This window comes from Streptomyces sp. NPDC002467, from assembly GCF_042889825.1.
In the GTDB taxonomy this organism is placed as follows: Bacteria; Actinomycetota; Actinomycetes; order Streptomycetales; family Streptomycetaceae; genus Streptomyces.
Map to the genome: position 1 here is coordinate 1 of NZ_JBIARJ010000023.1, position 115,343 is coordinate 115,343.

Annotated in this window: 97 protein-coding genes (1 of these 97 running past the window's edge); 53 read left to right on the forward strand and 44 right to left on the reverse strand. The window is 72.6% G+C overall.

What is annotated here, in order from left to right:
• On the forward strand, positions 1-393 hold a 393-nt coding region (locus ACFYYJ_RS34775), incomplete at its 5' end, for a DUF4097 family beta strand repeat-containing protein (RefSeq protein ID WP_389138168.1).
• A 231-nt stretch (positions 394-624) separates the two neighbouring features.
• On the opposite strand, the gene ACFYYJ_RS34780 is transcribed toward ACFYYJ_RS34775, so the two are convergent.
• Together ACFYYJ_RS34780 and ACFYYJ_RS34785 are read right to left on the reverse strand one after the other, a co-directional pair.
• Complete coding sequence (locus tag ACFYYJ_RS34780; protein WP_385124200.1) at positions 625-1,185, reverse strand: YbaK/EbsC family protein; 561 nt, start codon at positions 1,183-1,185, stop codon at positions 625-627.
• A 21-nt stretch (positions 1,186-1,206) separates the two neighbouring features.
• On the reverse strand, positions 1,207-2,136 hold the full coding sequence (locus ACFYYJ_RS34785) for a ScbA/BarX family gamma-butyrolactone biosynthesis protein (RefSeq protein WP_389138170.1): 930 nt from the start codon (positions 2,134-2,136) through the stop codon (positions 1,207-1,209).
• A gap of 121 nt (positions 2,137-2,257) precedes the next feature.
• On the opposite strand from ACFYYJ_RS34785, the gene ACFYYJ_RS34790 reads away from it, so the two are divergent.
• The 5 genes from ACFYYJ_RS34790 (at position 2,258) to ACFYYJ_RS34810 (ending at position 6,737) form a co-directional block, all read left to right on the forward strand.
• Complete coding sequence (locus ACFYYJ_RS34790; protein ID WP_385124195.1) at positions 2,258-2,902, forward strand: ScbR family autoregulator-binding transcription factor; 645 nt, start codon at positions 2,258-2,260, stop codon at positions 2,900-2,902.
• Between the two features lie 38 nt (positions 2,903-2,940).
• A complete protein-coding gene (locus ACFYYJ_RS34795; RefSeq protein WP_389138173.1) occupies positions 2,941-3,777 on the forward strand; it encodes an NAD(P)H-binding protein in 837 nt (278 codons plus the stop codon).
• Positions 3,778-3,886: 109 nt separating this feature from the next.
• Positions 3,887-4,621 carry an SDR family NAD(P)-dependent oxidoreductase gene (locus ACFYYJ_RS34800; RefSeq protein WP_385124214.1) on the forward strand — a complete coding sequence of 245 codons (735 nt, stop codon included), beginning with the start codon at positions 3,887-3,889 and terminating at the stop codon, positions 4,619-4,621.
• A 199-nt stretch (positions 4,622-4,820) separates the two neighbouring features.
• Positions 4,821-5,519, forward strand: a complete 699-nt coding sequence (locus ACFYYJ_RS34805; protein ID WP_385124189.1) for a sigma-70 family RNA polymerase sigma factor — start codon at positions 4,821-4,823, stop codon at positions 5,517-5,519.
• A 6-nt stretch (positions 5,520-5,525) separates the two neighbouring features.
• Entirely contained in the window at positions 5,526-6,737 is a 1,212-nt protein-coding gene (locus ACFYYJ_RS34810; RefSeq protein WP_385124186.1) for an MFS transporter, read from the forward strand.
• 99 nt (positions 6,738-6,836) lie between these two features.
• On the opposite strand, the gene ACFYYJ_RS34815 is transcribed toward ACFYYJ_RS34810, so the two are convergent.
• Complete coding sequence (locus tag ACFYYJ_RS34815; protein ID WP_385124183.1) at positions 6,837-7,442, reverse strand: TetR family transcriptional regulator; 606 nt, start codon at positions 7,440-7,442, stop codon at positions 6,837-6,839.
• Between the two features lie 311 nt (positions 7,443-7,753).
• Between ACFYYJ_RS34815 and ACFYYJ_RS34820 the strand changes: the two genes are divergently transcribed.
• Entirely contained in the window at positions 7,754-8,923 is a 1,170-nt protein-coding gene (locus ACFYYJ_RS34820; protein WP_389138176.1) for an IS701 family transposase, read from the forward strand.
• A gap of 59 nt (positions 8,924-8,982) precedes the next feature.
• Positions 8,983-9,666 carry a response regulator transcription factor gene (locus ACFYYJ_RS34825; RefSeq protein WP_385124178.1) on the forward strand — a complete coding sequence of 228 codons (684 nt, stop codon included), beginning with the start codon at positions 8,983-8,985 and terminating at the stop codon, positions 9,664-9,666.
• Between the two features lie 112 nt (positions 9,667-9,778).
• Here the strand turns inward: ACFYYJ_RS34825 and ACFYYJ_RS34830 are convergent, their stop codons facing one another.
• Positions 9,779-10,522: an arylmalonate decarboxylase gene (locus tag ACFYYJ_RS34830; protein WP_389138178.1), complete on the reverse strand. Its 744-nt coding sequence runs from the start codon at positions 10,520-10,522 to the stop codon at positions 9,779-9,781.
• A 255-nt stretch (positions 10,523-10,777) separates the two neighbouring features.
• On the opposite strand from ACFYYJ_RS34830, the gene ACFYYJ_RS34835 reads away from it, so the two are divergent.
• From ACFYYJ_RS34835 to ACFYYJ_RS34935, 21 genes are all read left to right on the forward strand, one after another.
• Entirely contained in the window at positions 10,778-11,932 is a 1,155-nt protein-coding gene (locus ACFYYJ_RS34835; protein ID WP_385124172.1) for an isopropylmalate synthase, read from the forward strand.
• Between the two features lie 92 nt (positions 11,933-12,024).
• Positions 12,025-12,213, forward strand: a complete 189-nt coding sequence (locus ACFYYJ_RS34840; protein ID WP_384744492.1) for a lysine biosynthesis protein LysW — start codon at positions 12,025-12,027, stop codon at positions 12,211-12,213.
• A 25-nt stretch (positions 12,214-12,238) separates the two neighbouring features.
• Positions 12,239-13,090, forward strand: coding sequence for a RimK family alpha-L-glutamate ligase (locus tag ACFYYJ_RS34845; RefSeq protein WP_385124169.1), 852 nt, complete (start codon positions 12,239-12,241; stop codon positions 13,088-13,090).
• Complete coding sequence (gene argC, locus ACFYYJ_RS34850; protein ID WP_385124166.1) at positions 13,087-14,139, forward strand: N-acetyl-gamma-glutamyl-phosphate reductase; 1,053 nt, start codon at positions 13,087-13,089, stop codon at positions 14,137-14,139. The genes ACFYYJ_RS34845 and argC overlap by 4 nt, the downstream gene beginning before the upstream one ends.
• Positions 14,136-14,990 carry an acetylglutamate kinase gene (locus ACFYYJ_RS34855; RefSeq protein ID WP_385124163.1) on the forward strand — a complete coding sequence of 285 codons (855 nt, stop codon included), beginning with the start codon at positions 14,136-14,138 and terminating at the stop codon, positions 14,988-14,990. Before argC ends, ACFYYJ_RS34855 begins: the two co-directional genes overlap by 4 nt.
• Positions 14,987-15,550: a type 1 glutamine amidotransferase gene (locus ACFYYJ_RS34860; RefSeq protein ID WP_385363727.1), complete on the forward strand. Its 564-nt coding sequence runs from the start codon at positions 14,987-14,989 to the stop codon at positions 15,548-15,550. Before ACFYYJ_RS34855 ends, ACFYYJ_RS34860 begins: the two co-directional genes overlap by 4 nt.
• 124 nt (positions 15,551-15,674) lie before the next feature.
• Entirely contained in the window at positions 15,675-16,811 is a 1,137-nt protein-coding gene (locus tag ACFYYJ_RS34865; RefSeq protein WP_385124157.1) for a Glu/Leu/Phe/Val dehydrogenase dimerization domain-containing protein, read from the forward strand.
• Positions 16,808-18,544: an AMP-binding protein gene (locus tag ACFYYJ_RS34870; protein WP_389138182.1), complete on the forward strand. Its 1,737-nt coding sequence runs from the start codon at positions 16,808-16,810 to the stop codon at positions 18,542-18,544. The genes ACFYYJ_RS34865 and ACFYYJ_RS34870 overlap by 4 nt, the downstream gene beginning before the upstream one ends.
• 5 nt (positions 18,545-18,549) lie before the next feature.
• Positions 18,550-19,854, forward strand: a complete 1,305-nt coding sequence (locus tag ACFYYJ_RS34875) for a pyridoxal phosphate-dependent aminotransferase (RefSeq protein ID WP_389138291.1) — start codon at positions 18,550-18,552, stop codon at positions 19,852-19,854.
• Between the two features lie 55 nt (positions 19,855-19,909).
• A complete protein-coding gene (locus ACFYYJ_RS34880) occupies positions 19,910-20,800 on the forward strand; it encodes a fumarylacetoacetate (FAA) hydrolase (RefSeq protein WP_389138184.1) in 891 nt (296 codons plus the stop codon).
• Positions 20,801-20,838: 38 nt separating this feature from the next.
• Entirely contained in the window at positions 20,839-21,768 is a 930-nt protein-coding gene (locus tag ACFYYJ_RS34885; protein WP_389138293.1) for a PDR/VanB family oxidoreductase, read from the forward strand.
• 40 nt (positions 21,769-21,808) lie between these two features.
• On the forward strand, positions 21,809-23,023 hold the full coding sequence (locus ACFYYJ_RS34890; protein WP_385124145.1) for an acyltransferase family protein: 1,215 nt from the start codon (positions 21,809-21,811) through the stop codon (positions 23,021-23,023).
• Between the two features lie 85 nt (positions 23,024-23,108).
• Positions 23,109-24,260: a pyruvate dehydrogenase (acetyl-transferring) E1 component subunit alpha gene (gene pdhA, locus ACFYYJ_RS34895; RefSeq protein ID WP_389138186.1), complete on the forward strand. Its 1,152-nt coding sequence runs from the start codon at positions 23,109-23,111 to the stop codon at positions 24,258-24,260.
• Position 24,261: 1 nt separating this feature from the next.
• The gene (locus ACFYYJ_RS34900; RefSeq protein ID WP_389138188.1) at positions 24,262-25,290 is read left to right on the forward strand and encodes an alpha-ketoacid dehydrogenase subunit beta; all 1,029 of its coding nucleotides are present in this window, start codon (positions 24,262-24,264) and stop codon (positions 25,288-25,290) included.
• A gap of 42 nt (positions 25,291-25,332) precedes the next feature.
• A complete protein-coding gene (locus tag ACFYYJ_RS34905; RefSeq protein WP_389138295.1) occupies positions 25,333-26,649 on the forward strand; it encodes a dihydrolipoamide acetyltransferase family protein in 1,317 nt (438 codons plus the stop codon).
• Positions 26,649-28,463, forward strand: coding sequence for an acetolactate synthase large subunit (locus ACFYYJ_RS34910; protein ID WP_389138190.1), 1,815 nt, complete (start codon positions 26,649-26,651; stop codon positions 28,461-28,463). The genes ACFYYJ_RS34905 and ACFYYJ_RS34910 overlap by 1 nt, the downstream gene beginning before the upstream one ends.
• An 11-nt stretch (positions 28,464-28,474) precedes the next feature.
• On the forward strand, positions 28,475-29,014 hold the full coding sequence (gene ilvN / locus ACFYYJ_RS34915; RefSeq protein WP_385124134.1) for an acetolactate synthase small subunit: 540 nt from the start codon (positions 28,475-28,477) through the stop codon (positions 29,012-29,014).
• A 45-nt stretch (positions 29,015-29,059) separates the two neighbouring features.
• Positions 29,060-30,058: a ketol-acid reductoisomerase gene (gene ilvC, locus ACFYYJ_RS34920; protein ID WP_389138192.1), complete on the forward strand. Its 999-nt coding sequence runs from the start codon at positions 29,060-29,062 to the stop codon at positions 30,056-30,058.
• Positions 30,059-30,060: 2 nt separating this feature from the next.
• On the forward strand, positions 30,061-31,737 hold the full coding sequence (locus ACFYYJ_RS34925; protein WP_389138194.1) for an AMP-binding protein: 1,677 nt from the start codon (positions 30,061-30,063) through the stop codon (positions 31,735-31,737).
• Between the two features lie 187 nt (positions 31,738-31,924).
• On the forward strand, positions 31,925-33,142 hold the full coding sequence (locus ACFYYJ_RS34930) for a cytochrome P450 (protein ID WP_385124126.1): 1,218 nt from the start codon (positions 31,925-31,927) through the stop codon (positions 33,140-33,142).
• 64 nt (positions 33,143-33,206) lie between these two features.
• The gene (locus ACFYYJ_RS34935) at positions 33,207-34,667 is read left to right on the forward strand and encodes an MFS transporter (RefSeq protein ID WP_385365035.1); all 1,461 of its coding nucleotides are present in this window, start codon (positions 33,207-33,209) and stop codon (positions 34,665-34,667) included.
• 234 nt (positions 34,668-34,901) lie between these two features.
• On the opposite strand, the gene ACFYYJ_RS34940 is transcribed toward ACFYYJ_RS34935, so the two are convergent.
• The 9 genes from ACFYYJ_RS34940 to ACFYYJ_RS34980 form a co-directional block, all read right to left on the reverse strand.
• Positions 34,902-35,612, reverse strand: coding sequence for a DsbA family oxidoreductase (locus ACFYYJ_RS34940; RefSeq protein WP_389138196.1), 711 nt, complete (start codon positions 35,610-35,612; stop codon positions 34,902-34,904).
• A gap of 97 nt (positions 35,613-35,709) precedes the next feature.
• Positions 35,710-36,372, reverse strand: a complete 663-nt coding sequence (locus ACFYYJ_RS34945; protein WP_385124116.1) for a response regulator — start codon at positions 36,370-36,372, stop codon at positions 35,710-35,712.
• A gap of 1 nt (position 36,373) precedes the next feature.
• Complete coding sequence (locus ACFYYJ_RS34950; protein WP_389138198.1) at positions 36,374-37,552, reverse strand: sensor histidine kinase; 1,179 nt, start codon at positions 37,550-37,552, stop codon at positions 36,374-36,376.
• A gap of 4 nt (positions 37,553-37,556) precedes the next feature.
• Positions 37,557-39,773 carry an MMPL family transporter gene (locus tag ACFYYJ_RS34955; protein ID WP_385124110.1) on the reverse strand — a complete coding sequence of 739 codons (2,217 nt, stop codon included), beginning with the start codon at positions 39,771-39,773 and terminating at the stop codon, positions 37,557-37,559.
• A 189-nt stretch (positions 39,774-39,962) separates the two neighbouring features.
• A complete protein-coding gene (locus ACFYYJ_RS34960) occupies positions 39,963-40,898 on the reverse strand; it encodes a kinase (RefSeq protein WP_385124108.1) in 936 nt (311 codons plus the stop codon).
• Positions 40,895-44,332: an amino acid adenylation domain-containing protein gene (locus ACFYYJ_RS34965; protein WP_389138201.1), complete on the reverse strand. Its 3,438-nt coding sequence runs from the start codon at positions 44,330-44,332 to the stop codon at positions 40,895-40,897. Before ACFYYJ_RS34965 ends, ACFYYJ_RS34960 begins: the two co-directional genes overlap by 4 nt.
• Positions 44,329-45,528: an ATP-grasp domain-containing protein gene (locus ACFYYJ_RS34970; protein ID WP_385124103.1), complete on the reverse strand. Its 1,200-nt coding sequence runs from the start codon at positions 45,526-45,528 to the stop codon at positions 44,329-44,331. The genes ACFYYJ_RS34965 and ACFYYJ_RS34970 overlap by 4 nt, the downstream gene beginning before the upstream one ends.
• Positions 45,525-47,009 (reverse strand): argininosuccinate lyase, encoded by a 1,485-nt coding sequence (argH, locus tag ACFYYJ_RS34975; RefSeq protein ID WP_389138203.1) that lies wholly within the window; start codon positions 47,007-47,009, stop codon positions 45,525-45,527. Before argH ends, ACFYYJ_RS34970 begins: the two co-directional genes overlap by 4 nt.
• On the reverse strand, positions 47,006-48,091 hold the full coding sequence (locus tag ACFYYJ_RS34980) for a cysteine synthase family protein (RefSeq protein WP_385364137.1): 1,086 nt from the start codon (positions 48,089-48,091) through the stop codon (positions 47,006-47,008). Before ACFYYJ_RS34980 ends, argH begins: the two co-directional genes overlap by 4 nt.
• A 180-nt stretch (positions 48,092-48,271) precedes the next feature.
• Here ACFYYJ_RS34980 and ACFYYJ_RS34985 point away from each other — a divergent pair, with 180 nt between their 5' ends.
• A complete protein-coding gene (locus tag ACFYYJ_RS34985) occupies positions 48,272-49,006 on the forward strand; it encodes a thioesterase II family protein (RefSeq protein ID WP_385124097.1) in 735 nt (244 codons plus the stop codon).
• Here ACFYYJ_RS34985 and ACFYYJ_RS34990 read toward each other — a convergent pair.
• The 13 genes from ACFYYJ_RS34990 to ACFYYJ_RS35050 all read right to left on the reverse strand — a co-directional run bounded on the left by ACFYYJ_RS34990 (position 48,972) and on the right by ACFYYJ_RS35050 (position 72,219).
• Positions 48,972-50,348 carry a class II 3-deoxy-7-phosphoheptulonate synthase gene (locus ACFYYJ_RS34990; RefSeq protein ID WP_385124095.1) on the reverse strand — a complete coding sequence of 459 codons (1,377 nt, stop codon included), beginning with the start codon at positions 50,346-50,348 and terminating at the stop codon, positions 48,972-48,974. The two genes, ACFYYJ_RS34985 and ACFYYJ_RS34990, sit on opposite strands and share 35 nt — an antisense overlap.
• Before the next feature lie 164 nt (positions 50,349-50,512).
• Positions 50,513-51,334, reverse strand: a complete 822-nt coding sequence (trpC, locus tag ACFYYJ_RS34995; RefSeq protein WP_389138206.1) for an indole-3-glycerol phosphate synthase TrpC — start codon at positions 51,332-51,334, stop codon at positions 50,513-50,515.
• 174 nt (positions 51,335-51,508) lie between these two features.
• The gene (locus ACFYYJ_RS35000) at positions 51,509-52,435 is read right to left on the reverse strand and encodes a TauD/TfdA family dioxygenase (protein ID WP_385124090.1); all 927 of its coding nucleotides are present in this window, start codon (positions 52,433-52,435) and stop codon (positions 51,509-51,511) included.
• A 1-nt stretch (position 52,436) separates the two neighbouring features.
• Positions 52,437-53,684: a cytochrome P450 gene (locus ACFYYJ_RS35005; protein WP_385124087.1), complete on the reverse strand. Its 1,248-nt coding sequence runs from the start codon at positions 53,682-53,684 to the stop codon at positions 52,437-52,439.
• Positions 53,685-53,712: 28 nt separating this feature from the next.
• Entirely contained in the window at positions 53,713-54,636 is a 924-nt protein-coding gene (locus ACFYYJ_RS35010; RefSeq protein WP_389138208.1) for an ABC transporter permease, read from the reverse strand.
• Positions 54,633-65,684 carry an amino acid adenylation domain-containing protein gene (locus ACFYYJ_RS35015; protein WP_389138210.1) on the reverse strand — a complete coding sequence of 3,684 codons (11,052 nt, stop codon included), beginning with the start codon at positions 65,682-65,684 and terminating at the stop codon, positions 54,633-54,635. Before ACFYYJ_RS35015 ends, ACFYYJ_RS35010 begins: the two co-directional genes overlap by 4 nt.
• A gap of 117 nt (positions 65,685-65,801) precedes the next feature.
• Positions 65,802-66,509 (reverse strand): 2-hydroxychromene-2-carboxylate isomerase, encoded by a 708-nt coding sequence (locus ACFYYJ_RS35020; RefSeq protein ID WP_385364142.1) that lies wholly within the window; start codon positions 66,507-66,509, stop codon positions 65,802-65,804.
• A 55-nt stretch (positions 66,510-66,564) separates the two neighbouring features.
• A complete protein-coding gene (fabG, locus tag ACFYYJ_RS35025) occupies positions 66,565-67,311 on the reverse strand; it encodes a 3-oxoacyl-[acyl-carrier-protein] reductase (protein ID WP_385364143.1) in 747 nt (248 codons plus the stop codon).
• A gap of 107 nt (positions 67,312-67,418) precedes the next feature.
• A complete protein-coding gene (locus ACFYYJ_RS35030) occupies positions 67,419-68,513 on the reverse strand; it encodes a beta-ketoacyl synthase N-terminal-like domain-containing protein (protein WP_385358893.1) in 1,095 nt (364 codons plus the stop codon).
• The gene (locus ACFYYJ_RS35035; RefSeq protein WP_389138213.1) at positions 68,513-69,745 is read right to left on the reverse strand and encodes a beta-ketoacyl-[acyl-carrier-protein] synthase family protein; all 1,233 of its coding nucleotides are present in this window, start codon (positions 69,743-69,745) and stop codon (positions 68,513-68,515) included. Before ACFYYJ_RS35035 ends, ACFYYJ_RS35030 begins: the two co-directional genes overlap by 1 nt.
• Positions 69,746-69,779: 34 nt before the next feature.
• Positions 69,780-70,061, reverse strand: a complete 282-nt coding sequence (locus tag ACFYYJ_RS35040) for an acyl carrier protein (protein ID WP_385124069.1) — start codon at positions 70,059-70,061, stop codon at positions 69,780-69,782.
• Between the two features lie 154 nt (positions 70,062-70,215).
• A complete protein-coding gene (locus tag ACFYYJ_RS35045) occupies positions 70,216-71,235 on the reverse strand; it encodes a LysR family transcriptional regulator (protein ID WP_389138214.1) in 1,020 nt (339 codons plus the stop codon).
• Between the two features lie 243 nt (positions 71,236-71,478).
• Positions 71,479-72,219: a BTAD domain-containing putative transcriptional regulator gene (locus ACFYYJ_RS35050; protein WP_385124065.1), complete on the reverse strand. Its 741-nt coding sequence runs from the start codon at positions 72,217-72,219 to the stop codon at positions 71,479-71,481.
• Positions 72,220-72,580: 361 nt separating this feature from the next.
• Between ACFYYJ_RS35050 and ACFYYJ_RS35055 the strand changes: the two genes are divergently transcribed.
• The 5 genes from ACFYYJ_RS35055 to ACFYYJ_RS35075 all read left to right on the forward strand — a co-directional run bounded on the left by ACFYYJ_RS35055 (position 72,581) and on the right by ACFYYJ_RS35075 (position 79,431).
• Positions 72,581-74,137: a tryptophan halogenase family protein gene (locus tag ACFYYJ_RS35055; protein ID WP_385124063.1), complete on the forward strand. Its 1,557-nt coding sequence runs from the start codon at positions 72,581-72,583 to the stop codon at positions 74,135-74,137.
• Between the two features lie 34 nt (positions 74,138-74,171).
• Positions 74,172-75,476: a cation:proton antiporter gene (locus tag ACFYYJ_RS35060; RefSeq protein WP_385358885.1), complete on the forward strand. Its 1,305-nt coding sequence runs from the start codon at positions 74,172-74,174 to the stop codon at positions 75,474-75,476.
• Positions 75,473-75,991 carry a flavin reductase family protein gene (locus ACFYYJ_RS35065; RefSeq protein WP_389138217.1) on the forward strand — a complete coding sequence of 173 codons (519 nt, stop codon included), beginning with the start codon at positions 75,473-75,475 and terminating at the stop codon, positions 75,989-75,991. The genes ACFYYJ_RS35060 and ACFYYJ_RS35065 overlap by 4 nt, the downstream gene beginning before the upstream one ends.
• A 69-nt stretch (positions 75,992-76,060) precedes the next feature.
• Complete coding sequence (locus tag ACFYYJ_RS35070; RefSeq protein WP_385124055.1) at positions 76,061-76,864, forward strand: ABC transporter ATP-binding protein; 804 nt, start codon at positions 76,061-76,063, stop codon at positions 76,862-76,864.
• Positions 76,861-79,431 (forward strand): FtsX-like permease family protein, encoded by a 2,571-nt coding sequence (locus ACFYYJ_RS35075; RefSeq protein ID WP_385358880.1) that lies wholly within the window; start codon positions 76,861-76,863, stop codon positions 79,429-79,431. Before ACFYYJ_RS35070 ends, ACFYYJ_RS35075 begins: the two co-directional genes overlap by 4 nt.
• Positions 79,432-79,531: 100 nt before the next feature.
• Here the strand turns inward: ACFYYJ_RS35075 and ACFYYJ_RS35080 are convergent, their stop codons facing one another.
• From ACFYYJ_RS35080 to ACFYYJ_RS35110, 7 genes are all read right to left on the reverse strand, one after another.
• A complete protein-coding gene (locus ACFYYJ_RS35080) occupies positions 79,532-80,425 on the reverse strand; it encodes an ArsR/SmtB family transcription factor (protein ID WP_385124049.1) in 894 nt (297 codons plus the stop codon).
• Between the two features lie 43 nt (positions 80,426-80,468).
• Entirely contained in the window at positions 80,469-81,401 is a 933-nt protein-coding gene (locus ACFYYJ_RS35085) for an ATP-binding cassette domain-containing protein (protein ID WP_385124046.1), read from the reverse strand.
• A gap of 42 nt (positions 81,402-81,443) precedes the next feature.
• Complete coding sequence (locus ACFYYJ_RS35090) at positions 81,444-81,659, reverse strand: MbtH family protein (RefSeq protein ID WP_384586995.1); 216 nt, start codon at positions 81,657-81,659, stop codon at positions 81,444-81,446.
• Between the two features lie 235 nt (positions 81,660-81,894).
• Complete coding sequence (locus tag ACFYYJ_RS35095; protein WP_385124044.1) at positions 81,895-83,463, reverse strand: amino acid adenylation domain-containing protein; 1,569 nt, start codon at positions 83,461-83,463, stop codon at positions 81,895-81,897.
• A 195-nt stretch (positions 83,464-83,658) separates the two neighbouring features.
• Positions 83,659-84,372: a 4'-phosphopantetheinyl transferase gene (locus ACFYYJ_RS35100; RefSeq protein WP_389138222.1), complete on the reverse strand. Its 714-nt coding sequence runs from the start codon at positions 84,370-84,372 to the stop codon at positions 83,659-83,661.
• Positions 84,369-85,235 carry an alpha/beta hydrolase gene (locus ACFYYJ_RS35105; RefSeq protein ID WP_385358872.1) on the reverse strand — a complete coding sequence of 289 codons (867 nt, stop codon included), beginning with the start codon at positions 85,233-85,235 and terminating at the stop codon, positions 84,369-84,371. The genes ACFYYJ_RS35100 and ACFYYJ_RS35105 overlap by 4 nt, the downstream gene beginning before the upstream one ends.
• Positions 85,232-85,924: a tryptophan 2,3-dioxygenase family protein gene (locus tag ACFYYJ_RS35110; RefSeq protein ID WP_385358869.1), complete on the reverse strand. Its 693-nt coding sequence runs from the start codon at positions 85,922-85,924 to the stop codon at positions 85,232-85,234. Before ACFYYJ_RS35110 ends, ACFYYJ_RS35105 begins: the two co-directional genes overlap by 4 nt.
• Positions 85,925-86,282: 358 nt before the next feature.
• Here ACFYYJ_RS35110 and ACFYYJ_RS35115 point away from each other — a divergent pair, with 358 nt between their 5' ends.
• From ACFYYJ_RS35115 to ACFYYJ_RS35130, 4 genes are all read left to right on the forward strand, one after another.
• A complete protein-coding gene (locus tag ACFYYJ_RS35115; protein ID WP_389138225.1) occupies positions 86,283-86,477 on the forward strand; it encodes a hypothetical protein in 195 nt (64 codons plus the stop codon).
• Positions 86,474-88,828: a TOMM precursor leader peptide-binding protein gene (locus ACFYYJ_RS35120; RefSeq protein ID WP_389138227.1), complete on the forward strand. Its 2,355-nt coding sequence runs from the start codon at positions 86,474-86,476 to the stop codon at positions 88,826-88,828. The genes ACFYYJ_RS35115 and ACFYYJ_RS35120 overlap by 4 nt, the downstream gene beginning before the upstream one ends.
• 83 nt (positions 88,829-88,911) lie before the next feature.
• Complete coding sequence (locus ACFYYJ_RS35125; protein ID WP_385358861.1) at positions 88,912-90,147, forward strand: sensor histidine kinase; 1,236 nt, start codon at positions 88,912-88,914, stop codon at positions 90,145-90,147.
• Between the two features lie 96 nt (positions 90,148-90,243).
• The gene (locus tag ACFYYJ_RS35130) at positions 90,244-90,852 is read left to right on the forward strand and encodes a DNA-binding response regulator (RefSeq protein ID WP_384587011.1); all 609 of its coding nucleotides are present in this window, start codon (positions 90,244-90,246) and stop codon (positions 90,850-90,852) included.
• A 66-nt stretch (positions 90,853-90,918) separates the two neighbouring features.
• Here the strand turns inward: ACFYYJ_RS35130 and ACFYYJ_RS35135 are convergent, their stop codons facing one another.
• Both ACFYYJ_RS35135 and ACFYYJ_RS35140 read right to left on the reverse strand, forming a co-directional pair.
• A complete protein-coding gene (locus ACFYYJ_RS35135) occupies positions 90,919-91,539 on the reverse strand; it encodes an NADH oxidase (protein ID WP_385358858.1) in 621 nt (206 codons plus the stop codon).
• A gap of 107 nt (positions 91,540-91,646) precedes the next feature.
• A complete protein-coding gene (locus ACFYYJ_RS35140; protein WP_385358855.1) occupies positions 91,647-92,444 on the reverse strand; it encodes a BTAD domain-containing putative transcriptional regulator in 798 nt (265 codons plus the stop codon).
• Positions 92,445-92,681: 237 nt separating this feature from the next.
• On the opposite strand from ACFYYJ_RS35140, the gene ACFYYJ_RS35145 reads away from it, so the two are divergent.
• The 5 genes from ACFYYJ_RS35145 to ACFYYJ_RS35165 all read left to right on the forward strand — a co-directional run bounded on the left by ACFYYJ_RS35145 (position 92,682) and on the right by ACFYYJ_RS35165 (position 97,672).
• Positions 92,682-93,017, forward strand: coding sequence for a hypothetical protein (locus ACFYYJ_RS35145; RefSeq protein ID WP_385358853.1), 336 nt, complete (start codon positions 92,682-92,684; stop codon positions 93,015-93,017).
• Positions 93,018-93,124: 107 nt separating this feature from the next.
• On the forward strand, positions 93,125-94,723 hold the full coding sequence (locus ACFYYJ_RS35150; RefSeq protein ID WP_389138231.1) for a serine/threonine-protein kinase: 1,599 nt from the start codon (positions 93,125-93,127) through the stop codon (positions 94,721-94,723).
• Positions 94,724-94,846: 123 nt separating this feature from the next.
• The gene (locus ACFYYJ_RS35155) at positions 94,847-95,359 is read left to right on the forward strand and encodes a hypothetical protein (protein WP_385124015.1); all 513 of its coding nucleotides are present in this window, start codon (positions 94,847-94,849) and stop codon (positions 95,357-95,359) included.
• A 187-nt stretch (positions 95,360-95,546) separates the two neighbouring features.
• Positions 95,547-97,088, forward strand: a complete 1,542-nt coding sequence (locus ACFYYJ_RS35160) for an anthranilate synthase component I family protein (RefSeq protein ID WP_389138233.1) — start codon at positions 95,547-95,549, stop codon at positions 97,086-97,088.
• The gene (locus ACFYYJ_RS35165; RefSeq protein ID WP_385124009.1) at positions 97,085-97,672 is read left to right on the forward strand and encodes an anthranilate synthase component II; all 588 of its coding nucleotides are present in this window, start codon (positions 97,085-97,087) and stop codon (positions 97,670-97,672) included. The genes ACFYYJ_RS35160 and ACFYYJ_RS35165 overlap by 4 nt, the downstream gene beginning before the upstream one ends.
• Here the strand turns inward: ACFYYJ_RS35165 and ACFYYJ_RS35170 are convergent.
• A complete protein-coding gene (locus ACFYYJ_RS35170; RefSeq protein ID WP_385358846.1) occupies positions 97,659-99,074 on the reverse strand; it encodes a PLP-dependent aminotransferase family protein in 1,416 nt (471 codons plus the stop codon). The genes ACFYYJ_RS35165 and ACFYYJ_RS35170 overlap by 14 nt on opposite strands.
• A 127-nt stretch (positions 99,075-99,201) precedes the next feature.
• Between ACFYYJ_RS35170 and trpD the strand changes: the two genes are divergently transcribed.
• From trpD to ACFYYJ_RS35190, 4 genes are all read left to right on the forward strand, one after another.
• On the forward strand, positions 99,202-100,260 hold the full coding sequence (gene trpD, locus ACFYYJ_RS35175) for an anthranilate phosphoribosyltransferase (protein ID WP_389138236.1): 1,059 nt from the start codon (positions 99,202-99,204) through the stop codon (positions 100,258-100,260).
• Positions 100,261-100,444: 184 nt separating this feature from the next.
• A complete protein-coding gene (locus tag ACFYYJ_RS35180) occupies positions 100,445-100,840 on the forward strand; it encodes a GntR family transcriptional regulator (protein WP_385124000.1) in 396 nt (131 codons plus the stop codon).
• On the forward strand, positions 100,837-101,703 hold the full coding sequence (locus tag ACFYYJ_RS35185; RefSeq protein WP_385123997.1) for an ABC transporter ATP-binding protein: 867 nt from the start codon (positions 100,837-100,839) through the stop codon (positions 101,701-101,703). Before ACFYYJ_RS35180 ends, ACFYYJ_RS35185 begins: the two co-directional genes overlap by 4 nt.
• Entirely contained in the window at positions 101,700-102,623 is a 924-nt protein-coding gene (locus ACFYYJ_RS35190; protein WP_389138238.1) for an ABC transporter permease subunit, read from the forward strand. The genes ACFYYJ_RS35185 and ACFYYJ_RS35190 overlap by 4 nt, the downstream gene beginning before the upstream one ends.
• Before the next feature lie 85 nt (positions 102,624-102,708).
• Here the strand turns inward: ACFYYJ_RS35190 and ACFYYJ_RS35195 are convergent, their stop codons facing one another.
• A complete protein-coding gene (locus ACFYYJ_RS35195; RefSeq protein ID WP_389138240.1) occupies positions 102,709-104,232 on the reverse strand; it encodes an MFS transporter in 1,524 nt (507 codons plus the stop codon).
• A gap of 149 nt (positions 104,233-104,381) precedes the next feature.
• On the opposite strand from ACFYYJ_RS35195, the gene ACFYYJ_RS35200 reads away from it, so the two are divergent.
• A complete protein-coding gene (locus ACFYYJ_RS35200; protein ID WP_389138243.1) occupies positions 104,382-105,131 on the forward strand; it encodes a TetR/AcrR family transcriptional regulator in 750 nt (249 codons plus the stop codon).
• A 3-nt stretch (positions 105,132-105,134) separates the two neighbouring features.
• Here ACFYYJ_RS35200 and ACFYYJ_RS35205 read toward each other — a convergent pair whose 3' ends face one another.
• Entirely contained in the window at positions 105,135-105,785 is a 651-nt protein-coding gene (locus ACFYYJ_RS35205) for a TetR/AcrR family transcriptional regulator C-terminal domain-containing protein (RefSeq protein WP_389138245.1), read from the reverse strand.
• Between the two features lie 71 nt (positions 105,786-105,856).
• On the opposite strand from ACFYYJ_RS35205, the gene ACFYYJ_RS35210 reads away from it, so the two are divergent.
• Positions 105,857-107,263, forward strand: coding sequence for an FAD-dependent oxidoreductase (locus ACFYYJ_RS35210; protein ID WP_389138247.1), 1,407 nt, complete (start codon positions 105,857-105,859; stop codon positions 107,261-107,263).
• 3 nt (positions 107,264-107,266) lie between these two features.
• Here ACFYYJ_RS35210 and ACFYYJ_RS35215 read toward each other — a convergent pair whose 3' ends face one another.
• Both ACFYYJ_RS35215 and ACFYYJ_RS35220 read right to left on the reverse strand, forming a co-directional pair.
• Complete coding sequence (locus ACFYYJ_RS35215; RefSeq protein ID WP_385123980.1) at positions 107,267-108,307, reverse strand: vWA domain-containing protein; 1,041 nt, start codon at positions 108,305-108,307, stop codon at positions 107,267-107,269.
• Positions 108,308-108,393: 86 nt separating this feature from the next.
• On the reverse strand, positions 108,394-109,572 hold the full coding sequence (locus ACFYYJ_RS35220; RefSeq protein ID WP_389138249.1) for a serine hydrolase domain-containing protein: 1,179 nt from the start codon (positions 109,570-109,572) through the stop codon (positions 108,394-108,396).
• Positions 109,573-109,851: 279 nt separating this feature from the next.
• On the opposite strand from ACFYYJ_RS35220, the gene ACFYYJ_RS35225 reads away from it, so the two are divergent.
• On the forward strand, positions 109,852-110,097 hold the full coding sequence (locus ACFYYJ_RS35225; RefSeq protein ID WP_384587050.1) for a hypothetical protein: 246 nt from the start codon (positions 109,852-109,854) through the stop codon (positions 110,095-110,097).
• Between the two features lie 61 nt (positions 110,098-110,158).
• Here the strand turns inward: ACFYYJ_RS35225 and ACFYYJ_RS35230 are convergent, their stop codons facing one another.
• Positions 110,159-110,605 carry a MarR family winged helix-turn-helix transcriptional regulator gene (locus ACFYYJ_RS35230; protein ID WP_385124206.1) on the reverse strand — a complete coding sequence of 149 codons (447 nt, stop codon included), beginning with the start codon at positions 110,603-110,605 and terminating at the stop codon, positions 110,159-110,161.
• 117 nt (positions 110,606-110,722) lie between these two features.
• Between ACFYYJ_RS35230 and ACFYYJ_RS35235 the strand changes: the two genes are divergently transcribed.
• Together ACFYYJ_RS35235 and ACFYYJ_RS35240 are read left to right on the forward strand one after the other, a co-directional pair.
• Entirely contained in the window at positions 110,723-111,343 is a 621-nt protein-coding gene (locus ACFYYJ_RS35235; protein ID WP_389138251.1) for an NAD(P)-dependent oxidoreductase, read from the forward strand.
• A gap of 120 nt (positions 111,344-111,463) precedes the next feature.
• Positions 111,464-112,255 (forward strand): alpha/beta fold hydrolase, encoded by a 792-nt coding sequence (locus ACFYYJ_RS35240; protein WP_389138253.1) that lies wholly within the window; start codon positions 111,464-111,466, stop codon positions 112,253-112,255.
• Between the two features lie 37 nt (positions 112,256-112,292).
• Here the strand turns inward: ACFYYJ_RS35240 and ACFYYJ_RS35245 are convergent, their stop codons facing one another.
• From ACFYYJ_RS35245 to ACFYYJ_RS35255, 3 genes are all read right to left on the reverse strand, one after another.
• Entirely contained in the window at positions 112,293-114,044 is a 1,752-nt protein-coding gene (locus ACFYYJ_RS35245; protein ID WP_385358822.1) for an ABC transporter ATP-binding protein, read from the reverse strand.
• Between the two features lies 1 nt (position 114,045).
• Positions 114,046-114,354 carry a hypothetical protein gene (locus tag ACFYYJ_RS35250; protein WP_385123966.1) on the reverse strand — a complete coding sequence of 103 codons (309 nt, stop codon included), beginning with the start codon at positions 114,352-114,354 and terminating at the stop codon, positions 114,046-114,048.
• Between the two features lie 69 nt (positions 114,355-114,423).
• Positions 114,424-115,343, reverse strand: the 3' portion of a protein-coding gene (locus ACFYYJ_RS35255; RefSeq protein ID WP_389138256.1) for a hypothetical protein. It continues 106 nt past the right edge of the window; 920 of the gene's 1,026 nt are visible here — the last part of the coding sequence; its start codon lies off the right edge, out of view; the stop codon is at positions 114,424-114,426.

The window sequence follows — 115,343 nt, forward strand, 5'->3', positions numbered from 1 at the left end:
AAGGCCGCCCTCGCCGAACTCCGCGGCGTCGGCCGCCTCGGAGACGTCACCTTCGAAGGCGCCCAGGCCACCGTCAAGCTCGACGAGACCGCCGCAGCCCACCTCACCCTCCAGGCCGGCGACATCACCATCGGCCGCCTCGCCGGACCCACCGCGATCCGCACCCACAAGGGCGACATCCAGATCACCGACGCCGTCCGCGGCAAGGCCGAACTCCGCACCGAACACGGCGACATCACCGTCACCGCCGCCCGCGGAGCCTCCGCCACCCTCGACGCCCGCACCGCCTACGGCAGCATCCACAACTCCCTCCTCAACACCGAGGGCCCCACCGCCGAACTCACCATCCACGCCACCACCGCCTACGGCGACATCACCGCCCGCAGCAACTGACCCGCCCGGACCGGGCGACGTGCGGGGGCGGCTCGACCACGCCGTGCCGGGGACCTGCGAGCTTCTCCGGCTCCGCGGGCGGCCTGCCCGCGTACCGCGGTGTGGAGCACCTCGGCCGCCGAGGTGCCCGAGGGGGGCATGACCATGAACCCGGTTGGCCCGTGTCCCGCCCGTCTCCGTTGCCGCAGAGGGCGACGGCCCTCGAAACCGTCCCCGCGCCCGGCGCCGCCGTCAGTCGGCCGAGGCGAGGCCCTCGATCACTTCCGCCCCCGGGAGCTCGGCGAAGAGCCGGCCCGGGGCGATGAGCTTGCCGCGTCGGCTGCCGCTGCCGACCAGTACGTACGGCATGTCGACGACGGCCCGGTCCACCAGCAGCGGCCAGTCGGCCGGCAGGCCGATCGGGGTGATCCCGCCGTATTCCATGCCCGTGCGCTCCACGGCCGTGTCCATCGGAGCGAAGGACACCTTGCGCGCGCCGAGCCGCCTGCGCACCGCGCCGTTGACGTCGGCGCGGGCGCCCGAGGGGACCAGGCAGGCGGCGAGCGTGGTTTCGCCGCCCCGCTTCGCGGCGACGACCACGCAGTTCGCCGACCGGTCGAGGAGATCCCGCCCGTAGTGCTCGACGAAGGCCGCCGTGTCGGCGATGGCCGGGTCGCTGTCGACGTAGACGATCTGTTCGGCGGGGACGCCGCCGCTCCACGATCGGATCGCGTCGGCCACCGGCCGGGTGAGTTCGCCGAGGCATTCGGGGGCGGGGCGGACCTGCTCGAAAGGCCCGATGGGAGCGCGCATGCGGGCCATTGTGCACCCGGGTCAGTGCCCCATGTGCGGCGCGGAGGTGACGATGCAGGAGGCGACGACGCCGCCGTCCTGGACCGCGCTCAATCGCACGTCGTAGCGGGTGATGGGCTCGGCCTCGATCCAGCACGGCCGGTCGAATTCGACGTACCGGTGGAACGTCGTGTCGAAGTTCATGGGGCAGACGCGCCGCGGCGCGGCCACCGCCTGGGCGGCCTGGCTGAAGGCCTCCAGCAGCACCATGCCGGGAATGTGGTCGTGCGGGTGGTCGTACAGCACGGTGTTGGAAGTGACGACCCGCAGCTGCCATAACCCCGGCCGGTCGGTGGCCGCCAGGGTGACGTCATGACCGTTGGTGCGGCCGACCAGGGTCGGGGCGACGGGCGGCGCCGGCGGCAGCGCCCGCGCGAAGGCCTCGACGGCGTCGGCGTACGAGCCGCGCAGCCGGTCGTAGATGGCCCCGGGGTGGGCGTTGTAGCGGACCTCGGCGGTGCCCAGCCGCCTGCCGTTGCGGGTGGCCTCCACGTGCGCGGTCAGGAAGGTCGAGCCCATCCGCCGCCGACTCACCTCGCTGTGTGTTATGCGCATGTCAACAAAGCGCGTCTCGCCGCCGGCCCGCAGCGCGGCCGGCGCCACGGTCGATCTGAGGCGCTCCCAGCCGAGTCGGTGGGCGACCGGTATGCCGAACGCGGTGTGCGACAGCAGGGCGAGGCCCTGACGGAGGCTCTCGGTGAAGAGCAGCGCGCCGTACGCGTCGGGCTCGGGGCGGTAGAAGTCGTGCTCGGCGGGCCAGTTCACGGTGACGACGTGCTCGTTGTCGCCGACTTCACGCCAATCCCTGACGAGGACCTCGAAGGCGTCGGCCTTCCGTACGAGGCGCTTGATGTCGGCGTTCCCCGGCATGATGTGGTCTGCTTCCGGGATCCAGTGAACAGCAGTAGTCATCGATCTTCCCCCCCCTGGGAACAGCGGTGTCGGCCACTCTGGGCACAAGTCTGCGACCCTTAATACCCCCGAAGTAAAATAGAGAGTATTCTTTTTTTTGTCGAGACCCGGAGGAGAACAGGTGAGCGAACTGACCGGTAGGCGAGATGTGAAGCAGGAGCGCGCACTGCGCACGCGTGCCGCCCTCGTCCAGGCTGCGGCAGAGGTGTTCGCCGAGTACGGGTTCGCCGGGGCGAGCGTCTCGAAGATTACCGAAAGGGCCGGCCTGACCCTCGGTGCCATGTACTTCCACTTCAAGAACAAGGAAGCGCTCGCCCGCGAGATCGTCCGCTCGCAGCCGGGCCTCGTGGACCCCCCCATTCCGGCCGAGGGGTTGCAGTCCGCCGTGGACATCACGCTCACCTGGGCGTACCAGCTGCTCGACAATCCACTGCTGCTCGCGGGCGCGCGTCTGGTGACCGACCAGGAGCTGTTCATCCCGTCCGAGGAGAACTCGCACGCGCAGTGGTCCGACCTGCTCGGGGGCATCCTCGCCGAGGGCGTGCAGCGGCGCGAGGTGCGCGCCGGGGTCGATGTGCACGCCGTGGCCCGACTGGTCGTCAACGCGTGCACCGGTGCCCAGATGCACGCCCAGATGGAGACGGGGCGGGCGGACCTGCCCGACCGGGTGGAGGAGATGTGGAAGTGCCTGCTTCCCGGCATCGCCACTCCGAGTGCCCGGGCGCGCATCGAATTCGGCCCGTCGCGGGGGAGGGTCGCGACCTGATGGGGGCAACGCCGCCGGTGGCGCGACAAAGGATCGTGGTGACCGGGGCGACCGGTGCCGTGGGTCGGCACGTGGCCCGCATGCTCCCCGCCGACGCCGAGGTGCGTCTGCTCGTCCGGGACGTGGCCAAGGCCCGTCGGGCGGGGCTGCGCGGGGAGCCCGTCCCGGGCGACTACCAGGACCGGCCGGGCCTGGACCGGGCCTTGCGGGGAGCCGACGCGGTCTTCGTCGTGACGGCGAACCCGCTGCGCCCCGCCGACGACGAGAACATCCTGGCCGCCGCTCGGGCCGGTGGTGTCCGGCGCGCGGTCAAGCTCTCGTGGCTCGGCGTCGCGGACCCCGCCGAGGACGGTCTGATCGCCCGTTGGAACCGCGATGCCGAGGCACGCCTGCGGGCTTCGGGGCTCGACTGGACCGTGCTGCGCATGCGCACCCCCATGTCGAACACCCTGGCCTGGGCCCCGTCGATCCGTGCCGAAGGGGTGGTACGGGCACTCGGCGGATCCGCCCGGTCGGCCTGCGTGGACCCCCGCGACGTCGCCGCCGTGGCCGTGCGGGCCCTGACCGGCCCCGGCCACGCGGGGCGTACGTACGCCCTCACCGGCCCCGCGCCCATCAGCGTGCGGGAGCAGGTCCGGGAGCTGTCCCGGGTGCTGCGGCGCCCGATCGGCTTCGAGGAACTCACCGCCGACCAGGCACTCGCGCGATGGCGCGAGCGACTTCCGGAGCCGCTCGCCCAGGCCCTGTTGGGAGCGGCCGTGCGGCGTGCGGGCGGTGCGTCGGCACGCACCGAAGGCGACGTCGAGGCCGTCACGGGACGGGCTCCGGAAGCCTTCGCCTCCTGGGCCGCGGACCACGAGCCCGACTTCCGCTGACACCACCCCTCGGGCACTGTCGCGCGCGACGGCGGACGGCACCTTGCCCGACCGACCGAGCGAGCGAGGTACAGCAACCATGCAGGCGATGCTCCAGAACAAGACGATCATGATCACCGGTGCTTCCAGCGGTATCGGAGCCGCGGCCGCGCGGCTCTTCAGCGCCGAGGGCGCGGCGGTCTCGCTGATGGCGCGCAGGGAGGACCGCCTGCGCCAAGTGGCCGAGGAGATAGCGGAGGCGGGCGGGCGGGCCGTCACGGTCGCCGGGGACGTGACCTCGCCGGCCGACGTCCGGCGGGCGGTGGCCGCCACGGTCGAGGCGTTCGGCGCGCTGGACGGGGCCTTCAACAACGCGGGCTGGGGCACGCGCGGCCCGCACATCCACGAGACCGACGACGCGCTCTACGACCGGATCATGGACGTCAACGTGCGCGGGGTGTGGAACTGCCTGCGCGAGCAGATCCCCGTGATGCTGGAGCTCGGCAACGGCGGGTCCATCGTCAACACCTCCAGTACGGCCGGTGTGTTCGCGACGGGCGCGCTGGCCCCGTACGTCGCGGCCAAGCACGCCGTCCTCGGCCTGACCCGGTCCGCGGCCGCCGAATACGGCGGTCGCGGCATCCGCGTGAACGCCCTGGTGGTCGGCACCGTACGCACCGAACTGATGGAGGAGGCGCTGCGGGGCAGGCCGGACGCGGAGAAGTCCGCCGGCTCCCGCGGCATCCAGCGCCGGATGGGCGAGCCCGAGGAGATCGCGCAGGCCGCCGCGTGGCTGTGCAGCGACCGCGCCTCCTTCGTCACCGGCGGCGCGGTCCCGGTCGACGGGGGCTGCACCGCCATCTGACCTCCCGGCTCCCGGGTCCGCGGCGGACGTACGGAGGGCGTCGTACGGCCGTCGCCGGCCCGGAGTTGCCAAGACCGTGGCGGATCTTCCACGAGAAAAAGAAAACAGAGCGCTCTATATGTAATCTCGCTCCCATGTCGACCCCGGACCCGAACGCGCACCTGTGGTGCGGCGGGCGTACAGGAGCGCAAGAACACCCATGACGGACACGACCACGGTCCTCGACACAGAGACGGCCGAGCAGCGCTCGACCCGCTTCGAGCGGGACGCCGTCGGCTACCGAACACTGCTGTACGCCCATGCCGTGCGGCTGACCCGTAACCCCGCGGACGCGGAGGACCTGGTCCAGGAGACGTACACGAGGGCGTACCGCAGCTTCCACCAGTTCCGCCCCGGCACCAACCTGCGGGCCTGGCTGCTGCGGATCCTCACCAACGCCTTCCTCACGGACTACCGCAAACAGCAGGTGGAGCCGCGGTTCGCGCACGCCGCGGACATCGAGGACTGGCAGCTCGCCAGCGCCGCCTCGCACACCTCAGGGGGGCTCCCGTCGGCGGAGTCCCAGGTCATGGACCGGATACCCGACCCGGTGATCAGCGAGGCACTGCGGGCGATCCCGGGCGACTTCCGGACCGTCGTCTACCTCGCCGACGTCGAGGGCCTGCCGTACGAGGAGATCGCCGCCCTCGTCGGCATCCCGAACGGCACCGTCAACTCCCGCCTGCACCGCGGGCGCAGGCGGCTGCGGACCCTCCTCGACGGGCACCTGGGGTACCGGGCCGGCGGGGGGAAGGCCCCGGGCGGCGTCCCGGGTCAGCCACAGGTACGCACGTCCCGTACGCGCACCCCCGGGGGGCCGACAGTCGACGACCCCCCTTATCGCGAAGGTTTGAGCTGATACACCATGACGACACAATTGCCCGCCCCCGCGCGGCCCGAGGCCCCGCCGCAGAAGCTGCCGTTGCTCGCGCTGCTCGCCCTGGCCACGGCGGTCTTCATCACCTGCCTCACGGAGACGCTGCCGGCGGGCCTGCTGCCCGCGATGAGCGCCGACCTCGGCGTCAGTGAGTCCGCGACCGGCCAGACGGTGACCATCTACGCGATCGGCACCGCCCTCACGGCGATACCCCTGACGGCGGCCACCGCGGCCTGGCGCCGCAAGCGGCTGCTGCTGACCGCGATGGCGGGATTCGCCGTCGCCAACACCGTCACCGCCTTCTCCACCTCCTACTCCCTGACGATGGCGGCCCGTTTCGTCGCCGGAGTGGCCGCGGGCCTGGCCTGGGCGCTGCTCGCCGGGTACGCCCGCCGGATGGCGCCGGAGCACCTCCAGGGCCGGGCCATCGCGATCTCCATGGCCGGCATCCCGGTCGCGCTGTCCCTCGGAGTCCCCGCCGGTACCTTCCTCGGCAAGGCCGCCGGCTGGCAGGTCGCGTTCACCGCCATGACCGTGCTCACCGTCGCCCTGCTCGGCTGGATCGCCGCGGTGGTCCCGGACTACCCGGGTCAGCGCCAGAGCGAGGCCCCTCCGATGCTGCGGGCCCTGCGCGTGCCCGGCGTGACCCCGGTGCTGTTCGTGACCCTCGTCCTGGTCCTGGCCCACACCATCCTCTACACCTTCATCGCCACCTTCCTCGACGAGCTCGGCATGGGCGGCTCGACCGACCTGGTCCTGCTGGTCTTCGGCGCCGCGTCACTGCTGAGCATCTGGATCGTGGGCGCCCAGATCCACCGCCGGCTGCGCACCCTCATGATCGCGAGTACGCTGCTGATCGCCGTGGCGGCGGCCGCACTGGCCCTGCTGTCGGACAGTCACGTCCTGGTCTACGCCGCGGTGGCGCTGTGGGGCCTGGGCTGGGGCGGCGCCCCGACGCTGCTGCAGACGGCCGCGGGCGAGGCGGGCGGCGACTGGGCCGACGCGGCCCAGGCCATGCTCGTCACCTCGTGGAACGGCGCCATGGCCGCCGGCGGCGTCATCGGCGGTGTGCTCCTCGACCTCCTCGGTGCCCACGCGTTCCCCTGGAGCGTGCTGGTCTTCCTGGCACCGGTCCTCGCCGTGGTGGTCGCCGCGCGCACCCACGGTTTCCCGGCCCGGCGCGCGGGGACGTCCGCGTAACCCCCGCCTCGCGGATCCGCGCCGGAGCGGTGCTCCGGTGAGGGGTCCCGGCGTACGGAAGGCCGGTCCGCCCGACCGCGGGCGGACCGGCACGCCGGATCAGGGTGTGGTCGGGTCCTGGACCGCGATCCCCGGCAGGACCACTCCCCAGATCCGCGTGAGCTGCTGCTCGGTGCTGTCCCCCCGGGCGCCGGGGACCTGGGCGCGGGCGCGGGAGTACGCCTCGGCGCCGGTGACGAGGTAGGCGACCAGGGCGAGGACCGCCTTGGGATCCGTACCCGGGCGCAGTTCGCTCTCCGTCACCCGGTCGAGCAGCCCCTTCAGGACGGGCTGCCACAGGCAGGTCCAGGCGCTCGAGCTGTCGGCGCGCTCGCGTACGAGCCGGGCGGCCGCACGGACGGCGGCGTCCGTCTCCAGCAGCTTCGCGAACTCCAGGGTCACGGTGACCACGGACCGCAGCGGCGGCTCCCCGAGCGCGGCGGCCCGTTCCGCGGCAGCGCGTACGGCGGTCTCGCCCCGTCCCTGGACCGCGTCCGCCAGCTCTTCCTTGGACTTGAAGTGGAAGGTCAGCGCTCCCATAGAGAGCCCGGTCGACTGGATGATCCGGGCCAGCGTGGTGGCCTCGTATCCCGCGTAGTCGAACGCCGAGGCGGCGGCCTGCACCAGAGCCTCCCGCGTACGGGTGGCTCGTTCCTGTTTCACCATGGTCAATCTCCGGATCGGACGCCGGGGGGTTTCCGGCACAGGCTCAACTGAGAAGGGGCCGGTCACCTTCCCGGATTGCCACTTTTGGAGCGGAACTGGCGGGTTCCCGCCGGTAGCCCGTGAGCCGGCGACGGCCGGGGCGAAGCGGGCATCGCGGACGCGGCGTCACCGAACGGTGCCGGGCGACTTGGCCAAGTCGTAGACGGCGTGACCGTCCACTGGCGAAAAAAAGAAAATGTTCGTTATTCTCTTTTGGTAGGCAGCGCCAGGGAGGGGAAGGCAACATGGCGGAAAACCGAACATCTCGAACAGTGGGGCCGGACCACGACGAACCGGTCTCCGCCTTCGCCGAAGCGCTCTTCGCCCACCTGCCGCGGGCCGACCAGCGCCGCTGGGCGCAGATCTACTTACAGGGACTGCTCTCCACACCCGGCAGGAAGTCCATCCGGCGGCTGGCCGAGGCGGTCTCCACCTCGCCGACCGCCTCCCAGTCCCTGCAGCAGTTCATCAACTCCAGCCCCTGGGACTGGGTCCCGGCCCGGCGGGAGCTGATCCGGCTGGCGGAGGCGCACACCACGACGCGGGCCCTGACCATCGGCACCGCGGTCCTGCCCAAACGGGGCGAGTACACCTGCGGGGTCCACCGCCGCTTCGTCCCCGCGCTCGGCCGGACCATCAGCTGCCAGGCGGGCCTCGGGATCTTCCTCTCCACGGGGGAGCAGGACGTGCCCCTCGAATGGCGGCTGCTGCTCCCGGAGCCGTGGAACACCGACACGGAGCGGCGCGAGCGCGCCCGGATCCCGGACTCGGTGGGCTACCGCCCGGTGTGGGCGCAGACCCTCGACCTCGTGGACGCCGCGACGGAGACCCTCGTCTCCCCGGCCCGCCTGCCGGTGGTCGCCGACATGAGCGAGCACCCGGACGTGGGCCGGCTGCTGAGCGGACTCGGCAAGCGGGGCCACGACTTCGTGGTGGCCGTACCCGCCGGCATGCAGGTGCTCCCCGGGGACCCCCGGCTGTCCACGGAGAACCGGTCCGGCTCCGAGCTCCGACACAACCCCCTCGGAGCCCTCGCCTTCCTGCTCCGCCGCAGCACCCCGGCGCAGACCGCCGGCCCGTTCGCGCCCGAGCGCCGGGTGCGGCGGATCGGCGTCCGGTCGGGGCTGGTCCGCCTGCCGGGCTCGACCCGTACCCACCGGCTGTTCACGGAGGGACGCCCGGAAGGCTCCCGCCCGGCGCGGGTGTGGATCACCAACATGGTGGGGCGGCACGTGGAGGAGGTCGCGGCCCTGGCCCAACTGCAGTCCGGAGCCCCCCTCGCGGTGGACTCGCTCGAACGGGACTACGGACTGCTCGACTTCGAGGGGCGTTCCTTCCCGGGGTGGCACCACCACATGACCCTGGTCTCCGCCGCCTATACCTACGACCGGGTCGTCCGGCCGGCGGAGGAGTCGCGAGAGGCGCTGCTCCTGAGCGCCTAGTCACGCGACGGGTTGACAAGAAATCATTTCACGGCCACTCCGGGGGAGTCGACGAGCATATGGTGAATGTACTCGTGGTAGAGGACGCCGCATCGGCGGGATCGACGGTGCGCAATTTACGGAGACAGGGCTACGAAGCGAAAGGCGTGACCACCGGAACGGATGCCCTGAGAATGCACCAACGGGCCGATCTCGTCCTGCTCGACCTCGAACTCCCGGATATCGACGGCCTGGAGGTGTGCCGTGCCATACGGGCCGCCGGTGACACCCCGATCATCACCTTCACCAGCCGGGACGAGGAATTGGACCGGGTCCTCGCCCTCCAGGCCGGCTCGGACGACTGCGTCGTCAAATCGACCGGGCCCCGGGAGATAATGGCCCGAATCCAGGCCGTCCTGAGGCGCGCCCACCCGCGGCCGCTCGCCGCCCCGGAATCCATTTCGCTGCGCCGGCTGCACATAGACGGAAGGGCGCGCGAGGTCCGCCTGGACGGCCTCCCGGTGGAGGTCACCTCGAAGGAGTTCGAGCTCCTGTACACCCTGGCCTCCACGCCCGAGCGGGTCGTGTCCCGCAAGGAGCTCATGGCGAAGGTCTGGGAGTGCGACTGGTCGGAGTCCAGCCGCACCATCGACACCCACGTCAGCAGCCTGCGGGCCAAGCTCGGGTGCAGCAAATGGATCGTCACCGTCCGGGGCGTCGGCTACAAGATCGGCCAGGGGAGGCAGCGCGTCGAAGCGGCGTGACCTCCCCGGTGACCCGAGTGACCGGTCCGCCCGGCGTGGAAAGACGGAAAGGAGCAGGTGGCGACCACGGCCACCTGCTCCTCGCGCGTTTCCCCCGGGCCCGCCGCCCCGCTCAGACCCCGGCCCGCGCGCCGGCGAGCCGGGCGAGCAGCGGGTGGCCGTCCACCGCCGCCGGGTCCAGGCCGACGGCCCGCAGCGCCCACCAGGCACTCGCCAGGTTCGAGGTCAGCAGTACGCGGTCCGAGTCGCGGCCGAGCTCCTCCAGGGCCGGCAGCGTCGTCATGCCCGTGCCGGTGAACAGCAGCGCCGCGTCCTCGGGCAGATCCGCCCCCCGCACCGCGTCGAGCACGGCCTCGGTGGTCACGTCGTACGGGTTGAAGTGGTCGCCGGCCGGGACCGGTATCACCCGGTCGACCGCGAGCCCGGCCTCCTGCCAGAACCGCGTCGAGGTGTCCGTCAGCCACGGCTCGTACGGCGAGACGAGCGTCAGGCGCGTCAGCCCCAGCGCCTCGCAGGCGCTCAGGATGGCCTGGGTCGACGACTGCACGGGGAAGCCGGCGCGCTCGCCTAGCTCGTCACAGAACCTGCGGTCCCCGTCGGGCGAGAGCAGGTAGTGCGAGGCGCTGCACGCGACCACCGCGGCGTCCAGGCGCATGGCGCCGAACTGCGCCAGCGTGTCGGGCAGCACCTGGTTGTACGTCTCCAGCATCTCCAGGAGCGCCGTGCCGGGCGTCGTCGGGAACCGCGCCGTGAAGACGTTCATCCGGGAGCCGACGAGCCGGTTGAACTCGGGCTCGGCCGTGGGGTTCTCCGGAGGTACGACGACCCCGAGCCGCGGTGTGGTGTGAACGTTCACGCTGATATCACCCGTCTGTTGGACCGGACATGGAAGTGGAAATCCCACGCATCCCACGCTAATCGAAAACGAAAGCAAAACACCCGGCAGTTGACGGTGCTTTACGGCCGCCTTGCAGAGCTTTCTCCGCTTCACACTCCCTGACAAATCTCGACGAAGGCCTGACCCGGGAATTATTGACGCCCCGCCGGTCGAACGCGGAAGCTGATCTCACCGCCCGCCGCATTCCACGGTCACGGAGAAGGAGTAAAAGCAATGGCAGTATCAGAGAACGGCGACAGCCCCCCGAAGAGGCTGCCTCACATATCCGATGCCACCCTGCGGGACTCCGCTCACATGGCCGGTGTGGAATTCGGCCCGCAGCACGCCGCGGTCATCGCGGACCTGCTGGTGAAGACGGGCGTGGAGCTCGTCGAGGTGGGGATGGTGTCCGGCCCCTCCTCGAAGGACGCCGACCTCGTCCTGGCCACGCACGAGGCCGTCGGCCCCGAACGCAGCCTGACCCTGGTCGTGGTGCGGGACCGGCAGCAGGTCGAGAAGGCGCTCGACGAGGCGCTGCGCCTCGGAGTCCGCTCGGTGATGTTCTCGATCCCGACGTCCGAGGAGCACGCCAGGCTCAAGCTGGCCTCGCCGAGCACCAAGTACCTGATCAACGTCGCCAGGGCGGCCATCGAGGGAGCCAAGGAACGCGGCTTCCACGTCACCTTCAGCGGCGAGGACGGCGCCCGCACCCCCAGGGAGCGGCTCGTCCCCTACGTCGAGGCCGGCTTCCAGGCCGGGGCCGACCGGTTCCGGCTCGCCGAGACCGTCGCGTACCTCTCGCCCTGGCAGATGGAGGAGAAGATCGCGGACCTGACCGCGATCGACGGCTCCGAGATCGAGATCCACTCCCACAACATGCTGGGCATGGCGGTCGCCAACTCACTGGCCGCATACCGCGCCGGCGCGGACTGGATCTCGACCACCGTGGGCGGCATCGGCGAGCGCGGCGGCAACGCGCCCCTGGCCGAGCTGCTGACCTCGCTCCGCGTCATCCACGGCGACACCCGCTTCGACCTGACCCACCTCACCGAGCTGTCCGAGGTGGCGCTCGAAGGCGCGGGCCTGGGCCACGCGTTCCAGTCCGGCCCCACCACGGCCAACGCCTTCGCCTACGAACTGCCGGGCCAGCTCACCACCCCGGAGGCGTACGAGACCCTCCCCGCCGAACTCGTCGGCAACACCCGGGAGCTGCGCGTCCGCTCGCGCCTGACCGCCCCCCTCGTCAGCTGGGCGCTGGCCGAGGAAGGCACCGGCCTCGACATCGACGCCTTCACCACCTGGCTCACGGAGCGTCAGCTGGGCAGCGGCCGCCCGCTGCTCGACCGCGACGCCATCCGCAAGGCCGCCGTCGACTTCCAGTCCCTCTGAGTCCGACGGTCCGACCGCTCGACCGTCCGACCGCTCGACGGTCCGACCGCCCGACCGTCCCACAGTCCCACCGAAACGCAACGGAGAACACCATGTCCACCGCAACCATCACCGCCGTCTGCCCCGAGTGCGAGACCGACCTCACCACCCCGCCGATGGGCAAGGGCGAGACCCTCGTCTGCCCCGAGTGCATGCTCACCCTCCGCGTCGAGGACGTACAGGCCGACGGCACGCTCTCCCTCGCGATGGTCGAAGTCACCCTCCGTGACTGGGGCCAGTAAGCCGCGAACTCGGATAGGAGCCTCCATGCGCGGCAAAATCGCCATCGTCGCGGACCGGATCAGCTGGGAAGAACGCCAGTTGATCCAGTCCGCACCGGACGCCGGTCCGCAGGTCGAGTGGGTCAACGACGAATCGCTGTCCCTCGGCCACCCGGACGCCCCGTCGCTCAGCGGCTACGACGTCGTCCTCATCCGCAGCCGGAGCTACACGCGGGGCGGCCTCCTGGCCACCGCGGCGGAAGCCTCGGGCGTCAAGACCCTCAACTCGGCCTTCGCGATCCAGGCCTGTGAGAACAAGCTGACCCTGCGCACCCTGCTGCGCAAGGCCGGAGTGCCGGTGGCGGACTACCGCCTCGTCCTCTCCCGCAAGGACTTCGAGAAGACGCTCCAGGAGCTGCCGCTCCCGCTGGTGCTCAAGCCCATCTTCGGCGGCATGGGCAAGCGCGTCACGCTCATCCGCGACGCCGACAGCGCCCACTCCGTCTACGACTACATCGAGGACCTCGGCCACGGCTTCGAGCAGGCCGCCCTGATCGAGCCGTTCCTCGCCGGCGGCAGCTCGGTCCGCTGCTTCGTCGTCGGCCGCGAGCTGATCGCCGCCGCCGAGTTCACCAGCGGCGGCACCGACTGGCGCAGCAACGCCGCCCTCGGCAACCGCCACCAGGCCATGGACCACGACCCCGAGGTCCAGAAGATCGTCGACAGCGTCGTGAACGAGCTCGGCGAGGGCGTCTACGGCATCGACCTCTTCAAGACGGCCGACGGCTACGTCGTCAACGAGGTCAACCACGCCCCGGCGTTCCGGGCGATCCAATCGGCGACCGGCGTGGACGTCGCCACGGCCATCCGCCGCTACGTGCAGGAGATCCTCGCATGATCCGAGTGGGCATCATCGGTGCCTCGGGCTTCGCCGGAGGCGAGCTCATCCGCCTGGTCACCCAGCACCCCGAGCTGGAACTGACCTTCCTCGGCGGATCCTCGAACGTCGGCCGGCGCCCGGCCGAGCTGCACCCGGGACTGCGACTGGACCTGGGCCTGACCATCGAGGCCGTCACCGACCTCACCGGCCGATGCGACGTGGTGTTCCTCGCGACACCCGCCCCCGCCTCGGCCGAACTCGCCGCGCAACTGGCCGACCAGGTGCCCTGCGTGATCGACCTCAGCGGAGCCTTCCGCATCCGCACCCCCGAGCTCCACGAGAAGTGGTACCCGAAGGTCGAGCGGCAGACCGAACTGGCCGACCGCTTCGTCTACGGCGTACCGGAACTCATCGGAGACCAGCTGGTCGGCGCCCCGCTGATCTCGCTGCCCGGCTGCTACGCCACGGCCATCACCCTGGGCCTGGCGCCGCTCACCCTCGGCCTCGGCCTGGACCTCAAGACCGTCGTCGTCGACGGCAAGAGCGGCTCCAGCGGCGGCGGCATCCAGCTGCGCACCGCGGACCTGCACCCGCTGCGCGCCGGCGCCATCGCCCCGTACTCCCCGCTCGGCCACCGGCACGCGGCGGAGGTCGGCGACTTCCTGGAGCGCAGCAAGCCCGGGAAGATCGGCTCGCTGACGATGTCGGCGTACGGCGTGAGCCACGTACGCGGGCTGCTCGCCAGCTCGTACGTCTTCACCGACGACAAGGTGGACGCCCGCGAACTGCAGCGCGCGTACCTCCGCTTCTACAAGAACCACCAGTTCGTGCGGGTCCGCCGCAACACCGAGACGCTGATCCCGGTCCCCGATCCGCAGGCGGTCCTGGGGTCCAACTACTGCGACGTCACGGTGCTCCACGACCCCGACGGCGAGCGCATCGTCGTCCTCGCGGCACTGGACAACATGGTCAAGGGCGCTGCCGGACAGGGCATCCAGGCACTCAACCTGCGCTTCCAGCTGCCCGAGGAAACGGGGCTGACGATGCAGCCGGTGATGCCCGCATGAGCACGGCGACGACGGCCATGGCGACGACGGCCACGGCGACGCACACCACCACGCCCACCGTCGTCAAACTCGGCGGGAGCTGCCTGGACGACATGTCCGACGCCTGGTGGGACGACCTGGCCGAGCACGGCCGCAACAACCCGCTGATCCTGGTGCACGGCTGGTCCAAGCCGCTCAAGGAGCTCAACCCCCGCTACACCGAGCCGTCCGCGATCCTGCGCGACCGCTACGGCAACCAGAGCCGGTGGACCACGCCGGAGGTGATCGACGACATCAAGGCCGTCAGCGACGCCCTCGGCAAGGACGTCATCGCGCGCCTCGGCGAGCGCGGCATCACCACCGAACGCCTCCTCGGCAGCGACGGCCTCGTCCACGCCGGCGAGGGCGAGCGCTGGTGGTGGAAGGACAAGCAGCTCGTCGAGCTCGACAACCTCGTCGGCCCCATCACCCAGGTGGACCCCGACCGGCTCGCCAACCTGAAGCCCGGCCACTGCTACCTGGTCACCCCGCTGGCCCGCAACACCGCCGGCCAGGAGGTCAACACCGACGCCGACCGGGCCGCGGCCGCCATCGCGGGCGCCTCCTCGGCCACCTGCCTGACGCTCGTCACCGACGTCCCGCACCTCCTGATCGACGGGGAGCCGGTCCGCCAGATCAGCGCCGAGGCGGCCGCCGAGTTCCGCGACCGCGGGGCCACCGGCGGCATGCGCAAGAAGCTGCGGGCCGCGGGCGAGGCCCTGGACCGGGGCGTCGAGAAGGTCATCATCGGCAGCGCGCCCGTCTCGCACATGCTCGCCGAGGACACCGGCACCGTCATCACGCGCACGCAGCGAGAGGAGCAGGCCTCGTGACGACCTCCCGGGTCCTCGTGGTCAACAACGGAACGCTGTCCCTGAAGCAGCTGCGCAAGCGCTTCGAGGACCTCGGATCCGAGACCGACGTCGTCGACGCCGCCTCCGTGCCCGGCAGCCTGGACGCGAAGTACCAGGCGGTCGTGCTCAGCGGAACCAAGGTGCGCGCCTACGACAGCGACTACTACCGCCCCCTCATCGATCTCGTGATGGGTGCGAAGGTCCCGGTCTTCGGGATCTGCGGCGGCATGCAGATCATCGCCGTGGCCAACGGCGGCGAACTGGCCGACGGCCCCCAGCGCGTCGGGGGCCACCAGGTGCGGGTCGACAAGGAGGAGCCGATCTTCTCCCACGTCGGGCCCGAGGTCACGGTCTTCCACCGCCACACCCTGTACCTCCAGGGAGCGCCCGCCGGCTTCCGCTCCATCGGACGCTCCGAGCACGCCCCCGTCGAGTTCATCCGCTCCGACGACGGACGCATCTACGGCGCGCAGGCACACCTCGAGTTCCGCAGCGACGGAGCGGACATCCTGCGGGGCTTCGCCGAGCTCTACCAGTAGCCGGCGCCCACCGGACCGGCGTGCCGCACGACGTCGCATCCCCCGTCGTCGCTCGTGCGGCACGCCCGCAACCGCCCACGCGCGGACAGACACTCCCATCGATTCGATTAAGAGGTCCCAGGCAATGAGTTCTCTGGACGGCGGCCCCGCCGTGGACACGCCCGAAGATCCGGCATTCACCGTTTCGCTGAACGGCAGCGGAGGATCCCTCAAGGGATGGGTCGTCGTCGACTCCCTGTACGACGGCCTGGCCATGGGCGGCACCCGGATGACCGCCGGCGTCACCCAGGAGGAGGTGGCCGGTCTCGCCCGCGACATGACGCACAAGTTCACCCTCGCCGGCCTGCCCATCGGCGGTGCCAAGGCCGGCATCGTCGCCGACGGCGGTGACCGCGAGACGACGTTCCGCACCTTCGGCCGCACGGTCAAGCCGCTGCTGCACGGCGGCATCCACCTCGGCATCGACATGGGTGTCACGCCCGCCGACCGCGCCGTCTTCTTCGACGAGGCCGGCTACGACCCGCGCTACCGTCTCGGCGCCCCGGACATGCCGATCGACTGGCGCACCTACTACGAGCCGCTGATCGACTGCACCGGCCACGGCGTCGGCGTCGCCGCCGTCACCGCCCTGGAGGCGAGCGGCCGCACCGGCCCGGCCCGGGTCGTGATCCAGGGCTTCGGCGCCGTCGGCCGTGCCGTCGGGCACTTCCTGGAGGAGCGCGGGCACACCGTCGTCGGAGTCGCCGACGTCCAGGGCACCATCAGCGCCGACCGCCTCCCGGTGGCCGACCTCGTCGCCATCACCGACGAGTTCGGGAAGATCGACCGCTCGCGCCTGCCGCAGGACGTCACCGTCTCCGACGAACCGGACGCCTGGCTGGACGTGGAGGCCGACCTGCTGATCCTCGCGGCGCAGAAGCACGCGATCAACGCCGAGAACGCCCACCGCGTACGGGCCGGCCTCGTCGTCGAGGGCGGCAACCTCAGCTCCAGCTCCGAGGCCAAGGAGAAGGTGCGCGCCTCCGGCACCGTCCTCGTGCCCGGCGTGATCGCCAACATCGGCGGCGCCGCCTCGGCCGCCCTCGCCGTCACCCGCGTCGTCCCCTTCGACCTCGCCGCGGACGCCCGCAAGGCCTGGGTCTTCGACTGGGTCGGCGACCGGGTCCGCACCAACACCCGCGACCTGCTCGAAATCGCAGCCGCCCAGGCGGGCGACCCCCTGCCGACCCTGCTCACCGCCCGCCGGAAGGACCGCCGATGACCACCGAGACCGTCGAAGCACCCGTACAGCCCGCCCCGCCGGTCGTCGACGGAGTCGTCCTCACCCGCGAGACGATGCCCGTCATCGAGATCACCAGCCCCATGCCCGACGGGCGCGAGGCCCGCGAGGCCCTCTACTACCAGCGCGGCTGGTGGCGCACCGAGACCTTCCTCGACGACCTGCGCCGCCAGGCCCGCCTGCGCCCGCACAAGCTCGCGGTCGCCGGCCGCCGCATCGAGGAGGCCCGCACCGACACCCTCGACTACATCGAGCTGCGCCAACTCACCGACCGGTTCGCCGGCGCCCTGGTCGAACTCGGCGTCCAGCGGGGCGACTTCGTGGCCGTCCAGCTCCCCAACCGGTGGGAGATGGTGCCCCTGCTGTACGCGTGCATCCGCGTCGGCGCGGTCATCTGCCCGATCGCCCCCACCACCCCCGAGGCCCCGCTGCGCCACCGCCTCTCGCTCACCGAGGCCCGCGTCATCATCACCGTCGCCGAGTGGGAGGGCGACCGGCTCGGCGAGACCGCGATCCGGCTGGGGCAGGAGATCCCCACCCTGGAGAACGTGGTCATCGTCGACGGCCACGCCCCCGAGGGCGCCGTCGACTTCCGCGACCACTTCGTCGACACCCACTGGGAGGACGTCCACGACGAGGACCTCGCCGGGCGCGAACTGGGGCCCGACGAACCGTTCGTCGTCCTGTTCACCTCCGGCACCACCGGCGAGTCCAAGGGCGTCCTGCACAGCCAGAACACCGTCCACTCCGCCATCCGCGGCTACGTCGACACCTTCCTCCTCGACGAGCACCTGGTCGCCGCCGTGACCACCCCGCTCGTCCACTACTCCGGCTTCGGCCAGGGCGTCCTCGCCAGCGTCATGCTGGGCGGCACCATCGCCTTCCAGGACCACCGCAAGAACGAGGCGCTCCTGGACCTGGTCCAGAAGTACGGCGCCACCCTGCTGTACGGCCCCCCGCCCACCCTCACCGACATCGCCCAGTCCCAGCGGGACGAGCCGCGCGACGTCCACACGCTGCGCCACGTGGTGACCGGCTCCGCACAGGTGCTCCAGCCGCTGGTCGACGACCTGCGCGAGACCCTCGGCGCCCGTACGTACTCGCTGTGGGGCATGTCCGAGAACGGCCCGGTCACCATCACCAAGCTGGACTACAACCAGGACTGGGCGGCGCACAGCAACGGCCGGCCGATCGACGCCATGGAAATCCGGATCGACAAGTGCATCAACCCCACCGAGCGGGCCCCCGTCGGCCGGCTCCGGGTGCGCGGCGCCTCCCAGGCCCTCGGCTACTACCGGCGCGACGCCGAGTACCAGGCCCACCTCATGGACGACGCCTGGTTCGACACCGGTGACGTGGCCCGTGACGACGGCCGCGGCGGCATCCGCATCCTGTGCCGGGCGAGCGACGCCATCAAGCGCGACGGAATGGTCGTGCCCATGGCCGAGATCGAGTCGATCGTCAACCGGCACCCCAAGGTCGCCGAGACCACCCTCGTCGGCCCGACCGGCAAGGTCGAGGACCCGATCCTCGCGGTCGTCGTCCCCACCGGCGACGAGCACCCGACGCTGGAGGAGATCCGCGCCTACCTCCAGGAGACGGACCTCGACCCGCGCTTCCTGCCCGACCGCCTGGAGGTGATCGACGCCCTGCCCAAGACCCTGACCGGCAAGGTGCGCAAGGCCACCCTCCGAGAGCTCTACGGCGAGGCGTGAGCACCTTGCCCGAGCCCACGAACGTGACCATGTCGGCGACGCTCGCCGCCGACGAGGCCATCGCCCGCAGGCGGCTGGCCGGACAGAGCGTGCTCTCCATGGCCAGCGGCGAGATCGGCCTGCCCGTCCACCCCGGACTGCGGGCCCGGCTCGCCGAGGCCGCCCCGCTCGGCACGTACGGCCCCGTCGCCGGATCCCCGGCGCTGCGCGCCGCCGCCGCCGGTTACTGGCGGCGGCGCGGCCTCGACACGACGCCCGAGCAGGTCGTCAGCGGACCCGGCAGCAAACCGCTGCTGTTCGCGGCCCTCCTCGCCGTCGGCGGCGACGTGGTCATCCCGATGCCGAGCTGGGTCAGCTACGCGGCCCAGGCCGACCTCGTCGGAGTCCGCCACTTCTCCGTCCCGACCCCGCCGGGCCAGGGCGGCGTACCCGACCCCGACCTGTTGCGCGAGACCGTCACCGCCGCCAGGGCCGCCGGGCACGACCCGCGCTCCGTCATCGTGACCCTGCCGGACAACCCCACCGGCACCATCGCCCGGCCCGACACCGTACGGCGCCTGGGCGAGGCGGCCAGGGAGCTCGACCTCGTCGTCATCTCCGACGAGATCTACTGCGACCTGGTGTACGACGCGGCGGCCACCCCCGCCGTGTCGCCGGCCGCGTACGCCCCCGAGCGGACGATCGTCACCACCGGACTCACCAAGAACCTGGCGATCGGCGGCTGGCGCATCGGCGTGGCCCGGCTCCCCGACGGCGAGGCCGGGGAAGCCCTGCGGGAACGGCTGGTCGGCGTCGCCAGCCAGATCTGGTCCAGCCCCGCCGCGCCCGTCCAGGCGGCGGCCGCGTACGCCTTCGACGAGCCGGCCGAGGTGGTCGAACGCGTCGCCGCGAGCCGCCGGCTCCACGAGAAGGTGGCCCGCGCGACGGCCGAGCGGTTCACCGCCGCCGGAGCGCTGCTCCCGCCGGTCACCGCGACCTGCTACCTGTACCCCGACTTCGAGCCGCTGCGCGACCACCTCGCGCGGGCCCACGGCGTGCACACCGGGGCGGAGCTCGCCCAGCACCTCGTCGAACACCACGGCGTGGGCGTCCTCCCGGCGAGCGCCTTCGGCGAGCCGGAGCGGTCCCTGCGGCTGCGGGTGGCCACCAGCCGCCTCTACGGCGAGACCGAGGAGCAGCAGGAGGCGGCCCTCGCCGCCGGCGACCCGCTCGCCCTCGACTGGGTCCGCGCCGCGCTCGACCAGGTCGGGAAGGCCCTCGCCGACCTCGTCCGCGAGCCGGCCGCACCGGCCGCGCGCACCGCCGCCTGACCCACCACCCACCGACCTCATCTCTCCCCCCACGGCCTCAGGAGGGCCGACCACCATGACGATCCTGTTCGAATGCGAGTACAAGGGCGAGCGGTACGTGGGCTTCGACCTGCCCGTCCCCGGTGACGACCTGACGCTGTACCAGGTGTCCGACGGGCAGCTCCAGGCCGAGTTCATCGCCGCCGAGGAGTCGGCCCAGGTCGTGGCCACCGTCATCAGCGAGGCCGAGCGCATCACCGTCACCGCCGGCGACCCCGAGCTGCGCTACCTGCCGCCGCTGCTGCCCACCACCACCGGGAACGCGCTCCTCAGCGGCTTCATGGGCACCCACCGCTCCAAGTTCGACAAGGAGCCCACCGAGGGCGAGGAGTTCGTCGCCCCGAACTGGTTCTTCAAGGGCTTCGGCTCCTGGCTGCGCATGCCCGACGAGACCCTCGTCGTACCGAAGAAGGCCGTCGCGCTGATCGAGGAGCCGGAGGTCGCGCTGGTCTACGTCAACGACGACAACGGCGACCCGCACTACGTCGGCTACACCTTCGGCAACGACCTGTGCGACATCGGCCTGCACCGGCAGAACCCGGGCTGGAACCCGTACTGCAAGCTCAGCGACACCTCCATCGCCCCCTGGCTGTTCCTCGGCGAGCCGCCGAAGACGGTGACCGGCCGCGTCACCATCGAACGCGACGGCGTCTCCGCGTGGGAGGGCAACTTCGACTGCGGCGAGGACGCCCTCTACTTCAAGGCCCGCGACATGATGGCCAACCTCTTCGAGTACCCGGCGATCCGCCGCCCCGGCATGGTCAACTACGTGCTCCTCGGCGCGGACAAGGCCAGCTTCCACGACGGCTTCCGCATCGCCGACGGCGACCGCCTGGTCATCGACGTCAAGAGCCACGGCGTCACGCTCGCCAACCCGGTTCGGTTCGGCACCAAGACCGCGCCGTGAGCGGCGCGGAATCGCAGGTCGAGCTGCTGGTGCACCGGATGACGCACGAGGCGGACGACGTCCTCTCCCTCGATCTGGTGCACCCGGACGGCAAACCGCTGCCCGACTGGGCGCCCGGCGCCCACATCGACCTGCACGCCGGCGGACAGGTCCGGCAGTACAGCCTCTGCGGCGACCCCGCGGACACCGGCCGCTACCGGATCGCCGTCCTGCGGGCACCCGACTCGCGCGGCGGCTCCGCCTTCGTGCACCGCGAGCTCCGCCCCGGCGTCACCGTCACCGTGGGCGGGCCGCGCAACCACTTCCCGCCGGCCGACGCCGGAACGTACGTCTTCATCGCGGGCGGCATCGGCGTCACCCCGCTGCTCGTCCACGCCCGCGAGGCCGCGGCCCGCGGCAGGAACGTCCGGTTCTGGTACGGCGGCCGCACCCGCTCCTCGATGGCCTTCACCGAGGAGATCACCGCACTGGCCGGCGCCACCGCCGACAGCGCGGTGGCCCTCCACCCGAAGGACGAGAGCGGGCGCATCGACCTCCGCGCGGTCCTCGCGCAGGTGGTCGGCGACACCCGGATCTACTGCTGCGGGCCCGAGTCGCTCGTCGCCGAGACCGAGGCCCTCTGCACGGAGCTCGCCCTGCACGACCGGCTGCACGTCGAACGCTTCGCCGGGGTCAAGGCGGAGGCCCCCGAGGAGGGGGAGCGGGCCTTCGAAGTGGAGTGCGTCCGCTCCGGGCAGACCGTGACCGTGGGCCCCGACGAGTCGATCGTCGACGCCCTGGAGGACGCCGGGGTCTACGTCGAAGCCTCCTGCCGCGACGGTGTCTGCGGCACCTGCGAGACCCGTGTCATCGAGGGCGCCCCGGACCACCGGGACACCCTGCTGAGCGGCGAACAGCACGCCGCGGGCGACGTGATGATGCTCTGCGTCTCGCGCTGCGCCTCGAAGCGCCTCGTCCTCGACATCTGACGGGCGACCAGTTCCCAGCCACCCAAGGAGAGACAGTCCCGTGAGCACCGCGAGCCTCACAAGAACGGAAAGCCCCGCCCCACCGGTCCAGGACGTCACGGCCCCGCGCACCAGCAGGCTCCCGACGCTGACCGGCCTGCGCTTCCCAGCGGCCCTGCTGGTGTTCCTCTTCCACGCGGTACTGCCCTTCGCCAGCATCCGGATCTTCGCCGACAGCGGCGTGGAGCGGGGCATCTACAAGGCCCTCAGCGGCGTGGCCGGGCTGACCATGCCCTTCTGGTTCATGCTCAGCGGCTTCATCCTGATCTGGTCCGCCCGCCCCGGTGACACGGCGAGGGCCTTCTGGCGCCGGCGCTACGCCAAGATCGTGCCCCCGTACATCGTGGCCTGGGTGCTCGCACTGGTGCTCGTCGAGGGCGTCGACGGCTCGCACACCACCCCGGCGCAGGGGTTCCTCAGCCTCTTCATGATCCAGTCGTGGGTCCCCGACATCGCCACCAACTTCGCGGTGAACAACGTCAGCTGGTCGCTGTCCACCGAGGCGTTCTTCTACCTGTCGTTCCCGGCCCTGTACCTGGTGCTGCGCCGCATTCAGGGCCACCACCTGAAGTACTGGATCGGCGGCGTCATCGCGGCCGTGGCCGTGACCCCGCTCGTCACCTACGCCCTCATCCCGGTCGGCACCGGTGTCGTCCCCAACGAGCCGGGCCAGTCGGCCAACTACTTCTGGTTCTCCTACGTCTTCCCGCCGGGCCGCCTGCTCGACTTCGCCCTCGGCATGCTCGTCGGCCGGGCCGTGGTCCTGGGCCGCTGGCGCAACATCGGCATGATCTGGTCGGGCGTCCTGCTCGCCGTCTCGTACGTGGCCACCCTGTACGTGCCGTGGATGTTCGGCCTGCGCATCACCTGCATCATCCCCGCCGCCCTGCTCATCGCTGCCGGCGCCATCGCCGACAACGAGGGCCGGTTCACGATCTTCCGCAACCGCGCGATGGTCTGGCTCGGCGAGATCTCCTTCGCCTTCTACCTCGTGCACTTCACCGTGCTGGAGTACGCCCGCCGGCTGCTCGGAGACCGCCTCTTCGACACCCCGGCCGCCCTCGCGGTCCTCGCCGGGGAACTGGCCGCGGCGGTCCTGCTCGCCTGGGCCCTCTACGCCTGGGTGGAGCGCCCCCTCACCCGCAAGTGGTCGCGCTCGCGCAAGGCCCGTGCCGCGGCCGAGGCGGTGCTGCCCCGCCAGAGGACGAGCGCCTGAGCGCACCGAGTACGGCAAACAGCCGCGGCCGGACGGGGCCGCGCACCGCGAACACGCACCGAACGACAGGGGAGTGGACATTCCGATGGGAACGGGGAAAACGGCGGGCGGTCTCGCCGACAGGAAAGGGGGAGCGGGAAAGGGAGCCGGCGCGGCGCAGCCGCCCGCGGCCGACGCGGTACAGCTGCTGAACCCCGACGGCCGACGGGTGCCACACCCCGACTACGACATCGAGCCCACCCCGGAGGAACTGCGCGGGCTCTACCGGGACATGGTGCTCGCCCGTCGCACCGACGCCGAGGGCGTGACGCTCCAGCGGCAGGGCGAACTCGGCCTGTGGCCCTCCCTGCTCGGCCAGGAGGCCGCACAGGTCGGCTCCGCCCGCGCCCTGCACGCCGGCGACCACGTCTTCCCCAGCTACCGCGACCACGGCGTCGCCCTGTGCCGCGACGTCGACCCGCTGAAGCTGCTGGCCATGTTCCGGGGCGTCAACAACGGCGGCTGGGACCCGGCCGACCACGGCTTCCACCTCTACACCCTGGTCATCGGCTCCCAGACGCTGCACGCCACCGGCTACGCCATGGGCGTCGCCAAGGACGGCGCCGACACCGCCGTCATCGTGTACTTCGGCGACGGAGCCACCAGCCAGGGCGACGTCAGCGAGGCCTTCAACTTCGCCGCCGTCCACGGCGCCCCGGTGGTGTTCTTCTGCCAGAACAACCAGTGGGCCATTTCCGAACCCACCGAGAAGCAGAGCCGGGTCCCCATCCACCAGAGGGCGGCCGGGTTCGGCTTCCCCGGCGTCCGGGTCGACGGGAACGACGTGCTCGCCACGCTCGCCGTGACCCGGGCCGCGCTGGAGCGGGCCCGCAGCGGCGGGGGCCCCACGCTCGTCGAGGCGTACACCTACCGCATGGGCGCCCACACCACCTCCGACGACCCGACCAAGTACCGGGACTCCGCCGAGGTCGAGGAATGGGCCGGCCGCGACCCCATCGCCCGGCTGAAGAGCCACCTCCTCGACAACGGATGGGCCGACGAGGCCTTCCTGACCGGGGTGGACCGGGAGGGCGACGCACTCGCGCAGAGGCTGCGCGAGCAGGTCCGCTCCATGCCGGCCCCCGCCACCGAGGCGATCTTCGAACACGTCTACGCCGACCCGCACGCCCTCGTCGACGAGGAACGCACCGAGTTCACCCGCTACGAGGCGTCCTTCGCCCACACCGGAGGGAAGTGACATGACGACCCTGACGACCGAGAAGAACACGGCGACGGCCGCCGTGCCCACCGGGGCGAGGCAACTGCCGCTGGGCCGGGCCATCAACGAGGCCCTGCGCGCCGCCATGGCACACGACCCCAAGGTCCTGGTCATGGGCGAGGACGTCGGCAGGCTGGGTGGTGTCTTCCGCATCACCGACGGCCTGCAGAAGGAGTTCGGCGAGGAGCGGGTCATGGACACCCCGCTCGCCGAGTCGGGCATCGTCGGCACCGCCATCGGCCTGGCCCTGCGCGGCTACCGGCCGGTCGTGGAGATCCAGTTCGACGGGTTCGTCTTCCCCGGCTACGACCAGATCGTCACGCAGCTCGCGAAGATGCACGCCCGGTCCCTGGGCAAGATCAGGCTGCCGGTGGTCATCCGCATCCCCTACGGCGGCGGGATCGGCGCCGTCGAACACCACTCGGAATCCCCCGAGGCGCTCTTCGCGCACGTGCCGGGCCTCAAGGTGGTCTCCCCGTCGAACGCCTCGGACGCGTACTGGATGCTCCGGCAGGCGATCCTCGGCGACGACCCGGTGATCTTCTTCGAGCCGAAGCGCCGCTACTACGAGAAGGGCGAGGTCGACACGGCGGCGCCCGCGCACCCGCTGCACACGGCGCGCGTGGTGCGCGAGGGGCGCGACGCCACGCTCGTCGGGTACGGGCCGACGGTGAAGACCTGCCTGGACAGCGCCGCCGAGGCCGAGCGCGACGGGCACCGGCTCGAAGTGATCGACCTGCGCTCCATCTCGCCCATCGACTTCGACTCCGTCGCCGCCTCCGTGCGCCGCACCGGCCGCCTCGTCGTGGTCCACGAGGCCCCGGTCTTCTTCGGGGCCGGAGCGGAGATCGCCGCTCGCATCACGGAGCGCTGCTTCCACCACCTGGAGGCACCCGTGCTGAGGGTGGGCGGCTACCACTCCCCGTACCCGCCCTCGCGCCTGGAGGACGAGTACCTCCCGGGCCTGGACCGGGTGCTCGACGCCGTCGACCGCGCCATGGCGTACTGAGGGGGCGGGACCGTGACCGAACAGCGCTTCCGCGAATTCAAGATGCCCGACGTCGGCGAGGGCCTCACCGAGGCGGAGATCCTCAAGTGGTACGTCGCCCCCGGCGACACCGTGCACGACGGGATGGTCGTGTGCGAGGTGGAAACCGCCAAGGCGGCCGTCGAACTGCCCATCCCGTACGACGGCGTCGTGCACGAACTGCGCCACGCCGAGGGCACCTCGGTGGACGTCGGCCAGGTGATCATCTCTGTGGACACCACCCCGACGGCGGCTCCGGCCGCCGCCCCGTCGACCGTCGCTCCGGCAGTTGCCGCCCTGCCTCCGCAACCCTCCCCCGAACCGGCGCCCGCGCCGACCCGGCAGCCCGTGCTCGTCGGCTACGGCGTCTCCGACGGCCCGTCCCGCCGACGCCCGCGCAAGCCGGCGCCGACCGCCGGCAGGGCCACCGCCCAGGCCGACGGCAGGCCCTCCGCACCGGCGCCGACCGGTGCCCGCCCGCTGGCGAAGCCCCCGGTCCGCAAGCTCGCCAAGGACCTGGGCGTGGCCCTGGACGCGGTCCCCCCGACCGGGCCCGACGGCACCGTCACCCGCGCGGACGTGCACGCGGCGGCCACGCACCCCCGGACCGCCGAGCCCCCCGCAGGCGACCCGGCCGCGCCCGTGACCCGTATCCCCGTCAAGGGCGTACGACGGGCCACCGCGCAGGCCATGGTGGCGAGCGCCTTCTCCGCGCCGCACGTCACGGAGTTCGTGACGGTCGACGTCACGCGGACCATGAACCTGGTCGAGGAACTCAGGCAGGACGAGGAGATGCGGGGCCTGCGGGTGAACCCGCTCCTGCTGATCGCCCGGGCCCTGGTCGTCGCGATCCGCCGCCACCCGGAGATCAACGCCTCCTGGGACGAGGTGAACCAGGAGATCGTGCTCAAGCACGACATCAACCTGGGCATCGCCGCCGCCACCCCGCGCGGTCTGCTCGTGCCGAACATCAAGGACGCGCACACCAAGCCGCTGCCCGAACTGGCCCGCGCGCTGGCCGAGTTGGTCGCCACCGCGAAGGAGGGGAAGACCTCCCCGGCCGACATGCAGGACGGCACCGTCACCCTCACCAACGTCGGCGTCTTCGGCGTCGACACCGGCACGCCGATCCTGAACCCGGGCGAGTCCGCGATCCTCGCCGTCGGCGCGATCAACCGCCGGCCGTGGGTCCACAAGGGCAAGGTGAAGCCGCGCCACGTGCTGACCCTCGCCCTCTCCTTCGACCACCGCCTGGTCGACGGCGAACTCGGCTCGAAGGTGCTGGCCGACGTGGCCCGGCTCCTGGAGCATCCCAAGCGCTTCCTCGTCTGGGGGGCGTGATGGAGACCGAGCAGGTCACCGGTGCGCAGTCCCTCGTCCGATCCCTCGAAGAGGTGGGGTGCGACACCGTGTTCGGCATCCCGGGCGGTGCCATCCTCCCGGCGTACGACCCGATGATGGACAGCAGGAAGGTCCGTCACATCCTGGTCCGTCACGAGCAGGGCGCCGGTCACGCCGCGACCGGTTACGCGCAGGCCACCGGCAAGGTGGGCGTGTGCATGGCCACGTCCGGTCCGGGTGCGACGAACCTGGTGACGCCGATCGCCGACGCGCACATGGACTCCGTGCCGCTGGTCGCGATCACGGGTCAGGTCTCCTCCAAGGCGATCGGTACGGACGCCTTCCAGGAGGCGGACATCGTCGGCATCACGATGCCGATCACCAAGCACAACTTCCTGGTCACCAAGGCCGACGACATCCCGAAGACGATCGCGGAGGCGTTCCACATCGCCTCGACCGGCCGCCCCGGCCCGGTCCTGGTCGACATCGCGAAGGACGCCCTCCAGGCACGGACCACCTTCTCCTGGCCCCCCACCATGGACCTGCCGGGCTACCGGCCGGTGACGAAGCCGCACGCCAGGCAGATCCTCGAAGCCGCACGGCTGATCAGCGCGGCGAAGCGCCCGGTGCTGTACGTCGGCGGCGGCGTGATGAAGGCCGGCGCCACCGCCGAGCTGAAGACGCTGGCGGAACTGACCGGGATCCCCGTGACCACCACCCTGATGGCACTCGGCTCCTTCCCGGACAGCCACCCGCTGCACATCGGGATGCCGGGCATGCACGGCTCGGTCACCGCCGTCACCGCACTCCAGAGGTCGGACCTCCTCATCGCCCTCGGCACCCGCTTCGACGACCGCGTCACGGGCAAGCTGGACAGCTTCGCCCCCTTCGCCAAGGTGATCCACGCGGACATCGACCCGGCGGAGATCGGCAAGAACCGTGCCGTCGAGGTCCCGATCGTCGGCGACGCCCGCGAGGTCATCGCCGACCTGATCCGGGCCGTCCGGGCCGAGCACGCCGAAGGCGCCACCACCGACCACACGGCCTGGTGGGCGGAGCTCGACCGCCGCCGCGCCACCTACCCCCTCGGCTACGACCTGCCCGAGGACGGTTCGCTCGCCCCGCAGCAGGTCATCGAACGGATCGGCGCGCTCGCGCCGAAGGGCACGGTCTTCGCCGCGGGAGTGGGCCAGCACCAGATGTGGGCCTCGCACTTCGTGAACTACGAGGAGCCCCGCACCTGGCTGAACTCCGGCGGTGCCGGAACGATGGGCTACGCGGTCCCGGCCGCGATGGGCGCCAAGGTCGGCATGCCGGACCGCACGGTCTGGGCGATCGACGGCGACGGCTGCTTCCAGATGACCAATCAGGAACTGGCCACCTGCGCGCTGAACGACATCCCGATCAAGGTCGCGATCATCAACAACGGCGCGCTGGGCATGGTCCGCCAGTGGCAGACCCTGTTCTACGGCCGGCGGTACTCCAACACGGTCCTGCACGCGGACGAGACCGGCCACGACACCGTCGGCTCCCAGCTCGGCGAATCGAGCGCCCCCCGGACGGGCACCCGCGTCCCGGACTTCGTGAAGCTGTCCGAGGCCATGGGCTGCGTGGCGCTGCGCTGTGAGGACCCGGCCGACCTGGACAAGGTCATCGCCGAGGCCAACGCGATCGACGACCGCACCGTGGTCATCGACTTCATCGTCCACGAGGACGCCATGGTGTGGCCGATGGTCGCCGCCGGCACCTCCAACGACGAGGTCATGGCCGCCCGGGGCGTCCGTCCCGACTTCGGCGACCACGCAGACGACTGAGGAGCCTGCACATGTCCAAGCACACGCTCTCCGTCCTGGTCGAGAACACGCCCGGCATCCTCGCCCGGATCGCCGCGCTGTTCTCCCGCCGCGGGTTCAACATCGACTCCATCTCGGAGGGGACGACCCAGGACCCCGGTGTCTCCCGCCTCACCATCGTCGTCGACGCCGAGGTCTGTCCGAAGGACCAGGTCGTCTCGCAGATCGGCAAGCTGGTCAACGTCCTCGAAGTCGCCGAATTCGCCCCGGGTACGGCCGTCACCAGCGAGATCGCCCTGGTGAAGGTCCGGGCCGACAACGTGACGCGCTCGCAGATCGTCGAGATCGTCCGGCTCTTCCGCGCCCGGATCGTCGACGTCGTGCCCGAGGCCGTCACCATCGAGGCCACCGGCACCACCGAAAGACTCGCCGCCCTCCTGGAGATGCTGAAGCAGTACGGCATCAAGGAGCTGGTCCACTCCGGCACCGTCGCCATCGGGCGCGGTGCCCGCGTACTGGACGGCCGCCCCCTGCGCGGCGTCGACCCCGGCCCGCTGCGCGCCACCGCCTAGCCGCCCCCACCCAACCACCGATCCATCCCCGAGGGAGTTCTTCCAGTGGCCGAGCTGTTCTACGAGAACGACGCCGACCTGTCCATCATCCAGGGCCGCAAGGTCGCGGTCATCGGTTACGGCAGCCAGGGCCACGCCCACGCGCTGTCGCTCCGTGACTCCGGCGTCGACGTCGTCGTCGGCCTGAAGGAGGGCTCGAAGTCCAAGGCCAAGGCCGAGGAGCAGGGCCTGAAGGTCGTCCCCGTGGCCGAGGCCGCCGCGTGGGCGAACGTCATCATGATCCTGACCCCGGACCCGCTCCAGGCCGAGATCTACGAGGAGTCCGTCAAGGACCACCTCGAGGAGGGCGACGCGCTCTTCTTCGGCCACGGCTTCAATGTCCGCTACGGCTTCATCAAGCCCCCGGCCGACGTGGACGTCGCCCTCGTCGCCCCGAAGGGCCCGGGTCACCTGGTCCGCCGCCAGTACGAGGAAGGCCGCGGCGTCCCGTGCATCGCCGCCGTCGAGCAGGACTTCACCGGTTCCGCCTTCGCGCTCGCGCTGTCGTACGCGGCCGGTATCGGCGGCACCCGTGCCGGTGTCATCAAGACCACCTTCACCGAGGAGACCGAGACCGACCTGTTCGGTGAGCAGGCCGTCCTCTGTGGTGGTGCCTCCGCGCTGGTGAAGGCCGGTTTCGAGACGCTGACCGAGGCCGGCTACCAGCCCGAGATCGCGTACTTCGAGTGCCTGCACGAGCTGAAGCTCATCGTCGACCTCATGTACGAGGGCGGCCTGGAGAAGATGCGCTGGTCGGTGTCCGAGACCGCCGAGTGGGGCGACTACATCACCGGCCCGCGCGTCATCACCGACGCCACCAAGGCCGAGATGAAGAAGGTCCTGGAGGAGATCCGGTCCGGAGAGTTCGCCAACACCTGGATGGCCGAGTACAAGGCCGGTCTGCCCAAGTACGACGAGTACAAGAAGGCCGACTCGGAGCACCTGCTGGAGACCACCGGCAAGAAGCTGCGGGGGCTCATGAGCTGGGTCGGTGAAGACGCGTGAGCATGCCGAACAGTGCCGCCACCCAGGAGTTCCGGGCCGCGCGCGACTTCCTCCTGAGCCACCGGGAGGACCTGGAAGCCGCCTGCGAGGGCTTCGTCTGGCCCCGGCCCGCCCAGTTCAACTGGGCCCTCGACTGGTTCGACGTGATCGCCGAGGGCAACGAGCGCACGGCCCTGCACATCGTCGAGGACGACGGCAGCGAGGAACGCCACTCCTTCGCGCGGCTGTCCGCCCGCTCCGACCAGGTCGCGACCTGGCTGCGCGCCCAAGGGGTGGTGGCCGGCGACCGGATCCTGGTCATGCTCGGCAACCAGGTCGAGCTGTGGGAGACGGCGCTCGCCGCGATGAAGCTGCGCGCCGTGCTCACCCCGGCGACACCCCAGCTCGGCCCCGTCGACCTGCGCGACCGGATCGAGCGCGGCCGGGTCTCGTACGTGATCGTGCGCGCCGAGGACCGGGCGAAGTTCGACGAGGTGCCCGGCACCTACACCCGCATCGTCGTCGGCGACACGGGAGACGAACCGGGCGCCGGCTGGGTGTCGTACGGCCGCGCCGACTGGTACCCCGAGAGCTTCGAACCCGACGGCCCGACACGCGCCGACGACCCCCTGATGCTCTACTTCACCTCGGGCACCACCTCGCGGCCCAAGCTCGTCGAGCACACCCATGTCTCCTACCCCGTCGGCCACTTGTCGACGATGTACTGGATCGGGCTGAAGCCCGGCGACGTCCACCTGAACATCTCCTCGCCGGGCTGGGCCAAGCACGCCTGGTCGAACCTGTTCGCGCCGTGGAACGCCGAGGCCACCGTCTTCGTCCACAACTACGAGCGCTTCGACGCCACCCGCCTGATGGCCGAGATGGACCGCGCGGGCGTCACGAGCTTCTGCGCCCCGCCCACCGTCTGGCGCATGCTCATCCAGGCCGACCTGACCCGGCTGCGCACCCCGCCCCGCGAGGCGGTCGGGGCGGGGGAGCCGCTCAACCCCGAGGTCATCGAGCAGGTCAGGGCCGCCTGGGGGGTGACGGTCCGCGACGGGTACGGGCAGACGGAGATGAGCCTCGGCATCGGCAACTTCCCCGGCCGGCCCGTCGTCCCCGGCTCCATGGGCCTGCCGGCGCCCGGCTTCCGCGTCACCCTCCTGGACCCGGTCACCGGCGAGCCCGCCGACGAGGGCGAGATCTGCCTCGACCTCTCGCCCCGCCCGGTCGGCCTGATGGCCGGCTACCACGGTGACGCGGAACGCACCGCCGAGGCCATGGCGGGCGGTTACTACCGCACCGGCGACATCGGCTCGCGGGACGCGGACGGCCGCATCACCTACATCGGCCGCGGCGACGACGTGTTCAAGGCCAGCGACTACAAGATCTCCCCCTTCGAGCTGGAGAGCGCGCTCCTCGAACACGAGGCGGTCGCCGAGGCCGCCGTCGTGCCCGCTCCGGACGAGGTCCGCCTCGCCGTGCCGAAGGCGTACGTCGTCCTCGCCGAGGGCTGGGAGCCCGGGCCGGACACCGCGCGCACGCTCTTCGCGCACTCGCGCGCGGTGCTCGCGCCCTACAAGCGGCTGCGCCGCATCGAGTTCGGGCCGCTGCCCAAGACGGTGTCGGGCAAGATCCGCCGCGTCGAGCTGCGCGAGGCGACCGCCGCCGGCTCGGCCGCCGAGTACCGCGAGCACTAGTACCGCGAACGCCGGCCGCGCGCAACCGGCCGGGCGGAAAAGGTGCCCGTTCGGCAAGTTGCCAAGAGCGCGGAGGTTAGCGCTCCATAAAGAGAAAACCGAACGTTCGCTATGTAATCTCACTGCTGGGCCGCGCCCGTGTGCGCCACCGACCTCCACCCCGAGCCATTCCAAGGACGGTTAAGACATGTCAGCGGAAACCCTTTCCGTACCGGCTTCCACCTCGGTGTCGTTCGTGAACGTCATCGACCCCGAGTTCCGATTCGACACCCCGGACGTGGCCCGGGCGCAGGCCGAGAACTGGTACGCCGAGAGCCCGCTGGGCATGCTCGTCCTGCGTCACGCCGAGGCCGCGGAGCTCGTCCGCGACAACCGGCTGACCCACAACGGCCACGGCTTCATGGAGCAGAACGGCATCACCGACGGCCCGGTGTACGACTGGTTCGTGAACGGCCTGGTCAACCAGGACGGCGACAGCCACCGCCGGATGCGCTCCCTGGTGAGCAAGGCCTTCACCCCGCGCATGCTGGAGAACCTGCGCCCGCTCATCCGGGAGACCAGCGAACGCCTCGCCGACGAGATCGCCGCCGCCGGCGAGGTCGACTTCTTCGAGGCCTTCGCCGACGCCCTGCCGCTGACCGTCATGACCCAGCTGCTCGGCGTGCCCGCCAAGGACTTCCCCGTCTTCGGCAAGTGGAGCTCGGAGATCGGTCTGGTCTTCAGCCTGGCGCTCGGCGGCGACATCCCGGCGCGCGTGGAGGCCGCGGTCGTCGGCCTCTACGACTACGTCGAGGGCCTCATGGCGGACAAGCTGGCGAACCCGACCGACGACCTCATATCCGCGCTGGTCACCACCCGCCGCGCGGACGGCGACGTCAGCCACGAGGAGCTGAAGAACCTCATCGTCACGATGGTGTTCGCGGCCCACGACACGACGCGCCTCCAGCTCGCCAACGCCCTGGTCACCTTCGCCGAGCACCCCGACCAGTGGGCCCTGCTGGGCGAGCGCCCCGAGCTCGCCCCCCGGGCCGTCGAGGAGGTCATGCGCTGGCGCCCCTCCTCCAACGCCGTGTACCGGTACGCGGCCGAGGACATCGAGTTCCGCGGGCAGCACATCCCCGAGGGCACGATGTTCATGATCGGCGTCCAGGCCGTCCAGCGCGACCCGCTGGCCTACCCCGGCGGCGAGGTCTTCGACATCACCGCCGAGCGCAAGACGGCCGTGATGCAGTTCGGCGGCGGGCCGCACTACTGCATGGGCGCCCCGCTCGCGCGCATGGAGATCACCGAGGCACTGCCCGCACTGGCCCGCCGGCTGGGGGCGCCCTCCGTCACCGGGCCCCTCACCTGGCGCCCCGCCATCGGGATCACCGGCCCGAACGAGCTCCGGCTCCGCTTCGGCTGATCCCTCCCGCCCCCACCCGTCCCACCACCCCCAGATTGACGATCAGTCACATCCAGGAGCCCTTATGACCACCGCAACACCGGCGAAGAAGACAGGACTCGTCCTGTTCCTGCTGGCCTTCTCACAATTCATCATCAGCGTCGACTACAACATCGTGTATGTCGCGCTCCCCGACATCGGCGCGGACCTCGGCTTCTCCGCCCAGTCCCTGCAGTGGGTCGTCTCCGCCTACGCCGTCGCCTTCGGCGGCATGCTGCTCTTCGGCGGCCGCGCGGTCGACCGCATCGGCGCCCGCCGCCTGCTCATGACGGGCCTGGGCCTGTACGCGGTCTCCTCGCTCGCCGGTGGCTTCGCCACCAACCAGGGCCTCCTGATCGGCGCCCGCCTCGTCCAGGGCATCGGCGGCGCGCTCCTCTTCCCGGCCGTCCTGGCCCTCATCGCCACCTCCTTCGAAGGCACGCAGCGCAACAAGGCGTTCGCCGCCTGGGGTTCGGCCGGTTCCCTCGGCCTCGCGGCCGGCGCGCTGCTCGGCGGTGTGCTGACCGACCTGGCGTCGTGGCGCTGGGTGTTCTTCATCAACATCCCGCTCGCCCTGATCATCCTCATCCCGGCCCCCAAGGCCATCCGCGCGGACGGTCCCGCCAACCTCACCAAGGGCTTCGACATCCCGGCGGCCCTGCTCTCCACCATCGGTGTCTCCGCCATCGTCACCGGCCTGGTCAGCGGCCCGGAGAAGGGCTGGTCCGACACGATCACCCTCGGCTCGCTGATCGTCGGCGCGGTGCTGCTGATCGCCTTCTTCATCACCGAGGCCAAGACCCGCAACCCGCTCATGCCGCTGCGGCTGCTGAAGAACCGTCCGCTGGTCGTCGCCATGTCGGTGCTCTTCGTCTTCCAGACGGCGCTCGCGGGCGCGTACTACGTCTTCACCACCTACGTGCAGCCCGTCCTCGGCTACAGCCCGATCCAGGCCGGTCTCGCCTTCCTGCCGCTGACGCTGGTGTCCATCATCGGCGCCGGCAAGCTCGCCCCGAAGTTCATGGAACGCTTCGGCATGCGCGCCACCCTGTCGACCGGCATGGTCGTCAACGGCATCGGCATCGCCCTGACCATCTTCGGGATGTCCATCGACGGATCCTTCTACGCCCTGCTGCCCGGCTCCATCGTCTGGGGTGTCGGCGGCGGACTCGTCTTCGTCTCCGTCTTCGCCTCCGCCAGCTCCGGCGTCGGCCCGGAGGAGCAGGGCGTGGCCGGTGCCATGGCCTCCACCTCCCAGCAGATCGGCGGAGCCGTCGGCCTCGCCGTACTGGTCGCCATCGCCAACTCCACCTTCTCCGGCACCTACGTCGACGCCGCCAAGTCCGACATCCTGGAGGGTCTGCAGCTCGCCGGCCTGATCGGTGCCGGACTCCTGGTCCTCGGCGGCATCCTGGCCCTCGCGCTGAAGAAGGACGCCCCCGCGGCGGCCGCCCCGGTCGAGGCCCCCGCCGAAGCCGTGGAGCGGCAGCCGCAGCACGTCGGCTGAGCCCGCTGAAGATCCCGGCGCCATGTGCCCCCGCCCCCACGGGCGGCACATGGCGCCGACGCGCGCCCGGGTGTGGCTGCGCCGGGCCGTCGCGCGCGGCGCCGCTTCCGGGGCTCCGCCCCGCACCCCGCTCCTCAAGCGCCGGAGGGGCTTGTTCCGCCGGAAACGCCGGAGGGGCCGGAATTGCCGCTCGGCGACAGTTCCAGCCCCTCCGGCGAAGCCGGGCCCGGCGGGTCAGTGCGGGACCGGGCAGCCGTCCGGGCCGCACGCGTGGGCGTCCGCTCCCGCGCCCACCACCTGGAGCGCGGGCCGGGCGCTCTCCCAGGCCTGCGCGAGCGCCCGGCTGAACGCCTCGGCGGGCTGGGCGCCGGAGATCCCGTACTTCCGGTCCAGCACGAAGAACGGCACGCCCTGCGCCCCGAGCTCCGCCGCCTCGCGCTCGTCGGACCGCACGTCCTCGGCGAAGGCCTTCGGATCGGCGAGGACCTTCCGGGCCGCGTCGGCGTCGAGCCCCGCCTCCACCGCGAGCTCGACCAGCCGCTCGTCGTCGAAGATGGAGCGCTCGTCGGCGAAGTTCGCCCGGTACAGCAGCCCCACCAGCTCGTGCTGACGACCCTGCGCCTTCGCGAAGTGCAACAGACGGTGGATGTCGAAGGTGCCGCCGTGGTCGCGGCCCATCACGTACGGCAGCCCCTCGCCCGCGGACTGCCGGGTGAGGTTCTTCTCGTTGGCCAGCGCCTGGGCCTCGCTCCACCCCTTGCCCTTCATCAGCACCTTGACGATGGGCTGGACGTCGTCCTTGGCGCGCCCGGGCTCCAGCTCGAACGACCGGTGCACGACCTCGACCTCGTCCCGGTGCGGGAAGGCGGCCAGGGCCTTCTCGAACCGGGCCTGGGCGACGTAGCACCAGGGGCAGGTGATGTCCGACCAGATCTCAACACGCATGAGCAGGGTCCCTTCCGGAATACGGCATGTACGCATGTACGGGAGCGAAGACCACTCCTGCCCATCCAACTGGGAAAAACGGATGATCCTTCCCCTGTCAGCCGCGCTCCGGACGGACCAGCAGCCCCCGTTCCATGGCGGTCACCACGGCGTGGGTGCGGTCGCTGACGTCCAGCTTGGCGAAGACCCGCAACAGATGGGTCTTGACCGTGGCCTCCGCGATGACCAGGCGCTTGCCGATGTCCGAGTTGGACAGCCCGTCGGCCACGGCGCTCAGCACGTCGAGCTCGCGGGCGGTCAGCACGACCGGGTCGGGCTGCCGCATCCTGGCCACCAGCCGCTCCGCCACCCGCGGTGCCAGCACCGTCTCGCCGCGGGCCGCCGAACGGATCGCGCTCACGAGCTGCTCGCGGGTGGTGTCCTTCAGCAGGTAGCCGATCGCTCCGGCCTCGACGGCCCGTTCGATCTCCACGTCGGTGTCGTACGTGGTGAGGATCAGCACGCGGGTCGCGGCCGGGCCGGCGACGATCTCGGAGGTGGCCGCCACCCCGTCCATCACGGGCATCCGCAGGTCGATCAGGGCCACGTCGGGGCGCAGGTCCGCGACGAGTTCCACCGCCTCCCGCCCGTTGTCGGCCTCGCCCACGATGGCGATGCAGGGCTCGGGGGCGAGGAGCGCGACGACACCGGCGCGCATCACCGTGTGGTCGTCCACCACGACGACGCGGATCCTTCTCTCGGCTCGGTCCGTCGTCTGCATCTCAGGGCTGTCCGTTCGTGTGGATGGTGGCGAGGATGCGGGTGCCGTCCCCGAGCGAGCTGGTGACCGTGAGGTCCCCGTCGAGTTCGGCGAGGCGCTTGCGCATGCCGTCGAGGCCGAAGCCGCGGGAGTCCTCGACGACGAAGCCGCACCCGTCGTCGGTGATCTCCAGCTCGATGGCGTGCGGGTGCCGGGTGAGGACCACGCCCACCGTGGTGGCCGCGGCGTGCTTGCGTACGTTCGCCAGGGACTCCTGGGTGCACCGCAGGAGGGCGATCCGCGTCTGCTGGTCGCATTCCACGTCCGCCGGCAGCTCCGCCTCGACGGTCAGCCCGGTGTCCTGGGTGAACCGGTCCAGGGTCCGGCGCAGGGTCACCGCGACCGAACCGGGGGCCAGGCCGCTCTGCGGGGCGGAACCCACCAGCACCCGGGCCTCGACGAAGTTCTCGCGGGCGGTCTGTTCGATGGAGACCAACTGCTGCATGGTCCGCTCCGGATCGGAGGCGACGGTCGAACGGGCCGCCTCCGCCAGCACGATGATGGAGGCGAACCCCTGCGCCAGGGTGTCGTGGATCTCCCGGGCCATCCGCTCCCGCTCGTCCGCCGCGCCCTGCTGCCGGTGCGCCTCGGCGAGCCGGGCCTGCGCGCTCTCCAGTTCCGCGCCCAGCAGCCCGGCCCGGGCGTCGCCGTCCGCGACGAGCCGGTGGATCAGCAGGCCGATGAAGACCGAGGCCGCGTACCCGATGAAGACGAAGACGATGTTGCCCGTCAGGGACTCGTCGCCCCGCAGGCTGCTGCCGACGACCGTGCCCGCGGCGGCCGCCCCGCTGAGGACGATCGAGGCGCGGACGCCGGTCGCGAAGAGCCAGAACTGGGGGAGGGAGACGATGAAGAGGGCCGCCCCGCCGCCCGGCAGGCCTCCCATGGCACTCAGCCCGAGGGCGAGGAGGGCCAGGTAGGCCTGGGGCCGCAGGAGGGGATTGTCCGGAAATCGCCGTACGGCGGTGTAGCAGGAGGCGAGGACCGCCAGCAGGGCCAGGGCCCCCCACTTGGGTGCTCCCGAGTCGTTCTCCACCCCGATGACCGAGGGGCCCAGACCCAGCAGCACCCATGCCGTGGTGTACCAGCCGTGGAGCCTGTCGACGCTCAACCGGACCGAGGACTGCGGCCGTTCACTCATGGGGTCAGCCTACGGTCGCCGGCTGACGTTCCGTTGAAGCCTGCGGCCGGACCTGGCGCATACCGCGCCGCGACGGCCACCAGTTCCACTCGCCCAGCAGCAGCATCAGCGAGGGCAGGATCAGGATCCGGATCACGAAGGCGTCCAGCAGGACCGCCGCGGCGAGGGCGAAGCCGATCTGCTTCATCTCGATCAGGTGCAGTGCGGCGAAGCTGGCGAAGACGGTGACCATGACCACGGCCGCGCTGGTGACCACCCCGGCGGAGCTGCCGATGCCGTCCAGGACCGCCTGGCGGGTCGGGGTGCCGTTCATCCGGGCCTCCCGGATCCGGCTGATCACGAAGACCTGGTAGTCCATCGAGAGCCCGAACAGGATCACGAAGAGGAAGAGCGGCACCCGGGCCCCGATGGAGCCGGTCGATTCGAAGGCGAGGATCCCCTCGGCCCATTCGTTCTGGAAGACGAGCACCAGCAGGCCGAGCGAGGCGAAGGCGGAGAGCAGGTTGAGGACGATGCCGATCAGGCCGAGGACGACGGAGCGGAAGGCCCACACGGTCATCACGAAGGTGACGAGCAGCAGCGCGCCGATGATCAGGGGGAGCTTCTGCTTCTGGTGCGTCGGGTAGTCGGCATTGCGGGCGACGTCGCCGGTCACGGCGGTCTCGGTGCCGGTCAGCTCGCCCACGGTGGCGGGGATCAGCTCCGTGCGCAGTTTCTTCAGGGAGGTGTGGGCCTCGACGCTGCCGACGGGGTGGGCGACCGCCATCTCCAGCATGGTGATCCGGCCGTCGGGGGAGGTGCGCAGGAACGGCTTTCCGCTGATCGCGGGGTCCTCCGCGGTGGCGCGGTCCGCGAGTTCGGTGAGGGCGGAGGCCACCTCGGCGCGGCGGCCGGCGTCCGCCTTCACGAGGACCTGGTGCATCGAGTTGAGCTCGGGGTAGGCGGCCATCGCCCTGTCGTAGGTCTGCATGGCGCCGATGGCGCGGGAGTGGGTGTCGCGGCCCATCTCGGTGAGGTTCAGGTTCAGCACGGGCAGGGCGAGGGCGACCATCGCGAGGGTGGCCACGGCCAGGGTGGCGACGGGGTGCTTCGCGGTGGGCCGCAGCACGGCCGCGGTGATCCGGCCGGCTCCGCTCCTCGGCTGCTTGACGCGCAGGGTACGACCCTTGGCGGCGGCGCGGGCCTCCTTGCGGGCCCGGCGGCGGTCGGCGCGCTCGCCGAGCTTGGCCAGCAGGGCGGGCAGCACGGTCAGCGAGCTGAGGACGGCGACCAGGGTGACGACGATGGCGCCGGTGGCGATGGAGGAGAAGATCACGTCGTCGGCGAGGAACAGGGTGGCGCTGGAGACGGCCACGGCCAGACCGGAGACGACGACGGCGCGGCCCGAGGTGGCGGCGGCCAGTTCGACGACGGCCTGCGGCGTCAGACGTCCGCCCGCCCGGGCCCGCTCCTCACGTTCCCGCTTGAGGTAGAAGAGGGTGTAGTCCACGCCGACGGCCAGGCCGATCAGCAGGATCACGTTGGTGCCGACGCCGGCGTCCGGGAAGACGTGCGAGGCGAGCATCGACAGGCCGACCGCGGCGATGATCGAGGAGAGCGCCAGCAGCAGCGGGACGACGGCCATGGCGATGGAGCTGAAGACGACCAGCAGGGTGATCAGGGTGACGGGGAGCGCGATGACCTCCGTGCGGGCCAGGTCGTCGCCGCGGAGCCCGTCCACGCCCTTGCTGATCGAGGGGGAGCCGACTTCCTCCACCCACAACCCCGGATAGGCCTCCTGGACGGCCGCGGTCTGCGCGAGGAGCGCGTCCACGTGCTTCTTCGCGTCGAACTCGGCGCCCTTCATGGTGACGTCCACGCGTAACGCAGAGCCGTCGGAGGCGGGCACCGGGGCGCCGACCGAGGCCACCTCGGGGAGCGCGGCCATCCGGGCGCCGACGTCGCGGGCGGCCGCCTCGGCCAGGGCCTTGTCGAAGGAGCCGGCGCCGGGCCTGGCGTGGATCAACACCCGCTCCACGGGCCTCTGCTGGAGGCCGCCCTCCGCGGCGATGGCCTCGGCACGGCCCGCCTCGCCGATGCGGAAGTCCTCGCTGGTGGCGGGATTCGCGCCGATCGCGATGCCCGCCCCCAGGCAGAGGACGACGAAGAGGAGCCAGCCGGTAATGGCTTTCCAGGGGTTGCGGGCGCTCCATCGAGCCATGCGCACAGTGGGGTTCGTCATGACATACATGCTGGTCGGAGCAGGTGTGTCGGCGACAGGTGCGACCGGTTGAACTCCGGGTCCACCGACTGGTGGACAAGGGGCGTGGCCCGAAGCGGAAGTGGGGGCCGGCGGTCCGCGCGAGGTCGGCGCACGCGACGGCCCCCGTTCCGAGGGTGACCACTCGGAACGGGGGCCGGGGAAGGCGGATCAGTGGAAGCTGAGGGTCCGGTAGACCGTCACGTTTCCCACGAGTTCCTGGCACAGCTGCGCGGCGGCCGCCAGCCGGGCGGGGCAGTCCGGGGCTTCGGTGTCCATGAGGATGCCCAGGGTGGTGCCGCTGTGCCCGACGACCACGCCCAGACCGCCGACCTCCTCGCAGATGCCGGTCATCGGCTCCAGGGACCACTTGTGGCGCAGCACCTGGTTCATCCGGGCGCTCGCCGTGGCCACCCGCCCGACCTCGGCCAGGTCACGGGCGGCGACGGCGCCGGTCACCCGGTCCAGGAGGCGCGCGTACTCCCGTTTGTCGGCCGCCGTGAAGGGCTTCGGGATGTTGTTGAAGGCGACCGTGTCGACCGCACCGCCCTCGTCGACGCCGACCACCGCCATCGAGGGCAGCGAACCCAGCTCCGCCCGCAACCGGACGCTGCGGTGGTGGAAGGCCACGACCGCGTCGTAGAGCACCCCGTCGGTCGGTTCGATCCGCGCCAGGTACCCCTCGATGCGGCGCGGCGGCATCGGGACGCCGAGCGCGTTGGCCACCGCCCGCGCCGTCGCCACCAGGTCGGCCGAGGAACTGGCCAGCCCCTTGCCCTCGGGCAGGGTGCTGTCGATCCGCAGCAGCCCCCCGGCCGGCAGCCCCTCGTCCTCCAGGATCATCGAGGTGAGCCGCAGCGCCTTCTTCTTGTGCGGCGGCCACACCGCCGGCCCCGGCTGCTCCGGACTCATCTCGAAGCGGGCCATGGACCAGCGGGCCACCGGCAGCGTCACCAGGAAGTTGCCGTCCTCCTCCGGCAGGACCCCCTGGAGCAGCTCGCCGAAGGTGCCGAAGGCCGTGCTGACCCCGGTGGCGGCCACCCGGCGGTAACCGGCGGCGGGGACGGCCGCCGGGCTGACCGGCACGGCCGTCTGGGTCCTGATCATCCGATGCTCCTCCTCACCACGTCGGCGGTCTCCGCGGCCCGGGTGCCGGTGAAGTAGTGCCCGCCCTCTTCGAGTTCGTGCAGCGTGACGCGGTCGGAGACCACCCGCCAAGACCGGTGCGCGCCGTCCTCCGCGGCCGTCCAGGCGTCGTCGCGCGCCACCACCACCTCCACCGGCGCGTCGATCCGGTACGCCGCGGGGGCGTCCAGGATCCGCAACAGGTGTCGGTTGGCGGTGATCACATCGTGCCGGTAGGCCCGGTCGACGGCCGCGGCCCGCTCGGGGGCGAAGGCGTCCAGCTCGACGTAGGCGTTGTCGGCGCGCAGCCGGCCCAGGAGGACCTCCCGGCCGGCTGCCTCCACCTCGGCCAGCTCCGCGCGCAGCTCTTGCGCTCCGGGCAGCAACTGCCCGCCGACGAAGACCCGTTCCACCGGGCGGCCCGCCTCCTGGAGCAGCCGGGCCGTCTCCAGGGCCAGGGCGGCGCCCGAGCAGTGGCCCCACAGCAGGACGGGGGTGGCGACCTGCGCGAGGATCTCGTCGCGGGCCCGCTCCGCGAGCGCCGCCACGTCCTCCAGCGGTTCGTCCTCGGCCGCGAAGTCGTGCCCCGGGAGCTCCGCCCCCAGCACCGCGATCCCGTCGCGCTCCAGCTCGGTCGCCAGCGCCCGGAAGTTCAGGGCGCTGCCGCCCGCGTAGGGCAGGCACACCAGGGTGCGGTGCGGGTTGCGGAGCGCGAGCAGCGGGTGCAGCAGCGGGGGCGCCGGCTCGCGCGGCTCGCCGCCGCGCCGGCCGTCGAGCAGGGCCGCCAGATCCGCCAGCACCGGGTGGGCCACCAGTTCCTTCAGGGCCGGCACGCCGTCGAGGCGTACGACCACCCGTACCGCGGCGAGCGAACTGGCGCCCAGCGCGAAGAAGTCGTCGTGGCGCCCGATGCGCTCCAGCGGCACCCCGAGGACCTCCGCCCACAGCATGGCGAGCCGCCGCTCCGTGGCCGTCGCCGGCCCGGTGTGGCCGTCTCCACCGTGGCCGAGGGTGCTCGCCAGCTCCACGAGGGCCTTCTTGTCGGCCTTGCCGTTGGCGGTGCGCGGCAGCCGGCGCAGCGGGTGCAGATAGCTGGGCACCATGTAGTCGGGGAGCGCGGAGGCCAGGTGACCGCGGGCCCGCTCCACGCCGACGCCGAACTCGTCGTCGCCGTCGGTGGTGAAGAAGGCCACCAGGTGCCGGTGGATGCCGGAGTCGCCGACGATGACCACCGCCGCCTCCCGGACGCCGGGCAGGGCCAGCAGCCGGCTCTCGATCTCGCCGAGTTCGATGCGGAACCCGCGGATCTTGACCTGCTCGTCGTGCCGGCCGAGGTACTCCATGCGGCCGTCCGGCAGCCACCGGCCGAAGTCCCCCGTCCGGTACATGCGGGTGCCGGCCCGGAACGGGTCGGGCACGAAGACCTGCTGGGTGCGCTCCTCGTCGTTGACGTAGCCGCGGCCGACGCAGACCCCGGAGAAGGCGATCTCGCCCGCCGAACCGAACGGGACCAGACCGAGGTTCTCGTCCAGGACGTACGTGTTCACGTTGGGCAGGGAACGGCCCAGCGCGACCGGCCGGCCGGGCTCGGGCGCCCGGTCGAGGACCTCGTGCATCGTGTCGTCGCAGACCTCCGTCGCGCCGTAGGCGTTGACCAGCGAGATCGCCGGGCACAGCGCGAACCAGCGGCGCACCAGGGCCGGCGTGAGCACCTCGCCGGTCACCGAGACGGCGCGCAGCGCGCCCAGTTCCCGGGGGCGTCGCTCCAGCTCCCGCACGAGGACTTCCAGGTAACCGGGGACGGTCTGGGCGACGGTGACGCGCCCCTCGACGATCTCGTCGAGGAAGCCGCCCACGTCGAGCAGCACGTCGGTCGCCACGATGCGGGTGGCGCCGCCCGTCACGAGGGGAGCGGCGAACTGCCAGAGGGAGATGTCGAAGCCCTGCGGGGCGGTCTGCGCGACGACCTCGCCGCTGCCGGTGTCCCCGCCGTCCGCCAGCCCCATGTCCGCCGCCTTCGCCAGGAGGTGGTTGAGGAGTCCGGCGTGCTCGCACAGGGCGCCCTTGGGCTCGCCGGTGGAGCCGGAGGTGAAGTAGACGTACGCCGCGTCGCCGGGGCGCACCCGCACGTCGGGCCGACCGGCGGGCAGTCCGGCCGTGTGGACGTCCCGTACGAGGATCACGGCCGGCGGCGCGGGCACCGCGTCGGCGGCCTTCCGCGCGAGGACCTCCGTGTCCGGGTCGACGAGGACGAAGGAGGCCTCCGCGGCCGCCAACTGGGAGCCGATCCGGTCCACGGGCAGGTCGGGGCCCATGGGCAGGTACACGGCGCCGGCCTTCAGGACGCCGAGCGCGGCGGCGATCCAGTCGAGGGAGCGGTCCATGACGACGGCGACGACGTCGTGGGGCCGCGACCCGGCGGCGAGCAGCGCGTGCGCGACACGGTTGGCGTGCTCGTCGAGCCGGCGGTACGTCCACGCGCGGTCACCGTGCTCGACGGCCACGGCGTCCGGGTGGCGGGCGACCCGCTCCTCGAAGAGGTCGGTGAGGACGGCGTCGGGCAGCTCGGCGCGGGGGCCGGCCGGCCCGTGGATCTGGCTCTCGACCTCCTGGGGGGACAGCAGGCTCTGCCGGTCGTGCCGGGCGTACGGGTCCGCGGTGAGCAGGCGCAGGGCGGTGAGGTGGTAGCCGGCGAGCCGGTCCGCGTACGAGGCGTCCAGCGCGCGGGGGTCGTAGCGCAGCCGGAGCCGCAGCCCCGCGTCGTCCGGCAGCCACAGGACGCGCAGCACCTCGCCGTCGCCGAGCGGGGCGGGGGCGTCCCCGGCCAGGTCGAGGACCACCTCGGGCCGGGGCCCCTCGACGGCGCCGGCCTCGGCGAGGGCGACCTCGGTGGCCGCGGCGAGCTCCGCCCAGTCGGACGGGACCACCGCGAGGCGCAGTTCGCGCACCCCGGACCCGTCGGCGAGGCCGGTACGCAGCTCCCGCTCGGCGGCCACGGTGGCCAGCACCCGGGCGTGCACGGCACCGAGCAGCACGCCCGGCGCCACCCCGAGCGCGTCGGCGGTCGCCCGGAGCGCCACCACCGCCGCGGGCTCCACGCTCACCTCGTGAAACCCGGCCCCGACCACGGGCGCAGAGGAGTCCACCGCGACCCAGCGCGGCAGCCGGGCGGGGGGCACGTCCCCGGCGGGCGCACCGCCGGCCGGCGGTCGGGCGACGGCCCCGCCGGGGGCGCCCGCCGGGCCGCCGGTCGTGGGGGGTGCGCCGGCGGCGGCGGCCCGTGCGGTCGGCACGCCGCCGAGCGCGGGGGCCCCGACCGGGGCGGCCCCGGCCCGGGCGTCCGACGGGGTGCCGACCGCAGGGGCCCCGGCGGGGAGCGGCCGGGTCCGTGCGGGGGAGGTCGGTGCGCCTTTCATCGGGGGGTCTCCTCCACGGTGATGTCGATCAGGGCTGTGGCCGCCGAAGCCCGGCGGGCCGCGGTGGCGGAGTCGGGACCGGCGGCGACCACGCAGGCCAGGCGGTCCTGGAAGGAGTGCGTCACCCGCAGTTCCCGCCCCACGGCGGTGCTCGCGGCCACGGCGGCCACGCCGGGTGCCACGGCGGCGTCGGCCAGGCCCGCGACGGCCGTGACCCGGCCCTCCCGCGCCGACCGGACGAACCGGACGGCGGCGTGACCGGCCCCCGCCCCGCGCGGAGCGGGCGGCAGGCCGGCGGCCCGCGCGATCACCCGGTCCACTAGGTCCACCCCGGTCGCCGCCTTCACCGCGACCGGGATCATGCCGCCCGCCAGCCGCGGGTTGACCTCGATGACCACCGGCCCGGCGGGGCCCAGCCGCAGCTCGGTGTGGGCCGCGCCGAAGCCCAGACCCAGCGCGCCCACCGCCCGCACGGCGGTGGCGCCCAGCTCGGCCGCGGTGTCGGCCGGGACGGGGGCGGGCACGTCGTGCCCGGTCTCCACGAAGTACGGCTCGGCCCCGACGTGCTTGGCCACCACCGCCACCACCGCTCCGTCGAAGGTCTCCACCGAGAACTCGGGGCCGCGGACGGCCTCCTCCACCAGCAGCACGGCCGAGCCGTCGGACAGCAGCTTCCGCGCCCACGCGCGGACCCGCCCCGCGTCCTCGCACAGCCGCACCCCGACCGAGCCGGAGCCGCTGACGGGCTTGAGGACGACGGGGAACCCGATCCGCTCCGCCGCGCCCGCGGCCTCGTCGGCCCCGGTCACGGCCGCGAACGCCGGCACCGGCACCCCGGCGGCCGCGTGCGCGGCCCGCTGCGCGTCCTTGGACCGGCAGCGTTCCACGGCGTCGCCGTCCGGTCCCGGCAGCCCCAGCTTGGCCGCCGTGCGCGCCGCCAGGGCGACGAAGTACTCCGAACTGGAGGCGATGGCGGCCGCGTCGAGCCGCGTGCAGGCGTCCAGGACGGCCTGCGGGTCGGACGTGTCCAGCACCACCGTGTCGACGCCGTCCAGCACGGCGTACGGATACCGGCCCGGGTCCCGGCTCAGCAGGACGGGCCGCATCCCCCGGGCCCGGGCGGCGGCGCAGAAGTCCCGCCCGGTGCCGGTGGTGTTGCTCTCCAGGAAGGCGAACCGGCCGCCGCCCGCGCTCATCGCGTCCCTCCCGCCGCGAAACGTCTCACGACGGCGTCCACATCGGCGTCCAGCAACCGTTCCGCTTCGCGCAGTCCCTCCCGGTACTCCATGAGCCAGTCGCCGTGCCCGGCGAGGCGGTCCCGCAGGGTCGCCACGATGGCGGCGCACTCGCCCGGGCCGCCGCCCCGGTCCAGGTCGGCGACGACCTCGGCGAGCGAGGGCAGCCCGCCCCCGAAGTCGCTCACCCCCTCCGGGGTCTCGACCTTGGTGAGTTCGCGTTCCCCGGCGGCGATGGCGTCCCGTACGGCCGCCCCCACCACGTGGTGCGCGGTACGGAACGGCACGCCCTCGCCGACCAGCCGGTTGGCGATCACTGTGGCCGTGGTGAAGCCCTCCCGCGCCCGCTGCTCCATCCGATCGGTGACCGGCCTGGCCCCGGAGACCAGGACCTGGCCGAGCAGTACGGACTCCCGTACGGCGGCCAGCGCGGGCCAGGCCACGGCCACCGCCTCGGTACCGACCTCGATGGAGTTGGTGAACGGCGTCGACTTGCTGGCGGACGCCGAGGCGGTCCAGGCCCCCACCGCCCACGCGGCCTTGGCCTTGACGTGCTCCAGCAGGAACGCGTTGCGCTTCTGCGGCATCGCGGAGCTGCCGCCGACGAGGCGCTCGGGAAACTCCACGAACCCGAACTCCTGCGTGCTCCACAGCTGGAGGTCGGTGGCCAGCCGGCTCAGCGTGACCGCCGCCGACGCCACCACGGCCAGGGAGCGCAACAGCGTGTCGCGCGCCGCCACCGCGTCCGTGGCGTGCAGGGTCGGGCCGCCGAACCCCAGCAGGGCGGCCGTGCGCTCGGGGCGGATCGGCAGGTCGCTGCCGGCGACGGCGCCGGCACCCAGCGGGCAGCGGTCGAGGTCGTCGACGGCGGCGCGGAGGGCCGCGATGTCGCGGTCCAGGGCCGTGGCGATGCCGGCCAGGTAGTAGCCGTAACCGATGGGCATCGCGGGCTGGAAGTGGGTGTAGACGGGCATCACGACGTCGGCGTGCCGGCGGGCCCGGGAGAGCAGCGCGGCCTGGAGGCGCAGCACCTCGCCGAGGAGCTCGGTGAGTTCGGAGCGCAGCCGCATGGCGGTCACGGTGGCCTTGATGTCGTTGCGGGACCGGGCGGTGTGCACCTTCCCGCCGATGTCGGGGCCGAGCTCCTCCACGAGGTAGCCCTCGTACATCAGGTACAGGCCGCGCGGGGCCTGGCGGCCGGTCAGTTCGGCGAAGCCGCTGGCCCGCAGCCGCCGGATCCGGTCCAGCAGGGCCGCCGCGGCGGGTCCGGGCAGCAGCCCGCTCTCGCGGAGCATGACCACGTGGGCGAGGTCGACGGTGCTGGTGGCCTCCAGTTCCCGGCGCACCGCCTCCGGGCCGGGCTCGCCGTAGACCACCCGGCGGGTACGGGCGCCCAGGCCCTGCCGGAGCCGGCCCGTACCGGTGACCTCGGCCCCGCTCACGAGCCCACCCCCACCGGCTGCGGGGCGGTCGCGCCGGCCGGCGCGGGCCGGGACACGACGCCCGGGACCTCCTCGTAGGCCCGCCGGTCCCACACGAACCGGGTCCAGCGGTCGCCCGCCACGTCGGGGCCGGAGACGGTGACCGGCTCGGACGGCTGCTCTCCCAGCGGGTGCCCGTGCGCCTCCAGCCAGCTGTCGTCGTAGACGGTGGCCTGGTAGCGGTAGCCCTCGTCCGGGAGCATCACCACCCCGGTGCGGTCCGGGTTGCGCTCGGCCCACCAACGGGCGACGAGGTACGCCGCGCCGCTCGTCGGCCCCTGGAAGAGCGCGTGACGGGCGTGCAGGGCACGGGTGGAGGCGTACGCCTCGCCGGCGGTGAGCCAGTGCACCTCGTCGAAGACGCGGTGGTCGAGGTTGGCGGGCCACAGGCTGTTGCCGAGGCCCCGCAGCTCCCGCGAGCCGTCGGGCTGCCCGAACAGCACGCTGTGGTGGCTGTCCACCCCGATCGCCTCGGTGTGCGGGGTGACGGTGCGCAGGGCCCGCACGGTGCCGCACACGGATCCGCCGGAGCCGACCGGGCCGATCAGCGCGTCGACGGAGCCCAGGGTCCGCACGAGCTGCTCCGCGACCAGCCGGTAGGCGCCCGGGTTCCCCGGGTTGCCGTACTGCTCGGGGCAGAAGGAGTCCGGCAGTTCGGCGCGGATCTCCGCGAGCCGGCGCAGCCGGGCCTCCTGGAAGCCGCCGACCTCCGCCGGCTCGTGGCAGATCTCCACCCGGGCCCCGAGATCGGTCAGCCGCCGGTACAGGTTGGCGTCGATCGCGGGATCGCTGACCAGGATCAGCTTGCGGCGCATCAGGGCGGCCTGCATGGCCAGGGCGAGCCCGAAGGTGCCCGACGTGGTTTCGACGATCACCGTGTCCGGGCCGAGTTCACCCCGCTCCTCGGCCTTCTTGAGGATGTGGTGCGCGGGGAGCAGTTTCATCAGGGTGAAGGCCGCGCCGTACAGGTTCGGGCCGAGCCGGATGACGCGCGGCATCATCGTCGCTTCGGCTATCGACGGGTAGGCGGAGGTCACCGTCATGGAATCTCCAGGGACAGGGGTCGGCGTGGCGGACCCCTGTCACTTTGGTGAAGGACCCTGACGCGGCACTGACAGTGACGCCCGCCCGGCGTCAGGGCGGCGTCAGGGCCGTGCAGGACCATCGCGCCGTCGGAAGTGTGCGGACGCCGTGGTACGGCCGTTGGGGCAGGGGTGGCAGAGATGGTGTGGACACAGGTGGTCGAGGCCCGGCCGTTCGCCGCGTGGCGGGTGGTGTGCTTCCCGCACGCCGGCGGATCGCCGTACTTCTTCCGCGGCTGGGCCAAGGGCCTCGACGCGTACGAGGTCCACGCGGTCTGCTACCCGGGCCGCGCGGAGCGGTTCTCCGAGGAGTGCGCGGACCGGCTGGTCCCGATGGCCCGCGAGATCGCCGCCGCCCTGGCGGCCCCGGGGGACGACCGGCCGGTCGCGTTCTTCGGGCACAGCATGGGCGCGATCGTCGCCTACGAGGTGGTCCGCGCGATGGAGGAGGCCGGCTCCGGGGTGGCGCACCTCTTCGCCTCGGGGGCGCGGGCGCCCCATCTGATGACGGGGGACCCGGTGGCCGCGGCCGCCTGGGACGAGGCGTCGATCGGCCGGACCCTGATCGAACTGGGCGGCACCGAGCCCGAGTTGCTGGAGAACCGGGCCTTCGTGGAACTGGTGATGCCGTACATCGGGGCGGACTTCCGGATGCTCGCCGCCTACGAGGGGCAGCCCCGGCCCCCGCTGAACTGCCCCGTCACCGCGATCGTGGGGGAGGGCGACCCCCGGGTGACCGCCGCGCAGAGTGCCGCCTGGCGCGAGTCGACCCGGGGGCCGTTCCGTGCGCTGACCGTCCCCGGTGAGCACTTCTACCTGGGCGACCGGCCGCCGTTCGGGCTCATCGAGGACGCGCTGCGTCCGCGAAGGAGCTGACCGGACGGGGCTCGCGGTACATCTCCGCGAGCCGGAACGCCAGGTCGATGGACTGGGCGTGGTTGAGGCGGGGGTCGCACGCCGTCTCGTACCGGTGTGGCAGGTCCTCTGGCCGGACAGTGTTGCCGCCTCCCGTGCACTCCGTCACGTCGTCGCCGGTCAGCTCGACGTGGACACCGCCGGGGTGGGTGCCCAGCGACCGGTGGACCTCGACGAAGCCCCGCACCTCGTCGAGCACCGTTTCGAAGGACCGGGTCTTGTGGCCGCTGGGCGCGGTGACGGTGTTGCCGTGCATCGGGTCGCTGACCCAGCAGGGCAGCGCGCCCTCGGCCGCGACCTTCTCCACCAGGGTGGGCAGCACGTCGCGGATCCGGTCGGCGCCCGCCCGCACGACGAACGTCAGGCGGCCCGGATCGCGGTCCGGGTCGAGCCGGTCGATCAGGCCGAGGACGGAGTCGGCGGTGGTGGTGGGTCCGAGCTTCACGGCGATCGGGTTGTCGATCCGCGAGAAGAACTCCACGTGGGCGCCGTCCAGGGCGCGGGTCCGCTCGCCGATCCACAACAGGTGGCCGCTCGCGGCGTACGTCCGGCCCGTCTCCGGCTCGGTCCGGGTCAGGGCGGCCTCGTAGTCGAGGAGCAGCCCCTCGTGGCCGACGAAGAACTCGGCCGTGCCCAGCTCGCGCGTGTCCACGCCGCAGGCGCGCATGAAGGCGAGCGTGCGGTCGATCTCGTCGGCGAGGGCCTCGTAGCGTTCGCCGGCGCCCGAACCGGCGACGAACCCCCTGTTCCAGGCGTGCACCTGGTGCAGGTCGGCGAACCCGCCGGTGGTCAGGGCGCGGACCAGGTTGAGGGTGCGGGCCGACGCCTCGTACATGTCGCGCAGCCGCCCCGGGTCCGGGGTGCGGGAAGCCGCCGTGAACTCCAGGCCGTTGACGGCGTCACCGCGGTACGAGGGCAGGGTCGCCCCGTCGCGCTCCTCGTACGGGCTGGAGCGCGGCTTGGCGTACTGCCCCGCCATCCGACCCACCTTGACCACCGGCAGCGCGGTGGCGTGGGAGAGCACGACGGCCATCTGGAGCAGGGTCTTCAGCTTGCCCCGGATGGAGTCGGCCGTGACCTGGGCGAACGTCTCGGCGCAGTCGCCGCCCTGCAGCAGGATGGCCTCGCCCCGCGCCACCGCCGCCATCCTCAGGCGCAGTTGGTCGCACTCGGCCCCGAAGACGAGCGGAGGCGCGTCGGACAAGCGCCCGATGACGGCCCGCAGGGCCGCGGGATCGGGCCAGTCGGGCTGCTGGGCGGCCGGGAAATTCCGCCAGGAGGTGCTTTTCTCGTTTTCTCTCATGGCGTCAATTACCCATCGGCGGCGCGGAATGGTCAAGCATTTTGGAAATGGACCGCATCGGGGGGCGGGAATTGGTCTGGCGGCGGCCCGGAAGGAATTCCTTCACTCCCTCCGGTGGAATTCGGAAAGTGGAATTCCGTGGGAGTTCGCAGTGCGGGGCGGTCTCACGGGAAGCAGGGACCCGGCCGCGGCCCGACGGGCCGGCGGCCCGCCGCGACGAGCGCGGCCACCGCCTCCCGGTGGTGCCCGCAGGTGACGAGGGCCTCGCCCACCAGGATCGCGTCGGCGCCCAGCTCCGCGTACTCGACCGCACAGCGCGGCCCGCGCACCCCGGAGGCGGCGATCCGCACGATGTTCTCCGGGATGTCCGGCGCGATCCGCGTGAAGGCCCCCTTGTCCATCCGCAGGGTCTTCAGATCGCGCGCGTTGACCCCGATCACCCAGGCCCCCGCGTCCAGCGCACGGCGCGCCTCGGACGCGTCGTGCACCTCCACCAGAGGGGTCAGCCCGATCTCCGCGGCCTGTGCCACCAGGTCGACCAGCAGCGGCTGTTCGAGCGCCGCCACGATCAGCAGCAGCAGGCTCGCGCCGTGCGCCCGCGCCTCCCACACCTGGTACGGGTCGACCACGAAGTCCTTGCGCAGCACCGGCACCCCGACCCGGGCCCGTACGGCGTCCAGGTCTTCGAGGGACCCGTCGAACCGGAGCTCCTCCGTCAGCACGCTGACCGCCGCCGCCCCGCCCGCCTCGTAGGCCGCCGCCAGTGCCCCCGGGTCCTCGATCGCCGAGAGCCGCCCGCGCGCCGGGCTGGCCCGCTTCACCTCCGCGATCACCTTCAGCCCGTCCGTTCCGCGCAGCAGCTCGGCGCAGTCCGGGACGGGCCGGACCTCCGAGGCCAGGTCGCGCAGCTCGCACTCCGGGATCCGGCGCCGCCGCTCCTCCAGACCGGCCCGCACGCCTCCGAGGATGTCGTCGAGTGCATTCATGGTTTTCCGTCCGTTTCTCCCCCGCACACCGCGGCGCACGACGGCGCCATCGGATCAGAAGTTAGGGACGCGGTCGGCCGCCGGCCAGGTCATTAAGGGGGCGGTGAATGAGGGGAGCGGAAGGGGCCCGGCCCACGACGCGCCGAGCCCCTTTCCGGCGGACCGCCCGCGGGGTCAGGTCATCGAGACGACGATCCTCCGGTCGCCCGTGTAAGCCTCGCGGCCGTGCAGCACCGACATGTTGTCCACGATCATGATGTCCCCGACCTGCCACGGCTCCGCCAGCCTGTTCTCCCGCTGCGCCTTGCGCACGTGGGCCAGGTCGTCGTCGGAGAGCGGGGTGCCGTCGGCGTAGGTGACCCAGTGCGGCAGTTCGTCCACGTCGTCGATCAGCGACAGCAGGGTCTCGGCCTCCTCCTCGGGCAGGTTGGACGGGTGCCACTGGTCGGCCTGGTTGAACCAGGTGTCGGCGCCGGTACGGGGGTTGTGCCGGACGCCCGGGCGGCGCTGGCCGACCCGCAGGCCGCCGTCGGTCGTCCACTCGTACTCGGCCGCCGAATCCTCCAGGAACCGCTCCACCACCTCCTTGTCCTCCGTCTCGAAGGTGGCCTGCCAGGACTTGCCGAGCCCGAACCCGCCGTGCAGGTGCTGGCGGTAGACCACGCCCGACGCGAACCGCTCCCGTACCTCCGGCGGCAGCGAGGCCAGCAGCGCGCCGCCGTCGCAGACCGGGGTGGCGCCGCCGGTCTCCGGCGCGATCAGGCAGCCGAAGAACAGCCGGGTGGGCCACGAGGCGGCGTACGACATCTCGTTGTGGAGGGAGATGTCGAAGCGGGCGGGGTACTCGGTGGAGGTGAACACCCCGTCGGAGACGGTCGCCCGGGGGGTGTTGCCGCCCCGGTAGCTGCCGATGAGGGACTCGCCGAAGATGCTCACGGCGGCGTGGAAGGCCTCCGCGTCGGTGAGCCCGAGGCCCCGTACGAGGACCGCGCCGTGCTCGGCGAGGAGCTCCTCGGCCCGCCCGCGGACCTCGGCGGACGGGGTGTCGGCGAACAGCACGGCCAGGGTCGTGCCGCCGGCCGTGCGCGTTTCGTGTCGCATCTCAGTGGGTCTCCTTGCCGGTGAAGGCGACGGGCAGCGCGCTGTACGCGCGGACGAAGTTGGAGTAGAGGCGCTGCGGCGGTCCCAGCAGCGTGATGTCGTCGACCATCGAGGCCAGCGCCTCCACCATGGCCTTGACGTGCACCCGGCCCAGGAAGGCGCCGAGGCAGAAGTGCGGCCCGTGCCCGAACACCACGTGCTTGTTCGGGGTGCGGCCGACGTCGAAGCGCTCCGGCTCGGTGAAGGCCCGCTCGTCGAAGTTGGCCGAGGTGTTCCAGAGGGTGACGATGTCGCCGGCCCTGATGGTCTTGTCGCGCAGCGGTACGTCGACCAGGGCGCGGCGCCCGAAGTGCATGGCCGGGGTGGTCCAGCGCAGGATCTCCTCCGTCGCGCTGTCCGCGGAGACCTCGCCCGAGGCGAGCCGGCGCCACTGCTCCGGGTTCTCGGCGAGGGCGATCAGCCCGCCGATGATCGAGGTCCGGGTGGACTCGTCGCCGCCGAGGATCAGGCTGTAGGCGTTCAGGACGATCTCGTCCTCGGTGAGCGGCTCGCCGTCGACGGTCGCGGCGGCGAGGGTGCTCAGGACGTCCTCGCCGGGGTTGCGGCGCCGCTCGGCGGCCAGCTCGCCCATGTACATGATGATCTCGTTGCGGGCCATTAGGGACTCGAACTCGTCGTCCCCGGACCCCTCCCGGGCCAGGGTCCGGGTGTTCCACTCGACGAGCCGCGGGCGGTCCGCGTGCGGGATGCCGAGCAGGTCGCCCATGGTCTGGATCGGGATGTGGTCGACGACGTCGGCGACGAAGTCCACCCGGTCCGCAGCCACGGCCCTGCCGAGCAGCTCGCGGGTGTGCTCGTGCACCCCCGCGACCACCGGCTCCAGCACGCGCGGCGCGAAGGACTTGAGCATCACGTTGCGGATCGCGCGGTGCCGGGCGCCGTCGGTGACGGCCAGCATCTTGCGGGAGGCGGAGTCCTCGCCCTGCAACAGGGTGGTGAGGACGTTGCCCTTCTCGGAGGTGAACCGCTTGTTGTCCCGGTAGACGTCGACGGCGTCGGCGTACGTGGAGACCACCCAGAAGCCGGGGGTGCGCGGTCCGGCCGGATGCCAGTGCACCGGGCTCTCGGTCCGGAACCGGCGCCACATGGCGTGCGGGTCGAAGTCCAGGAAGGTCTGCGGATCGGTGAGGTCGAGGGCGGACGGTTCGGGGACGGCGGCGGCCGGCGCCGCCTCCTGGGTCACGGTCATGGTCTTCCTCGGGTCTTCGGCGGGGGAGTCAGTTCGTCGCCGTACGGAAACGCCGCAGGCTCACAACGGTGCAGGTCACGAAGATCACGGTCAAAGTCACCGAGACCACCAGGAGCGGATGGGTGCCCGCGAAACCGCTGCTGGGCGTGTCCGGGTTGCCCCACAGGTCGCGGCAGGAGGCGATGACGGCGGTCACCGGGTTCCACTCGGCGAGGGGGCGCAGCGCGGACGGCATCGTCTGCGGCGAGAGGAAGGCGCTCGACAGGAAGGGCAGCACGACCACGATGAACGGGGCCACCACGCTGATCGTCTCGACGCTGCGCAGGGTGAGCGCGAGCAGCACCCCGAGCCACAGCATCGCGTAGATGAAGAGCGCGACGAGGGCGAAACCCGCCAGGGTGGGCAGCCATCCGGTGTGCGAACGCCACCCCAGCGCGAGGCCGATCAGGACGGTGGTGGCGAGTCCGCCCATGCCCACGAGCCAGTCCGCGGCGGTGTGCCCGATCGGTATCGAGGCCCGGTTGATCGGCAGTGAGCGGAACCGGTCCACCAGCCCGCCCTGCATGTCCAGGGCGAGCGAGACCGCGGTGGGACCGACACAGGCCAGGCCGACCTGGACGGCTCCGCCGGCGAAGACGTACTCGACGTAATCGCCGCCCTGCGGAAGGAGGATCGAGTAGCGGAACAGGTAGCCGAGCATGATCAGCGAGAGCATCGGGTTGAGCACGATGCCGATCGAGCGGCCGGGGGCCCGCCGCATCCGGCGCAGCCGCCGGCCGACGACCGCGCCGGTCTCGGTGAGCAGGGTGCGCAGGCCCGCCGACCGGACCTCCGCGAGCTGCGGCGCCCCGGTGACGGCGGCCTTGCCGGAGTCCGCCGCGAGCTTCGCTGCGGACTCGGCTTCGGACTCTGCTCGGGAGTCGGCTTCCGGGCGCGGAACGGTCGTCGTCATGACCGGGCACCGGCCTTCCAGGTGTCGAGGGCGGCCCGCAGGGCCGGGCCTATGGCGGTCAACGGCTCCGGGTCGAGCATGTCGTCGTGCGCGCAGTCGACGCGGTGCACCCGCACGGAGCCGGTCATGAACTCCTTCCACAGCACGTCCTTGGCGGTCACCTCGCCCCACGGCGAGCGCTCGGCCAGGAAGAGCTCCACGTCCCCGGCGTACTCACCGGGCTTGTAACGGGTATTGAGGAGCTGGTGGCGGCCCATCAGGTCCACCACGCGGCCAAGCCGTTCGCGACCCATGCGGGCCAGCGGACTGCCGTCCCGGCGCAGCGTCTCGTACAGGTCGTCCGGCACGATCCGGCGGCCGCCGAACTCGTCCCGGTGGTGGCCTATGCCCTCCATCAGCCAGCCCAGCCGCACCTGTTCGTCGCGCTCGTCGACCGCGTCGGTACGGGGGAAGGAGTCCATGACGGTCAGGAGTCCCACCTCGTCGCCCGCCGCCCGCAGCTGGACGGCCATCTCGAAGGCGAGGAGCCCGCCGAACGACCAGCCCAGCAGGTGGTACGGGCCCTCCGGCCGGACCTCCTTGATCAGCCGGATGTACTCCGCGGCGTTCTCCTCGATGCTCTCCGGAAGGGGCGCGCCGTCCACCACGGTGGGCGACTGGAGGGCGTAGAGGGGCTGGTCCGGGTGGAGGTACGGCGCCAGGGTCAGGTAGGACAGGGACAGCCCCACCCCGCTGTGCACGCAGAACAGCGGGGCGCGGTCGCCGCCCGGCTGGATCGTCAACATCGGCGTGAAGTGCTCGATGTGCTCGTTCGCGTCGGCCTCGGCGATGGCCTCGGCCATGCCCCGGGCGCTGCTGCGCATCGCCTCCGGCGCGGGCGCCGCCGCGGCGGCCTCCGCGATCGGTTCGGGAGCCGGTTCCGGAGCCGGTTCCGGAGCCGGTTCGGCCGCCGGGCGCAGGCTCGCGGCCAGTGCGGCGACGCTCTGGTGGACGAAGACGTCCGCGATGCTCAGCCCGAGACCTTCCTTGCGGGCCGTGCTGACCACGCGCAGCGACTTCATGCTGTCCATGCCGGCGTCGAAGAAGTTCTCCCCGGGGCTCAGCGCGTCCTTGGCGAGCACGTCGCGGACGATCCGCAGCAGTGCCTCCTCGACCGGATCGGCGCCGGCCGCCGCCCCCTCCGCGGGGGCGGGGGCGGACGGTTCGGGGGCCGACGTGTCCGGAGCCGACGGGTCCGGAGCGGACCAGTCGCGCCCGGGCCGGTCCGCGGCGCCCGCGGCCGTGCCCGAGAGCAGGGCCGCCCAGAGCCCGGTCTCCGCCGGCGCACCCGGTACGGCGGCCAGCGCGGCCGCCTCGGCGTGGCTGACGGGGGTCGGCGTGGCGGCGCCGTCCGCCCCGCGCAGCAGATAGGCGGGCCGGTCGGGGTCCGGCAGGTGCGCCGGAGCCGGTCCGGACGCCTGCCCGGCGACGGCGACGGCGGAGTCCAGGACCACGACCGGGACCCCGGCGCTCCGCAGCCTCCCGGCCAGGCCCTCGGTGCTGAGGACGGCCACCGCGCCGGTGACCTCCAGCAGCTCCCGCACCCGATCGGCCGGCTCCTCCGCGCCCACCGGCACGTACGCCGCGCCGGACTTGAGCACCGCCAGGGCGCCCACCGCCTGGTCGACGGCGCGCGGCACCGCGAGGGCGACGACCCGGCCGGGGCCGGCCCCCCGCTCCACGAGGTGTTGGGCCAGCAGACCGGCCCGCTCGTCCAGCGCCGCGTACGACAGGGCCCGCGACCCGGCGCCCACCGCGGTCTCCCCCGGCGAGGCCGCGATCCGCCCGGCGAGCAGCCCGGTGAGCGTGTCCGCCGCCGGGGCGGCGGTGCCGCGGTCCGCGTCGAGGGCGCTGACGCGGACCTCGGGGTCGGCGACGACGGCGCGCAGGACCTGCCGGAACTGCTCGACGAGCCGCTCCGCGGTGTCCCGGGTGAACAGCGCCGTGCTGAAGGTCAGCAGACCGCGCATGCCGTCCCGGCCGGGCCAGTTGAACAGCTCCAGCACCAGGTCCAGCTTGGCCTGGTCGGAACCCACGTACTCGGGCTCCGCGCTCAGACCCACCAGCTCCGGCACCCGCACCCCGTCGTGCTGCACGGTGAGCGAGACCTGGAACAGCGGGTGCCTGCCCAGCGCGCGGGCCGGCCTGACCGCGTCCACGACCTGGTCGAACGGCACGTCCTGGTGCGAATAGGCGGCCAGGTCGGTCTCCCGCAGCCGCGCGAGCAGCTCCCGGAAGGTGGGGTCGCCGCTGGTGTCGCCGCGCAGCACCAGGGTGTTGAGGAACATGCCGACCACGTCGGCGAGCGCGTCGTCGGCCCGCCCGGCGACGGACACCCCGAGCGGGATGTCGGTTCCCGCGCCCCACCGGGTCAGCAGGGCCGAGAGCGCCGCCTGGAAGACGATGAACTCGGTGGTCCCGGTGGCCCGGGCGATCTCCCCGATCGCGCCGTGCAGTTCCGGGTCCAGGTCGAAGAGCACCGTGTCACCGGCGGTCCCGCCGCCCTGCGGACGGGGGAAGTCGGTCGGCAGCGGCAGTTCCTCCGGCAGACCCGCCAGCGCGTCGCGCCAGAAGTCGAGCTGCCGCGCGCCGAGGCCGTCCGGGTCGTCCGGCTCGCCGAGCAGCGCGCGCTGCCAGACCGCGAAGTCGGAGTACTGCACGGGCAGCGGCTCCCACCGGGGGGCCCGACCGCCGGTCCGCGCCCGGTAGGCGGTCGAGAGGTCGTCGAGCAGCGGCCCCATCGACCAGCCGTCGAAGGCGATGTGGTGCAGCACGATCAGCAGGACGTACGAGTCGGCGCCGGCCGGGAACAGCCGCACCCGCAGCGGGGTCTCCTCGGTGAGGTCGAAGCCCCGGTCCGCCTCGGCGGCCAGTGCCGTGTCGAGCTGGTCGGTGAAGACGGACACCGTACCCAGGACCGGCGCTCCCGCGGCCGGGTCGAGGACCCGCGGCGCGGGCACCCCGTCCTGCTCGGGGATCACGGTCCGCAGCACCTCGTGCCGGGCCGTCAGGTCGAGCAGGGCCGCCTGTAGCGCGTCGGTGTCGAGCTTCCCGGTGAGCCTGAAGGCCATGGCGCTGTTGTACGAGCCGTCCGCGCGGCCCTGGCGCCGGTTGAGGAACCACTGGCGCTGCTGGCTGAAGGAGAGCGGGCGCTCCCCTCCCGGAGCGGCCGGTGCCAGCGCCGGCCGGGCCTGCGCCGCGTCGGCGACCCGTCCGGCCAGGCCCACCACGGACCGGGCCTCGAACAGGGAACGGATGGGGAGTTCGACGCCGAGGGCGCCGCGCACCCGGCTGACCAGGCGGGTGGCGAGCAGCGAATGCCCGCCGATCTCGAAGAAGTCGTCGTCGATGGAGACCTGCTCCAGCCCGAGGACGTCCGCGAACAGCCCGCACAGCACGCCCTCGACGGGTGTGCGCGGGGCCCGGCCGCGGGAGACCGCGCCCAGGTCCGGGTCGGGCAGCGCCGCCCGGTCCAGCTTGCCGTGGACGGTCAGCGGCAGCTCGGCGAGGGCGACCACCGCCGAGGGGACCATGTAGTCGGGGAGTTCCGCGGCGAGCCGCTCGCGCAGCACCGCGGTGGCCTCGGGTCCGACGGCCGAGGCGGCGACCACGTACGCGACCAGCCGGCGCTCGCCCGCCTCGTCCTCCCGCATCACCACGACGGCCTGTTCGACGCCGGGTTGGGCGAGCAGGGCGGAGGAGATCTCGCCGAGCTCGATGCGGATCCCGCGCAGCTGGACCTGGTCGTCGACCCGGTCCAGGTAGTCCAGGTCCCCGTCGGGCAGCCAGCTCACGAGGTCACCGGTGCGGTACATCCGGGAGCCCGCCGGTCCGTACGGGTCGGCGACGAACCGGGCCGCGGTCAGTCCCGGCCGGTTCAGGTAGCCGCGCGCCAGGCCGCCCGAGACGTACAGCTCGCCGGTGACACCGGGGGCCACGGGCCGCAGGTTCCCGTCGAGCACGTACACGCGGTGGGCGTTGGTGGGCTTGCCGATCGGCGGCCGCCCGCCCCGGGGGGCCAGCGGGCCGGCGACGGTGCAGCCGACCACGGCCTCCGTGGGCCCGTACCCGTTGAACAGCCTGACCGAGCCGCCCCAGCGCTCCACCACCCCGGCCGGCACCGCCTCGCCGGTGACCACCAGCCGCAGGTCCGCGGGGAGGACGGCGTCGGCGGGCAGCCCGCCGACCACGACGGGCGGCAGGGCGACCAGGTTGATCCGGGCGTCGTTGATCAGGTCGACGAGCGGCTGCCCGGGATTGCGGGCCTCCTCGTCGGCGATGACGAGGGTGCCGCCGTTCAGCAGCGCCAGCATGATGCCGAAGACCGAGGCGTCGAAGCTGAACGAGGCGAACTGCAGGACCCGTACGTCGTGGTCGAGCCAGAACCGGTCGGAGAGGCTGGAGACCATCGACATCAGCCCGGTGTGCGCCACGGCCACGCCCTTGGGGCGGCCGGTGGAGCCGGAGGTGTAGATGACGTACGCCGTGTCTTCCGGGTGCGGCGTCGCCACCCGTTCCGCGTCGTCGAGGTCGTGCCCGTCGAGCGCGGCGAGCCGGGCGGCCGCCTCCGGCTCGTCCAGCAGCACCGGGGTGACCCCGAGTGCGGCCAGGTCCGGCAGACCGGCCGGGCGGGACCCGGTCGCCGTGTCGGTCAGCAGGACCGGCGGGCGGGCGTCCTCCAGCATGTGGCCGATCCGGTCGACCGGGTAGTCGGCGTCGACGGGCAGGAACACCGCGCCGGCCTTGAGCGCGGCGAGCGCGGCGACGACCAGCCCGGGGGAACGGGGCAGCATCACGGCGACCGGCTGCTCGGGTCCGGCACCGAGCCCGATCAGCAGTCGGGCCAGCCGGTTGGCCCGGCCGTTCAGCTCGGCGTAGTCGAGCTCCTCGGCGCCGAGGGAGACGGCCGGCTTGGCGGGCGAGAAGCGGGCCCACCGCTCGAACGTCGCGGCGGCCAGGGCGCCGGTGGCCGGGCGGGCCGCGGCCGCGCCGGACCAGGCGTCGAGCACCTGCTCGCGTTCCCCGCCGGTGAGCGCGTCGATCCGGCCCAGCGGGGTGCGCGGGGCGTCGGCGAGCTGCTCCAGGACGCGGGCGAACCGGTCGACGAAGACCTCGGCCCGCGCGGCGTCGAAGACGTCCGGCCGGTACTGGGCCTCCACCCGCAGCCGCTGCCCGTCGGCCGGGAACACCCCGACGGCGAGCGGGTACTCGGCGATGACCCGGGCCTTCCAGTCAAGCATCGTCAGACCGGGGACGTACGAGCCGATCGCGTCCAGCGCGCCCGCCGGGTAGTTGTGGAAGCTGACCACGGTGTCGAAGAGCTCGCCGACCCCGACGGCCTGCTGCACCTCGGCCAGGCCCAGGTGGTGGTGCTCCTCCAGCGCGAGCTGGCGGTCCTGGAGGTCGGCCAGCACCTCCTCGAACGGAAGCGCCGGATCCAGGTTCGCCCGCACGGGCAGGGTGTGCAGGAAGGCGCCGACCATCCGCTCGACCCCGGGCAGGTCCGCGGGACGCCCCGAGACGACCGCGCCGAAGGTCACGTCGCGGCGGCCGGTCAGGCTGCCCAGTACGGCTGCCCAGGCACCCTGGACGACCGTGTTCATCGTCAGGCCGCGCCGGTTCGCCCACTCGGTGAGCGGGGCCGTCAGCCCGACCGGCAGTTCCACGGTGTGGGTCTCGGGCAGGACCGAGACCCGCGGCCGGTCGGCGGGACCGAGCCGGGTGGCCTCGTCGATCCCGTCGAGCTCCCGCTGCCAGGCCGCGCGGGCGGCCGGCTTGTCCTGGGCGGCGGACCACTCCAGGTGGGCGCGGCCCGGCGCCACCGGGCGCAGGGCGGTGACGTCGGCGCCGTTGCCCCACAGGGTGACGAGCTCCTCGGCGAGGACGGCGGACAGCGACCAGCCGTCCACCAGCATGTGGTGGGTGGTCCACACGACGCGGTGGCGTTCGGCGTCCAGCCGGTACACGGTGAACCGGGTCAGCGGACCCCGCGTCACGTCGAAGCGGTCCAGCCACTCCTCCTCGGTGAGCCGGCCCGCCTCCGCGCCCGGATCGGCGGCGGCCGTGAGGTCGACCTCGGTCCACGGCAGCTCGACGGAGGCCGGGATCAGCTGCACCGGATCGCCCTGCTCCCGTTCCCGGAACCGGGCGCGCAGCGCCGGGTTGCGGTCCAGCAGCGCGGTGGCCGCGGCACGCAGCCCGGCCACGTCCAGGGCGCCGCCGATGTCCATGACGACCTGGAGGGTGTAGGCGTCCATGCCCTGGCGGTCGTACTCCGCCTGGAAGAACAGGCCGCGCTGGAGCGGGGAGAGCGGAAGGACGTCGGTGAGCCCGGACAGCTCCCGCTCCCAGGCGTCGACCTCCCGCTGCTCCACCTCGACCAGCGGGAACTCGGCGGCGATCCGGCCGCCCGCCCCGGGGTCGCAGGAGTGCGCGGCGAGCGCGCCCAGCGCGGCGAACCAGCCCTCGGCGATCTCCCGTACGGCGGCTTCGGCCAGCACGTCCGATGGCCAGGTCCACTCGGCCACCAGGACCGGGCCCCCGGGCCGGTCCTCGGTCAGCGCGACCAGGTCCAGCGGTTGGCGCAGCGGGGTGTCGGGCGAGGCGGTCAGACCGGCGCCGCCGGCCTCGATGGCCCAGGCGCCGTCGCCCGCCGCGAACCGGCCCAGGTAGTTGAAGGAGATCTGCGGGACCGCGGCCCGGGCGAGCACCGCCGCGGTCTGCGGGTTCACGTGGCGCAGCAGGCCGTAGCCGATGCCGTGGTCGGGCAGGGCGCGCAGCGCGGCCTTGACCCGCTTCAGGGCGGCGCCGACGGCGGGACCCCCGGCCGCGACCTCGGCCCGGTCCAGCACGCCGACGTCCAGCCCGACCGGGTAGGCGCTGGTGAACCAGCCGACCGTGCGGGAGACGTCGAGGCCGTCCCCGATCTGCTCGCGGCCGTGGCCCTCCAGTTCGACGACGGTACGGGTGCCCGTGGCTCCCGTACGGCCGGTGACGGCCAGCGCGAGACCGGTCAGCAGCACCTCGTTGATCTCGGCGTGCAGGGCTCCGGGCACCCGGGTGAGCACGTCGGCGGTGAGCTCCGCGGGCAGTTCCAGGCGCAGCCGGCCGGCGTGCGCCCAGGTGTCGGCGGACGGGTCCAGCGGCCGGTCGGCGAGGATCTCCGCCGGTCCCGCCGACTGGGCGCTCCACAGCGGCAGTTCGGCCACGCGCCGGGAGGTGCGGGCATCCGCCGACAGGGCCTTCGCCCAGGTCCGGAACGAGGTCGCGACGGGCTCCGGGGCCGGGGCGCGTCCCTCGGAGACGGCCTGCCAGGCGGCCTCCAGATCGGGCAGCAGGATCCGCCAGGACACACCGTCCACGGCCAGGTGGTGGACGACCAGCAGCAGCCGACCGCCCTCGCCCGGGGCTTCCTCCAGCAGCACCGCCTGGACGACCAGGCCCGTCTCGGGCCGCAGTCGGGCGCGGGCCGCGGCGATCTGCTCGGCGAGCACGGTCGCGCGGTCCGCCCCGGCGGGCACGGTGATCCGGGTGACCACGTCGGCGGCGCCGACGGCGCCGGGCGCCAGGACCTCCTGCGCCCACAGGCCCGGTACCGGCGACGTGAGCCTCAGGCGCAGTGCGTCGTGCCGGTCCAGGACCGCCTGGAGCGCGGGCTCCAGGACGGCCGGGGTGAGCCCGGCGGGCGCGCCGACCACCGTGTACTGGGCGAACTCGCGGGTGGCGTCGGGCAGTTCGGACAGCTGCTCGCGCAGCCGGTCGGAGATGGGCGTCGGGTCGACCTCTCCGGTCCCGTCGTCGACCGCGACCGCGACGGAGCCCTCCACCCGCCGGGCCACGGCGGCGATGGCGGCCGGGGTGCGGTGCTTGAAGACGTCGCGGGCGGTGACGATCAGCCCGGCCCGGCGGGCCCGGCTGACGACCTGGATGGAGCTGATGCTGTCGCCCCCGAGGGCGAAGAAACCGTCGTCGACACCGACTTCGGGCAGGCCCAGCACCTCGGCCAGCACCGCGCAGAGGATGCCTTCCTCCGGCGTACGGGCGGCCCGGACGGCGGCCCGCGGGCCGGCCAGGTCCGGGGCGGGCAGCGCCTTGCGGTCCACCTTGCCGTGCGCGGTGAGCGGCAGCGCGTCCAGCGTGAGCAGCGCCGTGGGCACGAGTGCCTCCGGCAGCCGGCCCGCCAGCAGCGCGCGCAGCGCCGGGGTGTCGAGGAGGACGCCGGACTCCGGCTCCAGGTACCCGACCAGGCGCTTGTGCCCGGCCGGGTCGGTCACGGCGGCGGCGACCGCGTCGGCGACGCCGGGCAGCGCGCGCAGCGCCGACTCGACCTCGCCCAGCTCGATGCGCTGGCCGCGGATCTTGACCTGGTGGTCGCGGCGGCCGACGAAGGCGAGCTGCCCGTCGGGGCGCAGTTCCACCAGGTCGCCCGTGCGGTACATGCGCGAGCCGTCGCCGGCGAAGGGGTCGGGCAGGAAGGTGACGGCGGTGCGGCGGGGGTCGCCGAGGTAGCCGCGGCCCACGCCGGCGCCGGAGATGTACAGCTCGCCGCGGACCCCGCGCGGAACGGGCGCCAGGTCGTCGCCGAGGACGTGCAGGCGGGTGTTGCGCAGCGGCCGGCCGATCGGGACGATATCCGCGCCCATCGCGTCGAGTTCGCCCCGCGTGCGGGCGTAGGCGTGGGTCACGTCGTCGGAGCACTCGGTCGGGCCGTACAGGTTGGCCAGCGCGATGTCCGGGTAGCGGGCGAACCAGCGGGCGCACAGCTCGGCCGGCAGCGCCTCCCCGTTGGAGATCATCCAGCGCAGCGCGGGCAGCTCCGGCGCGGATCCGGCCGCGTCCCACACGTCGAGCGTCGCGCGCATCAGGGAGGGGACGACCTCCAGCACGGTCAGGCCCTCGGCGCCGATCGTGGTGAACAGCGCGTCGGGATCGGACGCCTCGGCCCGGCCGAAGGCGCGGACCCGACCGCCGACGAGCAGCGTGGTCAGGGTCTGCCACACGGTGACGTCGAAGGTGACGGGGGCGTTGTGGACGAGCGCGTCGGAGCCGTCCAGGGACAGCTCCTCGATCTTGGCGAGCAGGTGGTTGACCATGCCGCCGCGCTGCACCATGGCGCCCTTGGGCTTGCCGGTGGAACCCGAGGTGTAGATGACGTACGCCAGGTCCCGCGGGCCGCCCAGTACGGGCGGCAGCGCGTCCGGGGCGTCCTGCTCGGAGCCGATCTCGCGCACGGGCAGCGCGGCGCCGTCGCCGGCGGCCGCGGCGGCCTGCCCGGCGAGCTCCCGGTGCGCGGCGTCGGTGAGCACGAAGCCGGCGCCGCTGTCGCGCAGCAGGGAGACCAGGCGGGGCAGCGGAGCCCCCGGGTCGAGGGGGATGAACGCCCGTCCGGCGCCGAGGACCGCCACCTCGGCGGTGACGAAGTCCCGGCCGGGCTCGGTGAGGATGGCGACCGGGCCGGTGCCCGTCAGGTGGCGGGAGAGCGCACCGGCCCGGCCCACGAGCCCGGCGTAGTCGAGCGTGCCGGTGTCGTCGGTGACGGCCGGGGCGTCCGGGGTGGTCGCGGCGTGCGCCCGGATCCGCTCCACGACGCCCAGGTACGGGGTCGGGCGGACCGGCCCGGTGAGCGCGTCGGCCAGGTCCGCGGCCTCGCCGGGGGAGAGGAGGTCGAGGCCGGCCAACGGCGCGTCCGGGCCGGTGGTCAGGAAGCGGTCGAGGTAGGAGACGAACCGGTCGAGGTGCGCCCGGACCTCGGAGCGCGTGTAGCGGGCCTCGTTGCCGTTCAGGTCGATGCCTATGCCGGCGTCGCCCTTGTCGGCGACGGTGAACTCCAGGTCGTCGACCAGCCCGGTGGACGGGCTGTGGATGGTGGCCGCGCACGGGCCGATGGCCAGCTTCTCCACCTGCGGCATCATGTTGAGGAACGGGCCGAAGGGGCGCCGGTCGTCGCTGGGCAGGCCCATGGCGCGACGGATCCTGCTGACGCGGTGGCGCTGGTGCTTGAGGGCCTGCGAGAAGGCGCGGTAGGCGTCCGCGAGCAGACCGGTGCGGGTGGTGGCGCCGTCCACGGCGAGCCGCAGTGGCAGGTAGTTGACCACCATGCCGGGGACCTTCTGGGTGTCGCCGCCGACGCGGGCGGTGACGGGCACGGACAGCATGACGTCCTCGGTGCCGGCCATCCGGGCGGTGTACGCGCCCAGGGCCGCGACGAGCACCGTCTGCCAGGTGACGCGGGACTCCCAGGCCAGGGCGCGCAGCCGCTCGGCGACGGCCTCGGGCAGGACGTCCTGCTCCTGGAGGAAGGTCTGGGCGGGCTCGGCGTCGCCGGTGGAGAGGCTGATCGGCTCGGGCCGGTCGGCGAAACGTTCCTCCCAATACGCCGCGTCGCGCTCGGCACGCGCCGAACCGACGTAGCCGGCCTCGGCGTCGAGCAGCGCGGTCAGCGCCGGGAAACGGCCCTCGTCGAGATCGGCGCCGGCGAGCAGGGCCTCGTAGATCGCGGCGAGCCGCTGCCAGTAGATGACGTAGCTGAAGCCGTCGGAGACCAGGTGGTGGTTGAGGAGGCAGAAGAAGGCGCGGTCGGCCCCGAGCGTGAACACGCTCAGCCGGAAGAGCGGCCCGCGCGCGCCGCCGTCGCCGCCCTCGCCGTTCTCGTCACCCTCGTCGGTCAAGGCGAACGGAACCCGCAGGTCGGCGCGGATCGCGTCGTGGGCCGCCGCGGCCGGGTCGGCCGCGCCGCTGACGTCGGTGACCGTCAGCGGCAGCTCCGCCAGGGGCTCGACGAACTGGCGCGGCTCGCCGTCCACTTCGGTGAATCTCGCCCGCAGGCACTCCGATTCCTCGACGAGCCGCTCCAGCGCCCTGCGCAGCAGGCCGTGATCGAGCGGCCCCGTGATGTCCCAGTAGATGGCGGTGTTGTACGTGGCTCCCCCGCCAGAGAGTTTCGCGTCGAACCAGATGTCCTTCTGGCCGGCGGTGAGCGGAAGGCCGCCGACCGTCTGAACATGCGTCATGGCTATCCCCTAGCGAAGGTGTGCGATGTCAGCCCTGTCACGGGCCAGATCGTCGCCGCGCGCGCTGACGGCGGTCTGAAAGCGAACTGACGGCGCGCTGAGAGGGGGTGGGGCCCCTCAGCCGCAGCCGCCCGCGTGGGCGTCCTCGGTCGCCCGGGCGCCCAGCCCGACCGCGGTCAGCGGCTCCGGCACGAAGCCGGCCGGCACCTCCCGGTCGCGCAGGTGGGCGACGAAGTCGTCCAGCCGGTCGATGCCCCAGAAGCGGCTGAAGCCGTGGACGAAGAAGGGCACCCCGAACACCCCGTCCCGGCACACGTCGAGCAGGATCCGGATCCCTTCGGCGCGCACCTCCGGGACGTCGCTGGCACGGGCCAGCTCGCGCGGGTCGAGCCCGATCTCGAAGGCGACGTCCTCGATCGTGGCCGGATCGCAGATGTCCCGGCCGCGACCGAACCGGGCCCGGTACACGGCGTCGATGAAGTCGTGGCCGCGGCCGTGCCGGGCCGCGACCAGGTAGGCCAGGTGCGGGACCTCCCACACCGGCTCGCGGTCCACGGGCCAGGTCACCGACAGGCCCCGGGCCTTGGTGATCCTGCCGATGTCCTGGAGGACGTAACGATTCTTCTCCCGCGACATCGCCGAGTACGGGAACCGGCCGCCCTGCTCCGTCAGCAGCCGGGCGCTGAGCTCGTCCGGCTCGAAGAAGGGCACCCACTCCAGTTGTTCGACGAGGTCCGGGTGGAAGGTCGTGATCTCGCGGTAGGCCAGCCAGGAGTAGGGGCTGCGCAGCGAGAAGTAGAAGCGGGGCGTCTTGTTCTTGGGCACGGTGAACCCTTCGGTCGGCCTGGCTGCGTGGGTGGGTGGGGGGCGACGCGGGTCCTCAGACGACGAGACCGCCGTCGATCCCGAAGACCTGTCCGGTGATGTACGAGGCACGGTCCGAGGCGAGGAAGGAGACCAGGTCCGCGACCTCCTCGGGCCGCCCGAACCGGCCCAGCGGGATCCGTTCGGTCATCTTCCCGACGTGCTCCGCGGAGAGGCCCGAGACCATGTCGGTCTCGATGAACCCGGGGGCGACGGCGTTGGCCCGGATGCCGTAGCGGCCGCTCTCCTTGGCGAGGGCCTTGGTGAAGCCGATGATCCCGGCCTTGGTCGCCGAGTAGTTGGTCTGCGTGGCGTTGCCGTACACGCCGGCCACCGAGGACAGGGTGATCACCGAGCCGGCGCGGCGCTTCATCATGGCGAACACCGCGGCCTTGCAGAGGTTGTAGGTGCCGTCCAGGTTGACCCGCAGGACCGCGTCCCAGTCGTCGGGCGCCAGCATCACGAGCGGGTTGTCGCGGACGATGCCCGCGCAGGACACCACCGTGTGCAGCGGGCCGAGCTCCTTCTCGCTCGAGCGGACGAAGTCCCGTACGGCGTCGTGGTCGCGGACGTCGGTGCGTGCGGTGTGGACGCGGGCCCCGGCGGCGGTGGCCTCGGCGGCCGCGGCGTCGGCGGCCTCCTTGTCGGACTGGTAGCAGAACGCGACGTCGTAGCCGTCCTGCGCGAGGCGGGCCACGACGTGGCGGCCGATGCCCCGGGAGCCCCCGGTCACCAGTGCGACGCGGCGTTCGGTTGCGGACATGTGCTCGGTACTCCTCGCTGATGGGGCCCGGTTCCGGGCCGGGGGAGGGGCCGGCGGCCGGCCGGGGCGGGGGTGTGCTCCCGGCCGGCCGCCGGGGTGTGGGGAGGTCAGCCGCCGGTGAGGACCGCGCAGCCGACCAGGCCGTCCCGCTCGACACCGGTGACCAGCGCGGCCTCGCCGGGCGCCAGGCCCCGCTCGCCGGCCGCGGCGAGCACCGCGGCCAACTGGAGCGCGGCGGACGCCGCGGAGGTGTCCCCGACCAGCGGCCGGATCCGTACCCACCGCGGGTCGGCGTCCGCGCCGAGCACGTCCGTGACGGCCGCTTCCTCCTGCGCGACGAGCGGGCCGCCGGAGCCCAGGGGCGCCACCAGCCGTACGTCACCGGCGGCCACCCCGGCCTTCTCCAGCGCGCCGCGCACACAGACGGCAAGGGCGTCGCGGGCCCCGTCCGGTGAGTGGAACGCGCGGAAGCCGGTGGCGCCGATCCGGGCCAACGGGGTCCGTCCGGCGGCCCGCGCGTCCTCGGAGGTCTCCAGGAGGAAGACGGCGCTGCCCTCGCCGAGCGGGGTGTCGCGCTCCTCCTCGTCGCGGCCGTGCCACTCCAGCCAGGAGCGCTGGGTGGAGTACTCCTCGGCCGCCCCCACCAGCACGCGGGAGCAGTGCCCGCCGCGGTGCAGCCGCAGGGCGTACCCGAGGGCGAGCAGGCCGGTCAGCGAGCCGCCCGCGACGGTGGTGTTGGGGCCCTTGATGCCGTGCCAGATGGCGCTCTGCCCGGCGGCCCGGTTCATCACGGTGTTCGGGAAGCGGGCCGGGTCCACGTGGTACGGGCGCTCGCCGGCCAGCGCGTCCCGGGTGAAGTCCATGATGCTCTGCACGCTGCCGGAGCCGGTGCCGAGGACCAGGGCGGTCTGCTCGGAGCGCGCGGTCAGCTCTTCCCGGAAACCTTCGATGAGACCGCCGACCGCGGTGACCGCGAGCGCGGTGACCCGGTCCATGGTCCGGGTCCCCTTCTTGCCGACGTACTTCGCCGCGGTGAAATCGGGGACCACGGCGCCCTCGGCGAACGGGCCCGGGAAGGCCTCGCGGTCGACGGCCCCGATCGCGGTGCGGCCGGCGGAGATCCCGCCGCGGAAGGAGTCGCCGCCGACGCCGAACGGCGAGACCGCCGACCAGCCGGAGACGACCAGGGGGGTGGGGGACATCAGGCGGCCTCCTCGTACCGGCCGAGGATCAGCACGGCGTTGTTGCCCGCGAAGGCCAGGGCGTTGTTCTGCACGACGTTCAGCCGGGCCGGGCGGGCCTCGTTGGGCACGCAGTCCAGGCCGCACTCGGGGTCGGTCTCGCGGTGGTTGATGGTGGGCGGGATGAACTCCTCGGTGATCGCCAGCGCGCAGGCGGCGGAGGCGAGCGCGCTCGCGGCGCCCATGGAGTGGCCGATCATGGACTTGATGGAGATGGTGGGCGGCGGGGTGTCGAAGACCTGGCGTATCGCACCCGTCTCCGTCACGTCGTTGGCGTGGGTCCCGGTCCCGTGCGCGGAGATGAAGTCGACGTCCTCGGCCTTGACCCCCGCGTTGCGGTGCGCCACCTCGATGCACCGGGCCAGGCCGTCCTGGTCGGGGGCGACGGGGTGGTGGGCGTCGCAGCTGAGGCCGTAGCCGAGCACCTCGGCGTAGATCCGGGCGCCGCGGGCCAGCGCCGAGTCCAGGCTCTCCATCAGCAGGATCCCGGCGCCCTCCCCGGTGAGGATGCCCTTGCGGTCCTTGTCGAAGGGCTGGCAGACCTCCGGGGCGATGGTGCCGAGCCGGTAGAAACCGGTGAAGGTCTTGCGGCAGACCGCGTCGGCGCCGCCGCACAGCGCCGTCTCGACGTCCCCGTCGCGGATGGCGTCGAAGCCGCTGCCGATGGCGTAGTTGCCGGCCGCGCAGGCCGTCGGAATGGTCAGCGCCTCCACGTCCACGAGGCCGAGTTCGTGGACGATGCCGCTGGAGAGCCGGCCGGCCTGGGCCCGGCGCACGACGCCCCGGTCCAGCCGCTCCGGCCCGCCCTCCAACTGCTGCCCGACGAGCAGGTCGAGGTCCCGGGACTCGGCGTCGGTCGTGCCGACCGAGACCAGGACCTTCCGCTCCCGCAGGTCCTCCGGGGTCAGGCCGGCGTCCTCGACGGCCATCCGGGCCGCCGCGATCGAGAACTGCGTGGCCCGGCCCAGTTCCGCCGGATCGGTCCGGTGGATCCAGTCGCCGGGCTCGAAGTCGTCCACCTCGCACCCGTTGGCGTGGGCGAAGCCGGTCGTGTCGAAGGCCGTGATCGGCTTGACCCCGCTGCGTCCGGACCGCAGTCCGTCCAGGAAGGCCGTGACTCCGAGGCCGATGCTGGTGACCGTGCCGAGGCCGGTGATCACCACCCGGCGCGGCGCCCGCTCATCGTCGTACACCCTGCGCTCCCGTCGTAGTCGTACGCGCCGCGGCCTAGTTGGCGGCTTCGGAATCGGCGGCCAGGGCTTCCTCGACGACCGTGATGACGGCGGCCAGGTCGACCATCCGGGAGAGCTCGGCCTGGTCGATGTCGGTGCCGAAGACCCGCTCCAGCTGGGAGAGGATCTCGATGGCCCCCATGGAGTCCGCTTCGTGGTCCTCCTTGAAGCGGCTGGTCTCGGTCATCTCCGAGGGCTCGATCTCCAGGATGTCGCAGATGATCTCCTTGATCCGGTCGCGGGCTTCGAGGTCGAGGCGGTTCGCTGCTGTTGTCATGCCGCAGATGCTGGCCGACCGCTCTGACGCGCCCCTGACACCGGCCTGACCCGTCGCCGGTCTCCCGCTGAGTCACCACTGAGCCACTGCTGAGGCATCGCTGAGTCGTGGCTGAACGCGTACTGAACTCCCGCCGGGCGACCCGAGGGGCGGCTCAGGCGTCGACCGGCTGCGGGAGGTGCCGTCCGAGTTCCCCGAACTCGCCGCGGTGCTCCCGGATCCAGGACCAGTACGCCGGCCGGGAGCGGGCGTAGTCGCAGTAGTACGCGCGCACGGTGTCGACCAGGGTGCGCGGGGTCGCGCGGGGGAGGGCGTTCCCGCGCCACAGCAGCACCAGATCGACCCGCTCGCTCCCGGTCACCGGGACCAGGGTCACGCCCGGCAGCGCCCCGGAGGGCGTGGTGAGCGCGGCCACCTCCATGTCCCGCACCCAGTTCATGGCCTCCTGATGGCTGTTGACGTGGTGCAGCACCCGCCCGGGCACCGAGCTCCCCAGGACGCGCCGCTCCACGGCACGGAACCAGTGGTCCTGGGCCGAGCGCACCCAGGCCAGCCCGGCGCGGTCGGTGAGTTCCGTCAGCTCGTCCGCCCCGACGGACGCGCGGGCGCCCAGCGGATGGCCCTGCGGCACGGCCAGCCACACCGGCTCCCGCACGATCAGGGCGCGGCCCAGCGCCGGTTCGCCGCCGCCGCCGCCGCCGCCGTCGTCGTCGCCGGCTGGCGCGCCGCCGGACGGCTCGGGCACCAGGGGTACCAGGGCCGCGGCCAGCGCCCCGCGCCGCACCGCCTCCACGGCGGCCTCCGGGTTCAGCGTCCGGGTCTGCACGGCGGCGTCCGGCAGCGCGGCCTGCAAGGCGTCGCGCAGCGCCGGCGGAGTCCACTCGGTGCACCCCAGCCGCAGCGGCCCGCCGGACGCGGCCAGTGCCTCGGCCATCACCTCGTCCGCCCGCCGGACCAGATCGGCCAGGAGCGGGACGAGCCGTGAGCCCAGCTCGGTCGGGGTCACCCCGGACCGGGAGCGCGTGAAGAGGTCGCCGCCGACCGCCCTTTCGATTCGGCGCAGCTGCGCGGTCAGACTCGGCTGCGGAAGACCGAGTTCCTGGGCTCCCGCGGAAATGCTCCCGGCGGCGGCGATCGTGACGACAATGCGAGCGTGACGCAATTCGAGTTCCATGTCCTGCCCCCCGTCGGCGGTTCCCGGAAATGGGAATTCGGTCCACGGGCCCACTGCCGCCGGGGTGAACCGTCCCCGGATCTCCGGGTCCTGGCATTCGGCCGGAAACGGGTCCGCGGACCGACCGGCGCTTTCACCGTATCGGCATTCCGTTTACGGACAAGGGGCGCCCCCGCGAAACGTCAGCGGGACGCCGGCGCCGGAACAGCGGAAGGACAGGGCACGCGGACGGGGGTGGCGGGCTCAGCCGCGCCGGCCGGCGTACACGAGGGCCTGCCGGGGCTCCCCGAGCACGTCGTCCTGTTCGAGGATCGCCTGGTACGCCCGGTTCAGGGCGCGCCCCGGCTCCAGCCCCAGGTCCCCGGCGAGCCGGCGCCGTGCGCCGTGGAACACCTCCAGCGCCTCGGACTGCCTGCCCTCCCGGTACAGGGCCAGCATCAGCAGCTCGCTCAGCCGTTCCCGCTCGGGGTGCTCGACGGCCAGCCGGCGCAGCTCCGGCACCGAGATCCGGTGCGCCGCGACGGTCAGCATGGCCGTGATCAGGTCCTCGTAGGCGGTGATCCGGCGTTCCTCGAGGTGGGCGGCGGCCAGCCGGATCCGCACCCCGTCCACCGAGTCCATCAGGGCCGGCCCCCGCCACAGCCCGAGCGCCCGTTCCAGCTCGGCGATGGCCCGCTCCGGGTCCACGTGGACCAGCGCGGCACCGGCCTCCGCGTGCCGCAGGAAGCGGTGCGCGTCGACGCGCTCGGGCGCGAGGTCCAGCAGGTAGCCGCTGCCGACGGTGCGGATCAGCTCCGTCCCCTTCATCCCGGTGAGGGATTCCAGGTACTTGCGCAGCCGGAGCACGTTGGCCTGGAGGGCGTTGCGGGCGTTGGTCATCCGCTGGTGGGCCCAGAGCTCGTCCTCGATGCGGTCGGACGTCACCGTCGTGCGCGGAGACAGGGCCAGGAACGTCAGCAGCGAGGTCACCCGCTTCGAGGCCATGGCATACGTACGGTCTCCCCAGGAAAGGGATGTGGAACCGAGCACGTTGATTTCCATTTGTACAACCCCCGTTGGTGTCGGTGCAGGCCCTCATGCTGTCCCGGGGCGACCGGTCGGGGGAAATACCATCCGGGCAGCCGAAAGCCGGCCACGTGGTATGGCCGGGTCGTCGCTCTTGCCCCGGAGATGTCCTGACGGCATACTGCCGACCCTCCCTGACGAGGCGCTGACGGACGAAAACATGTCCGGAATTCGTGCCCTGCCTGTGACATTCGTCGAGTGCTTAAAGACCTGTGCCGGCCCGCGCCCCGTTCCTAGGCTCCGGTCATCCGCGATCAGTCGGCGAATGGGAGTCATTGGGATGCTCAACAAGATCGTGATTGTGGGCGGCGGCACCGCGGGCTGGATGACGGCCTCGTACTTCAAGGCGGCGTTCGGCGACCGCATCGACGTCACGCTGGTCGAGTCCGGCCACGTCGGAGCGGTCGGCGTGGGCGAGGCGACGTTCAGCGACATCCGGCACTTCTTCGAGTTCCTCGGACTCAAGGAGAAGGACTGGATGCCGGCCTGCAACGCCACGTACAAACTCGCCGTCAAGTTCGAGAACTGGCGGGAGAAAGGCCATTACTTCTACCACCCGTTCGAGCAGATGCGGTCCGTCAACGGCTTCCCGCTGACCGACTGGTGGCTGCAGAACGGTCCCACCGACCGCTTCGACAAGGACTGCTTCGTCATGGCCTCGGTCATCGACGCCGGTCTCAGCCCGCGCCACGCCGACGGCACGCTCATCGACTCGCCGTTCGTCGAGGGCGCGGACGAGATGGCCGGACTGACCATGTCCGAGCACCAGGGCAAGACGCAGTTCCCGTACGCCTACCAGTTCGAGGCCGCCCTGCTGGCCAAGTACCTCACGAAGTACGCGGTCGAGCGCGGCGTCGAGCACGTCGTCGACCACGTCGAGGAGGTCAGGCTCGACGAGCGCGGCTGGATCTCCGGCGTCGCCACCACCGACCACGGCGACATCACGGGCGACCTCTACATCGACTGCACCGGCTTCCGCGGGCTGCTCATCAACCAGGCCCTCGAAACGCCCTTCATCTCGTACAAGGACTCGCTGCCCAACGACAGCGCCGTCGCCCTCCAGGTCCCCATGGACATGGAGCGCCGGGGCATCCTGCCCTGCACCACCGCCACCGCCCAGGACGCCGGCTGGATCTGGACGATCCCGCTGATGGGCCGCGTCGGCACCGGCTACGTCTACGCCAAGGACTACATCTCCCCGGAGGAGGCCGAGCGCACCCTGCGCGAGTTCGTCGGCCCGGCCGCAGCGGACGTCCCGGCCAACCACATCAACATGCGCATCGGCCGCAGCGAGAACTCCTGGGTCAAGAACTGCGTCGCGATAGGCCTCTCCAGCGGCTTCGTCGAGCCCCTGGAGTCCACCGGCATCTTCTTCATCCACCACGCGATCGAGCAGCTCGCCAAGAACTTCCCCGGCGACGACTGGAACCCGGTCCATCGCGAGCTCTACAACGACTCCATCGCCCACGTCATGGACGGCGTCCGCGAGTTCCTCGTGCTGCACTACGTCGCCGCCAAGCGCGACGACACCCAGTACTGGCGCGACGCGAAGACCCGCGCCGTCCCCGAAGCCCTGGCCGCGCGCATCGAGAAGTGGAAGACGCAGCTCCCGGACTCCGAGACGGTCTTCCCCTACTACCACGGCCTGCCGCCGTACTCCTACATGTGCATCCTCCTCGGCATGGGAGGCATCGACGTGAAGCCGTCCCCGGCCCTCGCCCTCTCCGACCCGAGCGTCGCGGAGCGCGAGTTCGAGGCGATCCGGGAGAAGACCCGGCGCCTGGCCGAAGTCCTGCCCAAGGCCTACGACTACTTCGCCGACATGCGCGGCGCATGACATCGGCCCGCCGGCCGGAAAGGGCCTCGACCCCATGGAACCCGTAGAACTCCTGACCCGCACCGCGCACGTCCTGGCGGTCCTCGCCGTGATCCTCCTGCTGGCCTGGGCGGGCCGGACCGCGGCCCGCCTGATGCGCCAGCCCGAGGTCATCGGCGAGATCACGGCGGGCCTGCTCGCCGGTCCGGCGGCCCTGTACCTGATGGGCCCCGGAGCCTTCGCTGACGTGCTCCCCGGTCCCGTACTGGACACCCTCAAACTCATCTCCAAGGCCGCCCTGGCGCTCTTCCTCGTCGGCCTCGCCCACAAACTGCAGACCGGCCCCGGGGCGCAGCCGCGCCGCACCACCGCCTGGGTGGCGGCCGGTTCCCTGGTCCCGCCGCTCGTCAGCGGCCTGCTGCTGGCGGGCCTGATCCTCGTCACGGACGACACCGCGGCCCGCGGTGACTCCCCGCTGCCCGCCTTCGTCCTCATGATCGCCGTCTCCATGTCCATCACCGCCGTACCGGTGATGGCGCGGATCCTCACCGACCGGGGCATGACCGAGACCTCGGCCGGCCGGGTCGCGCTCGGCGCGGCCATCACCGTGGACGCCGTCGGCTGGCTGCTGTGCATGCTCGCCATCAGCCTGGGCGAGGGCAGCCTGTCGGGCTTCCTCCGCTCGGCGTTCGCGCTGGCGGTCGGCGGCGCCTGCGCCCTGGCCATCCGGTTCTCGCTGCGCACCCCCTTCGCGCGGCGGGCCTACGGGAAGACCCCGCGCACGGTCGCCGTCGTACTGGCGGTGGCCACCCTCGCGGTGTCGATCGCGATGGAGAAGATGGGCATGACCTCCATCGTCGGCGCCGCACTGGTGGGCTTCGCGATCCCCCGGGACGCGAACGCCCCGTGGGCGCCCGCCGTGGACGGCATCGCCCGCTCCGGCCGCCTGCTGGTGCCCGCGTTCTTCGTGGTCACCGGGGTCACCGTGCTGAACGGCAGCTTCTCGCAGGCCTCGTGGTCGCTCATCCTGGCCACCGTCCTGCTCGCCTGCGCGGGCAAGGGCATCGGCGGCTACCTGGGAGCCCGGCTCGGCGGCCGCCCGCCGGTCGACGCCCGCCGGGTCGCGGTCCTGATGAACACCCGCGGCCTGACCGAGCTGATCGTGCTCCAGGCCGGGTTCAGCGCCGGGATCCTCACCGCACCCCTGGTGCTGGCCCTGGTCGTGATGGCCCTGGCCACCACGGCCCTGACCGGCCCGCTCCTCGGTCTCCTCGACCGTCGGGAGCGCCCCGCGACGCCCGTCCCGGCCGCCCCGGCCGAACGCAAGCTGGTCCTGGTGACGGAAGGCAGCAGCCGATGACCACCCACCCCACCGCGACGACCTCGATAGAAGCGTCACCCGACGCCTTCCGCTCGCTGATGAGCCAATTCCCCACCGGGGTCTGCGCCGTCACCACCCAGGACCGGGACGGCGAACCGCGGGGCATGACCTGCTCCGCGGTGACCAGCGTCTCGCTCGACCCGCCGACCCTGCTGGTGTGCCTGCGCGCCGGCAGCCCCACCCTCCAGGCCGTCCTCGACTCCGGTTCGTTCTCCGTCAACTTCCTGCACGCGCAGGGCAGGGAGACCGCCGAGCTGTTCGCCTCCGGGAACCAGGACCGGTTCGCGCTGGTCCCCTGGGAGCAGCCGCCCGGCGCGGGCGGGCCGCACCTCGTCCGGGACGCCCACACCGTCGCCGACTGCGAGGTGGTGCTGACCCAGCGGATGGGCGACCACGTCACCGTCTTCGGCGAGGCCCGCCGGATAACCCGTCAGCACGCCCGTCCGCCGCTCCTGTACGGGCAGCGGCAGTTCCGCTCCTGGTCGCAGACCTGACCCGTCCCAGACCTGACCCCTCCCCCAGCCGGCCCCGCCAGGGGCCGGCTCCCAGCAGAAGGAAAACCCATGACAGGGACACCGGACCCGCAGGGTCGGCACGTCGTCCGCCTGGAATCCGTGACGAAGGTCTACGGCGGTGCCAAGCACGAGGTCACCGCACTCGACAACGTGAGCATCGGCCTGGACAGGGGCACCTTCACCGCGGTGATGGGCCCCTCCGGATCCGGCAAGAGCACCTTCCTGCACTGCGCGGCGGGTCTGGACCGTCCGACCTCGGGCTCGGTCCTGCTGGACGGTGTCGACCTGGCACGGCTCAAGGAACGCGAACTGACCAAGTTCCGGCGCGACCGGATCGGCTTCATCTTCCAGGCCTTCAACCTGCTGCCCGCCCTGTCCGTCCTGGACAACGTCACCCTGCCGCTGCGGCTCGCCGGCAAGCGGCCCCAGAAGGGCGCGGTGGCCGAGGTGCTGGAGCGGGTCGGGCTCGGCGGCCGCGAGAACCGGCGCCCCGGCGAACTCTCCGGCGGCCAGCAGCAGCGCGTCGCCATCGCCCGGGCACTGATCACCCGGCCGGCCGTCATCTTCGGTGACGAGCCGACCGGCGCCCTCGACACCTACACGGCCCGCGAGGTGCTGACCCTGCTCCGCGAGGCCGTCGAACAGGCGGGCCAGACCATCGTGATGGTCACCCACGACCCGGTCGCCGCCTCGCACGCCGACCGCGTGCTGTTCCTCGCGGACGGCCGGATCGTGGACCACCTGGACCGGCCCACCGCCGACCAGGTCGCCGAGCGCATGACCCACCTCGGCGCCTGGGGCACCCGCCCGTCCGCCACCCCCGTCGGCGCGGCACAGGGGACGCTGCTGTGATCAGGATCGCGCTGCGCACCCTGCGCCACCACAAGGGCGGATTCATCGCCTCGTTCATCGCGCTGTTCTTCGGCGCGACCATCGTCGTGGCCTGCGGCGGCCTGCTGGAGACGGGCATCCACAACGCGGCCCCGCCCCAGCGGCTGGCCGCGGCCCCCGTCGTTGTCACCGGGGAGCAGCGCTACCTCGGCACCTCCAGCGAGATGGTCTTCCCCGAGCGGGTCCGCTTCGACGCGGCGCTGGCCGCGCAGATCGCGGCCGTACCCGGCGTGCGGAGCACCGCGGCCGACGTGACGTTCCCCGGCGCGCTCGCCCCGGCCGGCGCAGCCGGCCGGGCCGCGCAGATCGCCGGCCACGGCTGGTCCTCCGCCGCCCTGACCCCGTACGAGATCACCGAGGGCGCCCCGCCCGCCGCCGCCGGCCAGGTCGTCCTCGACACCCGGCTCGCACAGCGGACGGGCCTGCGCCCCGGCGCCAAGGTCGAGATCCGCTCCGGCGGTACCTCGAAGAGCTACGAGGTCTCCGGCCTGGCGGCCGGCGACGGCGAGGCCAACGGGGTCTTCCTCTCCGACACCGAGGCCCTGGAGGCCCAGACCGCCGCCGGGCTGGCCGGCAAGGTGGACAACATCGGCGTCTTCCCGGCTCCCGGCGCCGACGTCGGCGCGGTCGCCGCCGGCATCCGCAAGGCGGTCGAGGGACAGCAGGTGTCCGTCCTGACCGGTGACGAGCGGGGCCGCGCCGAGAACCCCGGCGTGATCGACGACGGCAGCGACCTGATCCCCCTCGCCGCCGCGTTCGGCGGGCTCTCCGCCATGGTCACCGTCTTCGTCGCCTCCTCCACCCTGGGCCTGTCCATCCAGCAGCGGCAGCGCGAGATGGCGCTCCTGCGGGCCATCGGCACCACCCCCGGCCAGCTGCGCCGGCTGATCCTGGGCGAGACCGTCCTGCTGGCGGCCATCGCGACCGCGCTGGCCTGCATCCCGGGCCCCCACGTGGGACGTTGGCTGCTCAGTGCCTTCGCCGACGCGGGTGTCGTGCCGGACTCGATCGTCTTCCGTGCCGGATCCGTCCCGCTGATCGTCGGCGTCGGCACCGCCTTCGTCACCGCGGTCGGAGCCGCGTTCATCGCGGCCAACAGCGCCGCCCGCACCCGGCCCACCGAGGCGCTCGCCGAAGCGGGCCTGCAGCGCCGCTGGTTCAGCGGCTTCCGCTCGGTCCTCGGCCTGCTGTGCCTGGTCGGCGGTGTCGCCCTGGCCGTCGGCACGGCCGGCACGGACGGCCCCGACGCGGGCAGCGTCGCCACCCCGGCCGCCATGGTGTGGACGACCGGCTTCGGCCTCCTCGGCCCGGTGCTGGCCCGTGCCATCACCGCCGCGCTGCGCCGACCCGTGCGCGCGGCGTCGGGCCTCCCCGGGCACCTCGCCACCCGCAACGCCAAGGCCCGTACGGCCCGGCTCGCCGCGGCGGTGATGCCGGTGATGCTCGCCACCGGCCTGGCCGTCGGCCTGATCTACATGCAGACCACGCAGGCCGACGGCGCCGAGCAGGCGTTCGACGAGAGCCTGCGGGCCGACGCGGTGGTCACCTCCGTCTCCGGCGGCATGCCCCTGGAGACGGTGGACGCGATCCGGAAGCTCCCGGGAGTCGCGGCCGCCTCCGCGCAGGTCCCGAGCCTCGGCTACATCGAGCCCGCCGTACCGGTCGACCCGACCGCGAACGGCGGCGACGGGGACTCCGGCGCACCGCAGCCGACCCAGGTGTCGCTCCAGGGCGTCACCCCCGAAGGCGTGGCCACCACCACCTCCTTCCGGGCCGCCTCCGGCACCCTGGACGGCCTGCGCGGCGACACCGTCGCCCTGCCCGCCCGGTACGCCGGCGACCGGAAGATCGGCGACACCGTCCCCATGCGCCTGGGCGACGGCAGCCGCGTCGACCTGAAGCTGGTCGCCACCGTCGACGGCAAGCGCGGCTACGAGACCGCGCTCGTCCCGGCGTCCGTCCTGGTCGGACACACCGACGCGGGCCTGGTCCCGCAGATCATGGTGAGCGCCGCCCCGGGCACCGACCGGGCGGCCCTGGACGCCTCGCTGCGCACCCTGGCCGACAGCCGGCCCGGACTGCGCGTCACCGACCGCCAGGCGTTGACCGCGGTCGCGGCGGACAAGAGCGACACCCAGTCCTGGATGGCGTACCTGGTCCTCGCGGTGGTCGTCGGCTACGCGACGATCGCCCTGGTCAACACCCAGGTGCTGGCCACCACCGAGCGGCGCCGCGAGTTCATGCTCCAGCGGCTGATCGGCGCCACCCGCCGCCAGGTCATGCAGATGATGGCCATGGAGGCGGTCCTGGTCTCCGTGGCGGGCATCGTCCTCGGACTCCTGGTGGCGGCCCTGACCCTGGTGCCGTTCAGCATGAGCGTGCTGGGCACGACGCTCCCGACCGGCTCCCCGTGGATCTTCGTCACGGTGGTCGGCGGCGCCCTGGGCCTGACCCTGGCAACCACCCTGCTGTCGGCGGGCGCGGTCCTGCGCGGCCGCCCCGGCGACCTGGCCGGCATCAAGGAGTAGGGACCGGGCGCACCCCGCCCGTACGAAAGGCCGCCCCCGGCACGGATCTCCGTGCCGGGGGCGGCCTTTCTTCCGCGCGGCGCACGCGCGCGGCCGTACGTCAGGACACGGGCTGGAGGGCGCCGGCCGCGGCCATGGCCGGCTGCCCGCTCATGCCCTTGAGCAGCGCCGCGCCCAGCGGGGTCAGGGTGTGCAGCACCGTGTTGCGGACCCGTCGGGTGGTGATCAGGCCGGTCCGGCGCAGCACGGCGGTGTGCTGGCTGGCACCGGCCGCCGAGATGCCGAGCCGGTCCGCGAGCTGCGTGGTGGTGCAGCTGGCCCGCAGCACGTGCAGCGCGGCCGCCCGGGTCTGCCCCACCAGGGCCCCCAGCGACTGCCCGCTGCCGTCCGGCTCGTCCCACAGGGCGGTCGCCTGGTAGCTGTCCGGCGGCGCGCCGAACGCCAGCACCACCGGCGCGGACCTGTCGAAGCGCCGGGTGACCCGGCCCGCCCGGTGCGCCAGGAACACGGAGGGGGCGAGCACCAGTCCGCGCCCGTCCAGGTGGATGTCCTCGTCGGGCGCGTCGTGGATCTCCAGCACCGGCGGCCGCCAGGTGATCCGGGAGTGCAGGGTCGTCAGCAGCAGTTCGGCCCCGCCGCCCATCAGCACCCGGCCCCGGGCCTCGCACTCGACCTCCAGGAAGGCCAGCAGGTGCTCCCAGTACGGAGCCACCGCGACCTGCCAGACCCGGGTGAGCTCACTGCCCGCGGCGCCCTGCTCGATGATCCGCAACAGGGCGCCGAGGCCCGCCTCGCCGTCCGCCCCGGGCCCGCCCGGCAGCCGCCCGGGCCCCGGCCGCAGCCGGTCCCCGACTTGGCTGCGCCACCGCGCGAACGGAGTGCCGACACCCCGCCCGAGCAGTCCGCAGGCGAAGGCCGACTCGACCAGCGGCCCCGCGGTGATCTTCAGGCGGGTCCGCGCGACGTCGGCCGCGGTGAAATGGATCCTTTGCACAGTGCAGCCCCCGTAGTCCGAAACGTGCGTCCGGGCCGGCCGGTCAGGCCGGAGTACCGGTGAGAGTGACGAAGACGTCGTCGAGCGTGGGCCTGCGCAGCGCGAAGTCGACCACCTCCACGCCCTCCTGCCGCAGTTCGCCGGCGGCCGAGGCGATCGTCGCCAGACCGTCGCCGACCGGGATGGAGACCACCCCGCGCGCCGCGTCCGCGGACGGCTCCGCCGCCGTGATCCGGCGCAGTGCCCGGACCGCGTCCGGCAGCCGCCCGGGCACGGCGACGGTCACCTCGAGCCGCTCCTCGCCGACCTTGCGCTTCAGCTCGTCCGGGGTGCCCTCCGCGATGACGCGGCCGGAGTCGATGACCGCGACGCGGTCGGCGAGGAAATCGGCCTCCTCCAGGTACTGGGTGGTCAGCAGCACGGTCACGCCGTCCTCGACCAGGTCCCGTACCACCGTCCACAGCCCCATCCGGCTCACCGGGTCCAGCCCGGTCGTCGGCTCGTCGAGGAACAGCACCGACGGCGTCGCGACCAGGGAGGCCGCCAGGTCCAGGCGCCGCCGCATGCCGCCCGAGTACGTACGGGCCTGGCGGTCGCCGGCGTCGGTCAGGTCGAACCGGTCCAGCAGCTCCTCCGCCCGCGCACGGGAGGCCGTCCGGCCCAAGTGCACCAGCGTGCCGATGAGTTCGAGGTTCTCGCGGCCGGTGAGCATCTCGTCGACCGCCGCGTACTGGCCGGCCAGGCCGATCCTGCGCCGCACCTCGGGGGCCTCGCGCACGATGTCGTACCCCGCGACGGTCGCGTGCCCGCCGTCCGGTTCGAGCAGCGTCGCCAGCATCCGCACGGTGGTCGTCTTCCCCGCGCCGTTCGGGCCGAGCAGGCCCAGCACCGTACCGGCCGGGACCTCCAGGTCCACGCCGCCCAGCGCCTCCTCGCTCGCGTAGCTCTTGCGCAGTCCCTCCGCGCGAATCGCCATGTCCACGTCCACAGTCGTCCTCCGCCCCGGTCCCGCGCCCGATCAGGCGGACCCGGCGGCGGCCTCGCGGAGCCCCGCGGGACGCATGTCGGTCCAGTGCTCCTCGACGTAGGCGAGGGCCGCGTCCCGCGGTCCCTCCTCCAGGGCCACCGTCCAGCCCTCGGGGCGCTGGGCGAAGGCGGGCCAGAGGGAGTGCTGGCCTTCGTCGTTCACCAGCACGAGGAAGGTTCCGTCCTGGTTGTCAAAGGGGTTCGACACGTCGCTCACTCCGTCATCCGAGTCGTCATGGACGAGCTCGGGGGTGCCCCGCCGCCCGGGCCGACGATCGACCCGGGTGACGGGACACCCCCGGTGCCCCGCGCCGCCCGGCGGCGGGGGCAGGCCCGCCCTGTGAGCATCCGGGACGGCACTGACGGACCACTGAGCTGCGTCTGACGCCTGCGGATGACCCCGTAACACCGCGGACGTGAACTTTTCCCGTTTGCCGGCCCCGCTACCTCCCCGCCCGCGCACGGGTCGCGGCGACGTCCGTCTTGCCGTTGGCGTTCACCACGATCTCGTCCACCAGGTGCACCGCGTCCGGCACCAGCGCCGAGGGCAGCGCCGCGGAAAGCGTCTTGCGCACCAGCGCCGTGAACTCCTCGGCACCGGGCCGCGGCCCCTGCCCGCCGAGCCGTACGAACAGCTCCATGGTGTCCACCGGTCCGCGCACGATGTCGAAGGCGGCGTCCGCCACACCCGGCACGGACAGCACGTGATGGCGCAGCTCGCCCAGCTCCACCCGGTACCCGTTGACCTTCAGCTGGTCGTCGCCGCGCCCGAGGTAGAGCAGCGCGCCCTCCGCGAGCAGCTCCACGGTGTCCCCGGTCCGGTACGCCCGTCCGCCGGCGGGGCCGCCCAGCTCGCCCTCGTCGAGGAACTTCCCACCGCCCGCGCCCCCGAGGTACCCGGCGGCCACCGCCCGCCCGGCGATCACCAGCTCGCCCGGCGCGCCCGCCGCCACCGGCCGCAGCTGCTCGTCCACCACGTACGCCCGGGTGTTCCAGGCGGGCCGGCCGATCGGCACGGTCGGGGTCGACGGCACCGAGTCGCGGTCGAAGCGGTACGCGCAGCAGCCGATGGTCGTCTCCGTCGGACCGTAGTGGTTGACCAGCCGGACCCCCTCCAGCCGGGAGGAGAGCGAGGAGATCAGGGCGGGGTCCAGGGCCTCCCCGCCGAACATCAGCAGCTTCGTCACCCGGTCGTAGCGCGGCGGCCGCGCCAGCACGTCGAAGAACCGGGCGTGCGAGGGGGTCATCTTCACGAAGCCGTAGGGCCCGTGCCGCTCCGCACGCTCCCCGAACAGCGTCTCCTGGTCCCATATCCCGGCGACCGTGGTGACCGTGCGGCCCTGCGCGAGCGGCACCCACAGCGTGGTCATCGCCAGGTCGAAGCCGAGACTGCCGAAGAGCGGACTGCCGTTGCCCGCGCCGCCCACCAGATCTCCGCACCAGGAGGCGTAGTTGACGAGCGAGCCGTGCTCGACCATGACGCCCTTCGGGGTGCCGGTGGAGCCCGAGGTGAAGACCACGTACGCGATCGCGTCCGCCCTCGGCAGTACCGGCTCGGGCAGCCCGGGGCGCGCCGGCAGCTCCCGTACGTCGATCACCGGCACGGTCGCCGCGGGCAGCGTCCCGCTCCCCGCGGCCCCGTCGTGGAGCAGCGCGGCCGGCGCCGCCCCGGCGAGCACGGAAGCCGTCCGCTCACCGGGATGCGTCGGATCGATCGGGACGTACGCGGCTCCCAGGGCCATCGCGCCCAGCGCCCCGGCGATCGTCCCGGCGGTGCGGTCGGCCCACACCGCGACCCGGTCCCCGGGACCGGTCCCGGCCTCGGCGAGCGCGGCGGCCACGGCGAGCGCGCGCTGCCACAACCGCCCGTAGGTGACCTGCTCCGGGCCCGTACGCACGGCCACCGCGTCGGGCCGGGCCCGCGCGTGGTCGCGCACCAGGTGCACGATCGATTCCGCGGCGACCGGTCGGACCTCGCCGGCGATCGAACTGGGGTGGGGTGTCGGGGCCATCGCTCCTCCTGTGGGTCGCCCGGGCGGCTCTCCGCCGTCTGACGCGGCGCTCCGCAGGCCCTCGGCAGCCTAGGAACCCCCGCCCACCCGAACCAGGCCCTTAAGCCCCCGTCGAATGTCCACCCCCGCCGGGCGTTCCCGGTGCCGGCTCGGGGCCGTGGGCAGGGGCCCGGCCCGGCGCGAGTTCGGCCGAGGTCAGCGTCCCGCCCGCCGGGGGCCGTCCGCCGGCGCCGTCACCACAGCGACCAGCAGACCGCCCCCGGCGCCCCAACGGCCGCGTAGCAGCTCGCCGTCCCCGTGCCGCACCCGTGCGGTGAACCGGCCGCCCGAGGCGGCACGGTCGTCGAACGACACCTCAACGTCGCGGAAGCCGAGCCGGACCCGGGCGTGCGGGAACCACGCCTTGTACGCCGCCTCCTTGGCGCAGAACAGCAACCGGTCCCGGCACACGCCGTCACCCGCGCCGGCCCCGCCGGCCCCGCCGGCGAGCTCCGCCGGCGTGGCGATGGTCGCCAGGACCCCGTCCCGCAGCGGCCGGTCCGGCTCCGCGTCGATCCCGAGCCGTGCCACGTCGGCGGCCCGGGCGACGGCGGCCGCGCGGTACCCCCGGGTGTGGGTCATGCTCCCCACCACCCCGTCGGGCCAGACCGGCACCCCGTCCGCGTCGTGCAACAGCGCCACCCCGCCCGGCGCGCCCGTGCCCGAGTCCGCGTCCGCCGCGGCCCCAGGCCCACCGCCGAGCTCGCGCAGCGCCCGCCGCGCGCAGAGCCGTACGGTCGCGAACTCCCGCCGCCGGCCCGCCGCGACCCCGGCCACCACCGCCTCCTCGGCGGGCAGCAGCACGCCCTCCGGGGCGTCCCCGAAGAGGTCCACGCCGACGACGGTGCCGGGCAGCAGCGCCCGGATCACCCCCGGAACCCCAGAACGCGGCGGGCGACCGCCGCGCCGAGTTCGGTGGCCGGGTCCCCGAGGTCGAAGGGCAGGTCGAAGTGGTGCCGGCCGGCCACCACCAGTTCCGTCACGTCCGCCGCTCCGCCGGCCCGCGCCGCGTCCGCGAACACCTCCTGCTGGCGGGCGAACGCCCCTGTCTCGCGGACCCCCCGGGCCATCACCAGCGGCGGCAACCCCCCGGCCCCGGCGGGCAACCGGTGCAGCGGGCTGACCTCGCGGGCCTCCGCCACGTCCATCCCGAGCGCGTCGTTGACGTACGTGTGGCTCAGCGGCTCCAGGTCGTAGACACCGCTGATCAGCGTCGCCGACGCGACCTCGGCCACCGGGTCCAGCCCCGCCGCCCGCCAGCCCGCCGCGTCCAGCAGCGCCGAGGCCACCAGGTGCGCCCCGGCGGAATGCCCACTGAGGTGGACCGCCGACGGCGCGCCCGGCAGTCCGGCCCGTCCGGCGCAGATCCTCCGTACCGAGTCGGCCGCCATCGCGGTGATGGCCCGCATCCCGTACCGGGGCGCCAGACCGTAGCCGAGCGCCGCGAAGGACACGCCCGCCGCCACGAAGTCCGCCGCCGCGAAGGCCGCTTCGGACGTGCTGAGCTCCTGCCAGTAGCCGCCGTGCACGAAGACCATCAGCGGGGCCCCGGGCTCGGCCGCCGGGAACAGGTCGAGCCGTTGCTCCGGCAGCGCCCCGCACGGCACGTTCCGGTGCACCCGCAGGTCCTCCCGGGCCCGCGCGCTGTCGGCCGCGTACCGCGCCAGATGGGCGTCCATGTCGGGGACCAGGGAACTGGGGGAGTAGTCGAGGTCGAGCGCGGCCGTGGTCACGCGATCTCCGCCCACACCTCGGGCAGCACCCGCCGACGGGCCGCCATCCACAGGTACGAGGCCCCGTCCGAGCCCGCCGTACCGGTGGCGCCGCCCAGGAACCGTTCGGCGAGGACGGCGTGCCGGGCCCGCCACAGGGCCATCGCCTCGTCGAAGTCGACCAGCACCCGCCGCGCCGCGTCGGCGCTCTCCCGCTCCGGGCCGCCCGCCGCGTACTCGCGCCACGCCTCCTGCACGGAACGCTCCTCCAACCGGGCGCGCAGCCGGTCCCGTTCGGCGGCGCTGAACCCGGCGGTGTTCAGGAAGCGGGTGTCGCGCAGCCCGCAGAGGAACTCGATCTCCCGGAACTGGGCGGACTGGAAGCCGCTGGCCTCGCCGAGCGCGCTCCGGATCACCTCGAAGGCCGACGGGGTGAGCGTGGCCAGCCCGTCGAACTGCCCCACGAGGGTGCGGAAGATGACGGGCAGGGGCGCCGCGCGGCGGGCCGCGAGGAAGCCGTCGCCCGCGTCCAGGGCCTCCCGTACGTCCTCCAAGTGCCGCAGCACCACGGCGAAGAAGATCTCGCAGGACTGGTGGGTGGCCAGGAACAGCACCCGCTCCACGTCGTCCTCCCGGACGCACGCGGCCTCCAGGAGTTCTTCCAGCCGCAGGATCCGGCCGTACGGAGGTGCGTCGACGGTGTCGTTCACGTGGACCTTCTTCCTCGCGGGGCCGGGTGCCGCCACGAATTCCAAGGGGGAGCGGAGCATGGGAAGGAGAGCATCCGAAGGGGAATTGCGAGCCTATTGACGGCACACGCGGGCAACATCGTCATCAAGCACTCGCTTAAAGGCCGCCGAGGCCGTCGGGGCCCGCCGGAGACCCGTTGTAGACCCGCTATAGGGGTGGTGTGGGCGCATCGTAAGGGCGGCGCGGAGCAGGCCTCCGAGCCATGTGAAAACTTCATCTCGCGGTGGTGACCCCGGCACTGTCAGGCCTCAGGCGTTCCTCGCAGAATCGTCGTGAACGGACAGGAACCCGCTCGACGAATCAGAGGGAACTCACGCCATGACCAGCATTTCGGCCGGCGCCCGTATCAACCCCACTCCTTTCGTGACCACCCCTGCCGGCTCGGTGGGACAGGGCCTGGTGATTCAGAATCTCGACTACCTGCCCGACAGCGCGCTCGTGGTCACCGACTGGTGCACGCTCTCGCTGGTGATCGACACGGCGGCGACGAGCGCCGGACGGCTGGCCGCATGACCCCTACCGGGTACGAGCGGCAGACCGAGCCGCTGGCGTGCGAGGACGCACTGGTGGGCTTCAAGTCCCACCTGCGGCCCACGGTCGTACCGGACGACGCCGCCTACCTGGTCTCCCGACGCGGAGTGACCGCCCTGCACGGCAGCGCGGCGGAGATCCTCGTACCGCTGCTCGACGGCACCCGCACCGTGGGCGCCGTCCACCGGGAGGCATCCCGGACCCTGGGCCCCGAGGACGTCGAGGCGGCCCTGTCGGCGCTGGCCGACGCCGGACTGATCCGCTTCAGCGCTCCGCCCGCCGCCGCGGGGGCGGCGGGCGAGGACGCACGGGTGCCCTCGCCCCGCAGGGCACGGGCCGAGGCGTACTGGGACCTGGCCGGGCTGGACGGCGGCCGCGCGGCGGCCCGGCTGGAACGGTCGGCCGTCACGATCGAGGCGCTCCCCGGCGTGGACCCGGCTCCGGTGGCCGCCGCCTGCCGCGAGTCCGGCATCACGGTGACCGAGGACCCGCGGGCCGCCGGCCTCGCCCTCGTCCTCTGCGACGACTACCTGTCCTCGCAGCTGGCCGCCGTGGACGCCGCGCACCGGGCCGCCGGCCGCGCGTGGCTCCCGGTCAAGCTCTGCGGTACGGACCCCTGGGTCGGTCCGTTCCTCCTCCCCGACGACGGGCCCTGCTGGCACTGCCTCGCCCTCCGGCTGCGCGGTCACCGTCATTCCGAGGTTCCGGTGCGGCGCGCGCTGGGCCTGGACGGCCCGGTCCCGCGTCCGGCCGCCGGGTTGGCCGCGGGCATGGCCCTGGCGGCGAACCTGGCGGTCCTGGAGAGCGCGAAGTGGCTGGCCGGGCTGCGCCACCCCGAGCAGGGACACGTACAGACCCTGGACACGCTGCGGCTCAGGACCGCCACGCACCCCGTGAGCAGGATCCCCCAGTGCGCGGGATGCGGGGACCCCGGTCTCGTGGCCCGCCGGGTCATGGCACCCTTCGTACCCGTATCGCGCCCCAAGGCCGCGACGGCCGGCACCGGGGACCGCGCCCTGACCCCCGCGCAGATGCTGCGGACGTACGGGCACCTCGTGGATCCGGTGGCCGGCGTGGTCAAGGAGCTGCGGCGGGCCCCCGGAGCCCCCGACTTCGCCGCCTCCTACATATCCGGGCCCAACCTGGCGATGGCCTCCGCCTCGTTCGCCGGCCTCAGCACCGGACTGCGCGCGCTGAACGGCGGCAAGGGCCTCACCGACGAGGAAGCGCGCACCAGCGCGCTGTGCGAGGCGGTCGAGCGCTACAGCGGCACCCGGCACGGCGACGAACCCGTCGTACGGGACTCCCTGCGCGGCCTGGGGGCGGCCGCCGTCCACCCCAACACCTGCCAGCTGTACGACGGCCGCCAGTACGCGGAGCGGGAGTACTGGAACGCGCAGCACTCCCGCTTCCACTACGTCTCCACCCCCTTCGACGAGACGCGCCCCACCGACTGGACCCCGGTGTGGTCGCTCACCGAGGGCGTCCAGCGGCTGCTGCCCACCTCGATGCTGTACTTCGCGCGGGGCGACGTGCGGGCCACGGGCCGGGCGGGCGACGGGCTGATGGCCGACTCCAACGGCAACGCGGCGGGCAGCAGCCCCGAGGACGCCGTGGTGCAGGGGTTCCTGGAACTGGTGGAGCGGGACGCGGTGGCCCTGTGGTGGTACAACCGCACGCGCCAGCCGGAGGTCGACCTGACGGCCTTCGCGGAGGAGTGGATCGAGCGGGTCCGCGACGGGTACCGCCGGATCAACCGGGAGGTGTGGGTCCTGGACCTCACCTCGGACCTGGGCATCCCCGTGATGGCGGCGCTCTCGCGACGCACCGACAAGCCCGACCAGGACGTGCTCTTCGGCTTCGGCGCGCACTTCGACCCGCGGGTCGCGCTGCGCCGCGCGCTGGGCGAGATGGGACAGATGCTGCCGGCCGTGGCCGACGTGCGCGCGGACGGCTCGGGCTACCGGATCACCGATGCGGAGGTGCTGTCCTGGTGGCACCTGGCGACCACGGCCAGTCAGCCCTATCTCGCGCCCGATCCCGCCGTGCGGCCCCGGACCCCCGCGGACTGGCCCGCCGTCCGCAACGGAGATCTCCTCGATGACGTGGGCATGATTACGGAACTGGTCCGGGGAAAAGGGATGGATCTCCTGATCCTGGATCAAAGCCGCCCGGATTTGAAACTTCCGGTTGTGAAAGTAATCGTTCCGGGGCTACGCCACTTTTGGGCTCGATTCGCCCCCGGCCGCCTATTCGACGTACCCGTAACGCTCGGCCGATTGTCTGAACCGACCGCGTATGCCCAGCTCAACCCCATCCCGCTGTTCGTGTGAACACTCAATGATCGCCCTCCTCAAGCATCCCTCGCCTATGCTCACGCTGACGATCGATCAGGATGTGCCGAAGGGGGATCGACATGACTCGCCGCGGTAAGAGCTCCGGTGAACTGGCGGAGGCGGTGCGAGTCGAAGGCATTCTTCGGCGCAGTCGGGACCTGCCCGCACCACGGATGGCACAGGTCATCCTCATTGCCGCGATTTCCTGCTACACGGGCATCACCACGCTCAACATCATCAGGGCCGGAGTCGAAGGCCGCGGCTTCGTGTTGGCCGTGGCCTGTCTGGCCGCGGTCTTCGCACTCCAACTCCTGCACTCCCGGCCCGGCGCGAGGTACGCGCCCACGTCCCGCAAGTTACTCACGCTCGGTGCGCAGGCCGCCCTCACGTACCTCCCGCTCTTCCTGTTGAGTTCGCAGTGGGGGGCGATGGCCGGCTTCCTGGCGGGCTCCCTGCTGCTGCTCCTGCCCCCGCGGCTGGGCTGGAGCCTGTACGGCCTCGTGGGCGTCACCATGCTCGCCCCCGCGCTCCGGGAGGACTGGACGGCGGTCTTCACCGTCTACGCCGTCCAGACCACCCTGCTCACCGGGCTGGTCACCTTCGGCCTGAGCCGGCTCTCCGAACTGGTCCGCGTCCTGCACGAGAGCCGCGGCGCGCTGACCCGCGCCGCCGTCACCCGCGAACGCCTGCGGTTCGCCCGCGACCTGCACGACCTGCTCGGCTACAGCCTGTCCGCGATCCAGCTCAAGGGCGAACTCATCCACCGCCTGATCGAGGCCCACCCGGCCAAGGCGAAGCAGGAGGTCGAGGAAGTACTGGCCATCTCCCGGCAGTCGCTCGCCGACGTGCGCAGGGTCGCCAGCGGGTACCGCGACATGTCCCTGGAGGAGGAGATCGAGTCGGCCCGCTCGGTGCTGAGCGCCGCGGAGGTCACCGCGGTCACCGACATCCGGCTGGGACCGGTCAGCTCACCCGTGGACACCGTCCTGGCCACCGTGCTGCGGGAGGCCGTCACCAACATCCTGCGGCACAGCCGGGCGGGCCACTGCGAGATCAGCGCGGTCGAGAAGAACGGCCTCGTGACGCTTTCGGTCACCAACGACGGTACGACCGAGGGTTACCGGGACAGCTCCCCGCACAGCGGCAGCGGCCTCGGGAACCTGGAGCTCAGGGTGGGCGCCGTGGGCGGCGAACTCGTGGTCGAGCAGCGCCCCGGCAACCTCTTCCGGCTGGTCGCGAGGGTCCCGGCGGACGGCGGCCCCGACCCCGACACCGACGAGTCGACGGACGAGGAACCGGTCGGCCTGGCCGTCTGAACCGACGTCCGTTTCCTTCAGGCCCGCAAGCGAAACAGGCCAACTTGCTATGCTCCGGCGACAAGATCGACCGCGCTGACGGGGGGAAGCACACCGGTGATCAGGATCCTGTTGGCCGAGGACATGAACATGGTGCGCGGAGCGCTCGTCGCCCTGCTCAACCTGGAGGACGACCTGGAGGTCGTCAGCGAGCTGGAGCGCGGTGACGAGATCCTCGCCGCCGCCCTCGACGTCAGGCCGGACATCGCGGTCATCGACATCGACCTGCCCGGACTCGACGGGCTGAGCGCCGCCGTCCAGATCCACGAGCACCTGCCCGAGTGCCGGACGCTGATGCTCACCAGCCTCGGCCGCCCCGGAACCCTCCGCCGCGCCCTCGCGGCCCAGGTGTCGGGCTACCTCCTCAAGGACGACTCCCCGAAGGAACTGGCCAGCGCCATCCGCCGGGTGGTGGCCGGCCAGCGGGTCATCGACTCCAACCTGGCCCTCGCCGCGTGGAGCGGACTCGAAAGCCCGCTGACGGACCGTGAGACCGAGGTGCTGCGCATGGCGGCACAGGGGGCCGAGGCCACCGAGATCGCGGGAGAACTCCACCTGTCCACCGGGACCGTCCGCAACTACCTGACGACCGTCGTGGCCAAGCTGAACGCGCGCAACCGCGTGGACGCCATCCGCATCGCCCGCGACGCGGGCTGGCTCGTCTGACCGTCCCAAACCTCACGAACCGGACCTAACGAACCGGACCTCACGAACCGGCCCGGACCGGGCGGACTAGGCGGACTCGTCCACGTCCGCGACCATACCGGCCGCGAACAGGTACTCGATGATGCCCTCGGTCACCTTCGGCGGCAGCGGCAGCGCCTCCGAAGCCGCGGCCAGCGTGGTCGGCCAGGTCAGCGTCATCGCCACCCACGCCGCCTCCGGCCGGTGCAGGACCACGCGGTGCGGCAGGTCCACCGACTCCAGCACGCACCCGCCCCCCGACTCCTGCACGCTGAAGGCCACGTGCCGGGGCACCCGCACCCGGCGGGCGCCGGGCCGGCGGACCAGCAGGGACGGCGCCGCCGGCGACAGCGGCAACACCGACAGCAGCGGCCCCTTCAGGTCGTCCACGCCGAGCGTGCGCACCACGAGGTGGGACAGCTTCCTGAGCGTCGGCAGCGTGAACAGGCACAAGTCGTCGGGGCCGTTCAGGGCATTGGCCAGCAACACCGGCCCGAGCTCCATCCGCCGCAGCACCTCGCGCACCGCCGGCGTGGGCCGGTCGAGCCGCTCCTGCCCCCACCGGCTGGTGAGCAGCAGCGCGTCGCCACCCGCGCCCTCGTCGACGACCACGTCGTCGGACAGCGACCAGAGATGAACGGTCGGGGCCTCCCCAGTCGTGCGCCGCATTTCGCACCTCTCTTGCCGGGCGGCGGGACTCGTCGAGTATGAGGCCGGGTCGGAGTCCCACGACAGCCACTGAGTCATACAGTGACCATGAACTTTTCACGTCGTGCCTACACCGACACCAGGGTCGGAACCGGCGGGTCCAGGGTCGGATCGCAGCCCAGCACCGCCTGGTGCAGCTCCTGCAGCCGCCGTGACGGCTCGATGCCCAACTCCCTGACGTAGGTGGAGCGCAGCCGCCGGAAGACCTCCAGCGCCCGCGACGCACGCCCGCTGCGGTACAGCGCGACGATCAGGTGGGCGTGCAGGTTCTCCTGCAGCGGGTACAGCGAGGTCAGCGCCGTCAGCTCGCTCACCAGCCGCGTGTGCGCGCCGAGCCGGAGCTCCGCCCCGATCCTGGCCTCCAGCGCGGCCAGCCGTACTTCGTCCAGTCGCAGCGCCTCGGCCCGCAGCGCCCCACCCTGCCGTACGTCGCCCAGCGCGGGACCGCGCCACATGGCGAGCCCGGACCTGAGCAGTTCGGCACCGCGCGCGTCGTCCCCGGCCGCCAGCGCCCGGTGCGCCTCGGTCACGGTCGTCTCGAACTCCCGCGCGTCGACCAGCGCCGCCGCCGACCCGAGCCGATAGCCCCCGTACCCCCGGGCCACGACCTCCTTGGGGTCGGCGCCGCCGGACTGCGAGATGCGGTGCCGCAGGTGCTTCACGTAGGTCTGCACCGCGGCGGCCGGCCCGTTGGGCGGGCACCCGCCCCACAGTTCCTCGACGATCGCCCCCATCCCCACCTCGCGCCCCAGGTTCACGGACAGCAGCGCGAGCAGCACCCGCTGCTTCGCGGCACTGGGTACGACGGACCTGCCGTCGACCGTGATGACGAGAGGGCCCAACAGCCCGATCTCCAGCCGCTCCATGTCGACTCCCTTCGATGACCCGCCCTCAGGCTCGCACCCGCACCCCGCGGCAGGACAGTTACGCCGACACCAGTCGGCCGTGACCTGCGGACCCCCGCGCCATGAGAACTTCACGTGCCGAACGGCGGGAAGCCCGGTGGCCACTCCCGCCGGGGCCTTCCGAGCTTTGTTGAACGCGTTCAGATCCTGTGACAGCATGGCGGTGGTCAGAGCCTGCGACACGGAGGTCAGCGCGCCATGGTCATCGCTCTTCTCGTCTTCGTCCTCGTGGGCGCCTTCCTGGCCGTCACGCCGGGCGTGGTCGTCGGCTTCGTCGTCGTCGTGACGACCAGGCGGCTGTCGCTCCGGGTCAGGATCCCGGTCCTGCTGCTCGTCGCGGCGGCCACCGCCGCGTTGTGGCTGGGCGTCATCGAATCCGCCAACCTCTGGCGGTCGACCGCGATCGGACTGACCTTCCTCTCGACCCTCGCCTCGGGCGCCGGGTTCCTCGGGATCGAAGCCGCCAAGCGCCGTGCGCGCCGGATCTTCCACCCGCAGTGGCCCGGCTGGTACCCGCCCGCCGCGAACCGGTAAACCCGCAGGTCGGCGCATACCCTCCCCGGAATACCACCCTCCCCGCACGCCGCCTAAAGTGACGTCTGATCAGCCCGTCGGCTGATCGCGGGATCGGGGGGAGACCGATGAGCAGTACGACCCAGGTGTTCATGCCACTGCACTCGGACGATCCGACCGCCATGGGCGGCTACCGCCTCGCGGCCAGGCTCGGGGCGGGCGGCATGGGCCGGGTCTACCTCTCGCACACCCAGGGCGGCCGCCCGGTCGCCCTCAAGGTGGTCCGCCCGGAACTGGCCGAGGACCCCGAGTTCCGGCGCCGGTTCCGCCGGGAGGTGGAAGCGGCCCGGCGGGTGCGGGGGGCCTACACCGCCGAGCTGATCGACGCCGACGCCGACGGCACCCCGCCCTGGCTCGCCACCCTCTACGTGCCCGGCCCCGCGCTCTCCGAGGCCGTGTCCCGCGGCGGACCGCTGCCGGTGCCGGCGGTGCTGTGGCTGATGGCGGGAGTGGCCGAGGCCCTCCAGGTCATCCACGCCGCCGGCGTCGTCCACCGCGACCTGAAGCCGTCGAACGTACTCCTGGCCGCCGACGGGCCCCGCGTCATCGACTTCGGCATCTCCCTCGCCTCCGGCGTCACCGCCTCCACCGCCCTGGGCGCCACCATCGGCACGCCCCAGTACATGGCCCCCGAACAGGCGCAGGCCGGTGAGGTCACCGCCGCCACCGACGTTTTCGCCCTCGGGCAGACCGCGGCGTACGCGGCGCTGGGCGAACCGCTCTACGGCTCCGGACCCGGGGTCAGCGTGCTGTTCCGCATCGTGCATTCCGCCCCCGACCTGTCCCGCCTGCCGGAGGAGCTGCGCCCGATCATCGCCCGCTGCCTGGCCGCCGACCCGCGGGAGCGGGCCACCCCGGCGGAGATAGTGGCATGGTGCCGGCGCCACCTGCCCGGCGACGACGGCCCCGCCGTCTGGCGGGAGTTCGCGGGCCCCGAGGTCTCCGTACCGGCCCCGGTCCCGAACCCGACCGAGCGGCACACCTTCCCCTTGGTCTGGCGCCCGCCGTTGGAGCCCGAACCGCAGAGCCGGCTCCCCCGCGGCCGGCGCCGTACGGCACTGATCGCGGCGGCGGCAGTGACGGCCGGGGCCGTGCTCGTGACGGGCCTGGTCTGGGCCGTCAAGGCAACGGCGGGCCTGCGCGGTGCCGAAGCGTCCGAGTCGAAGCGGCACACGGCGCCCGCGTCCGCGTCCGCACCCAAGTCGGCGTCGACCGGCCCGGGGGCCGGCGCGCCCGCACCGCAGACCTCCACCCCGCCGTCGAGCACACCGGCGCCGTCCAAGCCGCCGGCTCCCGTCCCGTACGCCGGCCTGAAGCTGGAGGAGGACAACTCGATCGCGATCAAGGAACCGGTGCTGCGTGCCGACGGCACGGGTGACCTCCACCTGAAGTGCTCCTCCAGCATGTGCGACCTGAAGAGCGACACGAGTCTGATCACCCTGCTGGACGGCAAGGCGAGCGGCACCCTCGACACCTGCCGGAAGGACCTCGAACACGCCGACAGGCGGGAGGTCGCGATGTCCCTGGCGGCCGCCGGCAGCCAGTTCTGCGTCAAACACCCCTCGGGGGACATCGCGTTGTTCGTGCTCCAGCTCAAGCAGATCACCGCGTTGGGCGGCGGACCGCATTGGGTGACCGGCGACTTGACGATCTGGCGCGCCTCCTGACGCTCCCGTACGCCCGGCGCGCGGCCGTCTCGCGATACGGGCCTGTCGGCGGGCGCTGTTAGGGTGGCATGCGCCCGTCAAGGCGGGCGTTTTCAGCCACTGACACACCAACGGGGTTAGAACGTGAAGCTTCGCCATGTCCGCGCAATCGCCGTCTTCGGCATCGCCATCGTCGCCCTCACCGGAGCCCGCGGCTCCCACGGCGGCAGCTGCGGTGGCAGCAGCCACAGCTCCGGCTCCGGATCCAGCTCCAGCGGCGGTACCAGCGGCGGCAGCCACGACAGCAACAACAGCAGCACCACCTCCGGCGGCACCTCGGTGACCGGCGGCTCCAGCAGCGCCAACAAGGCCGAGCGCGACGTCCGCATCGACGCCTGCAAGCTGGACGCCACCGGCAAGAACCTGGTCGCCAAGCTCACCGTCACCAACAACGGTTCGCTGGACTACACCTACAACATCACCATGAAGTTCCGCGGCAACGCGACCTCGACCGCGACCCCCGCCCAGGCCCAGGTCACGAACCTCAAGGTCAAGGCGGGCACGTCCCAGCAGGCCGAAGCCACGACGCCGTACACCGGCAAGGGCGACGGCAGCGAGTACAAGGAGTGCGTCGTCTCCACCGCCTCGCGCAGCTGACCCGTCCCGCTCCGGGGGCCGCGCCCCCGGAGCGGCATTGCGCGGGCAAAGGAACAGGCCGCCGGAGAATCCGCCGGGAACGTTCCGGAAATGGACCGCATCGAACCCCGCCGATTGGTCTGGCCGCGGTTCGGAAGGCATTGCTTCACTCGTTCCGACGGGAAATCGGAACCAGGGGGAGTACGCCTTGTCGGATTCGAGCGGCTCGAATGATGCGAGAGATTCGAGCAATACGGGCAATACGAGCAACACGAGGGTCGAAGTACGGGTCGCCGTCGAGGAACTGACACGACACGCCCCGCTCGACCTGTACGCGGCACTGCGCGAGGTCCTCCCCGCCGAGGAGGTCTTCCTCTTCGAAAGCCTGGAGGGGGCGCCCGCCGACCGCCGGTCCGCGGTCGTCGGCTTCGGGCGGCTCGCCGGCATCCGGGTCCACGCGGACCGGATCGAGGTCGACGGCCGCACGGCGGAACTCGAACGGGCCCTGGCCGGCGCCGTCGAGGCCGCCGGACTCACCCCGTGCGGCCCGGTCGCGGACGGCCGGTACGCCTTCCGCCTCACCCACTCCGACCAGGTCTGGGACGCGCTCGGCCGAGCCCAGGCCCTGTTCGAGGTGACCACCGAACTCCCCGACACCGGCTACGCCTTCGGATTCCTGACCTCCCTCGCCTACGAGTCCTCCTGGCACATGGAGCGGCTGCCGGAGCGCACCGACGGGGACGACGGGCGCCCGGACATCACCCTCACCCTGTTCCGGGACACCGTCTGGTACGACGTGGACGACGGCCGCGTCCGCCGCCTGCGCGCCCACGGCCCGGCCTTCGCCGGCCTGCCGGAACTCCCCGCACTGCCACGGCCCGCCCCGCCCACCACCCACCCATCGGCCCCCGCCCCCGTCCGCGTGCGCGACAGCGTCGACCGCGAGACCTTCCTCGGCTGGGCCGGGCGCTGCCTGGAGCACATCCGCGTCGGCGACGCCTACCAGATCCAGATCGGTCACCGGCTCGACGTCGAGACCGGCCTGACCCCGCTCGACGTCTACCGCCGACTGCGCCACCGCAACCCCTCGCCGTACATGTACCTGATGCCGCGGGCCGGCCGGACCCTGATCGGTGCCAGCCCCGAACTGTTCTTCCGGATCGAGGACGGCGAGATCCTCATGCGCCCCATCGCCGGCACCGCCCGCCGCGGCCCCGACGAGGAGGTCAACCGGCGGCGCGTGAAGGAGATGCGCGAGAGCGTCAAGGAGCGGGCCGAGCACATCATGCTGGTCGACCTCTGCCGCAACGACATCGGCCGCGTCGCGCTGCCCGACACGCAGCCGGTGCGACGACTGATGGAGGTGGAGACCTACTCCCACGTGTTCCACCTGGTCTCGACCGTCTCCGGCCGGCTGGCACCGGACACCGGCGTCTGGGACGCGGTCCGCGCCACCTTCCCCGCCGGGACCATGTCGGGCGCCCCCAAGGTACGGGCCATGGAGATCATCGACGGCCTGGAACGGGAGCGCCGGGGCGCCTACGCGGGCGCGGTCGGACTGGTCGACGTACGGGGCTGGAGCGAACTGGCCCTGTGCATCCGCACCATCGAGTACGACGGCCACACCTACTCCACGCAGAGCTCGGCGGGCATGGTCGCCCAGTCCGAGCCGGAGTCCGAGTGGCAGGAGACGCTGGCGAAGATGGGGGCCGCCTACTGGGCGCTCACGGGTGAGGAGCTGCTGCCGTGAAGGTGCTGCTGATCGACGCGTACGACAGTTTCGTCCACATCATCGACCAGTACCTGAAGGTGCTCGGCGCGGACACCGAAGTCGTGCGCTCCCGCACCCGCACCCCGGGCCAACTGGCCGCGACGGAGCCCGACGCGGTCGTGCTCGGGCCGGGACCCGGGCATCCCGCGGAGTCCGGGCACGTGGAGCTGGTGCACGAGTTCGCCGGGCGGGTCCCGCTCCTCGGCGTGTGCCTGGGACACCAGGCCATCGGCCTGGCCTACGGCGGCCGGATCGAGGTCGCCGAGCAGGTGATGCACGGCCGGACCAGCACCGTCCGGCACGACGGACAGGGCCTCTTCGAAGGCCTCGGCCACACCCTGGAGGCCACCCGCTACCACTCGCTGCTGGTCGCCGACCCGCTGCCGGAGCCCCTGGTGACCACGGCGGTCGCCGCCGACCACGGGTACGTCATGGGACTGCGCCACCGCACGCTGCCCGTCGAAGGGGTGCAGTTCCACCCGGAGTCCGTCATGACCACCGGCGGACTGGCCATGCTGGGCAACTTCCTGGCGATGCGGGCCGGCGCGCTCACGCCCCGCTGAGCACCGCAGCCAGCTCCCGCAGCGCCTGCTCCGCCCCCGCGCGAGGCAGATGGGCGTGCCCGACCACCAGCGCGGGCGCGCCCTCGCCGGGACGGGCATGGTGCGCGGCCGCGCCGCACAGCAGCACCGAGCGGCGCAGCGCCCCGGCCACCAGCGCCGCCTCGTCGGTGTGCCGGGGGAGCGTCACGTACGCGTGCAGCCCCGCGGCCGGGCCCACCACGGCCGCTCCCGGCAGGTGCCGGCGGACCGCCTCGCGCAACGCGTCGTGGCGGTGCCGGCACAGCGGGTTCAGCCGTCTCAGGTGCCGGTCGTAGGCGCCGCCGCGCAGGAACTCCGCGAACGCGAGCTGGGTCAGTACGTCGGTGCCCAGGTCCTGGCGGGCCCGGGCGCGCAGCAGCCCGTCCAGCAGCGGCGCGGGGGCGGCCAGCCAGCCCAGCCGCAGCCCGGGGGCGAGGGACTTGCTGACGGTCCCCGCGTACACCACGTGGTCCGGGGCGAGCCGCTGCAGGGCCAGCGGCCGGCCCGCGCCGCGCTCGTACCAGAGCCCCCGGTCGTAGTCGTCCTCGATGATCAGGCCGTCCACCTCCCGCGCCCACCGCACCAACGCCTCGCGGCGGGGCCCGGTGAGGGTCGCCCCGGTGGGGAACTGGTGCGCCGGGGTGACCAGGACGGCCCGCACCCCGGAGGCGGCGAGCGCCCCGACGTCGACGCCTTCCCCGTCCACGGGCAGCGGCACCGGCAGCAGACCGCTCTCGCCGACGAAGCGCCGCTGGCCCGGATGGCCCGGATTCTCGATGCCGAGGGAGCCGATGCCCAGCTGCGGCAGTACGGCGGCCAGCAGGCCCAGACCCTGGGCGAACCCGGCGGTCACCATGATCTGCTCGGGCGTGCTGCGCACCCCGCACATCCGGCCCAGGCAGCGGGCCAGTTCGACGCGCAGCCGCGGATCCCCGGCGAGCGGCGGGTAGCCGAGTGCCGCCGGGTCGGCCCCGTTCAGGGCCCGCTGGTAGCAGGCGAGCCATTCGCGGCGCGGGAAGCCCGGGACGCTGCCCCCGCCGGGATGCAGGTTCCAGCGGACCGGGGGTTCCCGGCGGGCGCCGTACCCGTCGTCCAGCAGGGAGGGCACGGGCGGCGCGGGGGCGGCGCGGTCGAGGTGGCGCACGACCTGGGTCCCGGCGCCCTGGACGGCCTCCAGGTAGCCCTCCGCGACGAGTTGTCCGTACGCCTCCACCACGACGCTGCGCGAGACGCCGAGGTCGTCGGCGAGACGGCGGCTGGAGGGCAACCGGGTGCCGGGGTGCAGGGTCCCCTCGGTCACCTCGTTCCTGATGAATCGCTGGATCTGCGACGTCAGCGGAATTTCGGAGTCCCTGACGAGCGCGACCGCGGCGTGCAAGGCCACTGGCTTTCTCCTTCGGTGTCTTCCGAATTGGACCGTGCGAAATGCGGGAAATTGGTCTGGAGGCCGGGCCGCCCCTTCCCCAGACTTGTCGGCGCACTTACTTCCCGCCTTTGCCGAGGAGAACTCCGTGACCGCCTGGCCCGAACTGCTCGACGCGCTGCTGGACCGCCGGAACCTCTCCTCGGACGAGACCGAGTGGGCGATGGACCGGGTCATGTCCGGCGAGGCGGGACCGGTCCGGCTCGCCGGGCTGATGACGGCCCTGCGGGCGAAGGGGGAGACCGCGGACGAGATCGAGGGCCTGGTGCGCGCGATGCGCCGGCACGCGGTACCCCTTTCGGTGCCCGGCCCCGCGCTGGACATCGTCGGGACCGGCGGCGACGGTTCGCACAGCGTGAACGTCTCCACGATGTCCGCGGTGGTGGCCGCGGGGGCCGGCGCCCGCGTGGTGAAGCACGGCAACCGCTCCGCCTCCTCCGCCTGCGGTTCGGCCGACGTGCTGGAGGAACTGGGGGTCGCACTGGACCTGCCCCCGGCGGAGGTCGCCGAGGTGGCCGAGGACACCGGCATCACCTTCTGCTTCGCCCCGCTGTTCCACCCGGCCATGCGGCACGCCGCCGGGCCCCGCCGCGAACTGGGCGTCCGTACGGTCTTCAACGCCCTGGGACCGCTGACCAATCCGGCCGCCCCCGCGGCGCAGGCGGTCGGCGTCGCCGACGCCCGACTGGCTCCGCTGATCGCCGAGGTACTGGCCCGGCGCGGGGCGTCCGCGCTGGTCTTCCGGGGCGACGACGGGATGGACGAGCTGACCGTCACCACGACCTCCACCGTGTGGTCGGCCGCCGGCTCCGGGGTGCGGGCGGAGACCTTCGACCCGAGGGAGATCGGCATCCCGTACGCGCCGGCCGGGGCGCTGCGGGGCGGCGACCGGGTCCACAACGCACGGGTGGCCCGCGAGGTCCTCGCGGGGGCCGGGGGACCGGTCCGGGACGCGGTCCTGCTGTCGGCGGCGGCCGGGCTCGCCGCCCTGTCCCCCGACGGGCGGCCGATCGCCGAGCGGCTGGCCGACGGGGTGGCGAGGGCCGCCGAGGCGATCGACTCCGGTACGGCGGCGGCGGTCCTGGAACGCTGGGCCGCCGTCACGCGGAAGAAGGCCCGCGAAAACCATGCGACCGCGTCCCGCTGAGTCCCCGTCGGACAAGCCATCCCTTCACCCCCTCGCTCCGGTGCCTCCCTCCGGTCCAGAACCTAGGGACGCCGACGGCGTCCGGCCATGTCCTTAAGTCGCCGGTGAAGGGCACCGGTTGACAACGACCCCACCCCTGCACCACCCTTTCACTACTTACCTAGTGAAAGGGTGGTGATGTTTCGTGCTGGAATACCGCATCGACCGGCGCAGTGGCATCTCCACGTACCTGCAGATCGTCCAGCAGACCAAACAGGCCCTGCGCATGGGCCTGTTGGAGCCCGGCGACAAACTGCCGACCGCGCGCGAGGTCGTGGAAGCCACCGCCATCAACCCCAACACCGTCCTCAAGGCCTACCGCGAGCTCGAACGCGAAGGCCTCGTCGAGGCGAAGCGGGGCCTGGGCACCTTCATCCGGAAGTCCCTGGGCAGCGGCACCGCCCCGGCCGACTCCCCGCTGTACGGCGAACTCGCCGACTGGGCGCGGCGTGCCCGCGCGGCCGGGCTGGAACGGGACGACGTGGCCGCGCTCTTCACATCCGTACTGGAACGACACTTCAAGGGGGACGGCGACGCATGACGCGAACCGTGATCGAGGCGGAAGGCCTGGGCCTGCGCTACGGACGCCGGGGGAGCTGGGCGCTGCGCGACTGCTCCTTCCGGCTGCCCGAAGGCCGGGTCTGCGCCCTCGTCGGCCCGAACGGCGCCGGGAAATCGACCCTGCTGATGCTCGCGGCCGGACTCGTGGCCCCCACCGAGGGCACCCTGCGGGCCGTGCCGCGCGAGGAGCTGGCCTACGTGGGCCAGGACAAGCCCCTCTACCCGCAGCTCACCATCGAAGAGACCCTGCGCATGGGCCGGGAGCTCAATCCCGGTCGCTGGGACGCCGGGGCTGCGCAGCGGATCGTCGACGCCGGGTCACTCGACCCACGGGCGAAGGTCCGTACGCTCTCCGGCGGCCAGCGCACCCGCGTCGCCCTGGCCCTGGCCCTCGGCAAGCGCCCCGACCTGCTCCTCCTCGACGAGCCGATGGCCGACCTCGACCCGCTCGCCCGGCACCAGCTCATGGGCACGCTGATGGCCGACGCCGCCGACAACGGCACCTCGGTGGTGATGTCCTCGCACATCCTCACCGAGCTGGAGGGCGCCTGCGACCACCTCCTCCTCGCCGACGGCGGCCGGATCCGCCTCGCCGGCCCCATCGACGAGGTCGGCGCCGCCCACCGGCTGCTCACCGGACCCGCCACCGCCTCCGCCGAACTCGACGCGCACACCGTCGTCGAATCCCGTACGACGGGCCGCCAGATCACCGCACTCGTGCGGCCGCGGGGCCCCGTCGACAGCGCGACCTGGCAGACGACGCACCCCTCACTGGAGGAGCTCTTGCTCGCCCACCTCCGTTCCCCCGAAGCCCCGGCGTTCACCGCGGAGGTGCGGGCATGAGCACGCTCACGCTGAAGGGCCCGTACTGGGTCACGGTCCGCCAGCACCGGCGCGTCCTGTGGACGGTCCCCGCCCTGGTGGTGGCCGGCCTCGCGGCCGTCGTCGCCCTGCGCTCGTGGGCGTCCGACCCCCAGGACGGCGTCCTTTACTCGAACCACGCCTACAGCGCACTGCGGCTGTTCATGGAGTTCTCGGGCAAGGGCCTGCTGTTCCTTCCGCTGCTGGTCGGGGCCTTCGTGGCGGGCCCGATGACGGCCCGTGAGCTGGAGAGCGGCACTTGGCGGCTCGCCCTCACCCAGTCGTCCACCCCGAAGGCCTGGCTGGGCGCGAAGGTCCTCGTGGCCGCGACGGTGGTGGCGCTCGGATCGGCCGCGCTGGTCGGCGTCTACCGCCTCGGCTGGGTCCGGGTGGCCGGCACATACCGCTTCCACTGGGCCGACACCGGGGCGTACGAGGCCACCGGCCCCGTCCTCGTCGCGTACTGCCTGCTCGGCGTGGCCCTCGGAGTCCTCGTCGGCCAGCTGGTGCGACGCACCATCGTCGCCATGGCGGTCACGGGTCTCCTCACCGGGCTGGTCCTGCTGGTCCTGGGCGCCCTGCGGTGGTCGTTCCTCCCCGTGGTGACCAACACCGCACCCCTTCCCGGGAAATCCGGGTGGCTGATGCCGCACGGGGCCCTGCCGATGGGGTCGGGCTACCTCACCGCCTCGGGCGAGCGCCTGTCTTGGGACGCCTGTCTCAACCAGACCCAAGACCGGAACAGCTGCCTGGCGGACATGAACGTCACCGCCCACTATGCGGATTTCCACCCGGCCTCGCACCACTGGCCGACACAGCTCATCGAAACCTCCATCGTCCTGGCCTTGGCCGCCGCCGCCCTCTACGCCGCCTTCCGGCTCGTACGGGCCCGCCGCGGCTGAGCACCCACCGGCATGCGGGAAACGGCCGAGGCCGGCACCCCTCTCGGGGTGCCGGCCTCGCGCCGTGGAACCGTGTGCGGGGGAATCAGGCGGCCGTCACGACCTCCTCCTTCGCAGCGGCCGCCTCGGCCGGGGCCGCTCCCTTCCCGCCCCGCATGACCACCGTGGCCAGCACCGCGGCGGCCAGGACACCGATCGCGCTGACGGTCAGCGTGGTGGACATCGAGGCGATGAAGGCGTCCTTCGCGGCCTGCACCAGACCCGCGTCGCCCTGGGCGACGGCCAGCGCCCCGCCGATCGACTGCTTGGCCTGCTCGGGGGCGCCGGCCGGCATCTCCGACGAGAAGGTGGTGGTCAGCAGCGAGCCGAGGATCGCGATGCCGAGCGCGGTACCGGCCTGCTGGATGGTGTCGTTCAGCGCGGAGCCGACGCCCGCCTTGTCGGCCGGGATGGTCCCCATCAGGGCGCCCACAGCCGCGGGCATCGCCAGGCCGGCGCCGAGGCCGAGCAGACCGAGCGCGACCGCCGGGAGGGTGAAGCCGCTGTCCGAGCCGACGGTGGTCAGCAGGCCGAAGGAGGCCGCCATCAGGAGCATCCCGCTCAGGATCAGCCACCGGTGGCCGGCCTTCGCGGCGATCTTCGCACCGACCCCGTTGCCGATCAGCGCGGCCACCGCCAGCGGAGTGAAGGCCAGGCCGGCCTTGACGGGGGAGTACCCGAGCACCGACTGGAGGTACTGCGTGAGGACCAGCAGCAGACCGCCGTTGCCGATCTGGACCAGCGCCAACGAGATCGAACCGCCCGTGAAATTGCGGTGCTTGAAGAGGACCAGCGGCACCATCGGCGAGGCGGTGGTGTTCTCCCAGACCACGAAGCCGGCCAGCGAGACGACGGCGACGGCGAGGGTGACCAGCCCGCGGCCCTGGAAGGCGCCGTGCTGCGGGATCTCGATGATCCACCAGACCAGGGCGGTCATGCCGGCGACGGAGAGGACGGCGCCCAGCGGGTCGGGCTTCTGCCAGGGGGCCTTGGACTCGGGCATCAGCAGCAGACCGGCCGCCACGGCCAGCACGACCACGGGCACGTTGATGAAGAAGATCGAGTGCCAGGAGAAGTGGTCGATCAGCACACCGCCGAGGACCGGGCTGCCGACCAGGCCGAGCATGGACACCGAGCCCCAGGCCGCCATCGCCTTCGGCCGCTCCTCCTCGTCGAAGACCGTGATCAGGATCGACAGGGTGGACGGCATGATCAGCGCGCCGCCGATGCCCATGGCCGTGCGGACGGCTATGACCTCGCCCGGGGTGGTGCAGTACACCGCGGCCAGTGACGCCGCCCCGAAGAGCAGCAGACCGATGATCATCACCTTCCGGCGGCCGAACCGGTCACCGAGGCTTCCCGAGGTCAGCAGCAGACCGGCGAAGACCAGTACGTAGGAGTCGAGGATCCACTGGATCTGCTGGGGGCTCGCCCCGATGGACTCGGTCATGGCCGGCACGGCGACGGTCAGCGCCATGCTGTCGACCACCAGGACCAGCGTGCTGAGGCACAGCACGATCAGGATCCACCAGCGGTGCGGACTGCGGGCCGGGGCCCCTGTGTCTGTCATCGGTCTTCCCTCTCCTCTTGCGCACACTGTTCCGCTTGATGCGCACACTGTTCCGGGCGTTGCGAACACCGTACGCTCATGCGCACACTGTTCGCAACCCTTGAACCCTGTACGCTGAATGCGCACGCCGTACGCAAAGGAGAGACCCGATGGCCGCCGAGACGAAGCCGCAGCCCATCCCCTCCGTCTGGACCCGCCGCCCGCGCGAGGCGGAACAGCCCGCGCTGTCCCGGGACTCGATCGTCCGGGAGGCGATCGTGATGCTGGACGCCGAGGGCATCGAAGCCCTGAGCATGCGAAAGCTGGCCGCGCGGCTGAACGCCGGAGCGACCTCCCTGTACCGTCACGTCGCCACCAAGGACGAGCTGATGGAGCTCGCCGTGGACGAGGTCTTCGGGGAGATGGCCGTGCCGCCCGCCGGCGCCGCCGACTGGCGGACCTCGGCCGCCGAGGCCGCCGCGACCTTCCGCGCGACGGCCCTGAGTCACCCGTGGCTGTCCTCGGTGCTGGGCCAGGCCGGCCTGGCCTACCTCGGCCCGAACCTGATGTCGTACTCCAGCCGACTGGCGACCCTGTTCGTCGGGGCCGGCTTCCCCGAACCCTCACGGGCGATCGAAGCCCTCCTGGCGTACGTGATCGGCATGAGCACCACCGAAGCGGCCTGGCTGACCACGGTGGCCCGGTCCGGCGAGACGGAAGCCGGCCTCATCGCCCGCCTGATGCCGGCCGCCCAGCAGGCCGCCGAGGGACACGACCACCTCGCCGACTCCTACGCCGAAGCCGCGACCGACGAGTCCGACCCGGTCGCCCGGCGCGACGCCAAGTTCGCCTACGGCCTGGAGGTCGTGCTCGACGGCCTGGCCCTGCGCCTCCCGGCCGACGCCCCGCCCGCCGAGTAGGGCTCACCCCACCCGATAACGGGCCTCGATGCCCGCGATCACGAGCGCCAGACCCTCCTCGAACCCCTCGTCGTAGTTCTGGAAGAGGTCGGCCCCGGCGGTCGCGGCGAGCGGGAACCCGTCCATGCGGGCGGCGCGCTCGTCGACGTCGTAGCCCTCCCGGCGCTCGCCCGGGAGGGGCTCGACGCCCTGCTCCTCGGTGACGAACCCGAGGGTGAAGAAGTACGCGGTCGTCGTGGCCCGCACGGCCTGCGGCAGCGTGAAGCCGGCCCCCGTGAGCGCCGCGAGGTTCTCCTCCATCTGCACCGCGTGCTCGATGCCCGTGAAACGGGTGCCGCTGAAGACCTTCGCGCCGTCGCGGTAGCCGAGCAGCGCCGCGCGCAGACCGCGGTTGCCGGCCGTGAGCCGTTCCTGCCAGCCGGCGCCCGGCGCGAGGTCCGAGCTCGCGACCATCCTGCGGTACATCTCGGTGGCCATCTCGTCGAGCAGCTCCTGCTTGCCCTGGAAGTGCCAGTACAGGGCCGGTGCCTGCACTTCCAGGTCCTTCGCGATCGCCCGCAGCGTCAGGCCCTCCAGGCCCACCTCGTTGAGCAGCCGCAGCGCCGCTTCCACGACCTGCTTCTTGTCGAGCCTGGGAGATCTCCGCGCCGTCACGCTTGACAGCTTAACACCGTTAAGTACATCCTCCCGGAGGCGGCAACTTAACGGTGTTAAGGAGAAGCGAAATGCTCATCGAACGAGACGTACTGATCGTCGGCGCGGGCCCCACCGGCCTCACTCTCGCAGTGGACCTGGCCCGCCGCGGGGTGCGCGCCCTCGTCGTGGAGCGGGCCGACGGCCTCTTCCCCGGCTCCCGCGGCAAGGGCATCCAGCCCCGCACCCAGGAGGTCTTCGACGACCTCGGCGTGGGCGGGGCGATCCGGGCGGCCGGCGGTCCCTACCCGGTCGGCATGATCTGGCAGGACGGCCGTCGCCTGGGCGAACACCGGATGTTCGACGCGTCCGACGAGGGCAGCGCGGACTCCGCCCACCGCGAGCCCTGGATGGTGCCCCAGTGGCGCACCCAGGAGATCCTCGCCGCCCGCCTCGCGGAACTGGGCGGCGACATCGCCTTCGGCCGAGAGCTGGTGACCCTGGATCAGGACGAGGACGGCGTGACGGCCGGCTTCACCTCGGGCCCGCCCGTCCGCGCCCGTTACGCCGTCGCCGCCGACGGCGGCCGCTCCGCCGTCCGCCGCATCCTCGGCATCGCCATGACCGGCGAGACCGTGGACCCGAACCCGATGCTCGTCGCCGACGTCCGCATCGACGGCCTCGACCGCGACAACTGGCACATCTTCCCGCCCACCGGCGACACCGGCTTCCTCGCGATCTGCCCCCTCGCCGGCACGGAGGACTTCCAACTGGTCGCCCAGTTCCCCCAGGGCACCACCATCGACCCCTCCCTCGCCACGATCCGCGAGGTGGTGGCGGCCCGCTCCCACCTCTCACCCGACGACGTGACCGCCATGAGCTGGGCCTCGGACTTCCGCCCCAGGGCCGCCCTGGCCGACCGCTTCCGCGAGGGCCGCGTCTTCCTCGCCGGAGACGCCGCACACGTCCACTCGCCCGCCGGCGGCCAAGGGCTCAACACCAGCGTCCAGGACGCCTACAACCTCGGCTGGAAACTGGGCGCCGTACTGCACGGCCGGGCACCCGAGTCCCTCCTCGACACCTACGAGGAGGAGCGCCGGCCCATCGCCGCCGACATGCTGGGCCTCTCCACCCGGATCCACCGCGGCGAAGCCCGCCGAGGCGCGGCCACCCGGCAGCTGGACCTCGACTACCGGGGCTCCTCGATCGCCGTGGAAACCCGCACGGACCTCCCCGCCGGCGCCCTCCGCGCGGGCGACCGGGCCCCGGACGGCACGCCCGCCACCCGCCTCTTCGACGAATTCCGCGGCCCGCACTGGACCCTCCTGGCCATCGGCCCCGCCGCCTCGGCGGAGCTCCCCCCGCTGCACACCGTCCGCCTCCCCTCCTACGAGCCCTACGGCAACGGCCTCTTCCTCATCCGCCCCGACGGCTACGTCGGCTGGGCGGGCGACTCCCCGGCCGGCATCACCCCGTACCTCTCCCACACCGGACTCTGAGGCTCAGATCATCAGCAGCAGCCGGGTGTTCGGCACCAGCTTCCGGTTCACACTGGTGCTCTGCACGAAGATCGTGAAGTCGTCGTTGTGGTCCGGCTTGACGCGCGCCTCCGCGTCCGGCAGCCCGAGCAGGGCGCGGGCCTCCGGCCCCGTGTACACCCGGTCCGTCTTCTTCTCCAGCACCGCGATCTGTTTCCGCGCCTGGATCTTCTCGGACTTGCTCAGCTGATAGAACGCACAGCCGGTGCGATAAGTGTGACCGCACTCGACGACCCATTCACGTATCGAGGCGTCGCGGGCCACCGGAATCAGCTGGTATTCCGAAGGCTTCACGGCGGTGAGACCGGCCGCCTTGATGGTGTCCTTGTTGACCGCGTCCGCGCCGGTGGAGAAAACGGCCCGAGATCCCCGGATTCCCTGGCTGCGGCCCACCATGAAATTCTCGGTGGCCTGCCGAATGACCTGCCCGGCCTCTTCCAGACCCTGTGTGCTCGTGGCGTCCCAGATGGCGATGTTGTCCTTCGGGAAACCGCACTGCATCGCCTCGCGCTTGCCCATCTGGTCCGGCACGAGCACCGCCAGGGTCCAGTTGTCCTCCTGCGCCTCGAACATCTTGGCCACGGCCGCCACCATCTGCCGCGGGTTCCGACTGAAGGCCTCCGGGCTGCGATGACTCGCGTTCTCCTGCCCGTCCGTCAGTACGAACGTCAGGAAGCTGTGGTCACCGTACAGCTGCGCCGTCTGCGCCAGCTCCCGCTGCGACTTCAGCGTGGCCGCCAGCAGGGCCGTCATTCCACCGACCCGGTACAACTGCTTCAGGGACGGCATGCGCAGCACGTCCTTGTCGTAGATGACGCATTCCACGTCCTGCGCGAAGACGTACACCGTGACCCGGGTCTCCTGGTCCAATTCCTGCGACCGGCGGGCCAGATAGGCGATCTGCTGGTCCGCGACCTCGATGACCTTGCCGCTCAGGTGCGACATGGACGAACTGGCATCCAGCACGAGAGCGACGTGGTTGATGTAATTCTGGTTTCCGGACATGGCGGCTCCCCCTCCTCCGGATTTCTCCGAATCGATACTCGAATCCTCGCACCCACCACTGACAATCGACCTGACGGTGCGGGGGCTCACCGGTCCTTGAGGAGCGCGCAGGCGAAGTCCTCCTGGACCGTACGGAGCCGGGCGAGCAGCGCGGGCTTCATGCCCTTGCTGGTCTGGGTGTTGATGGAGAACGTGAGCGACCGGGTGCCGTCGGGGGTGGTGGCGGCGAGCTGGGTGTAGCCGGGGAAGTTGCCGGTGTGACCGTGGAGGACGCCACAGCGGGTCGTGTACTGGAAGATCGCGAGGCCGGCGGCGTTCGTACCGGGACCTTCCGGCTCGGAGGAGTCGCCGGGGCGGAAGGTCAGTTGCTCCTTGCGGGTCTTCGCCGACAGCAGCGCGGGACCGCCGTACGCGCGGATGAAGGCGCCCAGCTCCCCGGGAGTGGACACGATGCCGCCGGAGGCCCAGACCCCCGAGGTGCCGACGGCCTCGCTGATGTCCTCGGGCTCGGCCGGCGGGGTCACGTCGTAGCCGTGCAGGAACGGACGCGGGAGCCGGTACCCCAGGGGCAGACCGGTCTGCCGCAACCCGACGGGCCGGTACACCAGCTCCCGCAGCAACTCCTCGTACCGCCGCCCGGTCACGGCTTCGGCCATCAACGCGACGGCGATGTTGTCGGAGTTGGAGTACTCGTACAGCGCGCCCGGACGGAAGAGCAGCGGATCCCCGGCGACGAAGTCCAGCAGCTTCCGCGGGTCGAACACGTGGCGCGGATCGGCCTGGAGGATCCTCAGGAACTCGGGATCGGCCGAGTAGTCGGGCAGCCCGCTGGTGTGCTGGAGCAGCTGACGCAGGGTCACCGCGTGCCAGGCGGCGGGCTGGGCCGGCAGGAGTTCGCCGATGGTGTCGTCGAGGGAGAGCCGCCCCTCGTCCACGAGCCGGAGCGCGACGGCCCCACTGAACGCCTTCGCGATGCTCGCGATGCGCATGTGGTCGTCCGGATCCGGCCGCCGACCGGTGGCGACGTCCCCGACCCCGGCGGTGTACACCTCGCTCCGCCCGCCCCTGGTCAGTACGGCGATCACCCCCGGCGGGCCGTCCTCCTGGGCGACGAGCCGTTCGAGCTGCCGCTGCAGGTGCCCGTCGCGCTCGGGATTCCCGCCGACCGCGTGCGCGGGCTGCAAGAGGGTCCCGACCGCGGCGGCGGCGAGCGTGACGGCGGACAGTCCGCCGCGGCGACGGCGTACGGAGGCGCGGGTGGGCACGGGTGTCTCCAGGAGGGCAGCGGGGCGGCCGATGAAGGCCTGACTAACAGCCGCGCGGGCCGCCGGGACCCGCGACGCGCCTGGCGGCGGCCGGTCGGCGGAACCCACGTCCCCCGCGCCGGGTGTGTCCAGCGGTAAGCCGCTCGTATGACCTTTCCCCGGAGAGGGGTTCTGTCCTGCCATTGGAGTGAAGGGCCGTTCCCCGTCGCCAGGACGTGATGTTGAACGGGGCACACGCACACGCACTTTCCCGGCGTGTGATCGAGTTATAGGAGAATCATGCGTATTCGCTCTGCTCTCACGTCCTCTGTCCTGGCCGCGGGCATCCTGCTCGGTGGCGCGGGTGCGGCCCTGGCCGACGACGGCGTCGAGATCGGCAGCTTCTCGGGCGGCCACTCGCAGTTCGCCCGCACCTGCGAGTCGCTCGCGTCGATTCCGGCGGTCGTCGGCCCGGTCTACACCTCGAAGTGCGCCGCCGAGGGCGAGAAGGAGTGGGCCGACGCGGCTCACCTGGGCGCCAACTGACGACCGGCGCGGCCTGACGGGGCGGTCGACCGGACACGTCGACCGCCCTCGCGGGCTCCGGCTACGGCGGGGAAGCCCCGGTCGTGGCAACCATCTTGGCCAGCAGCTCGTGGAGGTGCTCCTGCTCCTCCCGCGAGAGCCGCGCCAGAGGGGACCGGGTGTCCACGGCGTGCACGAGTCTCGCCCGCGCCCGGACCCCCCGGGGCGTCAGGGTGATCACCTTGATCCGCCGGTCCGCCGACGACGCCTGACGCCGGGTGAGCCCGCGCTCTTCAAGGCGGTCGGTGAGGAACGTGACGGTCGAGGGGTCGCAGCCCAGCGTCGAGGCCAGGGCGCGCATGGAAGGCGGCGGAACCTCCGGGTCGAGGTGCCACATCACGTTGGCGAGCGCCTCGGTGATGTCCAACTCCCCCAACAGCTCGGCGAAGGCCGCGCTCGTCCGCGCGGCGAGCGCGTGGATCTGCTTGAAGATGGCGTGGCTGAGCGGCTCGTCACGCTCGTCGGGCATCGCGGGCACACCCCGACCTTACGTGGAACCCCAAACCCTTGAGGAATCCAAGCATTTCCACAATGCTTGGAGAGTCCAAGCAACCGTGCCGCCGCATCGACAGACGGAGGCAGACTCATGCACCTGGCCGTTTTCGGCGCGACCGGCCACACGGGCCGTCACCTGGTCGAGCAGGCCCTGGAATCCGGACACCGCGTCACCGCGCTCGCCCGGGACCCGGCCGGGCTCCCCGCCCGCGCACGCCTGCGCGTCGTCGAAGGCGACGTCCGCGACGCGGAGCCGGTGGCGCGGACCATCGAGGGTGCGGACGCCGTCCTCAGCGCACTGGGCCAACGCCGTTGGGGGACCACCGTCTGCGCCGACGCCATGCGCACCGTACTGCCCGCGATGGCCGCTCACGGGGTGCGCCGCCTGATCGCCCTCGGCAACCACGGCACGGCCGGCAGCCGCCACCCCGGCATCTACACCGCCACCGTGTGGATCGCGATCGGATCCATCATGCGCGACAAGGAACGGATGGAGCGGCTCATCCGGGCCGGCGACACCGCCTGGACCATCGTCCGCCCGGCCGCCCTCACCGAAGGGCATCGCACCGGGCGTTACGCCACCGGAACCGACCTCCGCCTCACCTTCGCCTCGAAGGTCACCTTCGCCGACGTGGCCGACTGCATGCTCGCGCAGCTCATCACCGACGAACACGTGCGCAAGGCGGTGTCGATCGGCCCCGCCCGCCGCTGACGCGCCCCCGGCGACAGAAATCCATACAACCGTATTGAACAACCGTCTTACACATGCGTATAGTCAACCTCGTTCGCAGGAACGCCACACAGCCACCCGAACCGAGGGAGTACCACCGCCATGACCGTCCAGCCCACCCGCGCCACCCTGACCGTCGACGGCCGCACCCTCTCCTACCTCGACTTCGGCGGCACCGGCCGCCCCCTCGTGGCCCTGCACGGCCACCTCTCCGAGGGCGCCTCCTTCACCGCCCTCGCCGCCGCCCTCGGCCCCGAATGGCGGGTGATCGCCCCCGACCAGCGAGGCCACGGCGACTCCGACCGGGCCCCCGAATACACCCGCGCCGGCTACGTCGCCGACCTCCTCGCCCTGGTCGACCACCTCGGCATCGACCGCGCCGTCTTCCTCGGCCACTCCCTCGGCGGGTTCAACGCCGTCCACCTGGCCGCCGAACGCCCCGACCTGGTCGAGGCCCTGATCAGCGTCGACACCGCGGTGGACCTTCCCGACCACGGCGCCGGCCCCCTCGCCTTCGTCCTCGGCTTCCCCTACACCGCGGCCACCCGCGAGGAACTGGCCGCCGCCTGCGGCCCCCTCGCCGCCGCCCTCGGCCCCGTACTGCGCCCGCTCCCCGGGGGCGCCGGCTGGCGACTGCCGTTCCACCCGCAGGACACCGTCGACTCCGAGAACCTCGTCCACGGCGACCACTGGAAGCAGTGGCTCGCCACGGACTGCCCCGCGCTCCTGATCCACGGCCTGCGCAGCCAGGTCCTGCCCGCGGACCAGGCCCACGCCATGTGCACCAAGCGCCCCGGCACGGTCTACCGCGCCCTGGACACCGACCACTTCGTCCAGCAGGCCGACCCCGAGGGCTTCGCCACCACGGTCCGCGAGTTCCTCGCGGGCATCTAGCCGCGCCCGCCGGCCCCCGTCGCCTGCGGCGCCCCGCCTACGAGGCGGAGATCAGGGACTGGCTGGTGACCAGCTCCCGGTACGGGGCACACCCGTCCATGAGGGCGCCGTGCGTCCCCGCGTCCACCGCCGTTCCGGCGGCGAGCATGATGACGTGGTCGGCGTTCTGCACGGTCGAGAGCCGGTGGGTGACGACCAGGACGGCCCGGGTCGCGGCCATGTCGTCCACGACCTGGCGGAAGCGCTCCTCGTTGATGCTGTCCATCTGGGACGTGGGCTCGTCCATCAGGACGATCTCGGCGTCGGTGAGCAGGACGCGGGCGAGGGCCAGGCGTTGCCGCTGCCCGCCGGAGAGGTCGTTCTCCCGACCCAGGACGGTGTCCATGCCGTCCGGCAGGGCCTCGATGTCCTCCCGCAGTCCCACGGCGGCCAAGGCCCCGGCCAGTTCGGAGTCGGAGGCCGGACCGCCGCGCCCGAGCTGCAGGTTGTCGCGGACCGAGCCCTCCAGCAGGGTGAACTGCTGGTCCACGTAGGCGACGCGGCGGCGCAGGTCGTCGAGGGGCCAGTCCCCCACGGGGTGTCCGAGGACGGATATCCGGCCCCCGTCCGCGTGCACGAAGCGGTCGATGAGGTTGAGGGCCGTCGTCTTTCCCGCTCCGGAAGGACCCACGAAGGCCGTCAGGCCGGTACGGGGCGCGCTGAAGCCGAGCCCCGTGAGGGTCGTCGTACCGGTGTAGGAGAACGACACGGAGTCGAAGACGACCGCCGGCGCACCCGGCACCGGCTCGGGCCGGGGCGTTCCCGGAGCCCTGTCGTCCGATTCCTGCGGCAGGGAGAGCAACTCCTCGAAGCGCACCCGGGCGGCGAGCCCGGCCTGCAGGCGACCGATACCGGTGGCGACCAACGTGACCGGCCCGACCAACTGCAGGAGATAGAGGAGGAACGCCGCGAAGTCCGGGGCGGACAGCTTGCCGTCGGCCATCCGGGCCCCGCCGCCGATGATCACCGACACCAGGGCGACCTGCTGTCCCAGCCCCATGACGGGAGAGATGAACGACTGGAGCCGGGCCCCGGCCATGGAGGTCGAGGTGAGCTGCCGGGCGTCCTCGCCCAACCGGTCGGCGGCCCCCCGCTCGAAGCGGTAGGCCTTGATGGTGGTGAGCGCGGACAGGTAGGTGGTGAAGCGCTGCGCGAGTTCGCCCATGGCGCCCTGCTGTTCGACGACGTTGCGCTTGACGCGGACCAGGACGAACCCGATGGCGAGGCCGGCGACGGCGAAGGACGCGATGCTGATGAGCACCAGCGCCCAGTCCAGGAACGCCATGACCACCAGGGTGGCAACGACCGTCAGGACGGCGAGCGGCAGCTGTACGACTCCCACGTCGATGACGGCCCGCAGCAGGATGGCGTCCGAGGTGATCCGGGCCACGAGGTTGCCGACGCCCTGGACCCGTAGCGTGGCCATGGGCAGCCGCAGCGCGTGCGCCATGACACGGCGGCGCAGCCGCAGGATCATGTGCTCGCCGACCCTGGCCAGGAGGTAGCCCGAGACCGCCAGCGTCACCGCCGCGGCGAGCGCCGCACCCGCCATCACCAGAATGGGGCGGACGATGGGCTCGTCCTTGGCGAACGCGTCGATGACCTGTTTGACGATCAGGGGCACGGCCAGGGTGCCGGCCGTCGAGACCAGCGCCAACAGCAGCGCCACGGCGAGCATGCCCCGGCCCGAGGCGAGGATGTCGGCACCGATGCGGACGTTCGCCCGGGGCCGGCTCGTGGACCGCGGCACCTCAGCGCTCCGCCGCGAGCGTGACCAGCGAGACCGCCTCGCCGAGGCTCAGACCCGGAACGGCCTGGCGGAGCTTCTTGATGGTGCGGACGCTGGTGTCGCCGGCGGGGACGCCGGCTTCGTCGAGGTACCGGCGTGCCCAGTGGACCTTGATGTCGGTGTCGCCGCGCCGGTGTTCGTCCAGCAGGGACAGGGCGCGGCGCAGCCCGGGGACTTCGGACGCGTCCGCGGTGGAGACGGCCTGCTCGATGGCCGCCCGCACGGGGTCGAGGTCGTGGAGGACGACGAGGTTGATGCCGTGGGATTTCACAGGAGGCTCCTTCGGGAGGTGGGTGGCGAGGACAACGGGGGCGGGGTGACGCGCGGGCCGGCCGGCGGCTCAGACACCACCGTCGAGTGCGGCCAGCCCGTCGGTGTCGATGTAGCGGACAGCGGTCCGCGCGTAGAGCTCCAGCTCCGGGTGCCAGCCCACGTACGAGGCGAAGTCGTGTGCGTGGGTGAGCATCCGCAGAACCGCCGCCCGTCCCGCGACGACCGGGTCGACGGGGACGCCGTAGCCGGCGAGCAGCGCCTTCGGCAGCTCGGAGAGGATCGGCCGTGGCACGAGACGGTGGACGGCGGTCATCCGCAGTTCCAGCAACTCGCCGAGCACCCATCCGAGATCGAATCCGGCCGGGCCGAGGGCCAGTTCCTCCCCGATGAGCAGGGCCCCGTCGGCGGGAGGCGGGCCGCTGCCGTCCGTGACTCCCTCCTCGCCGTCGGAGTTCGGGGCCGGGCCCGCCGGGAGGACGAGGGAACCGGTGCTCGGCGCACCGTGCAGGAGCGTCGCGTCCGGACCGGGTCGGCCGAGATCGCGGCACCAGTCGCGGACCGCGGCCCAGCGTGTCGCGCCGACGGCGTCCCGCAGCAGGCCGTGCATCCGGGCTGCGGCGAGGGGGCCGTGCCCGCCGTCCATCCAGGCGGCCAAGCGGGCCGGTCCGACCGGGCCCCCGGTGGCGACACCGGGCGGTGCGGGGTGGGAGTGCAGCAGCCCGAGCACCGTTCCGACGGACCGGAAGGCCCCGGCCAGGCGCACGCTGTCGGCCGGTGAGGGATCCGACCACAGCACCTTCGCCGCCGTGGTCGAGCCCGGGACCGCGTAGCGCAGTCCGTTCCCGGACGGGGTCGGCAGGCTGAGGGAGAGCAGGTCCGGGCGGGCCAGGGACGCCAGGTGACTCCGGGCCGCGGCGGACGGTGCGGTGAGCGGCGTCGGCCGGTCCGGGCCGGCGCCACGCGTCCACACGAACGTGCCGTCGCCGA

Bases quoted from the DNA above. Each gene is read 5' to 3' on its own strand.
- ACFYYJ_RS34780 (WP_385124200.1), bottom strand. From the start codon at position 1,185: ATGCGCGCTCCCATCGGGCCTTTCGAGCAGGTCCGCCCCGCCCCCGAA.
- ACFYYJ_RS34785 (WP_389138170.1), bottom strand. From the start codon at position 2,136: ATGACTACTGCTGTTCACTGGATCCCGGAAGCAGACCACATCATGCCG.
- ACFYYJ_RS34800 (WP_385124214.1), top strand. From the start codon at position 3,887: ATGATCACCGGTGCTTCCAGCGGTATCGGAGCCGCGGCCGCGCGGCTC.
- ACFYYJ_RS34805 (WP_385124189.1), top strand. From the start codon at position 4,821: ATGACGGACACGACCACGGTCCTCGACACAGAGACGGCCGAGCAGCGC.
- ACFYYJ_RS34810 (WP_385124186.1), top strand. From the start codon at position 5,526: ATGACGACACAATTGCCCGCCCCCGCGCGGCCCGAGGCCCCGCCGCAG.
- ACFYYJ_RS34815 (WP_385124183.1), bottom strand. From the start codon at position 7,442: ATGGTGAAACAGGAACGAGCCACCCGTACGCGGGAGGCTCTGGTGCAG.
- ACFYYJ_RS34825 (WP_385124178.1), top strand. From the start codon at position 8,983: ATGGTGAATGTACTCGTGGTAGAGGACGCCGCATCGGCGGGATCGACG.
- ACFYYJ_RS34835 (WP_385124172.1), top strand. From the start codon at position 10,778: ATGGCAGTATCAGAGAACGGCGACAGCCCCCCGAAGAGGCTGCCTCAC.
- ACFYYJ_RS34840 (WP_384744492.1), top strand. From the start codon at position 12,025: ATGTCCACCGCAACCATCACCGCCGTCTGCCCCGAGTGCGAGACCGAC.
- ACFYYJ_RS34845 (WP_385124169.1), top strand. From the start codon at position 12,239: ATGCGCGGCAAAATCGCCATCGTCGCGGACCGGATCAGCTGGGAAGAA.
- argC (WP_385124166.1), top strand. From the start codon at position 13,087: ATGATCCGAGTGGGCATCATCGGTGCCTCGGGCTTCGCCGGAGGCGAG.
- ACFYYJ_RS34855 (WP_385124163.1), top strand. From the start codon at position 14,136: ATGAGCACGGCGACGACGGCCATGGCGACGACGGCCACGGCGACGCAC.
- ACFYYJ_RS34865 (WP_385124157.1), top strand. From the start codon at position 15,675: ATGAGTTCTCTGGACGGCGGCCCCGCCGTGGACACGCCCGAAGATCCG.
- ACFYYJ_RS34870 (WP_389138182.1), top strand. From the start codon at position 16,808: ATGACCACCGAGACCGTCGAAGCACCCGTACAGCCCGCCCCGCCGGTC.
- ACFYYJ_RS34880 (WP_389138184.1), top strand. From the start codon at position 19,910: ATGACGATCCTGTTCGAATGCGAGTACAAGGGCGAGCGGTACGTGGGC.
- ACFYYJ_RS34885 (WP_389138293.1), top strand. From the start codon at position 20,839: ATGACGCACGAGGCGGACGACGTCCTCTCCCTCGATCTGGTGCACCCG.
- pdhA (WP_389138186.1), top strand. From the start codon at position 23,109: ATGGGAACGGGGAAAACGGCGGGCGGTCTCGCCGACAGGAAAGGGGGA.
- ACFYYJ_RS34900 (WP_389138188.1), top strand. From the start codon at position 24,262: ATGACGACCCTGACGACCGAGAAGAACACGGCGACGGCCGCCGTGCCC.
- ACFYYJ_RS34905 (WP_389138295.1), top strand. From the start codon at position 25,333: ATGCCCGACGTCGGCGAGGGCCTCACCGAGGCGGAGATCCTCAAGTGG.
- ACFYYJ_RS34910 (WP_389138190.1), top strand. From the start codon at position 26,649: ATGGAGACCGAGCAGGTCACCGGTGCGCAGTCCCTCGTCCGATCCCTC.
- ilvN (WP_385124134.1), top strand. From the start codon at position 28,475: ATGTCCAAGCACACGCTCTCCGTCCTGGTCGAGAACACGCCCGGCATC.
- ACFYYJ_RS34925 (WP_389138194.1), top strand. From the start codon at position 30,061: ATGCCGAACAGTGCCGCCACCCAGGAGTTCCGGGCCGCGCGCGACTTC.
- ACFYYJ_RS34930 (WP_385124126.1), top strand. From the start codon at position 31,925: ATGTCAGCGGAAACCCTTTCCGTACCGGCTTCCACCTCGGTGTCGTTC.
- ACFYYJ_RS34935 (WP_385365035.1), top strand. From the start codon at position 33,207: ATGACCACCGCAACACCGGCGAAGAAGACAGGACTCGTCCTGTTCCTG.
- ACFYYJ_RS34940 (WP_389138196.1), bottom strand. From the start codon at position 35,612: ATGCGTGTTGAGATCTGGTCGGACATCACCTGCCCCTGGTGCTACGTC.
- ACFYYJ_RS34945 (WP_385124116.1), bottom strand. From the start codon at position 36,372: ATGCAGACGACGGACCGAGCCGAGAGAAGGATCCGCGTCGTCGTGGTG.
- ACFYYJ_RS34950 (WP_389138198.1), bottom strand. From the start codon at position 37,552: ATGAGTGAACGGCCGCAGTCCTCGGTCCGGTTGAGCGTCGACAGGCTC.
- ACFYYJ_RS34955 (WP_385124110.1), bottom strand. From the start codon at position 39,773: ATGACGAACCCCACTGTGCGCATGGCTCGATGGAGCGCCCGCAACCCC.
- ACFYYJ_RS34960 (WP_385124108.1), bottom strand. From the start codon at position 40,898: ATGATCAGGACCCAGACGGCCGTGCCGGTCAGCCCGGCGGCCGTCCCC.
- ACFYYJ_RS34965 (WP_389138201.1), bottom strand. From the start codon at position 44,332: ATGAAAGGCGCACCGACCTCCCCCGCACGGACCCGGCCGCTCCCCGCC.
- ACFYYJ_RS34970 (WP_385124103.1), bottom strand. From the start codon at position 45,528: ATGAGCGCGGGCGGCGGCCGGTTCGCCTTCCTGGAGAGCAACACCACC.
- ACFYYJ_RS34980 (WP_385364137.1), bottom strand. From the start codon at position 48,091: ATGACGGTGACCTCCGCCTACCCGTCGATAGCCGAAGCGACGATGATG.
- ACFYYJ_RS34985 (WP_385124097.1), top strand. From the start codon at position 48,272: ATGGTGTGGACACAGGTGGTCGAGGCCCGGCCGTTCGCCGCGTGGCGG.
- ACFYYJ_RS34990 (WP_385124095.1), bottom strand. From the start codon at position 50,348: ATGAGAGAAAACGAGAAAAGCACCTCCTGGCGGAATTTCCCGGCCGCC.
- trpC (WP_389138206.1), bottom strand. From the start codon at position 51,334: ATGAATGCACTCGACGACATCCTCGGAGGCGTGCGGGCCGGTCTGGAG.
- ACFYYJ_RS35000 (WP_385124090.1), bottom strand. From the start codon at position 52,435: ATGCGACACGAAACGCGCACGGCCGGCGGCACGACCCTGGCCGTGCTG.
- ACFYYJ_RS35005 (WP_385124087.1), bottom strand. From the start codon at position 53,684: ATGACCGTGACCCAGGAGGCGGCGCCGGCCGCCGCCGTCCCCGAACCG.
- ACFYYJ_RS35010 (WP_389138208.1), bottom strand. From the start codon at position 54,636: ATGACGACGACCGTTCCGCGCCCGGAAGCCGACTCCCGAGCAGAGTCC.
- ACFYYJ_RS35015 (WP_389138210.1), bottom strand. From the start codon at position 65,684: ATGACGCATGTTCAGACGGTCGGCGGCCTTCCGCTCACCGCCGGCCAG.
- fabG (WP_385364143.1), bottom strand. From the start codon at position 67,311: ATGTCCGCAACCGAACGCCGCGTCGCACTGGTGACCGGGGGCTCCCGG.
- ACFYYJ_RS35030 (WP_385358893.1), bottom strand. From the start codon at position 68,513: ATGTCCCCCACCCCCCTGGTCGTCTCCGGCTGGTCGGCGGTCTCGCCG.
- ACFYYJ_RS35040 (WP_385124069.1), bottom strand. From the start codon at position 70,061: ATGACAACAGCAGCGAACCGCCTCGACCTCGAAGCCCGCGACCGGATC.
- ACFYYJ_RS35045 (WP_389138214.1), bottom strand. From the start codon at position 71,235: ATGGAACTCGAATTGCGTCACGCTCGCATTGTCGTCACGATCGCCGCC.
- ACFYYJ_RS35050 (WP_385124065.1), bottom strand. From the start codon at position 72,219: ATGGCCTCGAAGCGGGTGACCTCGCTGCTGACGTTCCTGGCCCTGTCT.
- ACFYYJ_RS35055 (WP_385124063.1), top strand. From the start codon at position 72,581: ATGCTCAACAAGATCGTGATTGTGGGCGGCGGCACCGCGGGCTGGATG.
- ACFYYJ_RS35060 (WP_385358885.1), top strand. From the start codon at position 74,172: ATGGAACCCGTAGAACTCCTGACCCGCACCGCGCACGTCCTGGCGGTC.
- ACFYYJ_RS35065 (WP_389138217.1), top strand. From the start codon at position 75,473: ATGACCACCCACCCCACCGCGACGACCTCGATAGAAGCGTCACCCGAC.
- ACFYYJ_RS35070 (WP_385124055.1), top strand. From the start codon at position 76,061: ATGACAGGGACACCGGACCCGCAGGGTCGGCACGTCGTCCGCCTGGAA.
- ACFYYJ_RS35085 (WP_385124046.1), bottom strand. From the start codon at position 81,401: ATGGCGATTCGCGCGGAGGGACTGCGCAAGAGCTACGCGAGCGAGGAG.
- ACFYYJ_RS35095 (WP_385124044.1), bottom strand. From the start codon at position 83,463: ATGGCCCCGACACCCCACCCCAGTTCGATCGCCGGCGAGGTCCGACCG.
- ACFYYJ_RS35115 (WP_389138225.1), top strand. From the start codon at position 86,283: ATGACCAGCATTTCGGCCGGCGCCCGTATCAACCCCACTCCTTTCGTG.
- ACFYYJ_RS35120 (WP_389138227.1), top strand. From the start codon at position 86,474: ATGACCCCTACCGGGTACGAGCGGCAGACCGAGCCGCTGGCGTGCGAG.
- ACFYYJ_RS35125 (WP_385358861.1), top strand. From the start codon at position 88,912: ATGACTCGCCGCGGTAAGAGCTCCGGTGAACTGGCGGAGGCGGTGCGA.
- ACFYYJ_RS35135 (WP_385358858.1), bottom strand. From the start codon at position 91,539: ATGCGGCGCACGACTGGGGAGGCCCCGACCGTTCATCTCTGGTCGCTG.
- ACFYYJ_RS35140 (WP_385358855.1), bottom strand. From the start codon at position 92,444: ATGGAGCGGCTGGAGATCGGGCTGTTGGGCCCTCTCGTCATCACGGTC.
- ACFYYJ_RS35145 (WP_385358853.1), top strand. From the start codon at position 92,682: ATGGTCATCGCTCTTCTCGTCTTCGTCCTCGTGGGCGCCTTCCTGGCC.
- ACFYYJ_RS35150 (WP_389138231.1), top strand. From the start codon at position 93,125: ATGAGCAGTACGACCCAGGTGTTCATGCCACTGCACTCGGACGATCCG.
- ACFYYJ_RS35185 (WP_385123997.1), top strand. From the start codon at position 100,837: ATGACGCGAACCGTGATCGAGGCGGAAGGCCTGGGCCTGCGCTACGGA.
- ACFYYJ_RS35190 (WP_389138238.1), top strand. From the start codon at position 101,700: ATGAGCACGCTCACGCTGAAGGGCCCGTACTGGGTCACGGTCCGCCAG.
- ACFYYJ_RS35195 (WP_389138240.1), bottom strand. From the start codon at position 104,232: ATGACAGACACAGGGGCCCCGGCCCGCAGTCCGCACCGCTGGTGGATC.
- ACFYYJ_RS35200 (WP_389138243.1), top strand. From the start codon at position 104,382: ATGGCCGCCGAGACGAAGCCGCAGCCCATCCCCTCCGTCTGGACCCGC.
- ACFYYJ_RS35210 (WP_389138247.1), top strand. From the start codon at position 105,857: ATGCTCATCGAACGAGACGTACTGATCGTCGGCGCGGGCCCCACCGGC.
- ACFYYJ_RS35215 (WP_385123980.1), bottom strand. From the start codon at position 108,307: ATGTCCGGAAACCAGAATTACATCAACCACGTCGCTCTCGTGCTGGAT.
- ACFYYJ_RS35225 (WP_384587050.1), top strand. From the start codon at position 109,852: ATGCGTATTCGCTCTGCTCTCACGTCCTCTGTCCTGGCCGCGGGCATC.
- ACFYYJ_RS35230 (WP_385124206.1), bottom strand. From the start codon at position 110,605: ATGCCCGACGAGCGTGACGAGCCGCTCAGCCACGCCATCTTCAAGCAG.
- ACFYYJ_RS35235 (WP_389138251.1), top strand. From the start codon at position 110,723: ATGCACCTGGCCGTTTTCGGCGCGACCGGCCACACGGGCCGTCACCTG.
- ACFYYJ_RS35240 (WP_389138253.1), top strand. From the start codon at position 111,464: ATGACCGTCCAGCCCACCCGCGCCACCCTGACCGTCGACGGCCGCACC.